The organism is Halomonas sp. GXIMD04776 (assembly GCF_049808615.1).
GTDB lineage: Bacteria > Pseudomonadota > Gammaproteobacteria > Pseudomonadales > Halomonadaceae > Modicisalibacter.
Window position 1 is genome coordinate 1 of record NZ_JBNCAN010000007.1, and the last position, 114,440, is coordinate 114,440.

Here is a 114,440-nt window from a genome sequence, read left to right on the forward strand (position 1 = left end):
GCATTGGCAGCAACGGTAGCTACACTTTCACGCCGGTCGAGAATTGGAATGACCAGGTGCCGGCGGTGAGTTACACCGTCACCGATGGTGAACTGACAGATACCGCAGAGCTCAATCTGTCCGTATCCGCGGTGAATGACGCGCCAATCGCCGAAGGCGATGCCGGGACGGGTGATGAAGATACTGTGCTCACCGGCAACGTTCTCGATAATGACAGCGACGTTGAGAACGATTCACTAAGTGTCAGCGACTTCACCGTCAATGGCGCGACGTATCAGTCAGGCGAAACCGCCGAACTCGAGGGCATCGGCTCGCTGACCATCGGCGATGACGGAAGCTACACCTTCACGCCCGATGCAAACTGGAACGGTCAGGTCCCGGCGGTGAGCTACACCGTCACCGATGGGGAACTGACCAACACTGCCGAGCTGAACCTGACTGTCACGGCGGTGAATGACGCGCCGGTGGCTCAAGACGATAGCGCCACCGGCAATGAAGACACCACTATCACTGGCAACGTGTTAGTCAATGACAGTGACGTTGATGCCAATACTAACTTGTCCGTCAGCGACTTCACCGTCGACGGCAATACCTACCAAGCCGGCGACACTGCTGAACTCGAGGGTATCGGTTCGCTCAGCATTGGCAGCAACGGTAGCTACACTTTCACACCCAACGATAACTGGAACGGCCAGGTGCCGGCGGTCAGCTATACCGTGACCGACGGCGAACTGACGGATACCGCCGAACTCAATCTGGCCGTATCGGCAGTGAACGACGCACCGGTGGCCAAAGGCGATAGCGCCACCGGCGATGAAGACAATGCGATCACCGGTAATGTGCTGACCAACGATCGCGATGTTGACGCTGGCAGCAATCTGTCCATCAGCAATTTCACGGTGGGCGGTACTTCCTACCAAGCCGGCGAAACCGCCGAATTGGAAGGCATCGGTTCGTTGAGCATCGCCAGCGACGGCAGCTACACCTTCACGCCCAATGACAACTGGAACGGGCAGGTGCCTGCGGTGAGTTATACCATCACCGACGGTGAGCTAACGGATACCGCCGAACTCAATCTGGCCGTCACGCCGGTGAATGATGCGCCGGTGGCCGAGGATGACGCTGCGACTGGATCAGAAGATGCTGCGCTGACTGGCAATGTGCTGGCCAACGACAGTGACATCGAAGGCGATACACTCGCGGTCAGCAGTTTCACTATCGATGACACAATCTACCAAGCTGGTGAGACAGCCGAACTCGACGGTATCGGCTCGCTCAGCATTGGCAGCAACGGTAGCTACACTTTCACGCCGATCGAGAATTGGAATGGCCAGGTGCCGGCAGTCAGTTACACCGTCACCGATGGTGAACTGACAGATACCGCAGAGCTCAATCTGACCGTCACGCCGGTGAATGATGCGCCAAGCGCCGAAGGCGATAGTGTTACTGGTGACGAAGACACTGTGGTCACTGGCAACGTGCTGACCAACGATAGCGACGTCGATGCCGATAGTGACTTGTCCGTCAGCGACTTCACCGTCAATGGCGCGACGTATCAGTCAGGCGAGATTGCCGAACTCGAGGGTGTCGGCTCGTTGAGCATCGCTGGCGATGGCAGCTACACCTTCACGCCGGTCGAGAACTGGAATGGCCAGGTACCGTCGGTGAGCTACACCGTCACCGACGGGGAGCTCACGGATACTGCTGAGCTGAATCTGGCCGTATCGGCGGTGAATGATGCGCCAGTCGCTGAAGATGATATTGAAACTGGTGCTGAAGATAACGAAATCATCGGCAACGTGCTGGCTAACGACAGCGACGTTGATACGGACAGCGATGACCTTTCCGTTAGCGGCTTCAGCGTTGAGGGTGTTTCCTACCAAGCCGGCGAGACTGCCGAACTTGAGGGCATCGGTTCGTTGAGCATCGCCAGCGACGGGAACTACACCTTTACGCCGCGCGAGAACTGGAACGGGCAGGTGCCGGCGGTGAGCTATACCGTGACCGATGGAGAGTTGACGGATACCGCTGAACTGAATCTGTCCGTATCGGCAGTGAATGATGCCCCCGTGGCTGAAGCCGATAGTGCCACCGGCGATGAAGACACCACTATCACTGGCAACGTGTTAGCCAATGACAGTGACGTCGAAGGCAATACACTCGCGGTCAGCAACTTCACCGTCGACGGCACCGTCTACCAAGCCGGCGAGACCGCCGAATTGGAAGGCATTGGCTCGCTTAGTATTGCTAGCGACGGTAGCTACACCTTCACACCCAACGATAACTGGAACGGCCAGGTGCCGGCGGTCAGCTACACCGTCACCGACGGTGAGCTGACGGATACCGCCGAGTTGAATCTGACCGTATCCGCAGTGAACGACGCACCGGTTGCCGAAAGCGATAGCGCTGTTGGCAACGAAGATACGCCGATCAGTGGAAACGTCCTCGCCAACGACAGAGATGTTGACGCTGATAGCGATCTGTCCGTCAGCGGCTTCACCGTCAATGGCGCGACGTATCAGTCAGGCGAAATCGCCCAGCTCGACGGTGTCGGCTCGCTCAGCATCGCCAGCGACGGTAGCTATACCTTCACGCCGGTCGAGAATTGGAATGGCCAGGTCCCGCCGGTCAGCTATACCGTGACCGACGGCGAACTGACGGATACTGCCGAGTTGAATCTGACCGTATCCGCAGTGAACGACGCACCGGTGGCTCAAGGCGACAGCGCCACCGGCGACGAGGACAATGCGATCACCGGCAACGTACTGGCCAACGACAATGACGTCGACGCTGATAGCAATCTGTCCATCAGCAATTTCACGGTGGGCGGTACTTCCTACCAAGCCGGCGAAACCGCCGAATTGGAAGGCATCGGTTCGTTGAGCATCGCCAGCGACGGCAGCTACACCTTCACGCCCAATGGCAACTGGAACGGCCAGGTGCCACCGGTCAGCTACACCGTCACCGACGGTGAACTGACCGACACTGCCGAGTTGAATCTGACCGTATCCGCAGTGAACGACGCACCGGTGGCTCAAGGCGACAGCGCCACCGGCGACGAGGACAACGCGATCACCGGCAATGTCTTGGCCAATGACCGTGACATCGATAGTAATTCGCTCAGTGTCAGTGATTTCAGCATCGGTGGTACGACGTATCAGGCCGGCGAAATTGCTCAGATCGACGGCATCGGTTTGCTGACCGTTGGCGGTAATGGCAACTATACCTTTGTTCCTGAGGAGAACTGGAGCGGCCAAGTGCCGGCGGTAAGCTACACCGTCAGCGATGGGGAGCTGAGCGATACCGCGACGCTCAAGTTGATGGTCACGCCGGTCAATGACGCGCCTGTTGCGGAGAGTGATGCTGCCAAGCTCTTTGAGGACACATCGCGCAGCGGCAACGTGCTGACCAATGATAGTGATATCGATAGCGCTGTGCTCAACGTCAGCGATTTCACGGTGGGTGGCACGACTTACCAGGCTGGTGATACCGCCGAGCTGGAGGGCGTCGGTTCGCTCGTGATCAATGGCAATGGTCACTATCACTTTACGCCCAATGCCAACTGGAATGGCAAGGTGCCACCGGTCAGCTACACCGTCACCGATGGGGAGCTCACGGATACCGCCGAGCTGAATTTGACCGTTACCCCGGTGAACGACGCGCCCGTTGCTCAAGACGATAGCGCCACCGGCGACGAGGACAACGCGATCACCGGCAATGTCTTGGCCAATGACCGTGACATCGATAGTAATTCGCTCAGTGTCAGTGACTTCAGCGTCGGTGGTACGACGTATCAGGCCGGCAAAACCGCTCAGATCGACGGCATCGGCTCACTTACCATCGGTGGCGACGGCAGCTACACCTTTACGCCCGATGCAAACTGGAACGGTCAGGTCCCGACGGTGAGCTACACCGTCAGCGATGGCTCACTCGTCGATACCGCCATACTCGATCTGGCCGTCACACCGGTCAACGATGCCCCGATGGCCGTCGACGACACGAATGGCGTTTCCTTCGGCGATAGCGTCTCAAGGAGCGATAGTGATGGCGTCTTGAGCAACGACAACGATCTGGAGGGTAACGCCATAGGTGTCATCCGGATCGAAGGTACCAACGTTGCGCAAAGCGGAAGCGCGAGTGTCGTCGGCCGGTACGGTACGTTGGAAATCGATTCGCTAGGAGGTTATACATACGCCTCGAACTTGGGCACGCCGGTACTCTACGGGTTTGAAACCGGCGATGATCGCCTGGGCCGGAGCGAACTCAATCTGCTCGAGAGCTTCGCACTCAGTGATGATGCGCAGCAGCGCGTGGCGTCGACGAGCAACGGCGCAGGCGTCGCTGGCAGTAATGGCCGCTTGGTGCCGGATCAGATCAACGACAATGGCGAGGTCCTGATTGCGGATCTCGGGACGTCAGTCAGCAACGCTTCCTTCGGTGTCTCCAAGCTGTTCAACGAGGAACAAGGGAGCGAGGCGGGCAAATGGTATGCCTACGATAACCAGGGCAAGCTGGTAGGCTCTGGAGTGATCGATGCCACGACGGTCGACTATGGTCCGGAGAGTAACAATAGTGGTCGCGTCACAATCGACAATATCGAAGGCGGCTTCCGCTACCTGGCCTTCGAAAGCTTCCCCTATAAGGACACGGCATCGACTCAGGATGGTGGCGATTTCTTCGTCACCGATGTCCGTGTTCAGGACGCGTTCGACTATACCATCGCTGATGAGGCGGGCGCCGAGGCGAGTGCTACTTTGACGATCGATGCCGAGGCGTCGTTCATCGACTATCGGCCTCCTGCGGAGAGCATCGATCCCCCCGAGGCTAGTATTACCATTGAGACGCCTCTGTTCGGTGACGACAACCTGCTAAGCAACAGCGAAGCGCGCCAGGCCATCACGTTACGGGGTAGCGTCGGTGGTGATGCCGAGGCGAACGATCAGGTGGTGGTGAAGATCGGCGGCATCGATTACACCACGAGCGTGACCGATGCCTTGACCTGGAGCGTCACTGTTCCTGCCAGCGCAGCGGTGCTGCTCGAAACCGGCCAGGTTAGCGCCAGCGTCAGCGGTGAGGACGTCTGGGGTCAACCGTTCAGTGCGGTCGACAGCGTCGACTACCAAGTGGCCGATCCCGGCACTCTATCCGTGGGCAACAATGCCGATAACGAGATTGCGCTGGGCAGCGGCGACGACGTTCACGTCGGTGACAAGGGCGGCAAGGTCACGTTGATCGACCCGGCCAAGAACTACAACATCTCCTTGATGGTCGACGTGTCGGCCAGCATGAACGCCGCTTCCGGTACCGCGGGTCTGACGCGCCTGGAATTGACCAAGCAAGCCTTGCAGAACCTGGCCGAGCAGCTCGAAGCGCACGAAGGAACGGTCAATGTGCAGTTGGTGACGTTCTCCGATAAGGGCAGCACCAAGGTCAACATTCAGGATATCGATAGCGACAGCGCTAGACGTCTGGAGAAGGCCATCGATAAGCTTGCGGCAGGGGGAGGCACCAATTATCAGGCGGCCTTTATCAAGGCACAGGAGTGGTTCAACGATCAGAGTGCTCAGGGTGCCTCACAGGAAGCCGGCTTCCAGAATCTGTCCTACTTCCTGACCGATGGCGATCCTACTTATTACTTCGATTCAAAAGGAAAGGTGACTGGACCGGGCAACAGCACGAACTACGATGTTTTGAAAGCATCTGTAGATGCCTTCGAATCGCTAAGCACTGTCAGTCAGGTCAATGCCGTGGGGATCGGCAGCAATATCTCCGAGCAGTATCTGCGCTTCTTCGACAACTCAAGCGTTGCTGGCGAGGGCACTGAGCGAGTCGTCGCAGGGTATTTTCTTGGCATTCCTTATTCCCGGCCTGTATCCGGCCCTGTCGGTCAGGTGGAGATCGCCAATAACGCCGACGATCTACGGGCGGCGCTGGAGGGCAGTTCGCAGTTCGAGGAACTGGCAGAGCTGGGCGATGACGTGGTGGCCGGTGGCGCAGGCAACGACATCCTCTTCGGCGATACGCTCAACACGGATCAACTGGCCTGGACCAATGCCAATACTGGGGACGTGTTTACCGCCGGCAGCCATGATGGCCTGGGCTATCAGGGACTAAGTGAGTATCTGCGCTGGTCTTTAAACGGAGGAGAGGCGCCCAGTGATGCGCAAATGTCATCCTATGTTCGCGACAATGTCGAGAGTCTGATTGGGGACGGACGCGGCAATAGTGGCGATGATTGGCTCGATGGTGGCAGAGGCGATGACATTCTCGTGGGCGGCAATGGTAACGATACGCTAATTGGCGGTGCTGGTGATGATCTTCTTTACGGTGGGGTTGGCGCGGACGTCTTTGCCTGGTCATTCGGCGATCAGTCCAGTGAACAGTCGCCAGCGCGGGATGTGGTAAAGGATTTTACTCTCGACCCGGTCAATGGCTATCGCGCCGAGGGAGAAGGCGACCGTTTGGAATTGGCGGAACTATTGCAGGATGAGAGTGGCGACACTATTGACAATTACATCTCTGCCAAGGAGGAGGCTGGGAGCACGGTGCTGTTCATCAGCTCGAATGGTCAGCTAGGCAACGATGGGGCTGGCGCCGATCAGACAATCGTTCTCGAAGGGGTCAGCATGGCGGATCAAAGCTCATCGGACTTCATCAAGTCGCTGATCGATAACCAGCAGCTGCATATCGATCAGTAAGCGAGTGTAGAACGCCAAGGAACACCTTGCCCGGCGACGCCGGGCAGAGGTGCTTGTCTAGTCTTTGACCAGATCCAGGTAATGTCGAACCCCTGGACCGGTCACTCCGTCGAAACCTAGCGCGAATAGGCAATCCCGCTCCGCGTCGCAGATGATGCCTTGACCAATGATCTCTATGCCAATGGAATGGCAAAGAGTGACGATACCGCTCAGGAAAGGATGGGTGTGTTGCTGAAGATGAATGTCTCGCACCAGCCATGTATCGATCTTGATATAGGACAACCCAAGACCCTGCAGGTCGGTGAGTTTGGCGAATTCGGGGCCGGCACGCTCCAGTCCTATCCTGCACCCAAAGGCGCGCAGCTCCAGTGCTAGCGGGCGGAAGATATCCATGTGTTGGACGGCTATCGATTCGGGTACTTCAATCCGTAGTTGCTTGGCCTCTTCGGGGCGACTGTTCAGGTATTGGCGCAATATCGCCGTAAAACGACTGTCGAAGATCGCATCCCGGGACAGGCCGATGCTTAAGGGCTTGCCTTTCTGGGCAATCGTTTCGAGGGCCGTGTCGACGATGGCCAGATCGAAATCGCAGCTCAACCCGACCCGCGACAGCCAAGGCAGGAAGACACCCCCCGCTTGCCATTCACCTTCCAGTTTGAGCTGCGCCGGTGACTCGTAATGCATCAGTCTGCTGAATTGATCGAGCACTGGATGGCGCGCCAGTTGAATCCCGTCGAGTCGTTTGGCTTGAATCAAGGCATGACGCCATTCCTTATGGGTGTTATAGAGCGGCTGTTGCGTATCGAGATTGACAACCTCGATGCAGTTACCGCCTCTCGTTTCCGCCGTGGCTAGAGCGCCGTCGAGTGCGCTGAACAATTCGCGCCGATCGTCTCCGCGAGCATAGCCTATGAGTGATATCGGCAGTGTGATATCAATCCGGGCTTCCTCGAGATGCGCGTGCAATTCCTTTTCCAGGCGCTGCCGCAGTTGCTGGGTGTCATCGCAACCTGGCAGCAGAATGGCGAAATCACTGCCATTTAGGCGTCCTACCTGGCCTTGATCGTAATGCGATGCCGTGTCGACGAGCATGTTCGCGAAGTGAGCCAGCAGTTGATTCGTGGCTCTGTACCCTAGACGCTTATTGAGTTCTGCAAGATTGAGCAACCGTACCAGAACGATGTGCCCCCTGGCGGCATCGCTATCATCATTCAACAGAGTATCGACCCGCTTGACGAATATATCGCGCTTGATGACACCGGTGATGTCGTCCTGCTGCAACTTCTGGCGTAGGTGATCGAGGGTCTGGCTTTCCTGATTGAACAGCGTGCTCATGGTCATGGAAAGATGATTCATGGCTGTCACCACCTCGCGAAGCTCACGGGTTCGGGGTTGCTCTTCGCAAACGCTGAAGTGATGTTGACCAATGTTTCGTGCCTGGGTGATCACGGACTGCAAAGGGCGTCTTATCGTACGTACGATCCACCAGGCAAGACCGGTACTGATCAGTGCTGCAATGGCAAACCAGCTCAACAGATCGATGACGGTTTGCCACAGCAGCCGGTAGGCATAGCCAGGGTGGCTCTCGACGATGATCGTTGCGTATTGCTGCCAGCCGTTCTGGATGACTGCCTTGCCCGCCGGAATGGAGAAGTCCACCCAGTCCGCGAACCACGCTGGTACGTCGGCAATGGCCGCGTCACTCACGCGACGTAGCAGGGTCTCTCCTTCAGGAGTGACCAGCTCGACACGACGGTAATGGCCGGTGTCGAATTGGGCGGCAATCAGTAGCTCGACGACGACCGGGTCCTTGTCGAGCTGGCTCAAGGAAAGTGCCAGAGCGTTGGCATTGTCGGCATTCTTGATACGCAGTTCCTGTTCGAAATATTGTGTGCTGGTCATCATGCTGATGAACAGGCTGCCGCCTAACGAAATGACCAATACTGCGAGAATGGTCAGCCACAACTGTTTTATCAGTGACATCAATGGGCTCTCTCGTTGTGCCAGGTTCGAATGTCAGGTCGTGTTTTGTCGTTCATAGAGTTCCTTCCTTTGACATGCGCTGAAGCACCTCGCGCCAGCGCGACAGCCGCTGAGTGGGATCGGCTAACGAAGGCGAGCCTCCACCGGTCCAGAGGCCGTCGCTATTGAAGCTGAAGACAGGGCTGAGATCGCTGCGCTGGCTGGCGGGGAGGATGGTCGGCAGCAGGTTGTCGAGCACCTGTGGTTCATCGCTGGGCGTCGCGTAATACCCAAGCACCATGTGGGCTTGAGACAGATCACTACGACCGACACGAGCGCGTACATAGATCATGCGCAGATGGCGTCCGGGGATACCTAACCGCTTGAGTGTCTGGTATTTGGCGATGGCATAATCCTCACAATCGCCAGCGCCCTTGGCCAGGGTCTCCAGAGGTGTCGCCCAGAAGTCTTCCTTGCCCCAGATCTGGATATCGTCGATCCAGCGCACGCGCTGATTGAAGAAGTCATTGACCCCTTTGAGTCGGTCGGCCGTGCTACGATCTTTCAGGTCGCGCAGTAATCCAAGCCAGGCATCGAGCGCCACGTCGCCGTCACGACCGTAGCGTTCGATCATCAAGGTGCGCATCCGCTCGATATCCATGGACCCATTCGCCAGCCCATCCACGCCGCTTGCCAGTGCCAGCAGAGTGGCACCGGCGCTGCGCAAAAATCGGCGACGGGTGAAGGTGTTGCCGTGCGAAGGCGGAGGCATGAACAGGCGGTACCCTCACAGAGGAAACGAAAAATGATGTCGATCATACGTCCGGAGAGTGAGTCTCGAAGGGCTTAGAAGAGGGGGTAATGATGCCTATTTCGTATGCTGGAAAACGTTGTGAGGTGTTAACGGTGGAGGGCAGGCACTCAAGAGCAGGTATTCAAGGAAAGCACCGGTCCCTATGCCTTGCCAGGCCCTTGCCAGATTTGCAGACGACCTAACCAATCGAGATTGGTGCCGGCCTGACGCAGTTTCAGGGCCTGAGCATCCAGGTCATGCTGATGAGCGGCGTTGGGGACATAGAGCGAAATATCGACACGATTGTCCAGGTAATGGAGATCCAGAGCGATGCGCTGCTGCCACAGCGGCATATCACCCCAGGCTGCTTCCAGGGCGTTCTCGATATCGGCACGTAAGGGGGCGCCTGGCAATTGGTCGGGGCTGGCGAGTGCGGAGTCGTCCTGCGGATCGATATGAAATATCACGTCATATAGACGAGGGTGGGCGTGGCGCAGCTCGCGACTGACCTGATTGCCGATCTCGTGGGCCTCGGATACGGTCAGGCGGGGCGCGACCACCAGGTGGAAATCGAGCAGTACCTGGCCGGCCACGGTACGGGTACGCAATTGATGAACGCTGCGCACCCCCGGCACCTGTTGGGCCTGGAAGCGCATCTGGCGCTGCTCTTCCTCCGGCAGGGCAGTGTCGATCAGTTCCCGGGTCGAGTCCCACAGGAGTGAAGCGCCGATCTGACCGACCAAGAGCCCGACGGCGATGGCCGCCACCGCATCCAGCCATTGGATACCGAACTGAGCCCCCACCAGGCCGATCAGGACCACCACCGTTGACAAGGCGTCACTGCGCGAGTGCCAGGCGTTGGCCTTGAGCAGTTGTGAGTCGATGCGCTTGGCGACCCGGAGGGTATAGCGAAAGATCCATTCCTTGGTCACCAATGCGACCACCGCCAGTGCGATGGCCCAGGGACCGGGCGGTGCAATCGCTACATTTTCGAGCAGGCGGCTCAGGCTGGCCCAGGCGATACCACCAGCAACGAAGATCAGCACGCTGCCCAGCAGCAAAGTGCCCAGCGTCTCGATGCGTCCGTGGCCGTAAGGGTGATCGCTGTCCGGTGCTTGACGGCCATAGTGGGTGGCGACCACGACGAAGGCATCCGTGGCAACATCGGAAAAGGAGTGGATGCCGTCGGCTACGAGCGCGGCGGAGCCGACGGCGTACCCCACGATCATCTTGGCAAGACCGAGTGCGGTATCCAGAATCGCGCCGATCAGGGTGACCTTGTGGGCGGCGCGGGTATCGCTGTCGCGATTACGTTGAGCAGGCATGGCCTATGTCTCGGGCAAGCGCCCGGCACGGTTGAGCGCCGGATTGGCATACTGCGCCAGCCACCAGTCGCGCAGGTGCCCGGGAACGCTTTCGAGCCGCGTGGTAAATCGCTCTCTATCGGCGCTGGTGACTTCGCTCATATCGATCAGATCCGGCGCCAGTCCACTGGCTTCCAGGGCCAGTTCGTGGCTGGGAAACAGATGATAACCGTCCAGTACCTGGCGAGTGATTTCCTCGGCAACCTGATCGGGCGTTTCGAAGTCGGCGTCCAGTACCTCGCCGAAATTGAGGTGAATACGCCCCTTGGCACCGGTGATGCCGGCGACGATGGAACGAATGTCCTCGAATTCGACTTTTTCGTAACGTCCTTCGGTATGCAGCGCATGCAGCTCTCGCGCTTTCTGCAGATCACAGGGGTCATACTCGTAGCTGATCGACACGGGCACCATACGCAGTTCGCGAATAGCGTCGGCGAAGCTGGCTTCCTTGTCGTGCTGGCGACGGGCCATGGTCAGCATCTTGATGATGGCTGGATCGGCGCGGTCGATGCCGTTCTTGGCGCGCCCCTCGCGCTGGGCCAGCCACACCGAATGATTGTCGACGCTGATCGAATGTCGGATATAGCCGGACAGCGCTTGATAGGCGGTCAGCATGGCACGCTTGCCCTTGGCGCTGCGCGGCACGATAAAGCTTTTGTTAAGCCGCATCAGATCGGTGACATACGGCTTTTGCAGCAGGTTATCGCCGATGGCGATACGTACCGTATTGCGCCCGGCCTGATACAGCGCATAATTGACGAAGGCCGGGTCGAGCGTGATGTCGCGGTGATTGCCGATGAACAGATAGGCGGTATCTGAATCCAGTTTATCCAGTCCCGTCACCTCGAACCCATCGGTAGTGGTCGCCAGCATGCGCCGCATGTAGTAGGCGATGTGATCCTGAAGTTTGCCGACACTGTCCACGCCCCGCATCTGCCGCTTCACTGCGATGCCCGCCAGCGCGCGGGCAAGCCAGGGCGCGTATTGCGCTAACCGCGGAAGTCGATAGCGAGTGATGGCGTCCAGAAATTCAGGGTTGTGCGCCAGGCGCGCCAACACGTCGGCCACCTCGTCATCGTGATAGGGCCGAATGTTCTCGTAAAGATCTTGAGTCGCTTGTTGTGTCATGGTGTCGGTGCAGTGGAGACGGCTTCGCCTCCCAGCCAGTCGATGAGTTGTTCTATGGCATCCGCCAGGACCTTGGTCATCAGTGCGAAATCGGTCTCCAGACGCAGTACTGCATCGCCGCCATCGTCGGTCTGACTGGCCTCATCGAGTAGCGTATCAGCGAAACGCAATGACTTTAATGCCAAGTCGTCGCTGAGTATCATGGACATAGATTCATTGATGGTAAAGGCTAGGCGCGTGGCTTGTCGTCCAGCGTCCAACGCGGTTTGTATCTCGTCGCAATCGAGATCCATTTGACGTCCGCGCAGTACGCTCTCATCGCCGCTGAGGGCCTTGAGTTCGACCTGATCGCCCAGTGTCAGGGCTTCAGGGCGTTTGGAGCGGTCGCCAAGCCATTCGGTCATCGCACGGATAGGCGTAGTGCGGGTCGCCAGTGGCGTTACCTTGAGACTGCCCAGTGTCTGGCGCAATAGGTCGAGAATATCCTCGGCACGCTTGCGACTCGAGGCATTGATACCTATCAGGTTGCGCTGGGTGTCCCACCATAGATCGAAGCGCTGCGTGCGCACGAAGGCTCGCGGTAGGAATTCTTCGTAGATCTGTTCCTTCAGCGCCTGTTTTTCCTGACGACGAAGAGGTCGGCCTTCCGCGGTTTCGATATCCGCGGCACGGCTCTCGACTTCTTCCTTGACGACCGAGCTGGGTAGGAGGCGCTCTTGACGCAGGGCAGACAGCAGTCGGTGGCCCTGAATTTCATGTAAGCGCTGCTCACTGCTGCGCCCAGCAGGGGGGCTCCAGCCTAGGCGCCGGGCTTCGGCACCCCCTAGGGGACGAAACGCCTGCTCGTCCAGGGCCACGATCAGGTCGTCGTTGTTCAGCGTCGGAGCATCATGAACGCGGTAAAGATGTAAGTGCTTGAACCACATGGTATCGCCTTGGGTAAAAGGGGACATATTATGGCCAATACCCCAAGCGGGTACCAGTATCGAATAGAAGGAACAAAAGGCAGGTGTTAACCGTTTTGCATATTTCAGAGGATAGCGAAGCGCCTTACTGAACAATAAAGGTGCTTGGCTTGCATAATACATTAGAAAATACAGTTATAACTAATTGAAACTTTTCAACAGGAAGTAGCAGCATGGATCATCGTATCGCCCGTTCCACCGTGCGTGTGCGCGGTTTTCATCTTGATGGTTATGCTCACGTCAATAATGCGCGCTATCTCGAGTTTTTCGAGGAGGGGCGCTGGGCTTATTTCGAGCAGCAATTCGATCTGGCGGCACTTTTCAATGAAGGCCTGGCTGTGGTCACCGTCAATCTGAACATCAATTATCGTCGTGCGGCGGTCATTCACGACGAATTGGAAATATTGAGTTCGCTATCGCGCATCAACCAGCGCAATGCTGTCATGCATCAGGTGATCAATCGTGTCAGCGACGGCAAGCGAATCGCCGACGCGGATTTTACTTTCGTCGTGCTCGATACCCGTACCGGACGTTCGATACGCATCGAGGAAAAACTGAGAAACGTACTCGAGCCCCTGGTGCTGGAATGTTAAGGGAGAAGATACTGGCGGCAGGATTCCTACGCTGCCTAAACGAGTCCTGCAATGGTACAATTCGTCATCGTGTCGCCCCGTTGGGCGACCCTTGAGCCGTGCCCTGTTTTGCTACAAGAGCTTTTCGCTACACGAGCTCGGTAGCGTGAACAGGGCGCGGTTCATCGATTGCTGTCTCACGCCAGCGCTTATCAGTTGTAGTGCAAAGGATTCGACGACCCATGGGTGACACCGCCAGAGAAATTCTACCCGTCAACATCGAGGACGAGCTAAGACAGTCGTATCTTGATTATGCCATGAGCGTAATCATCGGTCGCGCGCTGCCAGACGTGCGCGACGGCTTGAAGCCGGTGCATCGCCGGGTGTTGTTTGCCATGCATGAATTGGGCAACGACTGGAACAAGGCCTACAAGAAATCCGCGCGTATCGTCGGCGACGTTATCGGTAAGTATCACCCGCATGGGGATAGCGCGGTCTACGATACCATCGTGCGCATGGCTCAGGACTTCTCGATGCGCTATGTGCTGGTCGACGGCCAGGGCAACTTCGGTTCCATCGACGGCGATAACGCTGCGGCGATGCGTTACACCGAAATACGCATGGCGCGGTTGGCCCATGAACTGTTGGCGGATCTGGAAAAGGATACCGTCGACTGGGTCGACAACTACGACGGTACCGAGCGCATTCCCGACGTATTGCCGACCAAGCTGCCCAACCTGCTGATCAATGGCTCTTCCGGGATCGCCGTGGGCATGGCGACCAATATCCCGCCGCATAACATGGTCGAAGTCATCAACGGCTGCCTGGCCTTGATCGATGACTATACCCTGACCATCGACGATTTGATGGAGTATATCCCGGGCCCCGACTTTCCTACCGCCGGTATCATCAATGGCAAGGCCGGTATCCTCGAGGCGTATCGTACCGGCAGGGGACGTATCTACGTCCGCGCGCAGCACACCATCGAGCATCACGAGAAGTCCGGGCGCGACCACATCATCATCTCCGAGTTGCCGTATCAGGTGAACAAGGCGCGTCTGATCGAAAAGATCGCCGAACTGGTCAAGGAAAAGCGTGTCGAGGGCATCGCCGAATTGCGCGACGAGTCGGACAAGGAAGGCCTTCGAGTGGTGATCGAGGTCAAGCGCGGTGAGTCCGGTGAGGTGGTGGTCAACAATCTGTTCGCCCATACACAACTGCAGACCGTGTTCGGTATCAATATGGTAGCGCTGGACAACGGTCAGCCCAAGACGATGAATCTCAAGGAGGTCCTCGAGGCCTTCGTGCGTCATCGTCGCGAGGTGGTCACCCGGCGCACGCTTTACGAGCTCAGGAAGGCGCGGGAGCGAGGCCATATCCTGGAAGGTCTGGCGGTCGCGATTTCCAACATCGACGAGGTGATCGAGCTGATCAAGGCCTCGCCGAGTGCCGCGGAAGCCAAGGAGCGACTGTTGGATCGTACCTGGCAGCCGGGGCAGGTGACCGACATGCTCGACCGCGCCGGCGCCACGTCCTGCAAGCCGGAGGATCTCGAGGAAGGCTTTGGTCTTTCTGAAAATCGTGGCGAATATCGGCTGTCGCCGGCGCAGGCCCAGGCGATCCTCGAGCTGCGCCTGCACCGCTTGACCGGTCTCGAGACCGAGAAGCTGCTCAACGAATATCTGGGCATTCTCGAGAAGATCGCCGAGCTGAGTGAGATTCTGGCTTCGGCGGATCGCCTGCTCGAGGTCATTCGAGAAGAGTTGATCGCCATTCGCGATCAGTATGGCGATGCGCGCAAGACCGAGATCCAGATCAGCCGCCTTGATCTGACCATCGAGGACCTGATCAATGAAGAGGATATGGTGGTCACCATTTCGCGTAGCGGCTACGCCAAGACTCAGCCGATCACCGATTATCAGGCTCAGCGGCGCGGCGGACGTGGCAAATCGGCGACCAGCATGAAGGATGAGGATGTCATCGAGCATCTGCTGGTGGCCTCGACCCACGACACCGTGCTGCTGTTTTCCAACAAGGGCAAGGTCTACTGGCTCAAGGTCTACGAGATTCCTGCGGCCAGTCGCGGTTCCCGCGGTAAGCCCCTGGTCAATCTGTTGCCGTTGGACGATGACGAGGCGATCAATGCCATGCTGCCGGTGCGCGAATATCGCGAAGACAGCTTCATCTTCTTTGCCACCGCCAAGGGCACCGTCAAACGTACCACCCTGGATCAGTTCTCGCGGCCGCGTAGCGTGGGCCTGATTGCCATCGATCTGGATGAAGACGATCGTCTGGTGGGTGCCGCCATTACCTCGGGTAGCGATCACGCCATGCTGCTGTCTTCCAATGGCAAAGCGATCCGTTTCGAGGAAACCAACGTGCGCGCCATGGGGCGTACTGCTCGAGGGGTGCGTGGCATGCGCCTCGCCGAAGGTGCCGAAGTCATTAGTCTGATCATCCCGCAGTCGACTCAGATCGACAGCGAGGCGGATGTCGAGCTTGACGATGAGCAGACTCCAGGAAGCACAGGCGCCAATGGCAATGACGATCAGATCTATATTCTGACCGCCTCCGAGAAGGGGTATGGCAAGCGTACGCGTCTCGAGGAATTCCCGCTGCGTGGCCGTGGTGGCCAAGGGGTCATCGCCATGCAGACCAGTAGTCGCAACGGGGCGCTGGTGGCGGCCATGCAGGTGGCGACCAGTGACGAAATGATGCTGATCACCGATCGCGGTACCCTGGTGCGCACCCGCGTCGAGGAAGTCTCGACCACCTCGCGCAATACGCAGGGTGTCATGCTCATTCGTCTTGGCGATGGTGAGTCCCTGGTCAAGACGGTGCGGGTCGATGAGCCGGAGGAGGAGCCCTCAGCGGCAGCGAATGGAGAGCCCTCAGTGGGGGAAGAGCCCGTGCTGGATGAGGGCGCCGAGCAATCCGACGACAGCGCATCAGCGAAGGATGGGCCGCATATTCCAGATACGCCGGATTCTCAGGAATGAGCCATCGCGACCGCCCTGGATCGGCGGTCGCTTTTTTTCGTCCCCTGTCCGAGATGTACTGCCAATGACACGCAAGTATAATTTTTGTGCCGGTCCTGCCGCTTTGCCCACGCCGGTGCTGGAGCGCGCCCGGGAAGAGTTGCTCGATTATGAGGGTCGCGGGCTCTCGGTGATGGAAATGAGCCATCGCAGCCCCGAGTTCGTAACCATTGCCGAGAATGCCGAGGCCAACTTCCGTGCGTTGCTCCAGGTGCCGGATAATTACAGGGTGCTGTTCCTGCAGGGTGGGGCCTCTACGCAATTTGCCATGCTGCCTTATAACCTGCTGGGCAACGGCGGCACGCCCAACTATTTGTATACCGGCATCTGGGGCAAGAAGGCCATCGCCGAGGCCAGGCATCTAGGGGGCGCGCATGTGGCGGCGTCCAGTGAAGCCAATGGTCTGACTGCCGTTCCCCGGCCCGAGGATATTCAGCTCTCGGATGATGCGGCCTATCTCCACTACACCGACAACGAGACCATCGGCGGCCTGGCCTTCGATTACATCCCCAGGAGTGATGTGCCGCTGTGCTGCGACATGTCCTCGTCGATCCTTTCGAGACCGCTGGACGTCTCCCGTTTCGGGGTGATCTATGCCGGGGCGCAGAAGAATATAGGGCCGGCGGGGTTGACGCTGGTCATCGTTCGCGACGATCTACTCGACCGAGCCAAGCCCGAGACGCCGACCATGTTCAATTACCGGGTCATGGCCGAGAATGGCTCCATGTACAACACCCCGCCCACCTACGCCTGGTATCTGGCGGGGCTGGTGTTCGACTGGTTGAAAAACGATGTCGGTGGGGTTGAGGCGATCGAGGTCATCAATGCGCGCAAGGCGGCACGATTGTACGATGCTATTGATGCAAGCGGCTTCTATAGCAGTCCCATTGCGCCGATCAATCGTTCGCGCATGAACGTGCCTTTCGTGCTGGCGGATGAGTCTCTCAACACGGTTTTTCTCGAAGAAGCTGAAGCGGCGGGTCTGCTCAACCTCAAGGGGCATCGCAGTGTCGGTGGGATGCGGGCCAGTCTTTACAATGCCGTGAGCGAAGCGGCGGTGGAAGCGCTGGTGGGTTTTATGAGCGATTTTGAAAAACGCCATGGCTAATCCATGGCCAAGAAAGGAGTAGGGGGTATGAGCGAGTCCCCAATCGACCTCGATGAATTGCGCGAGCGTATCGATCAGATCGATGGCGAGATTCTGCGTCTGATCAGTGAGCGGGCGAGCTGTGCCCAGCAGGTCGCCCAGGTCAAGAGTGCCTCCGATCCTGGCGCGAGCTTCTATCGACCGGAGCGAGAAGCTCAGGTGCTGCGCCGTATCATGGCGCTCAACAGCGGACCGCTGGACTCCGAAGAGATGGCCCGGTTGTTCCGGGAAATCATGTCCGCCTGTCTAGCGCTGGAACAGCCGGTCAAGGTCGCCTACCTCGGGCCGGAAGGCACCTTTACCCAGCAGGCGACCCTCAAGCATTTTGGTGACAGCGCCAAGAGCCTGCCCATGGCGGCGATCGATGAAGTATTCCGGGAGGTCGAGGCCGGCGCTGCCCATTACGGCGTAGTACCGGTGGAAAACTCCACCGAAGGGGTGATCAACCATACGCTGGATTCCTTCATGGACTCTTCGATGCGTATCTGTGGTGAGGTGGTGCTGCGCATTCACCACCATTTACTGGTCGCCGGTACCACGCGCCGGGACAAGATCTCGCGCATCTACTCACACCCCCAGTCCTTTGCCCAGTGTCGCAAGTGGCTGGATGCACATTATCCTCAGGCTGAACGAGTGCCGGTCTCGTCCAATGCCGAAGCCGCACGACTGGTCAAGACCGAGTGGCATAGCGCCGCCATCGCCGGTGACATGGCGGGTAAGCTCTACGGGCTTGAAAGAATTGCCGAGAAGATCGAGGATCGCCCGGATAATTCCACGCGTTTTCTGATCATCGGCAACCAGGATGTTCCTTTGTCCGGCGATGACAAGACGTCACTGGTGGTAGCGATGCGCAACCAGCCCGGCGCACTGCACGATCTGCTCGAACCCTTCCATCGCCACCAGATCGACCTGACCCGTCTGGAAACCCGGCCGTCACGTTCCGGTGTGTGGAACTACGTGTTCTTCATCGATTTGAAAGGGCATCGCGACCAGCCGGAAGTAGCAGCGGTACTGGAGGAAATACGCTTGCGTGCTGCCGAAGTGAAGGTGCTGGGATCTTATCCCCAGGGTGTGCTCTAGCATGGCAGCGGCACAATACGATCTGCAGGACGCAAGTGGTATCGCTGAATCCCGACTCCTGATCGTAGGGCTCGGGCTGATCGGTGGCTCCTTGGCGCGAGCGCTCAAAGCGGCGGGATTCAAGGGTGAGATCGTCGCCTATGATCGTGATGCCAATGAAATCGCCCGGGGCCTCGAGATGGGGGTGATCGATGCCGGTGGCTCCGAACTCGGCCCTCTGGTTCCCGGCAGCTCGATGATCCTGCTGGCAGTGCCGGTGCTGGCCATGGAATCCGTATTGCGTACCTTGGCACCGTTGATCGAGGATCAGGTGGTGACCGATGTCGGCAGTACCAAGCTGGCGATTTGCGCGGCAGCGGAGAGGGTGTTCGGGAGATTGCCGACCAACATGGTGCTGGGCCATCCGATCGCCGGCTCGGAGAAGAGCGGGGTGGCTGCCTCCGATGCTTCCTTGTACCGGCAACACAAAGTCATTTTAACGCCCCAAACCGACACCGATCCCAGCGCCTTGCTGCGCGTACGTGCGCTATGGGCGGCTTGCGGCGCCGAGGTGCTTGAAATGACGGTGGAGCGCCACGATGAGGTGCTGGCGCGCACGAGTCACTTACCGCATCTGTTGGCCTTCTCGCTGGTCGACACCCTGGCACGCCAGGACGATAGGCTGGAAATATTCCGTTATGCCGCAGGCGGTTTTCGCGATTTCACACGCATCGCCGGCAGCGATCCGGTGATGTGGCGCGATATCTTCAGCGCCAACCGGGATGCCCTGTTGACGGCATTGGATGATTTCGAAAGTGGCATCGCCCGCTTGAGAATGGCCATCACAAGTGGCGATGACGATGCCCTGTTGGCCACCCTTGATCGGGCCAGTCATGCCCGACACTATTTCGATACGTTATTGAACAAGACGAGATACCAAACGATGGAATTACGTAATGTCCGCTATCGGGCCCGCCCGGGCGGCGCTGTCAGTGGCTCGATTCGAGTGCCCGGCGACAAGTCGATCTCCCACCGGGCGATCATGTTGGGTGCCCTGGCCGAGGGTGTTACCCAAGTGCAGGGATTCCTCGAAGGCGAAGATAGTCTTGCGACGCTGCAGGCCTTTCGCGAGATGGGCGTCGCCATTGAAGGGCCGCACCAGGGGCGTGTGACCATCCATGGTGTCGGCATGCACGGCCTGAAGAAGCCCGCCGGGCCGCTCTATGTGGGCAATGCCGGCACGGCCATGCGCTTGTTCGCCGGGCTACTGGCCGGTCAATCCTTTGATACCGAGCTGACCGGCGATGCCTCGCTGACCAAGCGTCCGATGGGGCGGATCATCGATCCCTTGCGCTTGATGGGGGCGGTCATCGAGTCCACCGAGGGACAGCGTCCTCCTTTGAGAATCAAGGGAGGGCAGCCACTCGAAGGCATTGCCTACGATATGCCCATGGCCAGTGCTCAGGTCAAGTCATGTCTGTTGCTGGCGGGTCTTTACGCCACAGGTGAGACTCGGGTGAACGAGCCAGCACCCACCCGGGATCACACCGAACGTATGCTTAATGGCTTCGGGTATCCGGTGCATCGCGAAGGCGATACTGCCTGGCTCGAAGGCGGTGGTCGCCTGACCGCCGGCCCCATCGATGTGCCCTCGGATATCTCCTCGGCGACCTTCTTCCTAGTCGCCGCGGCGATCACACCGGGAGCGGATCTGATTCTCGAGCATGTCGGCACCAACCCAACGCGTATTGGCGTGATCAATATTCTCAAGGCCATGGGCGCGGATCTCGAACTGATCGATGAGCAGGAAGTGAGTGGCGAGTCGGTAGCCAACATTCGCATCCGCTATCGGCCCCTCAAGGGGATCGATATTCCTGAGGAGCAGGTGCCACTGGCCATCGATGAGTTTCCGGCGCTTTTCATCGCCGCCGCCAATGCGGTGGGCAAGACTCGTCTGCGCGGCGCCGAGGAACTAAGAGTCAAGGAATCCGATCGGCTTCAGGCCATGGCGGATGGGTTGAGCGCCTTGGGCGTCGATACCACACTCTATGCGGATGGCATCGATATTCAAGGCCGCGATCAAGGCCAAGGAGCCGAGAGGCCCAGCTATGGCGGTGGACGTATCGATAGCCTGGGGGATCATCGCATTGCCATGGCATTTGCCATTGCTAGCCTGCGCGCGAGCGATGATATCGTCATCGATGACTGCGCCAATGTGGCCACTTCATTTCCTGGCTTTGTCGAATTGGCACGCCGCGTGGGGCTTAACCTGGAGGAACAAGCGTGACGACTGCACAGGAGCCGGTGCTGGCCATCGATGGTCCGGGTGGCGCCGGGAAGGGCACGGTCAGCCGTTTGATTGCAGAGCGGCTGGGTTGGCACTTGCTCGATTCCGGAGCACTCTATCGTCTGACTGCCCAGGCCGCTGCCAAACATGGCGTGCCCCTGGATGACGAGTCCGGACTGGCAAGGCTCGCCGAGACGCTGGACGTGGCCTTTCTCGCCGAAAATGGCAATGCGCGAGTTCTCCTCGAGGGTGAAGATGTCAGCCGAGCAATTCGCACCGAAGAGGTCGGCGAGCGCGCCTCTCAAGTGGCCGTTCTGCAAAGGGTACGCAATGCCTTGCTGGCTCGGCAGCGCGATTTTCAGAAACCCCCTGGTCTGGTCGCCGATGGGCGCGATATGGGAACGGTGGTTTTCCCCCAGGCGACACTGAAGGTTTTCCTCACCGCCTCGGCCCAGGAGCGGGCTCGGCGCCGGTACTTGCAGTTGCAGGAAAGTGGTGCGAATGCTAGTCTATCGAGTCTTTTAAAAGAGATACAAGCTCGGGATGCACGTGATATGCAGCGTGCGGTGGCCCCACTCAAACCGGCGGATGATGCCATCGAGTTGGACACCACCGAGTTGTCGATACCGGACGTGGTGGATCGTATTCAAGGGTTGCTGGCCAGATCAGGGCTTGAACCGTCCGTTTGAATGCCTTGTCAGGCAAACGACACTTCCGGACCCCGTAACGATGTCATGATGCAAACCGGCATTTCTTGTGGCAAGTCGATTTGGATCAAACCAGCGTCAACATCTTCGGGGAAATATGTAGATTAGGCCCGCGTTCGCTGGTGGCGCGGAGAAGGCGACAACCGCCATTAACGTTGATCATGTAGGATGCTCATGAGCGAAAGCTTTGCTGAACTGTTTGAACAATCTCTCCAGGATATCAATATGGAGCCGGGTGCCATCGTCATGGCGACCGTGGTGGATATTGAGAACGACTGGATTACTGTCAATGCCGGCCTGAAATCCGAAGGGCAGATTCCCGCTGCTCAGTTCAAGGATGACAATGGCCAACTGACCATTGGCATCGGTGACGAAGTCAAGGTAGCGCTGGAAGCCGTCGAAGATGGTTTCGGTGAGACGCGTCTGTCCCGCGAAAAGGCCAAGCGTGCCGAGGCCTGGAAAGAGCTCGAAGCGGCTTTCGAAAAGGATGAGATCGTCAAGGGCGTGATCAATGGCAAGGTGAAGGGCGGCTTCACCGTCGATGTCGCCTCCATCCGCGCTTTCCTGCCAGGTTCTCTGGTGGATGTGCGCCCGGTGCGTGACACCGCGCACCTGGAAAACAAGGAACTGGATTTCAAGGTCATCAAGCTCGATCCCAAGCGCAACAACGTGGTTGTCTCGCGCCGTGCCGTGCTTGAAGCCGAAAACAGCGCCGAACGTGAAGCGCTGCTGGCAACGCTTCAGGAAGGCCAGCAGATCAATGGTATCGTCAAGAACCTGACCGATTACGGTGCCTTCGTGGACCTGGGCGGCGTCGATGGTCTGCTGCACATCACCGATATGGCCTGGAAGCGCATCAAGCATCCGAGCGAGATCGTCGGGGTGGGCGATGAGATCAACGTCAAGGTGCTCAAGTTCGATCGTGAGCGCAATCGCGTCTCCCTGGGCTTGAAGCAGCTGGGCGAAGATCCCTGGGTCAACATCAAGGACCGTTATCCGGAAGGCATGAAGGTCAATGCCCGCGTCACGAACCTCACTGATTACGGCTGTTTCGCCGAGTTGGAAGAGGGTGTCGAGGGTCTGGTCCACGTCTCCGAAATGGATTGGACCAACAAGAACATCCACCCCTCCAAGGTCGTTCAGGTGGGTGACGAAGTCGAAGTCATGGTACTGGATATCGACGAGGAACGTCGTCGTATCTCCTTGGGTATCAAGCAGTGCACCACCAATCCGTGGGAAGACTTCAGTGCCCGTTACAACAAGGGTGATCGTGTCTCTGGAACCATCAAGTCGATTACCGATTTCGGTATCTTCATCGGCTTGGAAGGTGGTATCGACGGTCTGGTTCATCTGTCCGACATCTCCTGGTCGGAAACCGGCGAAGAGGCGGTGCGTCAGTTCAAGAAGGGCGATGAGGCAGAAGCCGTCATCCTGTCCATCGATCCTGAGCGCGAGCGTATTTCCCTGGGCATCAAGCAGCTCGAGAGCGATCCGGTCTCCGAGTTCCTGGCGGTCAATGACAAGGGTGCCATCGTCACCGGTCGTGTCGTCGAGATCGATGCCAAGGAAGCCCATGTCGAGCTGGCTACCGACGTGGTGGCGGTGCTCAAGGCATCCGAGATCAGTGCCGATCGCGTCGAAGATGCGCGCAACGTACTAAGCGAAGGTGATAGTGTCGAAGCCCGTATCGTGGGTGTGGATCGCAAGAATCGCGGCATCACGCTCTCGATCAAAGCCAAAGATCAGGCTGATACCCGTCGCAACATGGGTAAACTGCGGGAACAGGAAACCGAAAGCGGTGGCCCGACCACCATCGGCGACCTGATCAAGCAGCAGATGGGTCAAGACTGATTGTTCGGTCCTGATGTTTCTACGTCATACATTGGCGTAGAAATATAGAAAGTTAGATAAGCATCGACGCGGCCTCTTGATATGAGGCCGCGTTTTTTATGGGTTGGTGTCTTGAGCCTTTTTTTCGACGGCGCTCAGGAACCCACGCAGGATGGAAAGCTCCTTGCGGCTTGGCTGTGCGCGAGCGAACAAGGCGTGCAGGTGTTCTTCGGTACGAGCATGAGGTTGGGTGAGAAAGCCGACATCCTTCATGACGCGATGCAGATGTTCGTAAAAATGCGCTAGTTGCTCCTGACTGGGCAATGGGGTCTGGCGAGGTAGTGCTTGATGAGTATGTGTTTGCTGTGTGCGCTGTTGAGCACGAAACAACTCATAGCAAAGTACCTGCACCGCCTGAGCGAGATTCAGTATGCCGTAGTCGGGATTGGCTGGAATGCTGACCTGATGGGTGCAATGGCGAAGCTCGTCATTGGTCAAACCGAAACGCTCGCGCCCGAATACCAGGGCCACTGGTTCGCTTCGTGCAACAGTAATGGTGTCCTCTGCCATCCGGTCGGGTTCATCGAAATGGGGTAGTGGTAGGTTGCGCAGTCGCGCACTGGCTCCGATCACCTGTACGCAGTCGGCAACCGCGTCGGCCATGGCGTTGGTGACGCTGGCATTGATAACGACGTCTTCGGCACCGGCGGCCAGTCGCGTAGCTTCCTCGTCAGGGAAGCAGCGCGGATTGACCAGTGTCAGTTGTGATAAGCCCATGGTTTTCATGGCTCGAGCGCTGGCACCAATATTGCCGGGATGGAAGGTTTGAACAAGGACGATTCGAATATTGGAAAGCATCGGCTTTAAGTATCGGCATGATGGAAAAGAAAAACCCCGCTGATCAACTCAGCGGGGTTCGTTAGTCAGACTAAAGCCAGCAGTCTGATGGGTATGGTCCGGGCTTACATCATACCGCCCATGCCACCCATGCCGCCCATGTCTGGAGCGCCACCGGCTTCTTTCTCGTCCGGATCGTCGGCGATCATCGCTTCGGTGGTGATCATCAGACCTGCCACGGAACCGGCGGACTGCAGTGCAGAGCGGGTTACCTTGGCCGGGTCGAGGACGCCCATCTCGAACAGGTCGCCATACTCGCCGGTTTGAGCGTTATAGCCGTAATTGCCTTCGCTGTCCTTGATGCGATTGACGATAACGGAAGCCTCTTCACCCGCGTTGGTGACGATCTGACGCAGCGGAGACTCCATGGCACGCAGTGCGATGCCGATGCCGTGGGTCTGGTCTTCGTTGTCGCCCTTGAGATCTTTCATGCGGGTCAGGATACGAATCAGGGCGGTACCACCACCAGGCACGACACCTTCTTCGACGGCTGCACGAGTGGAGTGCAGGGCGTCTTCGACACGAGCCTTCTTCTCCTTCATTTCCACTTCGGTAGCCGCACCGACGCGGATGACGGCGACGCCGCCGGCCAGCTTGGCGACACGCTCCTGAAGTTTCTCGCGATCGTAGTCGGAGGAGGTCTCTTCGATCTGGGCACGAATCTGGCTGACCCGGGCTTCGATGTCGTTCTCGGCGCCGGCGCCATCGATGATGGTCGTGTTTTCCTTGGACATGGTGATGCGCTTTGCATTACCCAGATGGTCCAGGTTGGCCTGCTCGAGGGTGAGACCGACTTCTTCTGAAATCACGGTACCACCGGTGAGCACGGCGATGTCCTGCAGCATGGCCTTGCGGCGATCACCAAAGCCAGGTGCCTTGGCTGCCGCGACCTTGACGATGCCACGCATGTTGTTGACGACCAGTGTCGCCAGCGCTTCGCCTTCGATGTCTTCGGAGATGATCACCAACGGCTTGCCCGCCTTGGCGACACTCTCGAGTACCGGCAGCAATTCGCGGATATTGGATATCTTCTTGTCGACCAACAGGAGCAGCGGGTCTTCCAGTTCGACCGCCATGGTTTCCTGGTTGGTCACGAAGTAGGGCGAGAGATAACCACGGTCGAACTGCATGCCTTCGACCACTTCGAGCTCGTCCTCGAAGCCACGGCCTTCATCGACGGTGATGACACCTTCCTTACCGACTTTCTCCATCGCGTCGGCGATGATCTGGCCGATACGCGCATCGCCGTTGGCGGAAATGGTACCCACTTGGGCGATGGCCTTGGAATCGGTGCAGGGCACGGCCAGCTGCTCGATTTCCTTGACCGCAGCAATGATCGCCTGGTCGATACCGCGCTTGAGATCCATTGGATTCATGCCGGCGGTAACGCCCTTGAGGCCTTCGTTGACGATGGACTGAGCCAGCACGGTCGCGGTAGTGGTACCGTCGCCGGCCACATCGGAGGTCTTGGAAGCGACTTCCTTGACCATCTGTGCGCCCATGTTCTCGAATCTATCCTTGAGTTCGATTTCCTTGGCGACTGAAACGCCATCCTTGGTGACGGTCGGTGCGCCAAAGGATTTTTCGAGAACCACGTTGCGTCCCCTGGGTCCTAGGGTTGCCTTGACGGCATCCGCCAGGACATTGACACCACGTGCCATGCGCTTGCGCGCGTCATCTGAAAACTTGATCTGTTTCGCTGCCATTGTCGTTGCTTCCTGAATCAGTGCTTAAAAAGAAGTTCGGAGTAAAATAAGTGGTGCGGCGCCTACCGCTGATCAACCTTCGACCACGGCGAGGATGTCGGTTTCACTCATGATCAACACTTCTTCGCCGTCGATTTTCTGTTTCTCGACGCCAAAACCTTCCTTGAAGATGACGGTATCGCCGACTTTCACATCTAGAGGGCGCACTTCGCCGTTATCTAGGATCCGGCCATTACCGACGGCGAGAATCTCACCCCGAGTCGGTTTTTCCTGGGCGTTGCCCGGAAGCACGATGCCGCCAGCGGTTTTTTGCTCTTCTTCGACGCGACGAACTACGACGCGATCGTGCAAGGGACGGATATTCATTGCTCACGTTCTCCTAATGGTTACATGACTCAAAATGCACCTGAGGGCTAGGCGCTCAGGGTGGAAAGCAGCGCTTTCCTTTGTTGTTGACCCGTCAGTAATCGTTGCCTACGGACGGGTCTGATTTCGTTACTGTCCCTTGATGGGGACGACGGTGCGCCTTTCAAGGGGCGCAAATGAAAAAAATTCAGTGGCGCGGCTCATCCTTGGAGATGAAGTCTCCTTCCAATGGTGAGGCATCCTTATGGCCTTTATCGGAGCTTTGATTTTCACGGGAATCGCTATTGTGAGTAGTGTGCTGCTCCCAGCCTTCCGAGCCGCGTCTATAGTGGCTGCTCATGCCGACTCCCTTGATCTGAAAAGGGAGACGCGAAAGCAGCTTGCCTAGCGCACGCCTGGAAGTGGGTAGAAGGCATAGAAAGCCCAGCGCATCCGAGAGAAAGCCGGGGGCCATGAGCAGGGCGCCACCGAAGATCAACGCCGCACCGGTCATCAGCTCATCCGAGGGAATCTCACCTTGAGCCAGGCGTTGTTGCGCGCGTTGCAAGGTGGCAACGCCTTCCCGTCGAACCAGATACAGGCCTATGAAGCCGGTGGCAAGGATCAGGGCAAGGGTAGCCAATAACCCGATCTGTGCGCCCACGGAGAACAGGATCACGAAGTCGAGCAGCGCGAATAGTGTAAAAGCGAGAAGAATCGGCATGGCGGCTCCAGGTCACGGTACTCCCTAAAGGATGGAGGCGGCTGGTGATAATGCAAGTCTTGCAGAGTGAAGTGAAAGGCAATTGGCTTCAACCGAGCACCTCTTTCGATGCTGGAAAAAAGAGGCTGATTGCAGTATGCTGCAGCGCACAAACTAATTAAGGACTGGAGGTAAAAATGCACATTAACGATGAGGTGATTGCGATTACCGGCGGTGCTCAAGGATTGGGGCTGGCCATGGCCAAGATGCTGGGCGAGCGTGGGGCACGCATTGCCTTGATTGACCTGGATGCCGAGCAACTCGAGCAAGCGGTCAATGTTCTGGCCGACTCCCACATTCAGGCACAGGCCTTTGTTGCCAACGTGGCCGAAGAGTCGTCCGTCATCGAGGTGTTCACCGAGATTCGAGCAAAGCTCGGGCCGGTGGCGGGGCTAGTCAACAACGCCGGCATCACGCGGGACGGTTTGCTGGTCAAGGCCAAGGACGGGGAGGTTGTCTCGACAATGTCGCTGAAGCAGTGGCAGCAGGTGATCGATGTCAATCTGACAGGTGTGTTCCTGTGTGGTCGCGAGGCCGCCAGCCAGATGATCGAGGCCGGTACTCAAGGCGTCATCGTCAATATCTCGAGTATTTCTCGAGCCGGTAACATGGGGCAAAGTAATTATGCCGCCGCCAAGGCAGGTGTCGCGGCGTTGACCGTGACCTGGGCCAAAGAACTTGCCCGCTACGGAATTCGGGTCGGTGCAGTCGCACCGGGCTTTATCGAAACAGAGATGACCGCATCGATGCGTCCTGAAATCCTCGAGAAAATCACCAAGGGTGTGCCGCTCGGACGTTTGGGGCTGCCCGAAAACATTGCTGACAGCGTGCGTTATATCTTCGAGAACAACTACTTCAGCGGTCGTGTGCTGGAGTGCGATGGCGGTTTACGGGTATAAACGACTAATCATGTAACCGTGAATCGCTTCAATTCGAGCGCAACGAGAAAAACCAAGGTATGCCTCGTTGCGCGGTGAACGAGCTGTTCAATAGGCGATCTGGTCGCGAAGTGATTCCACGGTGGCATCACCAATGCCGTTGACGCGGCTCAGATCCTCAGCACTAGTGAAGGGGCCGTTGGTCTCGCGATCTTCGATGATCGCTTGTGCCTTGGCATCACCAATACCGGGAAGCTGGGTCAACGTTTCAGCGTCGGCATTGTTGATATTGACCGATTGGGCCTGCTGTGCCATGACGAGGGGCGCTGAGCCGAGTAACAGGCTAAACAGAATCGCCTTGAAGACTGTCTTCATCTCTATTCCTTTTATGACTGAACTTTTATGACGGAACTAGGGTTACCGCTTGGTAACCTTATAGAAAGACACTCTGTTACAAATATAGCCAATAACGTAATTTATTGTAAGATATCGGCTCGTCTGACCGACGACTTCGACCCGTCTGCGAGGATATTCACTTAGCGACGGCCGCTGCTCGAGCGAGGTGTGAGACTGATATACTGGGGTAAATTCGTTCCTGGAGCCGCTATGTCTCTCTCTGCTTCGCCGTTGATCATCGCGCTGGATTACCCTTCCCTGGATGCAGCCTTATGCATGGCGGACCAACTCGACCCCCGGCGCTGTCGTGTCAAAGTGGGCAAGGAGTTGTTCACTCGCAGCGGTCCCAACGTGGTAGAAGCCCTGCATGGGCGTGGCTTCGAGGTGTTTCTGGATCTCAAATTCCACGATATCCCCACGACCGTGGCCGGGGCGGTCCAGGCCGCAGCAGAACAGGGCGTATGGATGGTCAACGTGCATGCCAGCGGTGGTCGACGAATGATGGAGGCAGCCAGGGAGCGACTGGAGATCAACAATCTGACGACTCACCTGATCGCGGTGACGGTGCTCACGAGCATTGAGCGCAGTGACCTGACGGAGATCGGGCTGAATGTCGAGCCCCTCGAGCAAGTCGAGAGGCTAGCCGCCTTGACCCAGTCCTGTGGACTGGCAGGTGTCGTATGTTCGCCCCAGGAATCATCGCGCCTGCGCCAAACCTGTGGTGAAGCATTTCTCAAGGTGACACCGGGAATACGCTTTGCGTCCGACCAGAGCGATGATCAGCGTCGCACGTTCACGCCGAATGAGGCGCTGGACGCCGGCAGTACACATCTTGTCATCGGTCGTCCTGTCACTCAGGCCGAGGATCCCATGGCGGCATTGGCGGATATCGAGAAGACGCTTGTCATTCCCCCTCCAGGCCATTGATAGGTTTGACGGTCCCCCAGCTGCGACAGCGGGGGCAGTGCCAATGCAGTTGCATACCCGAAAAGCCGCAACGATGACATCGAAAGCGTGGCTGGGCTTCTAACCGTTTAGCGATATGTTGTTGCAAGAGTGCTATGTGCTCGTATTGGGGAACCTCTCGATCGAGCAGATAGAGCTCCATCAGATAATCGATACCGCGCAGGCTGGGATTGGCGTTGATTTGTTCAACGGCAAAGGCGGTTGCCCCGGCGCGATCTCCGCGACGCGCCAGGGATTGTGCAATCATGATCACGGCACTGGTATAGGGAGCAGGTTCATTTAATAGACGCAAGCTCTGTTCCAGACCCTCTTCGTCTTCGAGTTTGAGATAGGCGTCGCGCAAGGGCTCAAGAACGATGGGAGTGAAGTGCCGATCCTGCTCGGGAATGCGCCTCAGAAAACGAATTTCAGCCTTATAATTGCCAGCCTCGCGTTCGATGGTGGCAAGAAGCCAGTTGGCACGGACGCAGGCAGGATCCGTGGTCAGTGCCTGGCGTAGATGTTTGCGTGCCAGAGAGGGGCTGGCTGCTTCGAGATGTTGCTGTGCCAATTCACACAGCCAGTGAGCCGCCGCACGGCGTATGTCATCTTCTTGGCGCAGCAGCTTCGATGAGGCAACCTCCAGCGCTTGCTGCCATTCCCGCTCGCGCTCGAAGAGATCCACCAGCAGGCGTTTGGCGGAACGGCGGAGGTCTTCATCGTGAGTATCGCGTATCAGTTGTTGAAGAAGACGCTCGGCGCGATCGAGCACCCCGAGTTGCAGGAAATCACGTGATAGTTCAAGTTGGACTTGATCGCTTTGTGCCGTATTCAGGGTGGGACGGGCGAGCAGATTCTGATGAATTCGAACAGCGCGATCGGCCTCGCCACGGCTGCGGAAAAGGTTGCCTAGTGCAATGTGCGTATCGACGGTATCGCTATTGATCTCCAATGCTTGAATGAAGGTTTCAATAGCGCGATCGGGCTGCTCGTTAAGTAGGTAATTGAGCCCAGTGAAGTAGTCCCGGGAGAGCATGCTCTGCTGCTGGACAGGACGAACCAGTGGCTCACGCTGACGGCGGCCCAGCCACCAACCGATGGCAATCGCCGCCACCAGCAATGCCAGCAGCAAGAGATCAGGCATTTACGGGCTTTCCTTGAACTCCTGGGTGCGTAGGCGGTCGAGCTCTTTGCGTTGTTGTTGATTATGGCGCTGAGCACGGGTCAATAGAGTGCGTAATCGCAGATAAACGCCGCTCATCGCCAGCATGCCCAAAAGAACGCCGATGGCCAGCGCCACGAGCAACCACAGCGATAGCGAGGCCGGGGGCAATTCCATCCAGATCAGGTTGAGCGGTAATGCCTGCTGATTGTTGACAGCGAAGAGAATGCCCAGCAGCAGCACCACCAGAAGAATGATGGCCAGCAACAGCCCTTTGAGCCAACGCATAAGTGTATCCTTTTCGATTTCGGTAACAATGGAGGCGTCAGTAGCCTAAGGCTCGACTGGCGTTGACCTGTTCGCGAAGCTCCTTGCCTGGTTTGAAGTGTGGCACGAACTTGCCTTCCAGATCGACTGCTTCTCCGGTTTTGGGGTTGCGGCCCAGACGCGGTTCACGAAAGTGCAGGGAAAAACTGCCAAAGCCACGTATCTCTACACGTCCACCGCTGGCTAATGTGTCGGTAATATCGTCTAGAATGACGCGCACCGCGGCTTCGACTTCCTTGAGTGACAGCTCAGGCTGTCGCATGGCGATCTGTTCGATCAATTCGGACTTGGTCATCGGATATCTCCGTGCGGCTTACTGCGCCGCCGACAGGCTGACAGGTATTGTTGTTCCGTTGAGCATACTGCTCAAACCGTGAAAAAACAACGCACTAGCATAACGATAAAAGGCTTTCCTTTACTGTGACGGCAGGTTCCTGTTTTCGCTGCCGGCCTCGGTTATACTGCCATCACCCAAACCGCAACACTCGAGGTTAGACATAGTGAGCGAAGATGTTGCCCTGAAACGGCTTTATTGGCATTCGCGTCGCGGCATGTGGGAGCTTGATCTGCTGCTGATCCCCTTCTTGAAGCATCGCTACAGCGAGCTTGACGATGCCGATAAAGCGGCTTATCAAGCCTTGATCGAGCAGGAAGATCAGGATCTTTTCGTATGGTTGATGCGCCGCGAGTGGCCCCGGGAAGACTCCCTGCGCAGGATCGTCCAGATGATCGTCGAATATGCTGAAACAACCGGTAACGATCAATATCGTACCCTCTAGACTGCGCTTGGGCTGCATGGCGCTGTTGGCAATAGCGGTATGTTTACTCGCTGCTGTTTACGGGTCGCTCTGGCTTCTCGTGTCCACGGCCACTGTTCTCGGCTCGATCCTATGGCGCGAAGGCTGCCGACACGAGCGCTGGGAGTTACGCTGGGTGCCGGGTCCCACAGGGGGCTGGCAGGCTCGTTCGAGGAAATGTGTGAAGAAGCGTGAGGGGCTCAATAACGACTGGCGAGACACGTCGCTGAGTTGTGATTATCTCGGCCCCTGGTTAATCGGATTGCGCGTGGATGGTGAGCGCAATTGGCTGTGGCCGGACAGTATGAACCGGCAAGCGCATCGTTCCTTGCGACGGATATTGTTGTGGTCATCCTCAGAACGATAATGTTATCTGCGAGGCCACTGCGCCCGCCGCATCATGAGATGGGCAGTCGAGGTTGTAATGAAGTCCCCGGGACTCGCGGCGTGCGCTGGCGACGTCCAGTAGCATGCCGGCCAAGCGGAATGCATGATGCAAGCGACTAAGCGCCAGATGGCCGGCGTGCTCCTCTCGTAGCACTTCGTGTCTCTTGTACAAGTTTTCAAGCGATTCGCGACCCGCAGCGAGTCCAGTGTCACTGCGCACGATTCCCGCAGACTGGCTCATTATTTCACGCAATGCAGCGAATGCCTGATCGATGCCTGCATCGGATGCCGCCCTCTGACCTGCAACGGAGGGAATGATGGGCTCTCCGCCTGTTTTAGTCTGGCCCGTCCGCAGTGCCTTGGCTGCGGAGCGAGCGAATACTAGACACTCCAATAGCGAATTGCTGGCCATACGATTGGCGCCATGCAGACCGGTGCAAGCGACTTCGCCGATGGCATACAGGTGTCCTACATCACTGGCGCCTTGTAGATCGGTGGCAATACCGCCGCAGCTATAGTGGGCTGCCGGCACTACGGGAATAGGGGTTTGTGTAATATCAAGCCCACGAGTCAAGCAATGGGCGTGAATGGTAGGAAAGTGCCCTTGGATGCTTGCGGGCGCGAGATGAGTAACGTCGAGCAGCACATGGGAGGCGTCGTTGCGCAGCATCTCGGCGTGAATGGCGCGGGCGACGATATCCCGTGGTGCCAGTTCGGCGCGCTCATCGTAATCCGGCATGAAGCGCCGACCATGAATATCGCGCAATAACCCTCCTTCACCCCGTACCGCCTCGCTGATCAGAAAGGGGCGGCCACCCGGGTCGAACAGGCAAGTCGGATGAAACTGCTGAAATTCGAGATTCATCAGCGTGGCGCCCAAGGCTGCCGCCATCGCCATGCCTTCGCCGCAGGCCGGAGCAGGGCTGGTGGTATGCTGATAAAGACCGCTGGCGCCACCGGTGGCAAGCACAGTGTCCTGAGCCACGGCGAGGTGGTGCTGATCTTGGCCATCAATACACAATGCGCCGCTGCAGTTGTCTTGCGCATCCTTGAGTAGCTCGATGGCTTGCCACGATTCGACCAGGCGAATGGTTGGATGTCGCCGCACTCGATCGAGTAAGGTCTCGATCAATGCACGACCGGTAGCGTCGGCGGCATGAATGATGCGCCGGGCGCCGTGCCCCCCTTCGCGAGTAAGGTGGTAAGGATAGGGCGCATCCGGCGACGTGTCTGGCGTAAAAGGCACCCCGAGCGCCACGAGCCAATCGATCGCGTCCGGTCCATGCTCGACGGTAAAGCGCACGGCGTTCTCGTCACATAAACCATCGCCGGCAATCAATGTATCCTGGACATGGGCCTCTATATTGTCCTGGGGCGCCAGCACCGCGGCGATGCCCCCTTGAGCCCAGCGGCTCGCACCGAAGTCGTCCTGCGCTGGGCGCAGTAGTGTCACTGCGCGGTGATCGGCCAGTTCGAGAGCCAGGCTCAGACCAGCGACGCCACCACCGATGATTAGAACGTCATGATCGCTGCGAATCATTGTGCCGGGTTTCCGTATCGTTGGAGGATGTGCCAGACCCAAGAGTCAGCCGGTGCGCATCACTAATCAAAGTGTGGTGGCTCGCTCGTCGTCTAAGGCGCTTGCTTGGCAAGCGCCTTAGACGGCCTAGGCGCAGGCTCAGTTCGCGCGTGAGCCGGGCCAGTTCGCGATTGAGCCATAAATAGCCGCTCGGACTGAATAGCATGTGTCCGTCCTCGCCGCGAGCCGAGATAGCCTGGTTGGCATACTGATCCAGATCGAAGCGTTTCACTTGTACTTCGATAGGCTGTCCGGTGCGCACCTGAAACGCCAAGGTTCCCAATACCCTAGCGAGTCGGTGCTGAGCCTCGCGTAAGCCTTCCATGGCGTCGATGCGCTCATGGCCGGCCCGGGTCGTCCAATGGGTTTCCAGCAGCAACTCGATGGTGGACAGCATGCGCCTCTGCAACGACAGTAAGCTGTCGAGTTCGTTGCGCCGTAGACGTCGTTCGCTATGGATGGCGTCGACGAGTTTTCTCTGTTCGACCAGTTGAGCGGTGGTGGCCTTGAGCAGCTCGCGTGTATCGATATCACTTTCTGCAGAGGCGCTGGTGTGAGCATGATAAAGCCGTGCCAGTTTATCCAGGTTGTCCGCCAACAAGAAGCGCAACACATCGGTGGCTTTTTGCGGTACTACCAATACGGTGACCAGTATACCGACCAATGTGCCCAGCAGGACATTGAAGGCGCGCCACAGCGCGATGGTGAGGTCGCTATCGCCGCTACCCACCACGAGCAGAACGGAGATGCCGAAGATCAGCGCGCTGTAGCCATAACGTGTGGCGAAGGTGGCATAAGTGGCCAAGGCGATACTGATCAGCGTCCATAAGGGAACCACGCCCGTGGGCGGATTGGGAATCAGCATCAGCACGATCCCCCAGATGGCACCGAGAATCGTGCCCAGCAATCGTTGCCCACCTTTATCCAACACGCTACCGATATGGTGTAGATTACCGACCACGACCAGTGTGCTGACTAGTGCCCAGCTTCCGTGCGGAATCTGTGTGGAGGTAACGATGATGAAGGTGATCGTCAATGCCAGGCTGGTACGCAGCACATGCAGATAGTGGCGATAGCGGTAGTTGAAATAAGGATCGCGCAGACGCAATGGTGACATCGGCGATGGCCCTTCAGCCGGCAGGTCGCGGTCCAGGAGATGAGGACGCAGCCATGAATATTAAAAAGAGCATTTTGCTCTCAACGAGGAGGGTAGATGATACAACCTCTAGACATCTGGTGCCCGGAGCCGGGCTCGAACCGGCACGGAGTATAACCTCCGAGGGATTTTAAGTCCCTTGCGTCTACCAATTTCGCCATCCGGGCGGGGGTCGAAGAGGCTGTGGGGCCGAAGAGGGGGTGGAGGCTGGAGTCGGAATCGAACCGGCGTACACGGAGTTGCAGTCCGCTGCATAACCACTCTGCCATCCAGCCTCAGGAGTCGTGTTTCAAGACGATGGAGCGGGAAGCGAGATTCGATCGGACTGGCGCTCCAGCTCGCGACCTTCACTGCTTCTTTGCTACCAAACTTTGGAGCGGGAAACGAGATTCGAACTCGCGACCCTCGCCTTGGCAAGGCGATGCTCTACCACTGAGCTATTCCCGCTCGACTCGATGACGCATTCTACAGATAAGGGCGCCTCTGTCAAACGCTTATCGCCTCCCACCCGCTACATGGAGCGGGACAATTCAGGCCAGGCCGCGCGCAAATATTGTAGCATCGACCACAGCGTCAATACCGCCGCCGTATAGAGTGTGATGATCCCAAGGGTGGCGATCTCGGTACCTGGCGCCCAGCCGAGTAACAGCAGCAGGGCGATCATCTGCAAGGTGGTCTTGACCTTGCCGATCCAGGACACGGCAACGTGGCCACGCTTGCCCATTTCCGCCATCCATTCGCGCAGTGCCGAGATCACGATTTCCCGACCAATGATCACCAGCGCCGGCAGCGTCAACCAGAGCGAATCGAAGCGCTCTATCAAAAGCGCCAGCGCCACCGCCACCATGACCTTGTCGGCCACCGGGTCGAGGAAGGCGCCGAAGGGAGTGCTCTGGTTCCAGCGGCGCGCCAGGTAACCGTCCAGCCAATCCGTGAGCGCAGCGAGGCCGAACAGTAACGCCGTGAGCTTCAGGCTCCAGGCATAGGGGGTATAGAACAGTACCACCAGCAGCGGAATGAACACGATGCGAGCAAGCGTCAGGATGTTGGGTATGTTCATCGAGATAACACGCGTCCAAGCCGATGATTGAAAGCCATCATTCTATGCGTCTTTGCGTTAATCATCCATGCAGCGCCTGATGGATGGAGGTGGCCATGCTAACGCTGATGCCCGGCACCCGGGCCAGTTCTTCTCGACTGGCATGACGCACGCCCTGTAGACCACCGAAGAAGCGTAGCAACTCGCGACGGCGTTTGGGGCCAACGCCCGGGATATCCTGCAGTGTGGAGGTGCGACGCGCCTTGTCTCGGCGTTGCCGATGACCGGTGATGGCGAAGCGATGGGCCTCGTCGCGGATATGTTGTACCAGGTGCAGGGCAGCCGAGCTGCCCTCGAGGCTCAGGCTGTTGTCGACGGTTTCCAGAAACAGCGTCTCTAAGCCGGGTTTGCGGGTCGTGCCCTTGGCAACGCCCACCAGACGAATATGACTGATTTTCAGCTCATCGAAGACCTCTCTTGCCATATTGAGCTGACCCTTGCCGCCATCCACCAGCAGAATATCCGGGCATTTGCCTTCGCCTTGTTGGAGACGCTTGAAACGCCGCGTCAGCGCCTGTCGCATGGCGGCGTAATCATCGCCGGCGGCCACGCCCTCGATATTGAAGCGCCGATAATCGGACTTCACCGGTCCGTCCTGGTCGAAGACCACACAGGAAGCGACCGTGGCTTCGCCGTGGCTGTGACTGATATCGAAACATTCCAGCCGCGCGGGTGTGGTTTCCATGCCCAGTGCATCGCGCAGGGCCTCGAAGCGCTTCGATAATTGAGTACGGTTGGCAAGCTGGGTGGCCAGGGATTGTTCGGCATTGGTGCGCGCCAGCTGTAGCCACTGCGCCCGGTGTCCGCGCACCTGATGCGCGAGACGCACCTGCCTGCCCGCTTGCTCGCTGAAGGCGGCCTGCAGTATTTCGCTATCGGGTAGGGAATGGCTGGTGATGACTTCCTGGGGCAATTCGCGTCGCTGACCGAGATAGAATTGACTGACGAACTCACCCAACAGCTCATTGGCGGGAAGATCGAGGCCGTTATCAGGGTTATGATGACGCGCTCCGAGCATACGCCCTTGTCGTACGGTGAGTACGCTGATACCCAGACCGCCCGGGCGTTCCACCAGGGCGAAGATGTCCGCATCGCCGGAGCCGGTATCCACGATCTGGCGTTCCTGAAGCCGGCGCAACTGCTGCACCTGATCCCTGAGGCGTGCCGCTTCCTCGAAATCCAGGGCGTGACTGGCCTCTTCCATGGCCGCCGTCAACTGCCCGGTTACCTGTTCGCTCTTGCCTTCCAGGCACATCACCGCGTGCTCGAGATCGCGGCGGTAGTCCTGCTCGTCGATGTAGTCCACGCAAGGTGCGCTACAGCGATTGATCTGATACTGCAGACAGGGCCGCGTGCGATGTGCAAAGACCGTGTCCTCGCAATTGCGGATACGAAAGATCTTCTGCATCAGAGCAAGACTTTCACGCACTGCATTTGAACTGGGGTAGGGGCCAAGATAGCGGCCGTCGTTGCGTTTATGACGCACGCGCTTGAACTCGAGCGCCGGATAAGGATGACGGTCGCTGACGAAGACGTAAGGATAGGACTTATCGTCACGCAACAGGATGTTATAGGGTGGCCTCAACTCCTTGATCAGGGTTTGCTCGAGCAGCAGGGCTTCAGTCTCACTGCGGGTGATGGTGACCTGTACATCGCGGATGCGCGCAACCAGCGCTTGAGTCTTGGCGTTCAGGGCGCCACGGAAATAACTTGCCAAGCGCGCCTTGAGACGCTTGGCCTTGCCCACATAAAGGACATTGCCATCACCGTCGAACATCCGGTAGACACCCGGCGATTCGCTGACGGTCTTGAGAAAATGTTTGGCGTCGAAGCTCATGCCACCATCAATGTTGCTGAGTTGATAGCGCCACAATACCAGATCGCCGCCGGTTTATGGGACGTCGGCGTGGCTGATGCTGTTGCTTGCAACCTCAGGGCTCAGCGGTCTTCGCTGAAACCGTCGACGAGTCCGTGACGCAGACCGAGATGGGTGAGTTCAACATCGGTTTGGACACCGAGTTTCTCGAAAATGCGATAGCGGTAGGTATTGACCGTCTTTGGACTCAAGAAAAGCCGGTCCGAAATATCGTTTACCTTGTGACAATTGATGATCATCATGGCGACCTGAAGTTCCCTGCTCGACAATTGATCGAAGGGGTTGTCCTGGGTATCCATCTTGGCCAGCACAAGGCGTTGGGCGATCTCGGGGCTGATGTAGCGTTGCCCAAGCTGAATGGCACGAATCGCACGCACCACCTCGTCCATTTCGGTACCCTTGCTGATAAAGCCATTGGCCCCCGCTTCGAGGAGGCGTTGAGCAAAGGTTTCTTCCAGGTAGGCAGTAAGAATCACCACCTTGATGTCGGACATGCCTCGGGCGATCTTGCGTGTGGCTTCAAGCCCTCCGATGCCGGGCATGCGAATGTCCATCAGCACGATGTCCGGCCGCAGCGTGCGTGCCAGAGTAATGGCTTCTTCACCTGTTGCTGCCTCACCGACTACTTTGATGCCTTCCTCATCGCTAAGCATCCGCGCAATACTGGTACGAACCAGATGATGATCGTCTGCGACTATAACCTTGATCAAGTTCGCTCCTGATGAAAACAATTTCTTCTAGTATCGGCACTGGCTATGAAAGGTTGACGAGTGTAATGCGCGTAAAGCGTTGATTCCATGTCTGATACCAAGACAAAATGCCTTGACGACAGGGTTTCAAGGATATAATATCTGCGCCGTTCTTTGCTCATCTTGACTCACGTCTATTCAAGTCTGAATAGTGTGACGCGATAAATGAGACGAATGTCTGGCGATTATCGTACATCGTCGCCTTATGGGGCCTTAGCTCAGCTGGGAGAGCGCAACACTGGCAGTGTTGAGGTCAGCGGTTCGATCCCGCTAGGCTCCACCAACAAAATTTTCGATTTAGCCGCCCAAGCATTCATGCAGGCGGCTTTTTCATGCCAACGCTTCTATTCAAGCTATTCCATTCAAGCCCTAGCAACACGCATGCTGAAGCCATCCGTCATTTATTCCCGATCCTGGCGCTCGAACAGGATTAGATGATCCGCCTGGATGCGCACGGGAATATGCTCGCCGGCAGCATATTCATGATGACTGTTGAAGGAGGCTTCGACCACCTGCTGGGAAGGCAAGCGCAGGCGATATAGCGAGTTGGCCCCGGTGAAGGTGCGTTGCTCGACTTGGGCCTCGAGTGCACTGTGCGCATCGAGCACGATATCGTCCGGGCGCAGCAGCACATCGACCGGTGCATTCGTCTCGAAAGGGTAGGCGCGGTTGCCCGTGATATCGCCGATTTCGGTACTCACCGTCTCGCGATCTTTCATCACACCCGGCAAGAAGAATCCCTGGCCGATGAAGTTGGCGACAAACCGAGTCGCCGGTTCATGATAAAGGTTGTAGGGGGTATCCCACTGCTGCAGGTAGCCGCCATGCAGCACGCCGACCTGATCCGCAAGCGCGAAGGCTTCCTGTTGATCGTGGGTCACCATGATGGCACTGATGCCCAGTTTCTTGAGGATGCGCCGGACCTCATGGCTGAGCTGGCGCCGCAATTCCACATCCAGATTGGAAAAAGGCTCATCAAGCAATAAAAGGCGCGGTTGGGGTGCCAGGGCTCTGGCCAGAGCCACGCGTTGTTGCTGACCCCCGGAAAGTTCGTGAGGATAGCGTTTGGCGAGATGGGTCAAGCCAACCAGTTCCAGCAGTTCATCGACGCGCTGACGACGCTGGTCGGCAGAGAGCTTGCGTAGTCCAAAGGCCACATTGTCGATGATGGATAGATGCGGGAACAGCGCATAGTCCTGAAACACCATGCCCACCTGACGCTTCTCCGGCGCAATGAGCGTGGTCCGGTCGGAGAGTGTTGTGCCCTCGAGCGCGATGCGTCCTGCTGCCACCGGTTCAAAGCCGGCAATGGCACGCAGTAGCGTGGTCTTGCCGCAGCCCGACGGGCCCAATAAGCAGCACAGATCGCCCCGGTTCAGGGAAAAATTGACGTGGGAGGTCACCACGGTAGACCCGTAGCGGCATTCCAGCTCGTCGACGTGCAGTAACGGTTGACCCATGGCGACTAGTCGATGCGTCCTAGGAGTAGAAATTCCAGCAGTGCCTTTTGCGCGTGCAAGCGGTTGCCTGCCTCTTGCCAGACCACGGCGCGCGGGTCATCCAGCAGAGTAGGGCTGATTTCCTCGCCTCGGTGGGCCGGCAAGCAGTGCAGAAAGAGCACATCGGAAGCTGCCTTGTCGAGCATCGTCTCCGTTACCTGGAAACCCTTGAAGGCGCGCTCGCGATCGCTTTGCTCCTGCTCCTGCCCCATCGAGGCCCAGACATCCGTGGTGACGAGATCCGCGTCTTCCGCTGCCTGTTGAGGATCGCGCAGGATACTCACCCGATCGCCGGCGGCGGCGACAATTGCAGAATCTGGATCGTAGCCCTCCGGACAGCAGATGCGTAACCTGAAGTCGAACTGTCGCGCGGCATTGATCCAGGAGTGGCACATGTTGTTGCCGTCGCCAATCCATACTGCCGTCTTGCCCTGGATCGTGCCACGACATTCGATCCAGGTCATCATGTCCGCCAACAGTTGGCAGGGGTGATAATCGTCGGTCAGCGCATTGATGACCGGTACCGAGCTCGCCGCGGCAAAGGTTTCGACATCCGCATGGGAGAAGGTGCGGATCATCACCGCATCGACCATTTCCGACAGCACTCGCGCCGTATCGCCGATCGGCTCGCCACGACCCAGTTGCGTGTCGCGGGGCGAGAGAAACAGGGCGTGACCACCGAACTGCGCCATGGCGGCCTCGAAGGAGACACGCGTGCGGGTCGATGACTTGGCGAAGATCATTGCCAGGGTGCGATTGGCAAACGGCGTATAGTCAGGCCCTTTCGCCTTGAGGTCGGTCTTGATGCGAATTGCCCGGGCGACCAGGTAGTCGAGTTCTTCCGAAGTGAGATCCAGCAGGGTCAGAAAATGTCGTGTCGCCATGGCAAGCTCCTGTGGCCAGCGGTCGCGAATGGAAAAGACATCCCCAGGCAAAGCGGTAATGGCCACGCTGCCTTGAGCGGATGTTTGATCCTGCGGAAAGCCCTCCATCCTAGCCACAGCCGAGGGGCAGCGCAATGATTGCCAAGATCGATGACGACGGGGCTGTTTTCGAGCGCTTGCACCAGTAGAATAGGCATCACGACATCATTCACCCGTTACGCGGCGTCAGCCAAGCAGCTGATACCCCGTTCAGGAAATTCTCATGAGCACTACTCTCGAGAACATCAAGCAGCAAGTGAGCGAAAATCCGATCCTGATCTACATGAAGGGCACACCTCAATTACCTCAATGCGGCTTTTCCGCACAAACGGTACAGGCCCTGATGGCCTGCGGCGAACGCTTTGCCTTCGTCAACGTGCTGGACAATCCGGATATTCGTGCCGAGCTGCCCAAGTACGCCAACTGGCCGACTTTTCCCCAACTGTGGCTCAATGGCGAGCTGGTCGGCGGCTGCGATATCGTTGTCGAGATGTATCAGAACGGTGAGCTGGAGCCAATGGTCAAGGAGGCCGCGGCCAAGGCCAATACGGAGCAGACCGGAGACGCCTGAGCGTTTTCGATCAGGATACAGGATAAGAGTAGGCAGTCAGTCACTAAGCCTCGGAGTCACGACTCCGAGGCATTGTCGTTGGTAATGGGTGTCGTCAAGCCAGTGCAGAGGCTTTTTCAGGCAACGCTCAACGCTCGTCCATGCCCTGTTCGCGCTGTGTCAGGCTCCAGCCTCCCAGATCCTTGAAACGATTGACGATGGCACAGAACAGCTCAGCGGTACGCTCGGTATCGTAGCGCGCCGAATGCGCTTCGGAATTGTCGAACTCGATCCCCGCGGCGCGACAGGCCCTAGCGAGTACCGTCTGGCCGTACATCAGGCCCGAGAGAGTGGCGGTATCGAAGCTCGAGAAAGGATGAAACGGGTTGCGCTTGATACCGCAGCGGGCGATGGCTGCGTTCAGAAAGCCATGATCGAAGGCTGCATTATGGCCCACCAGAATGGCCCGAGTGCACTTGTTGGACTTGATGGCCTTGCGTACCGGGCGAAAGATCTCGCCGAGCGCTGCGGACTCGGACAGGCTCACTCGTTTGCGCAGCGGGTTGGCAAGATCGATGCCGGTAAAATCGAGCGCCGCCTGGTCGATGTTGGCCCCTTCGAAGGGCTCGACATGAAAAGCGAACGTCGCATCAGGAAGTAGGTTTCCCTGGGCATCCATGGTCAGCGTGACTGCGGCAATCTCAAGAATGGCATCGCCTTCGGCATTGAAACCACCGGTTTCCATATCCATCACCACGGGTAGAAAACTGCGAAAGCGCTGAGCCATCAATGGTTGGCCATTCGCCTCGGTCATGCATTGCTCCCTTGCCGATTCATCCAGAGTGTTTTTCTCATTCTCTAGTATGGAATGAAAAGCCATCGAGAACGACCACAATTTGTATTAGTAAAAACTAACGTTATCTTCCGCTAGGTTTCCGATGATAGCTCGGATACTTGAAGAGGAAGGGGCGCGGGACGTCCGAGGTAGTAACCCTGAACAAAATCCACGGCATAATCGGTCAGCAATTGTAGGCTCTGCTGATCCTCCACGAATTCCGCTACGGACTGTTTGCCCAGTGCATGAATGATGTCGTTCATGGCCTTGACCAGGCTCTGATCGATCAGGTTACCTGCCAGGTGGCGCACGAAATAGCCATCCAGCTTGACGATGTCCACCGGTAGATCCTTGAGATAGGCGAAGGACGACATGCCCGAGCCGAAGTCATCCAGCGCCGTGCGACAACCGATCTCCCGCAATCGTCCAAGAAAGCGCTGGGCGATCGCCATGTCCGTGATCGCGGCGGTTTCGGTGACCTCGAACGTCAATGCCCGGGGGTCGAGACCCGTGGTATTGAGGTGATGCAGGATCAAGTCACAGACCTTGTCTTCGGCAAGTGTCTGTGCCAACAGGTTGATCGAATAGCACAGGTTCGGTTGTGTCCTGCGGGCTTGAACCAAGGAGCCGATAGCATTAATGATCACCCAGCGATCGATCTCCACCGCGAGCCCGAAACGCTCTGCCGCGGGCAAGAAGCCCGATGGCATGATCAGCTTGTCACGCTCGTCGAGCATGCGTACCAGCACTTCGTAACCGTACAACCCACCGCAAGCAGTGGTCATGATCGGCTGATAGGCGAGTACCAGTCGATTCTGTTCCAATGCCTGTTTGATGCGTCGCGACCAACCCATGTCCATCGACAGTGTATCGATACCGTCCTGATCGTCGGCGCTGAATTGATGCACCCGGTTGCGTCCGGCACATTTGGCTTGATGACAGGCGAAATCGGCGCGGGCCAATACCTGTTCGCCGTCGCAGCTCTCGCGATCGATGGCGGCCACCCCGATGGAGCAACCGATATCGATCTGCTTGCCTGCATGACGAAAGACATAATCGGTGAACCGTTGGCGCAAGGCGTCGGCCACCTGTAGCCCCTGATCGATGGGCAGATCGCAAAGCAGGACGGTGAACTCATCGCCTCCGAAGCGGGCGATCAGATCGGTGCTGCGCACCCGTTTGGCCAGCAGGCAGGCGACATCGATCAGCAAGCGATCGCCGGCGGCATGACCGAGGGTATCGTTGACGTATTTGAAGTTGTCCAGGTCGATATACAGCAGACACGCATGGATATCGGCGCGCCGCACACGCTGCACCGCACGTTCCAGTTCCTGCTGGAAGTAGCTGCGATTGTAGAGCCCCGTCAAACCATCCTGTTCGGCCATCTGACGTAGCCGCTCGAGCATGGTCTTGCGCTCGCTGATATTGGACACCAGTCCGGTATAGACGCGCTGGCCTTCGAGCATTACGCTGCTGACCTTGAGCGCCATCGGAAAAGTGGTGCCGTCGCGATGGCAGCCGACGACTTCACCTTCGTGACCGATCAACCGCTGTACCTCGTTACGCAGAAATTGTTCCACATACCCTTCGCGCTGATCGAGACTGTCCGGAGGAACGATGATGTGGCCGATATCCCGATCGATCGCTTCCGGTTCGAGATACCCGAACAAGGACTCGGCGGCCTTGTTGAAGGTTTGGATCGTGCCCTGGTCGTCAAACGTCACGATGCCTTCGGCGGCGTTATCCAGAATGGTTTGCAGGCGTTGCTGAGCCGTCAGGATGCGACTGTTTTCCTGCTCCAGCAGTGTGACGCGTTTGACCTTCTGGATGGTCTTGGCGCTGAGCCGGGTCACGGTGAGCACGAAGCTTCCGCCCCCGGCAAAGATGAGCACCACCACGATCAGCAGTGTCGAGACTTCATGATTGACCAGCAGGAGGGCGAAGCTTGCATAACCGAGTACGAAAAGCCATATCAGCGCTTCGAGGATGCGCCAACTCACTTTGGATTCCGGCAATTCGCGAACGACCTGTCGCGTATAGCTCAGGCCGCCAATCAGTTGGACTGCGCCAATCAGCACCAGACCAATCAGAGCGATAATGGTATTCGACATGATATTTTGCGTGTGCTCTAGCGGTTCATGGCAAGGGCATAACTTCTGTTAACGTTATCGGCAAATGATCACGAGGCTTGAGCTGGCCTGGGGGAAGAAAACTCGTGCCCCTGCAGTCAAAATCGCTGAGTGGCAGTGCTTGGTAACCCCCGAGTTCGGCGCTATGCGGTATTCGATCAGTTCCAACGGCGCTATACTGAGCGGCCATCGAATCCCCAAGAATCAGCGAAGGAGCCTAGAATGTCCGACGTCAAGAAGGTCGTGCTCGCCTATTCCGGCGGCCTGGATACGTCCGTGATCGTCAAGTGGTTGCAGGAGACCTATGACTGCGAAGTGGTGACCTTCACGGCGGACATCGGGCAGGGCGAAGAGGTCGAGCCGGCGCGCGAAAAGGCCAAGGCCCTGGGAGTCAAGGAGATCTACATCGAGGATCTGCGCGAGGAGTTCGTGCGCGATTACGTCTATCCGATGTTCCGTGCCAACACCATCTATGAGGGCGAGTACCTGCTGGGTACCTCCATCGCGCGACCCTTGATCGCCAAGCGCTTGATCGAGATCGCCAACGAGACCGGCGCAGACGCCATCTCCCATGGCGCCACCGGCAAAGGCAACGATCAGGTGCGTTTCGAACTGGGCGCCTATGCACTCAAGCCTGGCGTCAAGGTCATCGCCCCCTGGCGTGAGTGGGACCTGACTTCCCGGGAAAAGCTCATGAACTACTGTGAGCAGCACGATATTCCGGTGGATTTCTCCAAGAGCAAGAAAAAATCACCTTACTCCATGGACGCCAATCTGCTGCACATCTCCTACGAAGGCGGCATCCTCGAGGATCCCTGGGCGGAAGCCGAGGAAGATATGTGGCGCTGGAGCGTTTCGCCGGAGGCGGCACCGGATCAGCCCACCTATATCGACCTGACGTTTGAAAAGGGCGATATCGTCGCCATCGACGGTGAAGCCCTGAAGCCTCATGCAGTACTGGCCAAGCTCAACAAGCTGGGCGGCGACAATGGCATCGGGCGCCTCGATATCGTCGAGAACCGCTACGTGGGCATGAAGTCTCGCGGCTGCTACGAGACGCCGGGGGGCACCATCATGCTGCGCGCCCACCGGGCCATCGAGTCACTGACGCTGGATCGTGAAGCGGCGCATTTGAAAGACGAGCTGATGCCCAGGTACGCCAAGGTCATCTACAACGGTTACTGGTGGAGCCCGGAGCGGCGCATGCTGCAGGCGGCCATCGACGAGACCCAGACCAGCGTCTGCGGCGTGGTGCGCATGAAGCTCTACAAGGGCAATGCCATCGTCGCTGGTCGCAAGTCCGAGCAGTCGCTGTTCGATGAATCCATCGCGACCTTTGAAGACGATGCTGGTGCTTATAATCAGAAGGATGCTGAAGGCTTCATCAAGCTCAACGCACTACGTTTACGAATCGCGGCCGGTAAAGGTCGTAGTGCAAGCTGAAAAAAAGGAGGCAGCATGCTCAAGAAACTGATCGACGGCCTGTTCCGCAGCGGCGATGTCAACGACGAGGAAATGCCGTCGACGGAGCATCGCGGCTATCTGATCACCCCCGATCCCCAGGATGCCGGTGGGCAGTACCGGGTCAGCGGCTGGATTCGCAAGCCGATTGAGCAGGGTGAGACCCTTGAGCATCGCTTCGAGCGTTCGGACATCGTCAGTAGCCGGGAGGCCTGTGTCGAGCTGACAGTGAACAAGGCGAAGCGCTATATCGATGATGTCGGCGACGAGATGTTCAAGCGCTGAGCTTGATCGCGGCACTCTTTTAGAGTGCCGCTTTTATTTGGAGCGCGGCTTTCGTGAAGTCGTTCGAGGACCTGAAGCGGTCAATGTGGCAATTCTCAGGAGGGTCCGATGCGCCTATTACACCGCGCGTCGTCCTGGCGCACGCTATTCGCCACGGACGATATTCCCGATCCGGCGACATTGCCTGAGGTGCTCGCACCATTACGCGATGCCGTACAGCGCTTGGGAACCAACCCATCCCTGGCGGAGGCCAAAGCCTGGCAGCCACTGCTGGTAAATGCCTTGCTGCGTCTGGACTTGCCGGGCTGGCGCATCAGTCAACTGCTCAGCGATCACAACGACTGGCTCTATCGTCGGTCGATTCAACTGGCCCTCGAGGAGATGCGCGGCAAAGGCTGGGGAAAGCCACCGGTCGGTTACTGCATTCTCACGCTGGGATCTGCCGCGCGCCATGAAAGCCTGCTGCGACCGGATCAGGATAACGCCATGATTGTCGCCGACTATCCGGATGCCCGGCACGACGAGATCGATGGCTATTTCCAGTCTCTCGGCGAGCGCTTCACCGAGACCCTGGGCGAGGCCGGCATTCCACTGTGTCAGGGTCATGTAATGGCGCGCTGGCCGATGTGGCGCAAGCGCCTGAGCGAATGGCAGGAACAGCTGCGCATCTGGACTGCCGAGCGCCGAGTCAAGCGTGTCCAGCAAGCCAATATTCTGTTTGACTTCCATCCGGTGCACGGCGATGCCAGTCTCGCTGAAGGCTTACGCGACAGCGTGCTGGCACTGGTGCCTCGGGCCGGCCTGTTTCTCGATGAGATGGCGGCACTGCTCGATGAAACCCCGGTGGCGCTGGATCGTTTCGGTCGGATAGCGGCCAAGAACCACGAGGCGCCCCACGAGCACGCGCTCGATCTCAAGCGTCAGGGTATGTTGCCTTTGCAGAATGCCGTGCGACTGTTGGCGTTGCTCCATGGAGCGCGCAGTGTCGATAGTCGCGGCCGATTGAACGAGTTGGTCGTGCTAGGAAAACTTGATGCTCAAGCGGCTGCGGTATTGATCGCGGCGCTGGGTCGTTTTCAGGGGCTATTACTTGGCGCTCAAATGATGGCGCTGAGCGTCGGGCGTCAGCCGGACAATTGGCTAGACCTACGGCGACTCGATGATGCCGAGCGTCTGCTGCTGCGTCATGATCTGCAGCAGGTGCGCTCACTTGTCAACCAGGCCAAGGCTGCTGCCAGCGCTAGCCACTCGTAGTGTCCGACTCGGGCGCCTGGGGTAATTCCATGATCAAGCAAGCACCCCCAAGGGTGGGGCCATCCTCGACCCACAACCGTCCGCCCAGGTGGGCGATGATGCCTCGACTGATCGGCAGGCCCAGGCCGCTGCCACGAGGCCGCCCGCGCGCCGGCGCATCGCCGCCATCCTGACGTTCCAGTTGATGGAACTTCTCGAAGACGCGCTCGCGCTCGGCTTCGCTGATGCCGGGCCCGTTATCCTCGACGCTCAGACGCCAGTGATGCTTGTGACGAGACAGGGCCAGGCGCACACGCCCATCCTCATCGGCGGCAAACTTGCTGGCATTGTCGAGCAGGTTGATGATCACCTGTTCCAGGCGATCGGGATCGCCGATCACGTCTGCCGGTGATGAAGGGATATCCACCGTCAGCGTCACGCCACGCTCTTCCTGCACGCGCAGCACAGCGTCGGCGCTGCGGCGGGTCAGGTCGGCGAGATCGAGGCGCTGAGGATGCAGTGTCAGACGACCGGATTCCAGCCGGGCCAGATCGAGAATCTCCTCGATCAGCCGCGAGAGTCGCTGGCTCTCGTGCACCACTACATCGAGGAAGTGGCGGCGCTTGTCCTCGGGTAGGCTGTCGCTGTCGCGCAGGATCTCGGCGAAGGCGCGAATCGAGGTCAATGGCGTGCGCAGTTCATGACTGACCATGGCGACGAATTCGTCCTTGAGGCGGTCGAGTTCCCGCAGGCGCTCGTTGGCCGCCCGCAACTCCTCGCTGATCGTCGTCAGCTCCTGGGACTTCTGTTTCAGTCGCCGGTTGTATTCCAACGTCTGTGAGGTGGTATCAAGGATGCTCAACACGGCGTCCAGGTCCAGGGCCTCGCCCCGCACCACCGAATTGATCAGCACCCGCGCCGAAGCGTTGCCCAGGGCGCCGGCCAGTGCCCGTTCGGCTCGGGCGATCAGCGCTGGCGAGGCCGGCTGGGGGGTGCCGACATCCGCCTGGCGCTGCTCCTCGGCGAGAATGCGCAGCGTAGCGGGTGTTCCCAGATAGCGGCTCAACAATTCACGCAACTCCTCGAGGGTGGTCTGGCCCTGCCACAGCGGCGTGCGGTGCATCAGCCCAGGATGCATTGCTTCAGTGAACAGCGCCGCCTGGGTCTGTTCCAGGCGGCTCTGGCGGGTGAACAACGAGACGCCGATAAGCGAGCCGACGTTGACGAGCAGGCTCCAGAACAGCGAGTGGGTGTAGATATCCCAGTCTTCGAGGCCGAACAGGGCGTAGGGGCGGAGCCATTCGACGCCGAAGGGGCCGTCATTGAGCAATGCCATGTCCAACCAGCCGGATTGAGCGAAGCCGGGTAGCAGCAGTGTGTAGGCCCATACAGCGATGCCTGATAACAGCGCACAGGCCGCTCCTGCACGGGTTGCGCCTCGCCAGTACATCCCGATCAGCATGGCCGGGGCGAATTGCGTGGCGGCAGCAAAGGACACCAGGCCGATGGTCACCAGGCTGTAGGCATCGCCGATCAGCGCATGGTAGAGGTAACCCAGCAGCAGGATCAGCACGATCGCCACGCGGCGAATACCGAGTAGCCAGCCGGTGAGTTCGCCCTGCCTGCCAGAGAGACGCGACCCCAGGTGTATCCAGGATGAGCGCAGCAACAGGGGCATCACTAGATGATTGCTGACCATGGTCGAGAGCGCGATGGTTTCGACGATCATCATGCCAGTGGCCGCTGACAAGCCACCGATGAATACCAGCAAAGGCAGGCCGTCGAGCCCCGCCGCCAGCGGCAGGGTCAGCACGAAGCTATCCGGGCTAAAGGCGGCATCGCCGAGCAGCACACCGGCCAGGGCCACGGGGATCACGAACAGGTTGATCACCAGCAAATACAGTGGGAAGAGCCAGCTGGCGCGTCGAATGTGATCCTCGTCGACGTTCTCTACTACCAGTACCTGGAACTGACGCGGCAGGGTCAGGAAGGCCAGGGTTGCCAGTACCAGCATGCCGACCCACCCCAGCGCACCACCGGGAACGCGTTCCAGACTCAGCGCCTGGGTCAGTTCGGGGTGGGCGGCGGCGCGGGCGAACAGATCACCGGGGCCGTTGTAGAGTACGAATACGGTAAATATGCCTACCGCAAGAAAGGCTACCAGCTTGACCAGCGACTCGAAGGCGATGGCCGTCACCATGCCTTCGTGACGTTCACTGGCATCGAGATGACGAGTGCCGAACAGGATGATGAAGACGGCAAGTACCAGCGCCACCCAGAACGACTTGTCGTTCCAGAAGCCCGCATCGGCCAACACATTTGCCGGGGAGGCGGGGTATTGGGTCAGGATCGCGTGACTCAAGGTGATGGCCTTGAGCTGCAGGGCGATATAAGGGGTAATGCCAAGTAACGCGATCATTGCCACCAGCGCGCCCAGCCCATCGCTCTTGCCATAGCGGGCGCTGATGAAATCGGCGATAGAGGTGATGCGTTGTGCCCGGGCGATGCGCACCATCTTACGGATCAGCAATGGGCTGACCAGCATGGCCAGGGTTGGCCCCAGATAGATCAGCAGGAAGCTCGGGCCATACACGGCGGCGCGGCCGACGCTGCCGTAGAAGGTCCAGGCGGTGCAGTAGACGGCGATCGACAGGGCGTAGATCGTCGGCGAGCCGATCAATGATCGCCCTTGTTCGGCGCGGCGATCCGCCCAGGCCGCGATCACGAACAACAGCGCCAGATAGCCGAAGGCCACGACCAGCACGACCGTATCACTTCTCATGCCGCCGTCGCTCCTCCCATGACTCTTCGTATGGCCTTTCGCGTGGTTCTTCGCGTGGCTTTGCGTCAGGACGTTGGAGCAGCCAGGCCGCCATACCGATCACCGCTCCCCAGACCACGAATAGATATAGCGGCAGCCAGGATAGGCCGTTCGCCGCCGGTCGGTTGAAGAGGACGACCAGCGGCGGGCTGAACAGCAATAGCGCCAGTCCGGTCAGGGCCAGCAGGCGTGAGTTTCGCCGGTAATTCATGACGGCACGCCCACCTTGCCCTGCAGTGCCAGTGCCTGGGCCAGAGTGGTGATGCCCTGGGCCTCGAGGCGGGGCAGCAGGGCCAGCCATAGGGCACCCGTTATGCGGGCATCTCCCAAGGCGCTATGCCGAGCACCGGGCGGTACCGCGAGATCGAAACGCTCGGCCAAGCTGTCCAGATCATGGTCCTCGAAACTGGCGTCCAGCGCTCGAGACAGCAGCAGGGTATCCAGCACGGTATTGTTGAAGCGCAGGCCGCTACCCAAAGGATGGATAGCGCGCAGATCGAAGGCGGCATTATGCGCCATCAGCACCGCATCATCGGCATAGTCGTGAAAGCGAGGCAACACTTGACGCAGCGGCGGCGCGCCGACCACGTCTGCATCGGTGAGCCCATGAAAGACCGTACTTTGCGGTGGGATCGAGCGCTGAGGATCGACTAGCTGATCGAAGGTATCATCCGCCAGCAAGCGGCCGTTGACGATGCGACAGGCACCGATGCTGATCACGGTGTCGCCATCGGCCAATTCGAGACCGGTGGTTTCGGTGTCGAATACCACGATGTCCAACTGGCGCAGGGTACGGTTTGCCAGCTCACCATCCGGAGCCGGCAGTTCGGCGATATCGAAGTCGTGAAACTCGGGCCGGGGCGGAGGTGGCGTTGCCGGCGTGCCGACCCGGGCCGCCGCCGGCAGGGGCAGCCGCAGCCGGGCGTGCTGGCCATCGTCGTCGGTCAGGCTCCACAGATCGCTATCATGCTGGCGCAGAATATCGGCGATCCTGGGCGCCATGGGTAATTCGTCTAGTGGCTGCTCGCTCCAGGCATTGAGCCGTTGCTGGCCCAAGGGAATGCCCGGCCAGATAAGATCAAGGTAGACCCGGCGGTTGCCCAGGCAGATTTCGCCCTCGAAATGCCGACAGCCACTCACCTCGGCCAGATGTTCGAGCAAGGTGTGCAGCAGGGGCTGCAAGGCCGGAACATCGGCCTTGAACCAGGCGGGTATGCCGATGGGCGTAAGGCTCAGCTGGCTGGTCTCGAGTCGCATAGCCAGGGCATGCCACAGATCGTTGGACCAGGTCGGGGACAGCCGTTCGCCCTGCACGGTCAAGGAATCCACCAAGCGACCTAGACCCTCGATGGTCGTGCCCAGCGCCTGGCTCTCCTCCTGAATGGCCGTCTCCAGCTTCTGGCGCAGTGTCGGTTCCTGGTAGGCCTGTTCCAGTGCCTCGGCAGCCGTGGTCAGGCTGGCGGCATGACGGCGCAGCGCTGGCAATAGCTCCGCCAACTGGGCGCGTTCGGTCAGTTCCCGGCGCCAACTGGCGGTAGCGTCTTCCAGGGACAGCAGTGTCTCGCCATGTCCTGACATGACTCGACGCAATGAGCCCCGCAGCCAGCGTTCGCCGAAGGGAATCAGCACCTCACGAGGGCTGCCGTCCGCGGGGAGGGTGTTGAGTGTTTCCCATAGGCTGGTCGATGGCAGCAACATGGTCAGGTTACGGCCCAGGCCGAGAGTCGAATGTCCGGCGAAGAGGGTTTCGGCGGCATGGTTGAACAGCAGCAGGCGGCGGTGGCGATCGCACAGCAGCAGCGGCACCTGCAATGACTGCAGCAGGGTTTCCAACTCCTGACGAATGCGCGCGGCGGTGCGCGCGCCCTCGGCATGGGCGGTCTTCAGCGCCTGGCGATCACTGCGCCAGCCATCCCGGAGTCGTTGAAGGTCCTCTCCGAGATTGCTCAGCCAGCCTTCCGGCGGGTAATCGTCCCGGGCACCAGGGTTGGCCACTAGCCGGGTGAGCTGTACACGAAAATGACGCAGCGGGGCGAAGAGGCGGCGCTCCAGCCAGGCACCGATAAGCAGCGTCAGCAGGCCAGGGGCGAGACAGATGAACCACAGCCACACATGAGCGGGGCCGCTCGGACCGAGTTCCGCCTCCAGCCATAATGCCAGGAATGCACCGCCGAACAGGAAGATCCCGTTGGCCAGTAACCACAGGCCGAGTAGACGTTGGCGACCCGGCATGCTCAGCGCCCCTCGTCGAGTAGACCCTTGACCTTGTCGACCAGGGCCTGAGTGGAGAAGGGTTTGGTGATGTAGTCGTCGGCACCCAGGGCGAGGCCTTTCTCGCGCTCAACCTCTCGGCCATGGGCGGTAAGCATGATGATCAGCAGTCGCTTATGGGCAGTGTCGGCGCGCAGGCGTTCGAGCACGTCGAAGCCGCTGATGCCTGGCAGGCTGATGTCCAGCAGTACCAGATCCGGTGCCTGATCGGCGACGAGAGCGAGCGCCTGTTCGCCGTTCTCGGCGGTGATTACCTCGAAGCCGGCGCGCTGCATCAGGAATTCAAGAGACAGCACGATATTGGGTTCGTCGTCGACAACAAGTACCTTAGACATTTGGCAGCCCTCTTTACTTGTAATTTCTCGCAGTTTAGCGGGAGGCGATCGACCCAGAAAGGCGGCTTTGGTCGTCATCAGTGGAAGGCGGTGAAAGGGATGACACTATACCGATAGGGGAGCACAGCATGATCAAGGTTCATCATCTGGAAAATTCTCGTTCCCAGCGTGTGCTGTGGCTGCTCGAGGAGTTAGGAATTGAGTACGAGGTCGTCGAGTACGCTCGTGATCCCGAGACGATGCTAGCGCCACCGGAGCTCAAACAGGTGCATCCCCTGGGCAAATCGCCGGTGATCACTGATGACGAGATCACCGTCGCCGAGTCCGGTGCGATCATCGACTATCTGATCGAGCGCTACGATACTCAGCATCTACTGGTGCCCACGCCTGGCAGTGACGATCATCGCCATTATCGTTTTTGGCTACACTACGCAGAAGGCTCGGCGATGCCGCTACTGGTGATGAAGCTGGTATTCTCGCGCCTGGGAAAACCGCCGGTACCGGCTCTCATGCGTCCCATCGGCAATCTGTTTGCCAGTGGCGTGAAGCGCAAATTCCTCGATCCACAGATTCGTCAACACATGGAATTCTGGGAAGGGGTGCTGGCCAAATCGCGTTGGTTTGCCGGGGAGCAATTCACCGCCGCCGATATTCAAATGAGCTTTCCGTTGTTAGCCTTGGATTCACGCAATGGACTCGAGGGTTCACCCAACCTCAAGGGGTGTCTGACTCGTATGCGTGAGCGCTCTGCCTATCAGCGCGCCACTAAAAAAGGAGGCGAATTCAATCTCTCGGAGTGAATGGCCATGATGTACTGCAAAGTAGGCAGAAGAGGTGTGAAGATGACGAATAGCTATCATGGACGCTTGGCCATGGCATTGTTCGCGCTGATACTGACGTTGCCGGTGTGGGCTCAAACGTCGTCCAGCGAATTGTCAGAACGTATACGTTCGACGCTCAAGCCGGCCACACCGGGCATTTCAAGACCGGATGATGCCTCTAGCAAGCCGCTGAATATCGAGCCGATGGAGCAGAAAGAGCCCTCGACAGCCAGCGATCAGGGCCAGCAGGGCCAGGGCCAGCAGGGCCAGGGCCAGGAGCGCATGGAGGCCGAGGAAATGCCCCAAACCTGCAAGATTCTGCAGGCGGAAATCGACAATAAGATAAAGGCCAACAAGGTGGTCAACTATACGGTCAAGGTATTGCCTACAGCGAAAGCGAAGGAGATCGTTGCCAGGAATCGAGGGGAGCCTGGCAAGGTCGAGATCGTCGGGCACTGCAGCCAAGGTGACTATCGGGTCGTTTACCGCCGTAAATGAAACATCTGCTGATAGGCCAGGCGTCCTAACCACTCGTGCAACGCCTGGGTGCTCTGACGTAGATGGTAGGCGCGAGGAATCCAGGCGATCAGCCCATCCGGTGGCCGACTGGCAAATTCCGTGGGAGCGGGGATTACCTCCAATCCGGCACGTTCAAATTCAGGGACCGCGCGCGGCAAATGCCAGGCCTGGGAAACCAGCAGTATCGTCGCAATGCCTGCTCGGTCGAGGATGGCGGTGCTGAACTCGGCGTTCTCCGCTGTGGTACGGCTGCGGTCCTCGACCCATGACGCCTCGAGACCAAAGGCTTGTTGTAATGCCCGAGCCATCAGCGTGGCTTCGGCGAGGTGTTCTTCGTGACCCAATCCACCGCTGACCAGGATTGGTAGCCTCGTCTCACGAGCGAGCCAGGCACCATAGCCCAGACGCCGCCAGGTGGCGTTGTCGGGCGCATCGCCCCAACCGAACTCTGGCGTTCCATAATCTCGTCCGCCCCCGAGTATCACGATCGCCTCGGCCTTTTCCTGCATGATGGAAGAAGGTGGCGCGTAAGGTTCCAGGCCTTTGCGCAGCCAATAACTGACCCAAGGCAGCGATAAGGTCAGCAACGACACCAGGCCAAGGATGACAAGGCAAGTCCCGAGTACACGATGGCTTTTCCATAGCAATAGACCGGCCAACATCAGCAACGCATTGATCAGGGGCGGCAAGAGCAAATACTTGAGTGCATGAAACAGCATGAGGCTGGTATCCATCTTTGAGGGCCCATCACCAAAGGATGCTGTCGTGAAAGGGGTTCTTTGTCTACGCTAAGTCTATTAGAATCAAAACAAATATGAGAATAACAACATACACAAGGAGTTTGAGGCATGAGTGCTATCGTTGTTCTATTCATTGGCTTGGGCGCAATGGCTTTGGCCTATTTCGTCTATTCGAAATTCATTGCTGAAAAGATTTATCAACTGGACCCGGAGTTCAAGACGCCGGCCCATGAGTTCGAAGATGGCATCGATTTCGTACCCACCAATCGCTATGTGCTATGGGGTCACCACTTTACCTCCGTGGCAGGAGCGGCGCCCATCGTCGGTCCCGCCATCGCGGTGATCTGGGGGTGGCTGCCGGCCTTTCTATGGGTGGTGCTCGGCACCATCTTCTTCGCCGGGGTTCACGACAGCGGGGCGATATGGGCCAGCGTGCGCAATCGCGCCAAATCCGTGGGGGCCTTGACCGGTGATGTGGTCGGCAAGCGCGCCCGCAGCCTGTTCATGATCGTCATCTTTTTAGTGCTACTAATGGTCAACGCCGTTTTCGGCGTGGTCATCGCCGGACTGCTGATGAAATTTCCCAGTGCCGTGGTACCGGTCTGGGGCGCTATCGCAGTGGCATTGGTCATCGGTCAGCTCATCTATCGTCGCATCATCGGCCTGGCGATGGTCTCGTTTATCGGCGTCGTGGCGCTATATGGCCTGATCATCATCGGGCCATCGGTGCCTCTCCAGATGCCCGATCAGGTCGGAGGGCTCTCCGGTAATGCCGTATGGATTCTGTTGTTGTTCGCCTATGCGGCCGTGGCCTCTCTATTGCCGGTCTGGATGCTGCTTCAGCCTCGGGATTACATCAACGGCCTGCAACTCTTCGTCGGTCTGATCATCCTTTATGGCGCTCTAGTGCTGCTCAATCCCACGCTGGTGGCGCCCATGTACAACAGCAATGTGCCCGAAGGAACGCCGTCGATCATCCCCTTGCTCTTCGTGACCATCGCCTGCGGGGCCATTTCGGGGTTTCATGGTCTGGTCTCTTCCGGCACCACCTCGAAGCAGCTCAACAAGGAGACCGACGCGCGCTTCGTCGGCTACTTCGGCTCTGTAGGTGAGGGCATGCTGGCCTTGGGCGCCATACTGGCCGCCACCGCCGGGTTTGCCAGTCTGGCGGACTGGAACGCCATGTACGATGCCTTCGGCAAGGGCGGCGTGAATGCCTTCGTTGAAGGCGGCGCCTATATCATCAGCAACGGCCTGGGGCTGCCCGAGGCCACGGCGGCAACCCTGCTCACGGTGATGGCGGCGCTGTTTGCCGGCACCACCATGGACACAGGCCTGCGCTTGCAGCGCTACATCTTCCAGGAGTGGGGCGAGATCTATAACCAGCAGTGGATGAAGAAGCCCGCGGTGGCGACGCTCCTGGCGGTAGGATCCTGTCTGATTCTGGCCTTCGGGGCAGGTGCCGATGGTTCCGGTGGTTTGATCATCTGGCCGCTGTTTGGCACCACCAATCAGTTGCTGGCGGGTCTGACCCTCTTGGTCATTACCGTGATGCTGGTGCGCCTGAGGCGCCCCATGTGGTTTACCCTGGCTCCGCTGCTCTTCCTGCTGGTCATGACGGTGCTGGCCTTGCTGCTACAACTGCGCAGCTTTTACGAGGCAGGCAACTACTTCCTGCTGGTACTGGATATCATCGTGCTGATCGCTTCGATCCTGGTGGCCATGGAATGCGCCGCATCACTCAAGCGAGTGCGCCGTGAGCTGGCGACCAAGACAGAGGGCTGATACGGAGTTGTGCCATGCGCAAGGGTTCCGACACAGACCATTCCGCTCAACGAAGCGACAAGATCAAGGCCTGGCTCAGCCAGGCCCGCTTCTACGCCGAGGAGTTCTACTCGGCACGCTATCGCGGCGCTATCGCGAGGGCTCAGCGGGACGAGGACGACTTGTTCATGCTGATGGTGTTTTCCGAACTGATGGGGGTGCCCAATCCGGTGTCCTATTACACCCTGGAGTTGCAGCCGCTGATGCTGGAACGGTTTCATGATTGGCATAAACGCATGGGGATGGAGCATTCGCCCCTCGACGATTTCCGTTGCTGTTAAAAACTTGACCTGCCGCGATAAGAGGCCCGCGACAGGTCTCCGTGAAGGCGCTGTAAACCCTTCCTTGGGCGCTACTTTTGCCATCCATGGCAAAAGACCTTCACTACGACCTGACCCCGGGCCTCTTTGCTAGGAAAATGGGCCCCAAACAGAGTTCACGGCGTTAATAGGCCGATCCATGAAAGAACTTCTTGAAAAACGTCTGCTCTGGGTGGGCGGCAAGGGTGGAGTCGGCAAGACCACCGTGGCGGCGTCACTGGCGGTGCTGGCGGCGCGACGTGGGCGCAAGACGCTTGTGGTGTCCACAGACCCTGCCCATAGCCTGGGGGATGCCTTCGACCGCAAGCTGGACGATGCCCCGCGCCGTTTGCTGCCCAACCTGGATGCCCTGGAGATCGATCCGGACGTCGAGGTCGAGGCTCATCTACGCAACGTCATCAGCCAGCTGCGACGCTTCACAGTGCCCCGCATGATGGATGAGATGGAGCGTCAGATGCGGCTTTCGCGTCAGTCGCCGGGCACCCAGGAAGCGGCGCTGCTCGAACGCCTGTCGCGCTTGATGCTGGATGATGAGTCCTACGATCTGATCGTCTTCGATACCGCGCCCACCGGCCATACGCTGCGCCTGCTCAGTCTGCCCGAGGCGATGGCGGCCTGGACCGATGGCCTCTTGGCCCACAGCCGTAAGTCCGAGGAACTGGGCAAAGTACTCCAACACCTCACTCCCAAGAGCGGCCAGGACATCAGTTCGCCGTTTGCCGAACCGGAAGAAGAAGGGATGAACGACCTGGATGATCGGGCCCGTTCCATTGCCGAAACCCTCAAGCAGCGACGCCGGCTGTTTCATCAGGCACGGCGACGCATCAAGAACCCCGAGGAAAGCCAGTTTCTGTTCGTGATGACCCCGGAGCGCTTACCGATTCTCGAAACCGTGCGTTCCGTGGCCTCACTCAAAGAGGCAGGTGTGCCAGTGGCCGGCGCCCTGGTCAATCGGGTCATCCCGGAAGACGCGGACGGTGAATTCCTGCGCAAGCGTCGCGAACAGGAAAGCCTCTACCTTGCCCGCATCGATGAGGAACTTGCCGCGCTGCCGCGGCCACGGTTGCCACTTCTGGCTTCCGATGTGCAAGGCTTCGAAGCGTTGGAAGAGATGGCGAGTCGCCTGGAAACAGCAGGCTTTTAAGTAACCTCCGTTTTATCCGGAAACTCACATAGATCCTCGATCACGCAACTACCGCAACGCGGCTTGCGCGCCACGCAGGTGTAGCGACCGTGCAGGATCAGCCAGTGGTGCGCATCCTGACGAAATTCCCTGGGCACATGGCGCATTAATTTCTGTTCCACCTCGACCACGTTTTTTCCCGGGGCGATGCGAGTACGGTTGCTGACCCGAAAGATGTGGGTATCCACGGCGATGGTAGGCTGGCCGAAGGCGGTGTTGAGAATCACGTTGGCGGTCTTGCGACCCACGCCGGGTAGCGCTTCAAGTTCGGCGCGCGTCTGGGGCACTTCGCCGCCGTGACGCTCCACCAGCAGGCGGCAGGTCTTCATCAGGTTCTCGGCCTTGGTGTTGTAGAGGCCAATCGTCTTGATGTATTCCTTCAGCCGCTCAAGGCCGAGTTCGAGGACCGCCTCAGGGGTATTGGCCACCGGGAATAGCCGGGCGCAGGCCTTGTTGACTCCCACATCTGTTGCCTGGGCCGAGAGCAATACCGCAGTCAGCAGCTCGAAGGGGCTGGTCCACTTAAGCTCGGTCGTCGGTTCCGGCATGTGTTCGCGCAGGCGGGCGAAAATGGCTTGGCGTTTGTGTGCGTTCATTGGTGTTCTTGAGCCTTAGGAATTGCTGAATAAATTGCCGAGCGAAATGAAGAGCAAGGCGCAAGGAGCACAGAAGACGAGACATAACGTGGGGTTAGGCGAGTCTCGACCGGGCTGGCGCACCAGCACCGCGTAACGCAGCAATTCGTTCGCGTAGGCATTTATGCAGTGATTCCTTATCGTATCGTGCCGGTGACTCGTACCCGCCGACTCTCCCTAGGCTGATCTGCCTGCCGGGCCAAACGGCGTCGCTCCGCGCGATCGTCGATGACGTTCTTGGCCGCGATCAGCAGCCCGGTGGCGAAGAAGGCGCCGGGGGGTAGCACCAGAAACAGGAAACTGTAATCGGAAAACAGCGTGAGCTGCCAGTCGGCAGCCATTGGCCCTAGCAACAGCTCCATGCCGGCGAACAGCGTGCCCTGGCCGAACAATTCCCGCACCGCACCGAGTACCACCAATACGGCTGCAAAGCCGAGCCCCATCATCAAGCCGTCCGTGGCGGCGGGCAGCACGGGATTCCTGGCGGCGAAGCCGTCGGCGCGGCCAAGGATCGCGCAGTTGGTGACGATCAGCGGAATGAAGATGCCCAGAATCTGATAGAGCTGGAAGGCATAGGCCTGCATCAACAGTTCGGCGCAGGTAACGAAGGCGGCGATGATCATCACGAAGGCTGGCAGGCGCACATTGCTCGATACGTGATTGCGGATCAGCGACACCGAGACGTTGCTGCCGATCATGACCAGCAGCGTTGCCAGGCCCAATCCAAGGGCATTGACCACGGTGCTGGTGACCGCAAGCAAAGGGCACAGTCCCAGCAGTTGCACCAGCGCCGGGTTGTTGGACCACAGGCCGTTGCGCGTCAGCTCATTGAATTGATTCATTGCCGATCTCTTTGAGTAACTTCAGTCGGGCGCTTCCAGCAGCCGTTGGCGATGGGTAGCGAAGTATTCCAGGCTATCCTGCACCGCATTGACCACGGCCCGGGGGGTTATCGTGGCGCCGGTGAAGGCGTCGAAGCTACCGCCATTCTTTTTCACCGTCCACTGATCCGCGGGCGGATTACCCAGGGAGAGCCCTTCGAACTGCTTGATCCAGTCGCTCTTGCGGGCTTCGATCCTGTCCCCCAGCCCCGGGGTTTCCTGATGCGACAGCACCCGTACTCCGGTCAGTTCGCCGTTGGCTTTGATACCCACCAGCAGCGCGATATCGCCGCTGTACCCTTGGTGAGTGATCACCGGCAGGATAACGGCAGTAGTGTTGCCGTCTTGTCGCGCTTGCCAGACGCTGAAGGCGTCCTCTTGGCCGAGTTCTTCAGCGGCGGACAAGGTGACGGTATCGTCCACCAGATCATTGTCGTGCAAGCTGGCGGGCACCACCTCTTCCAGCGCCTGATACTGGCTGGCCAGACGATTGTCCGCGATACGCTCAAGGGTAACTGAATGGGTCAAGCCCACCACCCCGGCGGTGACGATGGCGAACAGGCCAAGCCCCACCACGCCGCGAACGATGCTGTGTACCAGCGGGCTCATGACGCACTCTCGTCGTCATCGATTTGATGCACCTTGATGCCGCGATTGGGGTGGGCGTGGCCGTAGGTGCGCGGCTGGGTGTAGTAGTCGATGAAGGGCACGGCGAAGTTCATCAACAGCACGGCGAAGGCGATCGCATCCGGGTAGGCGCCCCATTGACGAATCAGCATGACCAGCACCCCGATGCCGGCGCCGTAGTAGAGCTTGCCCTTACGACTGGTGGCGGCACTGACCGGATCGGTGGCGATAAAGAAGGCGCCAAAGATTGCCGCACCTCCCAGCAGATGAAACAGCGGCGTGCCGTGATGGCTCGGGTCGCCGGCATACATGAGGGTGGCAAGCACCAGCACGGCGCCCAGCAGGCTGACCGGGATGTGCCAGCTGATGATGCGCTTGAATAATAATAATGCGCCACCGGCCAGCCAGGCCAGAGCGGTGGCATGCCAGGCGTTCAGGGTGCCCGTTGGCAGGGGATCCGTCGTCCAGAACTCGCTGGCGAGCACGGTTTCGCCCTTGTGCTTGAAGGCATCCAGCGGCGTGGCCCCGGTCATGGCATCCGTTGGTTCCACTATTCCCAGAAAGTGCCCTAGCGCATCGCCTAGCCCGATGGCATTAGCGCCGAATAATCCTTGCGGCGCGGCCCACTGGGTCATCTCGATGGGAAAGGAAATCAGCAGCAGGGCATAGCCGACCATGGCCGGGTTGAAAGGATTCTGACCCAGGCCGCCGAAAAGCTGTTTGGCGACCACCATGGCGGCGACCATGCCGACTAACATCAGCCACCAGGGGGCGAAAGGCGGCAGTGACGCGCCCAGTAGCACGCCGCTCACCAAGGCGCTGTTGTCCCGCAGCGTCACGCCCAGCGGGCGGGCGCGCAGGCGCAAGATCAAGGCCTCTAAACCTATTCCCAGCCCGGCGGCGAAGAGTACATTGAACAGCACGCCCCAGCCGAAGAACCAGGTCAGGGTCGCGATGCCCGGCAGGGTGGCGAGCAGCACCCAGGCCATGACGCTGCCGGTGGAGGTCGCGGCGCGGGTGTGCGGTGGGCTGGTATGCATCAGGCTCATGAGGGGTTCGTTTCCTGATCCTGGCTCTGGCCCTGCTTCTGATCCTGCTTCTGGCTCTGAGCCTGCAGCATCGTCAGGCGCGCCTCGGTGGCCTGCAGGTTTTCCCGGGCGGTGGCCAGTTGGGTTTCCATATCCTCTAGCTCTGTTTTATCGGACTGGCGGGCTTCGCTGGTGCGGGCCAGGTTCTTCTCGGCCTTTTTCACCGCAGCCTTGGCGGCGGCCTGGGCGATCTTCAGTTTTCTGAGCTGGGCCGTATGGTCGGCGGCCGGCGATGCGGATTCGGGGCGAGCTGTCGTCGTGTCGTTGCGTGTCGTTTGCGTGGGTGGTGCTGGCGTGCGCTTCATGCGCGCCTCGCGCCTGGCCTGTTTCTCGGCCTCTTCCCGGGCCATTCGGGCCTGACGAAACTCGAAGCGGTGCCGGGCATGTTCGGCCTTGCGTGTCTCCTGCTCACGAGCGCGAATCTCGCTCTTGCTGGCGCGATAGTACTGCACCAGCGGAATATGGCTGGGGCAGACGTAGGCGCAGGCGCCGCATTCGATGCAATCGAACAGATTAAAAAGCTCCGCCTTGTCGTGCTCGCGTCCCTTGGCAAACCAATATAGTTGCTGCGGCAACAGCGAAGCGGGGCAGGCGGTTTCGCAGGCGCCGCAGCGAATGCAGGGCTGTTCCGGCGGGGCCGGCGGTAGTTCCTCAGCGGTGGCGGCGATCAGGCAATTACTCGTCTTGATCAGTGGCAGGGCATCGCTTTCCAGGGTAAGCCCCATCATCGGGCCTCCCATGACCAGCCGCGACAGGCGCTCCGGTTGCAGGCCGGCAAAGGCCAGCAGTTCCTGCAGGGGTGTGCCGATTCGCGCCTCGACGTTGCCGGGCCTATCCAGCGCCTCGCCGGTCAGGGTGACGATGCGCGAGATCAGTGGCTCGCCGTCACGCACCGCCCGCAGCGCCGCCAGCAGGGTGCCAGGGTTGTGGCAGAGCACCCCGACATCCGCCGGCAGCCCCCGCGATGGCACCTCGCGGCCGGTGAGCAATTGCACGAGCTGTTTCTCGCCCCCGCTGGGATAGCGAGTCGGCACGACCTTGAGCTCAACAGCTATGTCAGCAGCGATAGGTTCACGCAGCGCCTGACTTAGCGCTTCATTTAGCGCGTCAATCGCCTCGGGTTTATTGTCCTCGATGCCGATCAGCACGCATTCGGCACCGCAAAGCCGGGCAAACAATAGCGCCCCCTCGAGAATGTCCGCCGTGTAGCTGCGCAGGGTCAGATCATCGGCGGTGATATAGGGTTCGCACTCGGCGGCGTTCACGATCAGCGTATCGATCGCATGCCGCTGGCGCACTTGCGCCTTTACCGCGGTGGGGAAGCCGGCGCCGCCCAGGCCGACGATGCCGGATTCGCGCAGGCGCTCGATCAGCGTTTCGTCGTCGCTGGCGCGCCAGTCGAGGGGCGGCAACCGCAGCCAATCGTTCTGACCATCGGGATCGGCATCGATGACGATACAGAGCGCGCGAACTTCACCCAGTGCCGCGGAAGGGGTCGGCACCGGGCGTTCCTCGATGGCGCTGACGGTGCCGGTGATGCTGGCGTGCAGGTTTGCCGAGATCATGCCCTGGGCACGGGCGATCACTTCGCCGGTGCGAACGCGCTGTCCAACGGTGACGACTGGTTCCGCCGGCATGCCGAGGTGCTGGGTCAAAGGCAAGATCACCCGCTTGGGTAGCGGCGCTTGAACGAGTGGCACACGATTGGAAAGCGTCTTGCGCTCGGGTGGATGGATGCCGCCGGGAAAGTCGAAGTCAGCCATGCAGACTCCCCTCGTTCATCTCCCGGGCCGGTGTACGGTCGTTGGCAATCAGGGCTGCGCTTATTTGATTTGCCTGATAGCCCGGGCGATGCCCAAACCCTTGTGGACGCGGCAGCATGTCGATGCAATCCACGGGGCAGGGCTCGACGCACAGATCGCAGCCGGTGCATTCATCGATGATGACGGTGTGCATGTGCTTGGCGGCGCCGAGAATGGCATCCACCGGGCAGGCCTGGATGCATTTGGTGCAGCCGATGCACTCGGCCTCGCGGATGTAGGCCGCCTTGGGCACATCCTGAGCCTCGCCATCCAGCGGCTTGGCCTCTCGGCCCAGCAGATCCGCCAAGGCGGCGATGGTCGCCTCGCCGCCGGGTGGGCACTTGTTGATCTCGTCGCCCTGGCTGATCGCCTCGGCGTAGGGCTTGCAGCCCGGGTAGCCACACTGACCGCATTGGGTCTGAGGCAGCAGGGCATCGATGCGTTCGACCACCGGATCGCCCTCGACCTTGAAGTACTGACCGGCAAAACCGAGCAGCGCACCGAACACCGCCGCCATGCCCAGCAGGGCGACGATGGCGAGCAGGATGTCGTTGTCGGTGAGCAGTTCGAGCACGTTTATAACCCTATTGCTTTCAAACTTGTACGAGTCCGCTGAACCCCATAAAGGCCAGCGACATGAGACTCGCCGTGATCATGGCGATCGCCGCGCCACGAAAGGGGCGCGGCACATCCGCCACCGCCAGGCGCTCCCGCATCGCCGCGAACAGTATCAGCACCAGGGAAAACCCCACCGCCGCCCCGAAGCCATAGAGGGTGGCCTCCATGAAGCTCGACTGGCGATTGAGCGACAGCAACGCCACCCCCAATACTGCGCAATTGGTGGTGATCAGCGGCAGGAAGATGCCCAGCACCTGATACAACAGCGGGCTGGTCTTTCTGACCATCATCTCGGTGAACTGCACCACCGCGGCGATGACCATGATGAAGGCGATGATGCGCAGGTATTCAAGACCCAGGGGCACCAGCAGATAGTGAAACGTCAGGTAGCTCACGATCGACGACAGGGTCAGCACGAAGGTGGTGGCCATCGCCATGCCCATGGCGGATTCCAGCTTGTTGGACACGCCCATGAACGGGCACAGCCCCAAAAACTGCACCAGCACGAAGTTGTTGACCAGAACGGTGCTCACCAGGATCAGGAAGTATTCGGTCATTGCCAGTCAATCGAAGCCAAATGGCGCCTGATGCCTCTCTCGTGATCGAGACGCAAGCGGGAAAAAGTGACCGGTATTATACTCCCCTGGCTACGGACGGCATACCATTAGCCGGTTTTGCCCTGGCTTAGCTCAGTGCATGAACGCCTGCCACACGGATACGGTTGCGCCCCGACTGCTTGGCGGCATACAGCGCCTCATCGGCGGCCTCGATCAGCGCTTCCATACTTTGCGATCGCTCGCGAGTACAGGATGCGATGCCGATACTGATCGTGACCACCGTGTCGACCGACGATGCCGCGTGGGGCAGGGCAAAGGCTTCGATGGTCTGGCGCAGGATCTCCGCCTGTCGGATACCCTCTTCGAGGGTGGTATCGGGAAGAATGACCATGAATTCCTCGCCGCCGGTGCGGGCGGCCAGTTGCGGGGGCCGATTGAAAAGCCGGCTCATGGTGTCGGCGATAATTTTCAAACATCCGTCACCGGCTGGGTGACCGTAGTGGTCGTTGTAGGCCTTGAAGTTGTCGACATCGATCATGAGTAGCGTCATCGGCTGGTGAGCAAGGTTCGCGGCCTCAAGGGCTTTCGTCAGCCGCTCGTCGAACAAGCGCCGATTGGCAAGGCCGGTCAGTGGATCGCGTTGAGAAAGCTCGATCAAGGAGGAGGTCTGACAGCGCTGGTGCTCGAGAAGCTGCTGGAACTTGCGCGCCAATATGCCGATCTCGTCGCGTCGCTGGAGCAAGGGTCGGGGTGGGTCGATATCATCCTTTTGCTGAACCCGTTGCGTGAACGCCGCGAGCTGACGCAAGGGCGACAGGATCATTCGCTCCAACAGCAGTAGCACCACAACGACGACCAGCACCCCCACGATCCAGTAGAGTACCAGGCGAAAGTCATCGATACCCGTTCTGTAGCTGTGACGCGGCAGTTCGGCATGAAGCGCTAAGAGTGTTCCCTCCGGCTCGGCGGCCAGCCGGCGGATGGCCGTCATGCTTTGTGGGTCCTTGCGCTCGATCCATTGTCGGGGCTGTGCGGCTGCGCTGCTGTCGATGGTTTCGACAGAAAGCGCCAGACCGGCCCTATCCTTGAGTTCCGCGAACCAGTCATTGTCCATGGGGCGCATCATCAACAGCCAGCCTGCGATTGGGCCATCGCCATTACTTTTGACGATCGGCCAGGCACTGGCCATCGCCTGTTGTGGTTGGGCCTGAAGCCAGGTGCGCGTCTTGTCATCCAGACCGGCCGCGATGCGTTGTTGAAGTGACTCCAGGACCGGTCTGGCCCAGGCACAGTCAGTCGTGAGCCCGGCGCAGGAGGTGTAATGCTTACTTTGAGGATGGATACCGGCGATCCAATACGGTGTGGCATCGGCCTTGAGAAAGATTATGAGATTCAGATTGGCATCTTCGAAGACCAGACCGTCTGCGATATTGGATTTTAGATAATCTCCCGTGTCGCCTTGTAGGAACTCGTAGCTATCATCCCAGACCGCCCAATCCTTGTTGAGCAGACTCAAGTGGTTCAATTCACCGTTGATTGCTCGCATTGCCCGGTCGAGCTCCGCTGTGGCGTACTTTTCCTCCTCGACAAGCAGGGCCGGGATCACCAGCTGTCGGGCGATGAGCGCCAGTAGGATCAGCGCTACCAAGAGGACGATCCCCATGACGAAAAAGAAGCGGTAGCGCAGGGAATCGAAAACAGGTGTCATGATCAGGTGACCGTCATATCGTGTGATCTCGCTGCGTATTTTCCTCATATGAAAAAAACAGATGAATCCAGACTCCTCATGGTATGCAGTCGACCAGACGTGAATGTCTTCTTGCAGTAGTTGCTACGTCTATCGGTTTGGGCAAATGACAAAGAATCTAATTCGAAAATAGCAGAGGTAAGAGAAGAAAGAGAGGGAAGGAAGAAGGAGTTGCTTACGAATATAGGACTAGACGACAACAGCGAGCAGCGTTCTACACACTGTTGTCGATCCATGAATTACCGCATCAATAATGCCTGTGCAAACTCGACGATTCGTTCGGCAATTCCGTAAACGTATCGGTGCAAGCCTCAGGTCACCCGCTGACCCGGCTCCGCGCCGCTATGCGGCTCCAGCAGGTAGATGCCCTCGTCATTACCCGCGGCCAACACCATGCCTTCCGACACACCAAAGCGCATCTTGCGCGGCGCCAGGTTGGCAACCATCACCGTCAGCATGCCTTCCAGCGCTTCCGGAGCATAGGCCGAACGGATGCCGGAAAACACCGTGCGCGTCTCGCCGCCCAGATCCAGGGTCAGCTTGAGCAGCTTGTCGGCGCCTTCGACATATTCCGCCTTGGCGATGCGCACGATGCGCAGGTCGACCTTGGCAAAATCATCGAAATTTATCTCTTCGGCGATGGGGTCGTCCGTCAGTGGCCCTTTGGGTGTCTCTTTCAATTTCTTCTCCTCCGCCAGGTCTTCCTTGGAAGTCTCGATCATGGCATCGATCCTGTCGCGCTCGATGCGGGTCATCAGCGGCTTGAACTTGTTGATGGTGTGGTCTTCCAGCACGGCTTCGCGGCTATGCCAATCGAGGGATTCTAGATTGAGAAACGCGCGCGCCTCCTCGGCCATCTTGGGTACCACCGGGGCAAGATAGACCATCAGCTGGCGGAACAGGTTGATACCCACGGAGCAGATATCCAGCACCTCCTGCTCGCGGCCTTCCTGCTTGGCCAGCACCCAGGGTTCCTTCTCGGCGATGTAAGTATTCGCTTCGTCTGCCAGCTCCATGATCCGGCGCATGCCGCGCCCGAACTCCCGGCTATCGTAATCCTCGGCGATGGCCTCGCCGGCGTCGATAAAGCGCTGCACCAAGGCTGGCTCGGCGCAATGATCAGAGAGCTTGCCGTCGCCCAGTTTCTTGACGAAGCCGGCGCAGCGGCTGGCGATGTTGACCACCTTGCCGACCAGATCCGAGTTCACCCGGTAGGCGAAGTCCTCCAGGTTCAAGTCTAGATCATCGACCCCGGAGGTGAGCTTGGCGGCGAAGTAGTAGCGCAGGTATTCCGGGTTCAGATACTCGGCGTAGGTCTCGGCCTTGATGAAGGTGCCCCGGGACTTGGACATCTTCGCGCCGTTGACGGTGACGAAGCCGTGGCAATGCACGCCGGTGGGCGTGCGTAGGCCCGCACCTTCGAGCATGGCCGGCCAGAACAGCGCGTGGAAGTAGACGATATCCTTGCCGATGAAGTGATAGACCTCGGCCTCCGAGTCCTTCTTCCAGTAGCTGTCGAAGTCGATGCCTTCCCGGTCGCACAGGTTCTGGAAGCTGGCGAGATAACCGATCGGCGCATCCAGCCACACATAGAAGTACTTACCCGGCGCATCCGGAATCTCGAAGCCAAAATACGGCGCATCACGGGAGATATCCCACTCGTTCAAACCGGACTCAAACCACTCCTGCAGCTTGTTGGCGATCTGCGGCTGCACATGGCCGCCCTGAATCCACTGTTTCAGGAACGCCTCGAAATCCGGCAGCTTGAAGAAGTAGTGTGTCGAACTGCGCACTTCCGGCGTGGCGCCGGAGATGGCCGAGACCGGATCGATCAATTCCGCCGGCGTATAGGTACCGCCGCAGGCCTCGCAGTTGTCGCCGTATTGATCCGGCGTCCTGCACTTAGGGCAGGTGCCCTTGATGAAACGATCCGCCAGGAACAAGCCCTTCACCGGGTCGTACATCTGCTCGATGTCGCGAGTCGCGATATGCCCGGCATCGCGCAGCGCGGTATAGATGCGCTCGCTGTGAAGGCGATTCTCTTCGGAATGGGTGGAGTGATAGTTATCGAATGCTACCCCGAAGCGCGCGAAATCCGCCTGATGCTCCTCGGAGACCCGCGCGATCAACTGCTCCGAGGTGATCCCCTCCTGCTCGGCACGCAGCATGATCGCGGTGCCGTGAGCATCGTCGGCACAGACGTAGTAGCACTCGTGGCCACGGCTTTTCTGAAAGCGCACCCAGATATCGGTCTGGATGTACTCTAGCAGATGGCCCAGGTGGATCGAGCCGTTGGCGTAGGGCAGGGCGCTGGTGACCAGGATCTTGCGCTTGGCGTTGGCGGTAGTCGGCATGATGGCTCTAGTGACTGAATCGGAAAGAAATGAGCGTCACAAGGACGAAAGGCCGATTGTAGCCCGCTTGGCGGTTGGGTGCATCCGTGGGGGGTTCCTGCTCACCCGATCGGCGAAGTTGTCTTCGATCAAGTTTTATTCAAAAAACTCAGAGTACTACGGCCAATGTCTAATGACTTATTACTAGGTTTATAAGAAACTGTCGCCACAGTGCGACAAAATAATAGGGGTGAATGTGACAGGGGCGCGGCAAAGCGTTGTGACCCTGGGGCGGTAGCGTGGGCGGAGCAGTCATCCACATGTGGTTCAATGAGCTGGCTGCCCGTTCAGTTTATTTCCCTTGGCGGAGGCCGGCGGGGGCACGGATCTGGTCGCGTAGCCGAAGGTGCTTCCCAGGCATGGATGGGGCTTCTGTAGAGTATGTGTTTTTATAAGATGTTGTTGCGTGAGTAAATCACAACAGTCAGATGAGAACGTGGCAGCCAGCAGAGTGGTCGGCTAAGTCGTAGTTTTATGGATTTTTAGGTGGACGTTCTTGGGAGAAGAAAACCGTAATCATAAAGCGGTCAGGTTTTCGCAATAGCGAAGCGATCTGCCCAATTGCTGTTATATTTCATGAGGCTATAGATGCGAGTATTCGGGGAAGAAGAACAGCAGATAATTCGCAAGATTAATACAGGTGATGGCTTCGCCAGAAACCTGATCAACATCTTTGAAAGTATCAAAAACCTTCCAGGTGTTCGTGTGAAGGTGAATAAAACAGCTATGTCTGCTGAGCTGTTGTTCGAATGCCAGAATCCTGAACCGAATGAAGCCGAGATTCAATATGCGATATCTGAGCACCAGAAAATAATTGAAAACCTCATATTGCATTTGGTTCTGTTGAAATATTTAGAGAAGCAGGATCTAGCTACATTCTTCGAGCCGACCCAGAATCACCAGCAGGTGATTGAGTTTGGAGCAGGCGCCGTAAATATGCCTTCATTCTCAATGGCCATCAACGACGAGATGCTAGTAAAGCTTCTTGTTCAGTATTTGAACAAAGAAATTGTTCCTTCTCCCACTCTTCGCCATTTAGAGAAAAACAACTTTCGTTCGGACGAAGAACTTCGCTTTCTCAGGCAGCAACGCGCTACATGGACAGCTATTGTCATTACGTTCTTGATAGGTGCTATGGGTATCTACAGCGGGCACCAATCCTACTCCTTCCAGAGGGCTCAAGCGGAACAGTCAAATCAAAGTACCGGAGAAATATTGTCAACTATTGATCGTGGTTTCGATTCGCTCACCAAGTCAGAAGTCTATCCGCATTCCGAGCTGGAAAGAATTGCAAACGAACTCTCAGAAATGAATTCAACTATCGAGACTTCTTCGAAATCAAGCCTGGAAGAATAAATATAACAATCGGTTGCACAGCGACCGATTTTCCGCCGCTTCGCGGCTCCAAACCGGCGCGTGAGCCGGGCGTTAGATTTCACGACGCGGCTCGGTTGAAACCTCTAAGTATCGGTTCAGACCTGTATCTTAGCCATAAAGCAGTGCTTTGGAAGGCAATAAAATAGTAGATGGTTACATGAAACTGAATATAGATGATCCAAGTAAACTGTATCGTGGGGTTAACGCTGAACTGGATGGTATTATCGGTGAGCTGACCACCGAGTCATACGATGAACAATTGAGCGGCGCTCAGCGTGAGGCTCATTCATTGCTCCAGGAGCATCGGTCGAACCTTCAGGATCAAATGGAAGTACTTGAGACCAATGCCGAGTGGGATACTTTCACTGTCGCGTTTTATGGCGAAACGGGTGCTGGCAAATCCACCATCATAGAGACTTTGAGGGTATTGCTGAGAGAAGACAGCAAACTGAAAGACCAGGAAGCCTTCCGGGATTTCCAGAACAAATACAAGCTGACAATACAGAGACTAGACGGCCTCCACCATGAGGTAGAGCGACTTGGCCAGGAACTTGAAGATCTCCGCGATAAACATGAAGAAGCGTCTGCCAACTATGAGAAGCTGAGCGCAGAGTCCAGTGACAAGATTGCCAAATATCGGGAGCTGATACTGGAGCAAAAACGGACGGCGTCCTTGTGGCAGAAGTTTCTGCACCTGTTCAGGAAAATGGAAGAGGAGCTGGCCCTTGCTCGTGAAGAACAACAGTTGCGCAAGATCGAAGCAGAAAGCGAAAGCAGGTTGTGGGCCCTGAACGAACAGAAAACAGGACTAGAAAACCAGCTGGCTGAAGCCAGGAACAATCTGCAGGAGTTCAGGGAACGTCTGCCAGAGCTTGAAGCTCTGGCAGACGGCGGAATCATAGGAGATGGCCGCTCAGATTTCACTCGAAGGACGCAGCGATTCGACTTCAGCGTAGCTGGCCAAGGGTTCGCACTGCTTGACGTACCGGGAATAGAAGGTACTGAACGCCTGATCGCGGAGGAGATTGAGACAGCGCTCCAAGCAGCCCATGCGGTGTTCTACGTCACGAACCAGCCCACACCTCCCCAAACGGGTGACCAGGAACTGAGGAAAGGGACCCTGGAAAAAATCAAAACGCACCTTGGGGCTTCGACAGAGGTGTGGTGTGTTTTCAATAAAAAAGTAATCAACCCCAAGTATGCGCTGAAAGATCGTCCCCTGATCTCCGAAGATGAATACGCCAGCTTGCAAGAGCTTGAAGGAAAAATGGTGGAACAGCTCGGGGCGCATTTCCAGGGGGTTCGTCCGTTGACCGCACTCCCGGCCTTCCTGGCAGCAACAGATCATTTTGCGCCCGACTCACAGAACGCGCGGCGCCGCAAGAAAGCTCTATCCGAATTTGCAGCAGACCAGCTGGTCGAATTATCCGGCGTAGAGGCATTTATCCGCCAGATACAGGACAGTCTGCTGGAAGGTAGTAAGCAAAAAATCCGACGGGCTAACCTCTTCAAGGTCAAGGACGCTCTGGACAAGACAGCCGTCGTCCTCGACCAGGTAGGAGAAGGGATTTCAGAGTTGGCGTCGAACCTGCGCCTTGGCGAGCAGAGTTCGAAGAAGCAAATCAGAAGTGGCTTTTCGTCATTCAGGAAGCGTCTCGAATCATCTGCCGAGACCTCGATTGCCCGCTTCAGCAGCGATGTTCTGAACGAGGTGTATTCAGAAATCGTCGACGATATCAGCAATGACGCCTTTAAAACGAAGTTGGAACAGTTGATTGAAACCCATCAGCAGCGGCTGAGCGAAAGGTTGAAGAAGGCGATGGTGAAGGAGATCGAACGCTTTGAAAAGGAAACCGAGAATATAGTGAAGCGTTTCGAGGATAAAAGTCGCGAATTGACAGATATCTACACCACCATTGCCAGTGCCGACATTGATCGTGACTTCGACCTCAAACTGGATATCGACAATGGTTTGCGGTTGACGAACCTGCTGGCAGTCATTGTTGGTGGAGCACTGCTGTGGTGGAACCCGGCAGCCTGGCCCGTGCTGTTAATGGGTGCGGCCAGTGTTGTTGTGGGCGCTTATAAGGCCGTACGTGGATTTCTGAGTTCCAATTACAAAAAAGCGCAGCAACGAAAAGCTGCTGATGAAAACCTCAGAAATATTACCGAAAAATTACGGGAATCACTGCAGGAAAGCCTAGAACAAGGTCTCCCGGAGATGGAAAAAACGATCAGTGAGATTGAGCAGGCACTTGCCAGACCAGCGAACAAGGCGAGGGCACACGCAGACCTGATTAACAAGTCGAACACAAAAATCAAGGCATTGTCGGGCATGATTGAAGCTACAGGAGCTCTGTAATGAAAGATACTCTCAATTCCTTCAAAGACCAGAAGAACGAATCTCTAGAGCTGCTGAACAGGCTTTCGAAATTTTTGACGCAAGGTGAAAAGGCCGGAGTTCCGATCGATCAGGAGTTGCGATCCAAGCTTCAGACAGCCATACAGTCCGTGTCCGGAGAACGGCTCAAGGTCGCACTCATAGGCGGTTTTTCAGAGGGTAAAACGTCTATTGCCGCCGCCTGGATGGAGCAGCTTGATAAGTCCAGCATGAAAATCAGCCACAGTGAATCTTCTAATGAGGTGAAGGTTTACGAGGTGGGGGAGGAGTTTGTACTTATTGATACCCCAGGCCTGTTTGGCTTCAAGGAAAAATACAACGCTGAGAAGCAGGCTATCGAAAAGTATAAGGACATAACCCGGAAATACGTGAGCGAAGCACACCTGGTTCTGTATGTCATGAATCCGACCAACCCGATCAAGGAGAGCCACGAGGACGACCTGGTATGGCTGTTCCGTACCCTGGGGCTTCTGCCCAGAACAGTGTTCGTACTCAGCCGCTTCGACGAAGTAGCGGATGTGGAAGATGAAGATGACTACCGTGATAACCTCAAAGTTAAATATGACAATGTCGTTGGCAGGCTTCGCGCGGCGATAGAGCTTGCCGATGGAGAAGAGAAAGAGCTATCGGTAGTTGCTGTGGCGGCTAATCCGTTTGACCTGGGCGTTGATCACTGGCTTCAGAATCCCGGCGAGTTCAAAGAACTGTCGCATATTGCCGAGCTTCAGACAGAGACGGCACAGAAGATTCATAATAACGGTGGTGCAGCTGCCCTTGCAGAGGAAATGCGCGCCAGTATTATCCGCGATGTTCTAAGTAAGCAGTTGCCGGTGGCGATAGAGAACGACCAGAAGATCTCACAGGAAGTCACCAAGCTGGACGCACTGAATAACCACCTGAAGCTGCAGCTGGCGACCACAGAGAGGGATATCGAAGATGCGAGGATAGGGCTCCGGGAGTTCGTCTCCCAATATTTTTCCGACCTGATTCTCAAGGCGAAAGGTTGTAGCCTTGAAACCTTCGGTGATTTCTTTGAACGGGAAATCGGCTCTGAAGGTATTGTGATTTCCACCCGGTTACAGAATGAGTTCAGCCGGCAGGTGCAGCCAATTACGCTGGAAGTCGAGAAAATGCAGATTGGTTTTGACAACGAGGTCAGTCACTTCAATACCACAATCAAGGCGATGGGCAAGCAGGGCGTAAACCACTTGCTTAAAGGAAAGTTCATTAATAAAGACTCGATCCTGGCCGCCCGGGATGGCGTTGTGAATGTCGCGAAGTCCATTGGGGTCGATCTTGGTAAGTATCTTAAGTTCAAGCCGTGGGGAGCGACTAAATTTGCCAAAGGGGCGAATGGAGCTCTTGCTGCAGTAGGGTTGGTGTTTGAACTATGGGATAGCTGGGAAGAACATAAGCGCCAAACCGAGTTCCAGAACGCTATTGCCAAAATGGTGAGCAATTTCGAGAAGCAGCGAGAAGAACTGCTGACACTTATCAACTCGGATCAGTTCAAGGAAATGTTCTTTGGGAGCTATATTGAGCTCCGGCAGCAAGTCGCGGAGGTAGAGCAGATGCTCCATAAAAGTCGAGAAAATCAGCACCTCTTCCATGAATGGAAATCCGAAGCGGAAGCAATAAAGGAAGATTTCAAGCGGATGAGATGAGTATAAGCTCTGGGTAATAAGCTGATCCGTCAAGGGGTCTCTGCAGTTCTCCGAGTATGTTGGTCCCATGATGCTGGAAAAAGCCGCTATCGATAGTGAGGTTCGATGAAATCTAACTACGGCGTTAGCCAACCAGTGTTGAAAAGGAGTGACCCATGGCAGAAAGTGATGAATGGTTTATTTACATTGAAGATCGAGACCGGAAGCAATTCTCCCTCGCAGGGCCTATAACTGGACGTTTTGTTGATGACTGGATTGAAAAAATTGTTGTAGAGCAAGACTCTGGCCGAGATCTGGCCTGTCAAGAATTTACGAGCAAACAAATGCCAGAATGTAGAGTGCATGCTAAAAGCCGGGGGCTTTCTGAAGTCGATAGTGCACAACTCATTACCACACCTAAAGATAAGAGCAACGATTATCTTGGAAAGCTCCCAGATTACGCGAGCAAAGCGGATCGAGCAAAAGTTGTCCAACTTCTTTGCAAGGGAAAGTGTGGCCGTGGTAGATGGGCAGAATTGAATAAGATATATCCCGGCAAAGTGGCTCTTCGCAAAGCCCTGATGGGAGAATACAAGGCAACGTGCCTGCGCTGCGGGGGCACTTCGCTAGATAACTATAATTGGTATAGGTGACCAATGGCTAACAAGCAAAGCCAGCTGACGCGTACCGCGCAGCTGCTTTGAGCGTTAACTGTCCGGCGCGTGGATGTAAGCATAGGGAGTTAAATTTATGGGCTTAAGTGCCAGGCTGTTTTTTGACAATAATGAAACTGAAACACTATTTACACGTATATCGTTGACGCATGAGCAGTTAGAAGACGCTAGAGCGAAGAAAGATAAACTGCTTGAGTTGTTTAAGCCAGAACTTGCCGCATCGCTGGTGGTTCCAGTAAAACACTGGCTCCAAGGGTCATATAAGAATCATACGCTTATAAGGCCTATGAAAAAGGGGGATGAATTTGATATTGATGTTGGAATATATGTTTTATGTAACGCAGAAGATGAAGGGTTATCTGCTTCAGAAGTAAAACAGATAAATCGAAATATACTCGAGTGGTATGTGTCGAATAGACCAGAGGCTAAGGTTGGAGAAAGTAAAACGAGCTGTGAGCGATTGATTTATCCTTCTTCTTTCCATATTGATATACCTATTTACTATTACGATTCTGAAGCCGATACATGTAAGCTCGCAATCGATTCGGACGAGTGGATTGATAGTGATCCCAAATTTCTTCAAGACTGGTTTAATAAAAAAGTATCAAGACTTTCGTCGAAATCTTTGGCTCAGCTTAGAAGGATAATTAAGTATCTAAAAGCATGGACGCTAATTAAGGGTAAAGAAGACGGCATTAAAATTCCCTCAATCGCGATTACCGCATTAGTAGCAGAGCAATATGTTGAAGCGGACGATGACGATGACGCCTTCATTCAAACCGCTGTAAATATCGCTAGTTATATAATCTCAAATGACACCTTAGACAACCCGTGTAACGGTGGAGATTTATTTGAATTCAAAGATGATGATTATGAAAAAATTAGAAGTAAAGCAATAGCATTAAAGAATTCCTGCGAGTTTATCGATAAGTCAGAGGATAGTCTTCAGCAATACGTTTTGTGGGGTGCAACATTTGAGCACATGTTTCCTTCCTTTGCTGAAAGGATCGACGAAGTGTCAAAGAAAACAAATCTTCCCGCAATAACAGTGCCGCCTAAGATTAATGTTCGTCATCTCGGAAAAAATGGAAAGTTACTTTCTAGTAAAGTGACAGATGAGATAAGAGCTTTTCGTGATGAAGATCTTTATTTTTCAATTGACAACAAGTCAGATTATAGCGAAACCGCCGAGGTTCATTGGATTGTTCGTAATCAAGATGCAGAAGCGAAAAGGATCAATGATCTTGGCCACACTTCGGTACTTTCAGTTAACGACGAGCGATACGAGGGTTGTAGTTATGGCGGTGGACATTATATGGAATGCCTGGTTCTGGAAAATAACAACATAAAGGGTATGGGGGTAGTGAAGGTTCGCATCACTGGTTTTTCTCGTCCTTTGAGAAACCCACCGAAGAAAAAGCATTACAAAGGTAGATAAATATGTGGAGAGTATTCCCGAAGCTTGGGCTGTTAAAATTATTACTTGCAACCTTTTCAATTATATTTCTATCGGCTTTGATTCTATTGTTGGGCCCTGACGATGGCGCCATTTCCTGGGATAGCTTTGGGGATGCTTTTAAGCTTGCGACACCGACAACGTTTATATTCGTAGCGATTATTTTTGTTATCGGGAGATGGGGATGGCTGGTTTTTTGGAAGTCTCCAATTCTTGGGGATTTTTTACACAAAGCGGTATGTCCAAATCTAAACGGAAAGTGGCTCGGTGAGGTGCACTCAAATTACACTGACGAAAGTGGAAACAACACCGTAAAAGAAGTGGAGCTATCCATTAAGGCAGATTTATTTGGATTCAAATTGGCCATGAGATCATTGGATGGTTATCAAGAGAGCAAGGTAATACAAAGTGAACTTTATCGAGATCCTCGTACCGGAACTTTCTATTTGACTTATATTTTTGAGGCGTCGGTCCCGGTTCCAGAAGAAACAGATGATAGACTCTTTGAGGGAGCGGCCAAGCTTGAGATAATAATTAATGAAGCAGATACAGTCTTAAAAGGAACGTATTGGACAAATAGAGCGTGGCAAAGAGGGATGAACACGGCCGGACTGATTACGATGAAGAGGGAAAACAGTTAACCAGTGTAGGCAAGGGACGCTCCCGACGTCGCGCCCCTGCTGCAGGCGTTAAATCCCGGTTATAGCGAGATCCAGAGCTCCGATAATCTGGTCTCTGAAATGTGAGAGTGAGCCAATCGGGTTCGTGAGTTGTTTTTCAGGTACTGAGGAAATTTGTGGGGTAAGCAACAAAAGTTCCTGTTCGTCGAAGGTTATTTCGGGTGTAAGCCCTTGCATTGCCTGGCCACCGAAGGCTGAGCGGTTGCCCAACGGTATGACGATGCGGGTTGCCAGGTCGGCCAGGAGAGCGCTTTGAACATCCACCAGGAATGGATAGAAAGTGTTACTGGTTTTGCTCGGGTTGGGATAAACATTGAACTAGGCCATCAAAGCCCCCGAACACGTCACCGAAGCATTCATGCTGATCGACGAACTCGCTGTAGCTTTTGATCGCCGTACGGTTTTCTTCAACCCATCGGTTTGCTTCTCGTTTCTCAAGATCCTCCAACAGGAAAGGAACATCTCTTTTGAGGATGTGGTCTTGCACATCTCGGTTGGAGGTATCCTGGATACCTTCGAGCATCCGAATCAGGAACGGTATCCAGGCCAACAGATTCACGTGATTGAAATAGAAGGGTACGTCTATTTGGTACCCTTTGTAGAGTCGGAAGATGAAGTTTTTCTGAAAACGATCATTCCGAGCCGGAAAGCGACCAAAACCTATTTGGGAGGTCCAAAATGAGCAGGCTGGACAAAGAGGAGCAGGAAATTCTGGAGAGGTTCGAGGCCGGAGAACTACAGCGGGCACCGGACATCGATGATCGGAAAGCACGGCATCAGCAGTATGCAGAGGCCATGTTCAAGAAAGATGCCCGCATTAACATCAGGCTTTCTTCCAAGGATCTTCGGGGGCTTCAGAAGAAAGCGCTGGCTGAAGGCATTCCTTACCAAACCCTTGTTGCCAGTATTCTCCACAAGTACGTGGAAGGTCGTTTGCATGAGGATCGGTAGCTGACCCAGCCATGCCCGAATGCCAGAACCTCCGCTTCGCTGCGCCTTTGTCACCGACGCCGGCCCTCGCCATATGCGTCTGCCGACTAACGGGCCGCTGTACGCCGATCCGTTGGCACCTTATCTGGCGCGGCGTTTTTCGTCCACGTCTTCCGAAAGCCAGGCTTTGATCAGTGACTGATAAGGCATGTCACGTTTGTTGGCTTCGATTTTGATCCTATCAAGCAGGGTTTCCGGCAACCGGAGTGAGATCGTCTTGGTAGAGGGTTTCAGTTTTGGAAAAGAAGCAGGTTGAGCGCGACGCCAGTCCACGTACTCAGTGGAATCATGGCTTTCCCAGAACTCTCTTTCCTCTGCTTCGGTTTTGAACTCAGGCATCTTTTTCAATTTGCTCATAATTTGCCCTCTCTTTGCGGTGCATATCACGAGCGGAAATCACTCGGATCAGAGTACCGTTACCTCTCAATGTGAAGGTGATATGCAATAAACGTGCATCGTCGGTTTCACCAAGGGCGTGATACCGGGCTTCCTTTTGGCTGTGCTTGTCGTCTTCCAGCACCAGAAGCGGTTCATTGAAGAATATTTCCTCTGCTTCGGACTGGCCAACGCCGTGCTTTTCCGCGTTCTTGCGCGAATTGCCTTCGTCCCAGTCAAAACCCGTTATTTGCGCCCAATCAATCATGTTTGTATATTATCAACATATACACACCCGTCAACCAGCGCTAACATCGTCACGTACCGGGGCATGCGTGTCCGCCTGCTTTCTCTCAGGCGGTCTCGCAAGAAAGAGGTAGAGCTGTATGAAAGCTAAGGACTTCGATAAAAAATTTGATGAAGGTAAAGAAGATATCGTTGATGACCTTGATCTTTCGACCGCACGCAGGGTGAACCAGGAGAGCAAGTGCATCAACGTCGATTTTCCATCTTGGGTGGTTGAGCGCCTTCGGGCTGAGGCTTCTAGCAGACCGCCCAACAATGACGCTGCAAGTGGTACTCATTAGCGAAGCATTACAAAATGCCACCATGAAGCAACAAGGCTTCATCCTCACCCGCCATTGGCGGGATACGCCTGAAGGCACCGAGGTGTCGTTCTGGCTGGCAACCGACGCCGGCCCTCGCCATGTACGTCTACCAACGCAGGTATCGGTGGCGTTCATTCCCGTCGAACAGCGCAGCCAGGCGGAGCGGGTGCTAAACGGCGAGCGGGATGTCGAGCTAAAGCCACTCGAGCTTTGTGATTTCCACCATCGCGCGGTGCTGGGGCTCTACTGCCGTCATCACCGCCAGTTGATGAACCTGGAACGGCGCCTGACGGATGCGGGCGTCGACGTTTTTGAAGCCGATATCCGCCCGCCGGAGCGTTACCTGATGGAACGCTTCATCACTGCGCCGGTGAGGTTCACGGGGCAAAAAGCGGCGGACGGTTCCTTTGTAGCCGCACACCTGAAACCCGCGCCGGACTATCGCCCACGCCTCAGACTGGCCTCGCTGGATATCGAGACCAGCGAGCGTGGCGAGTTGTATTCCATCGCCCTGGAGGGTTGCGACGAGCGTCAGGTGTATATGCTCGGGTCGGCTAGTAATGGGGATGAATCCGCTGCTTCCCTCGATTTTCCCCTCGACTTCTCCCTGCAGTATTGCGACAGCCGCGAGTCGCTGCTTGAGTGCCTCAATGAATGGATGGCGCGGCACGATCCGGATGCGATCATCGGTTGGAATGTGGTGCAGTTCGATCTGCGTATTCTGCAACGGCACGCCGAGCGCCTTGGCGTACCGCTATTGCTGGGGCGGGGTGGCGAACCGATGGAGTGGCGTGCCCATGGCAACAAGCCCAATCACTTCTTCGCCGGTGCACCAGGGCGATTGATCATCGATGGCATCGAGGCGTTGCGCTCGGCGACCTGGAGCTTTACCTCGTTCAGCCTGGAGAATGTCGCCCAGACGCTGCTCGGCGAGGGCAAGGCGATCGACAACCCTTACCAGCGCATGGACGACATCAACCGCATGTTTGCCGAGGACAAGCCGGCGCTGGCCCACTATAACCTCAAGGACTGCGAGCTGGTCACGCGGATCTTCGAGAAGACGAAGCTGATCGACTTCCAGCTCGAGCGCGCCACCGTCACCGGCTTGCCCGCCGATCGCAGCGGCGGTTCGGTGGCGGCGTTCTCGCACCTCTACCTGCCGCATATGCATCGGCTGGGCTTCGTGGCGCCCAATCTTGTCCGGAATCAGGGCGAGCGGGCAGGAGAAGGCAGCCCTGGCGGTTTTGTGATGGACTCGCGCCCGGGCCTTTACGATTCGGTGCTGGTGCTGGACTTCAAGAGCCTGTATCCCTCGATCATCCGCACCTTCCTGATCGACCCGGTGGGGCTGATCGAGGGCTTGCGCGAGCCGGATGATGAAAGCTCGGTGCCGGGCTTCGTCGGGGCGCGCTTCTCCCGCAGGCGGCATGCCTTGCCCGAGATGGTGGCGCGGGTCTGGCAGGGGCGCGAGGCCGCCAAGCGCGAGGGCAATGCGCCGCTTTCCCAGGCGCTGAAGATCATCATGAATTCGTTCTACGGTGTGCTGGGCACCCGGGGCTGTCGGTTCTTCGATCCGCGTTTGACGTCATCGATCACCCTGCGCGGCCACGCGATCATGCACCGTACCCGCGAACTGATCGAAGCCGAAGGGTATACCGTTATCTATGGGGATACCGATTCCACCTTCGTTTGGCTGGGAAGTGCGCATGACGAGGACGCGGCGGCGCGAATCGGCCGGCACCTGGTCGAGCGCGTCAATGCCTGGTGGCACGAACATCTGCGCGACGAATACGACCTGGATAGCGCGCTGGAACTGCAGTTCGAGACCCACTTTCGGCGCTTTCTGATGCCGACCATCCGCGGCGCGGAGGCGGGCAGCAAGAAGCGCTATGCCGGACTGGTAAGGGAGGCCGATAGCAACGAACGGCTGGTGTTCAAGGGCCTGGAAACGGTGCGCGCCGACTGGTCGCCGCTGGCCAAGGTCTTCCAGCAGGAGCTCTATAGACGCATCTTCGTCGGCGAGCCTTACCGTGACTATCTGCGCGATTACGTTGCTCGCACCCTGGCAGGCGAGTTCGACGAGCGGCTGATCTATCGCAAACGCCTGCGCCGCAAGCTCGACGATTACCAGCGCAACGTGCCGCCTCATGTGCGGGCGGCACGTCTCGCCGACGAGTACAACGACCAAGTGGGCCGACCGCGCCAGTACCAGAATGGCGGCTGGATCAGCTACGTGATCACCGTCACCGGGCCGGAACCGCTGGAGACGCGTCGCTCGGCCATCGATTACCAGCATTACCTCACTCGCCAGTTGCAACCGGTGGCCGATGCCATCCTGCCGTTCGTCGGTGATGATTTCAGCGCGTTGATCGACCGCCAGCTGGGGCTATTTTGAACCGATCCTGTCAAGGGGCTTGATCCTCCAGGCGGTAAGGCAGCGAGAGATCGCCGGAGGCCACGTCGTAGACCTCATAGATGCCGAGCATCGGACGGCTGTCGTCGGACGTGTTGACCTCCAGATAGGCGGTGACGGCATCGAAGGAGAAGTCCCGGGCATTCTGAATTCGCCAGGACGGCACCAGGATTCGCAGGGTGTCGCCCCGTAGAACCACATTCAATCCCGGGGAGTCCAGATAGAGCGGCATGCCCGCATTCGTCGGCGGCAGCGTTGCCGAGTCATCGTCGGCGATTTCGCGTACAGCAAGCCCGCCGGGGGCCTGGTCGTCCTCGACGAGCACCACCCAATGGCTATGAAAGACGATCCCGTCGTTGTCGTAGTGCCCATCGCCTTGTTCATCCCACAGCGGTGTGTCATCGAAATCGGGATGCGATGTCGCGACCAGGGTCAGGATACCCTCGACGTCACCGAAGCCGACCACGGTCGGAGAGAGGGTCGTAGGGAAGGCATAGGTGAGCACCGGTGCGCCGTCCATCCGGCCTCTGGCCTCGGGCAGGGTGGCGCCGGCTTGTCCCGCCACCTTGACTTCGAAGACCAGCATGTCGTAATCGGCGACGTAATGTCCGCTGGTCGCGGCAATCGATAGATCATCGGTCGCGGTTAACGGGGTTACCGTCTCGTCCGCCATGAGTGTGCCGACGGCCAGCATCCCGCCGAGCAGGCTTGTAGGTAATAGAGTAACAGCACGCATGTCATCTTCCTCTTGAGGAGGGCCGTCGAGGAAGCATCACCCCAGCGGTCTCGTGGCATAATGTATCGAGTCGATACATCAATAGGTTTAAGAGACTATTCGTGGCTTGTCAAGCAATGCATCGAGTCAATACACTGAGCCCATGAACCTCGCCGCGACACTCCTCGAACGTCTCGCTGCCCTGATTCACCAATCGGTCCGCGATGACGCCGCCCGCCATGGGCTATTGCCGATCCAGCTACAGGTGCTGGCCTATCTGGCGCATGCCAATCATTACAGCGACATTCCCATCGCGGTGGCCGAGTATTTCGGCATCACTCGCGGGACGGTGTCGCAGACTCTTGGCGTGTTGGAGCGAAGGGGGCTGGTCGTGAAGCAACCGGACAGCAGGCATGGCAAGCGTGTGCACCTACACCTCACCCCGTCAGGGCGTGAACTACTCGATGACAGCTGGGCAAGCCGTTTGACATCGGTGCTGGAGGAGTCGCCAGAGGTGGACGCCAGCTCCCTGGAAGAAGGCCTGCGTGGTTTGCTGGTGGCGCTGCAGCGTCAGAACCATCATCAGGCATTCAACGTCTGTTGGCGCTGCGAGCATTTTCTGGACGAAGGGGAGGGGTATCGCTGCGGCTTGACCAGCGAACCTCTAGAGCCGGAGCAGACTCTGAAGATCTGCCGGGAGTGGACCGCGCCCACGCCAAAGTCCTATTAACGCACAATGTGAATCGGTCGCTGATTCATCACGGTGCTCCTGTGTTCTGGTGCGACGCTTGGGACTAGGAGTGGGTGCGGCGTCTGGCGTTTAATCAACGTTTTCTTGATTTTTGTCATAGGTGGGCGTTGCCGTTTACCGATCAAATTTCTACACTTTTTTGCCTCACAATTTGGGTTTAGGAGCGTGTTATGAGAAAAGCGTTATGTGTAAGCGTGGCGCTATTGGCATCAGGCGCGGCGAATGCCGAAAGCGAGGCGCAATGGGGATATTCGGGTGCCAAGGGGCCAGAAAACTGGGCCGAGCTGAGCCCAGACAACTTCGCCTGCGCCGGCAAGAATCAAGCGCCGATCAACCTGACTGGGTTTATCGAGGCGGAACTACAGCCTATAACCTTCGACTATCAGAAAGGAGCCGAGCAGATCCTCAATAACGGCCATACGGTGCAGGTGAACTACGAGCAAGGCAGCAGCATCGACGTCGACGGTATCACCTTCGACCTGAAGCAGTTTCACTTCCATGCGCCGAGCGAGAACCATATTGATGGTGAATCCTATCCGCTGGAAGCGCATCTGGTGCACGCCAGCGACGAAGGCGATCTGGCAGTGGTGGCAGTGATGTTCGAAGAGGACACCGCGAATGAAGGGTTGAAGAAAGCCTGGACCAAGATGCCCGAACAGGCTGGTGAGGAACGCGCCTTGCCGTCGAGCGTCAGGGCGGAAGACATTCTGCCGGAGAACCGGGACCACTATCGCTTCAATGGCTCGTTGACCACCCCGCCTTGCACCGAAGGCGTGCGCTGGCTGGTCATGAAGCAACCCCTCACGGCGTCGAGCGAGCAGATCGAGCGCTTCGCCGATGTCCTGCATGAGCCCAACAACCGTCCGCTACAGCCGGTCAATGCTAGGCCCGTCTTGCAGTGATTGATGCTGAACGCCAGGTGGTGGACAAATGCTGTGCGTGCTCCGCCCTGCGTTTAACGGCGCTTAGCTACATTAGAAGCTTTATCATTAGTTGGAAATAATCATGGATGATATTTTCTTCACGGATTGGCAGGCCCTGCTGCGGGTTGCTGTATCTGCGGTGCTGGCCTATATCACCCTGGTGGTCTTGCTGCGCATTTCCGGGCGTCGAACCTTGGCGAAGATGAATGCCTTCGATTTGGTCGTGACGGTGGCACTGGGATCGGTTCTGGCCAGTATCATCCTCAGCAAGAGCGTCACGCTTTTGCAGGGCGCCTTGGCACTGGCGCTGCTCATTGGCATGCAGTACGCCGTGACCTGGTCGAGTGTGCGAGTAGGCTGGATACGCCGGCTGGTAACTGGAGAGCCGGCCCTGCTGTTCTATCAGGGGCGGCACCTCTTCGGTGCCTTGCGTAAGGCGAGAGTGACGGAAGATGAACTGCAGGCGGCGGTGCGCTCAGCGGGATTGATCGACATGAGTGACGTACAGGCCGTGGTGCTGGAAACCGATGGGTCATTCAGCGTCATGGGTAAAAACACGATCGCTGAGCAATCCAGCCTTGATGACGTCAAGGTGCCGGGTAGTCAGTTCGAGTCACCGCAAGGGCCTTGAAGAAACGCCATGGCTAACCGCACCACGCTAGCCGTATGTTCACTCAATGGGATAATGGCATTGGCGATATCCGTCAGCTCGATCCAGGCCGTTTCCATGGCATCATCCGCGGCCTCGGGAACGCCCGAACGATACTCGCAAAGCACCGCGGTCAAGACGAAGTGATGTTTCACCTGTCCCTCTTCTCGTCGAACGACATCGATCGTGGTCAGATAATCCCGGGCGGCGGAACGGATGCCGGTTTCTTCCGATAATTCACGCACCGCGCATTCGAAAACGGTTTCTCCCCATTCGATACGCCCACCGGGAAATCCCCAGAGCCCTGCATCCGGCTCGTTCCTGCGTCGCACGAGCAGTGCTTCTTGTCCACGAATGACGACCGCCAGGGCCGCGGGCGTGGGTGCCGTGTGCATATCAAAGGCCTATTTGTTGAAGAAAGAGAGGAAAGGCCCTGGGGTCGAGAAGGCCGGTGATCAATACACCCCCGATGGCGCCGCCCAGGTGCGCCTCGTGGGCCAGGCCGCCGACCTGATCGGGGCCTCGCTGTTTCATCGCGTAGAGTGAGATCGCCACGAAGCCGATGGCGAAGACAATTGCCGGAATAGGAATGGCAAAGAAGAGATAGAGCATTCTGAACGGCGCATACAAGCAGAAGGCGAACAACACCCCGGTGATGGCGCCAGAGGCGCCCACTGCCGAGTAACGAACGTTGCCGCGTTGAACGATCAGGGATAAGCCATGGGCCGCCAGTTCCGAGCCGAAATAGAGCATCAGATAGCGGATCGGGCCAAGCGCCATCTCCAGCCAGGGGCCGAAGAAGTAGAGGGTGAGCATGTTGACCAGCAAGTGGGCGCCATTCACATGCACGAAACCGGCGGTCACCAGCCGATACACTTCGCCATGGCGCAAGATGCGTTCCGGACGAAAGGCCAGGCTAGCGATGAGCTGGGGGCGGCTTCTCAGGACATAAATACTGATGACGACATTGACGATAAGCAGCGCCAGGGTGATCGGCGTCTGGGTCAGGTCCAGCATGAGTAGGTCTCCGCGGAGTAGGACTTCGGTGCCATCATGGTGTCAGATTGTGAGGGTGCGGTCTTGTGAGTATGTTGAAGATACCTTCTTTGAGTATTTGTTCGCACTGGAGTCGCTTATGCATTGGGGCCGCAAAGGATGGGTTTTCGGTATGCTGCTGATCACACTGGTGGCCTGCGCCGACGACAGGCCCGCCGAGGTACCTCTGTCGATACTGGCATTGCAACAAGCGGCTTACGAAGATAAGCACGTTGCTACCCAAGGAGTGGTGCGCACCTTCGAGACACCGCGCCATTACTGGATCGAAGACGATGGTCTGAATCGGGTGGAGGTGCTTCCTCAGGAGCGAATCGCGCCGTATCTAGGTAAGCGGGTGCGCATCATCGGTCGGTTCCATTATGGGCAGAATGAAGGACGCAAGCTGGAAATAGAGCGGATCGAAGCGCTCGACGACGCACAATAATCTAGCCTGACGACAGGCTTATGTGAGGAGATGATCATGAGTGAAGCATTGGTGGCCCAGAAAGGGCCCTATGCCGTGGATGTGACGGCAGGGAAACGCTACGCCTGGTGTGCCTGCGGGCGCAGTCAAACCCAGCCGTTGTGTGACGGCTCCCATAAAGTTACTGATCTCAAGCCGATCGTCTACAAGGCCGAGAAGGATGCCACCGTATATTTCTGTGGTTGCAAGCAGAGCGGCAAGGCGCCGTTGTGTGATGGCACGCATGCGGCCTTGTAGAAACGCGAAATGCCCTTCTCAGGGGAAACACTTGCCAGTGCATCGCCGTGCCGTCAGGATTCGTGATCCGTAGCCCTTTTGATAACGAGCATAAGGAGATTGATGATGACCCAAGCAAGCGCGCGCCACATCCTGGTCGATAGCGAAACGAAGTGTGAAGAACTCAAGACGGAAATCGAGAACGGTCGCGATTTTGCCGAGGTGGCGAAAGAGCATTCGACCTGCCCATCAGGCCGTAGCGGTGGCGACCTGGGTACCTTCGGCCCGGGCCAGATGGTGCCCGAGTTCGATAAGGTAGTGTTCAATGGCGATCTGAACACCGTGCATGGCCCGGTGAAGACCCAGTTCGGCTACCACCTGCTGGAAGTGACCAGTCGCTCCTGACATTAGTATCGTTCTTCACGCAAAACGCCTGACCCTAGGGTCAGGCGTTTTGCGTTCATGGCGTGACGCCAGGATCAGAAATCATTCCACTCGTCGATCTCTTCCTGCGGAGTATGTTTACTCGGGGCTGCTTTTTTGGCAGAAGAGAGAGGGGGGGAGACTACTTTCTGATTGGTTGTAGTTCGCTGCTCGGATGGCGCATCGTCACCCAGCACGAAAGAGTCGATCAAATCGTTAAGACGCTGGGCATGACGGCGCATGTCGGCGGCAGCACTCGAGGACTGCTGGACCATGGCGGCGTTCTGCTGGGTCATGCTGTCCATCTCCATCACCGCCGTGTTGACCTGACCGATACCGCTGCTCTGCTCCTTGGTGGCAGCGCTGATCTCGCCGATCACATCGGTGACTCGGGCGACGCTGGCGACGATCTCCTGCATGGTCTGGCCGGCGTTGCGCACCAGTTCGGCGCCCGACTTCGTGTGCCCCGACGAGGCATCGATCAAGGTACGAATCTCACCGGAGGCATCGCTGGAGCGACTGGCCAGGGTACGCACTTCCTGGGCGACCACGGCGAAGCCACGGCCATGCTCACCGGCCCGGGCGGCCTCCACCGAGGCGTTGAGTGCGAGGATGTTGGTCTGAAAGGCGATCGCATCGATCATGGTGATGATCTCGCCGATCTTGCTGGACGACGTATTGATGTCCTCCATGGTGCGCTCGACCTGATTCATGACGCTTTCGCCCTGGCGCGCCACGTCGGCGGTGGACTGCACCAGTTTGTTAGCTTGCTGAGCGGAATCCGCGCTGTGGTTGACCGTGGAGGTGATCTCCTCCATGGAGGCGGAAGTCTCCTGCAGGTTGGCGGCGGCCTGCTCGGTACGCGACGCGAGTTCCTCGCTACCTTGGGCGATATCGCCGGCGGCCCGGTTGACACTGCGGGTGCTGGCGCGTACTTCCTTCAATGTGTCTTGCATGCGTTCGACGAAGGCATTGAATTGACGAGCCAGTTCACTCAGTTCATCACGTCCTTTGTCGTCCAGTCGACGAGTCAAATCCCCTTCCCCTGCGGCGATATTGCTCATTGCCGTGGTGGTACGCTGAATCGGGCGAACTATAGTGCGTGATAACCAGAGCGCTAGTGCCAAGCCAACACCCATTGCCAGAGCGGCAATCAGTAGCGCCGAGTTGCGCGCCAGCGTGGAAGCGGCCACATAGGTTGAACGGTCCATGGCGATCTCGACCACACCGATGGGCTCCCCGGCATAGTCTTTAATGAGTGAGCCCATCACCGCCACTGGCTTATCGGCAAAGACGGTGTAATAAATTGGACGCTTACCGTTCAAGGCAGCCTGCTGGATGGCTGCGGGTAGTAACGATTGCTCACCCAGCGTTGAAGCGAAAGGAACCAAACCTTCTTTCCTCAGGATTTGAAGACCTGCTTCCACACCATATTGTTCACCAAAATTTTCGAAGAAGGACTGTCCGAAACTCATGCCGAACTCAAGAGAGCCAACATGCCCTCCTTGATGAAACACGGGTACCAGGCCGCGGATACCCAGGCCGGCCACTCCTAGGTCCAGACCGGAAACAGGTTGCTTGGAGCGGTTGGTCTCGATAATGGTCGGGCGAAGATCGCTGAGATCGTCACCGAACTTTTCGGGTTTGTGCACACGTAGAAAGGAGGTGGCCGGTGGCAGATGAAACTGGAATTGTTTGACGCCATAGCCTTCACTCAGCGCCTTGAAGCCGGGCTGAAAAAGTGCGGCCAATCGATCACGTTGTCCATTGGCCAACGCCTCTTGCACCTCGGGGACTCCCGTCACCAAGGTGCTCATCGTGGTAGCCAATCGGGCTTCGGCGTCCAGCGCTGCTGTAAGACTGCCATGCAGGGCAGAAAGCTCTCGATGCTCGGCTTCCTGAATGACCTTGTCTATGCGATTCAGCAGAAAGGGCACGATGATGGCAATGGCCAGTAAAAGAACGATTGCAAAGCCGGCGGTAACGCGCAGCCCGATGGAGTAATTGTTGAATCGCATGTCATTGGTCTCTTATAAGGCGCTAACGACACCTAGCCAATAGTCACGCCAGGCGTCACCTTCAGTATTCCTTGCTCCTCTATCGGCGCATCGAGCTGCGCCTTTAACGTGGCTATCCCGCCTTGCATGCCGCTTCAAATCAGAAGGCAAGACGTGACCCCGAGCCCCCGACCGTTATACTTAGTCCCAATCACTAGGCGGTAGCGACAGGAGAGAGTGTGAAGGGGAACAAGAATTCGACTGGCCATCAGGCCGGCATGGGCAGGGGACGAGTATTATTACTTCTCGTGTTTATGGCCTACCTCGGTATGGCGCTCTACCAAACGTTCAAGCCGTTACCAGAGGGAATCGATGTGGCATCGCCCTTGAGACCGGCACAGGAGGTCGCCTTCCTTGGCGATACCACCTATCTGGATAAGTGGGGTAAACGCCAGTTGGATCATGTCATCTTCGATGAGATCCTGCGCCTGATCGGCCAGGCCAATCGTCTTGTCGTGCTGGACATGTTCCTGTTCAACGACTTTAGCGGGGCGGCTACCGGTGATTTTCGACCGTTATCCGCCGAGCTCACCCGCGCCCTGACACAGCGCAAGGATCAAATGCCGGGGCTTGAGGTAGTGCTGATCACCGATCCGCTGAATACTGTGTATGGCGGTCTGGAACCGGATCATCTCAAGGCGCTGCGTGCGGCGGGCATCAAGATCGTGATGACGGATCTGACCGAGCTACGCGCTTCCAATCCCGCCTGGTCGGGATTCTGGTATTGGTGTTGCAGCTGGCTTGGCAACAATAATAGGGATGGCTGGTTGCCCAATCCCTTGGGCGAAGGCGAGGTTACTCTGCGCAGTTATCTGCAACTGCTCAATTTCAATGCCAATCACCGCAAGACGCTGGTAGTGGATTCCGGGGAAAGTTGGGTGGGTCTGGTGACCTCGGCCAATCCGCACGATGCCAGCAGTGCGCACGACAATGTTGCGCTACGCTTTCAAGGGCCGGCGGCAATCGATTTGCTTGCCACCGAACGAGCGGTGGCAGCGATGTCCGGTAGCCGCATCGACTTCGGTACGCCGGTCATAGAGGAGCCGGTCGAGGGTGACGGATCGCGATTGCAGATTTTGACCGAGTCTAGAATCGGCAATGCGCTACGCATCGCTATCGACAGCGCGGAGCCTGGCGACAGGATCGATATCGCCGTGTTCTATTTTTCGCATAGAGAGCTGTTGGCATCGGTAGTGGCCGCTCATGAGCGAGGAGTGCGCATTCGGGTGCTTCTTGATCCCAACAAGGATGCCTTCGGTATCAAGAAGAACGGCATTCCCAATCGTCAGGCCGCAGCGGATCTTCACCGGGCCGGGGTGCCGGTACGCTGGTGTGCGACCATGGGGGAGCAGTGCCATGCCAAGCTGTTTCTCAAGCGTTCACTCAGCGGGGATGCAGCTCTAATCCTGGGGTCGGCCAATTTCACTCGGCGCAATCTCGACAATCTCAACCTGGAGACCAGTGTGCGCTTGAAAGGCAATGCTCAAACACCGGCTATCATTGATGCAGCGAGCTACTTTGCCCGCTATTGGCGTAACAGTCAGGGAAGGCTGCACAGCTTGCCTTATTCGATTTATGCCGACCCATCCTCGCCTCGCTATTGGCTGTACCGTCTCATGGAGAGCACGGGGTTATCGACGTTCTGAGGGGGGGGCGTTTAAAAGATGTATTAGGCATGATTCTGCGATAACTGGTATAGGTTAGAAAGCAGGATTTTTTTCAGCGAAGGTTTTCAGCATAAGGAGCGCGCTATGAGAAGCATTATCTACATCGTGGGGTTGATCGTCATTGTACTGTTCATTCTCAGCTTTTTAGGATTGCGCTGAATCGTTCTCTGTCGATACACTTCCTTCAAATGCCGTTGCCGGTTGGTTCCTCCCGGCGCGGCATTCTTGTTTTAAAGCGTTTCTTTTTTCAAGAGATGCTTCCGACGAATTCAAAGAGCCGTTCACGGCGAACCTTCTTCGTCGGCAGGGTCTAATACTCGAACGCACTCACCGAGCCAAGGCTTCGTTATGCTCACTACTCTTCAGCAATTCTTCAATCGTGCCCTGGCCATGCCCGAACAGGAGGAGGGTCGTCATCTGACCCTGGAGCTGGCCACGGCGGCACTATTTTGCGAAATCGTGCGAGCTGACTACCAGCATGATCCTCGGGAAATGGGACTCCTGAGAACAGTGCTGCAGAAACGCTTCAACCTCGATGATGCTGCGGTAGATGAACTGATGCAGCTCGCCGACGAAGAAGCCGAACAGGCGGTGGATCACTTTCAGTTCGTGCGCCTGGTCAACGATCATTATGACTACGACGACAAGGTTGCGCTGGTCGAGTTGATGTGGCGGCTCGCCTACGCCGATGACGACCTGGCCGCCTACGAAGAGCACCGCATTCGTAAGCTCGCGGACCTGTTGTTCGTGCGCCACAGTGACTTCATCCGGACCAAGTTGCGGGTGCAGGAACGACGCGGCGATGCAGATTCATAAGCGAAGAGCCCCGCGGTTTTGCCTTATCACTTTGCTGGATGCTTGTCGCGATCATTGTGACGGTCCTCCGGCGCCATATGCCAAGGCAGCTTTGCTCGGGCACTGCGCTCGAGCTCGGCGATGACCTGTGCTCCGAGCAATAGAATGACGGCGCCTATCTCCAGGCTCAATAACACGACGATGAGGGTTGCAAGGGATCCATAGATGACGTTGACGAAAGAAATGTTGGCGAAATAGTAAACCAGAATGAAGCGGGTGATTTCCCACAGTAGCGCAGCGACGAAGCCGCCTATCAGTGCGCGCATGGGAGAGATACGCACCACCGGCATGATCTTGTAGATGGCGCTGAACAAGCCGAACATGCCGACGAAACTTAGCAGATTGAGCAATGCCTTGGATATTAACGGAGAATGCAGTTCGAACCCGAAAAGCATGAGAAGCAGTTCATTGAAGGCATTGGCGATAGCCACCAGCAGGGTCAGGGCCAGAAGTCCCGAGCCCAGCATTATCATGAATAAATAGGGTAGCAGCACTGATACCCAGACACGTCGATGGGTGGGAATGTTGGGTTGGTGAAAGATCAGGGAAATCGAATCTTCGATCATGCGAAAGGCGAAGGAGCTGAAAAACAGCAGAATCAACGTTCCGACGATACCCACCACGTCTCGAGATTCCAGTAGTGCCCTCACCGCCCCGAGGAGTATGTCGGCGTGGGCCGGGGCCAAATGGCCCGCTTGTATCGAAATGATCCCCAATAGGCGCTGCTCATCGACGACATGCGTCAACAGCACCGATAGCACGGCAAACAAGGGAATGGCCGAGAGCAGTATGTTGTAACCCACGCCTCCGGCGAGCAGGATGCCTCGGTTCTTGAAGAAAGCGGCCAACACTCGGATAGAGAAGCGATACAGCTGGGGCGCGATCACGATCAAACGTTCTTTGCCACGTTCCCGTTTACTCATGTGTCTTCCTAATGTCCATTCGTCGTCCTATCACAGCGAACATGCCCTCATGAGCATAGCCATTGTCTGGCGTATCCACATGCGCTCGACCGTGCGCGATCTTACTTAACAATCCTTCCCGCGGCATCAAAATGACGGCTATGTTATCGCGTCGATTAAAGTTGTCGTCCGGTCTGCCGTTATAGCCTAGGAGCGCCTTTTGAAAAGGTGTCTCCCATGCGCTGTTCAAAGGAATTGCGGCTCGCCACCAACGGAAGAGATCGATGACCGACGACTATACTGGCTATGCCCCAACGCTGGTCGCCTTGTCCTTACTCGTCGCCGTCATCGCGTCGTTGGTAGGGTTTCATCTGGCGGCGCGCGTGCGTGGCAGTCGCGGCCTGGCGCGAAGACTGTGGTGGAGTGGCGGGTCTCTTGTCATGGGGCTTGGCATTTGGTCGACGCATTTCATCGGCACACGTGCCATCTCAGCCACCGCCGACTTGTCGCAGGATCTCTGGCTGACACTGACATCCTTGGCATTTGGTGTCCTGACCTCGGCGCTCGCTTTGGCCATCGTTCAAACGCGCTGGCTGTCCTTGTGCAAGTTGCTGATCGGTGGAAGTGTCATGGGGGTGGGTATCGCCTTCCTGCACTATGTCGGCATCGGTGCCTTGCGTGTCGAAGGTACGGTTTCCTACGATCCGATGCTGTTCATGCTGTCCATCGTGATTGCGGTAAGCGGCTCGATGGGAGCGTTGTGGCTCAGCTTTCGTCTGACACCGGAAAAAAGACGCAAAGTACCGCTGTGGCAAATTAGCTTAAGTGCCTTGATCATGGGTGTGGCGATTGCCGGGATGTTTTATACCGCGGTAGCCGCCGCGCAATTCCCGCAGCAAGACGTTGCTACCGAAATCGGCGCTTCCGCCTCGGACCGGCTAGCCTTCACCATCGCTTTCATGACGATCGGGATCATGCTCATCGTGCTGATTCTGTCGATCCATGATGCCCACCTCTCGTCAGGCAATGCTCGTCTGGCAGCGTCTTTACGCAAGGCCAATTATGAATTGAAAGCGTTGGTGTCGCGGGATCCGCTCACCAGGCTTCCCAATCGTTTGTTGCTCGAGGATCGACTCGATGCATTGTTGACTCGAGGCAAACCTGGGGCAGGGAATGAGTTTGCCGTATTCTTCGTCAATCTGGATCGCTTCAAGACCGTCAACGATTCCCTGGGCCACCATGTCGGTGATGAGTTGATCCAGCAGGTTGCCTCACGGCTGCAGGTCGCAGTGCGCGACTCCGACATGCTTGCGCGGGTTGGCGGGGACGAATTCATCATCGTCAGCGCTGAAAATACCGGCCGTGCACAAAGCGCCAAGATTGCAGAACGTATCATGAGCTCGTTGGGCAAGGCGTTTCAGATCGACAATAATCTCGTGCGTATCACGACCAGCATCGGTATCAGTCTCTATCCGTCCGATGGGCGCGACAAACATGCGCTTATGATTCACGCCGATGCCGCAATGTATTTTGCCAAGGATGCGGGACGCAATAATTTCAAGTTCTTCGAGCCTGGCATGATTTCCGCTACCGAGAGGCGTGCGCGCCTCGAAAATCGATTGCGTGACGCCATCGAAAATGACGCCTTGACCTTGGCCTATCAGCCCAAGGTCAATGTGATCACCGGGGAGATAGCGGGAGTGGAAGCTTTACTGAGATGGCACGATGCAGGGCTTGGCAATGTGCCACCGGACGAGATCATACCCATCGCCGAAGAGAGTGGGCTGATTCTACCGATCGGGGAGTGGGTACTGAAGACCGCCTGCCAACAATCGATGGATTGGCATGCCCAAGGGTATCCACTGCTCAAGATGGCGGTCAATCTGTCCGCCATCCAACTCAACAACAAGAACTTCGTGAGTGTGGTCAAGCGTGTGCTGAGCGAGACGCAGTTGCCGCCGCATTGTCTTGAACTCGAACTCACCGAAAGCGCGATCATGCAGAACCCCGACCGGGCATCGATGATCCTGCTGCGTTTGCGTGAGCTGGGTGTCATGCTTTCCATCGACGACTTTGGCACCGGCTATTCCAATATGGCGCAACTCAAGCGTTTTCCGATTAGCTGCTTGAAGATCGACCGCTCCTTTACCTCAGGGGTGAATTCCGATCTTCAGGATGCCGCCATCGTCAAGGCGGTAGTGGCGTTGGCCCACAGTCTGAACCTGGAGGTCGTCGCCGAAGGCATCGAGACTCCAGAGCAGTTGGCATTCATCCGCGATATCAAGGGCCAGCAGTACCAAGGCTACTTGTGTAGCAAGGCTCTCTCTTCCGACGACTTTCAGGCGTTCCTGCAGAGTCGCTACCCGGTGAATGCTTAATCGTTTCCCGGCCTCGGTCATATCGTCGTAACGCCTTCCCATCCGGCGCCTATTGTCCGTCTCCTTCTATCCTCGATCGTCTATCGGGCACAATGACTGTCTGTTCAGTCTATCAAGAGAGGAGATCGGCCATCATGATCGTCAATTGCGTGGCTTACCAGGAAGGTCGCAAGCTTGGCGACATCAAGACATCCGAAATAGCCGATTACGTGAACCAACCCGATTGTTTTGTCTGGGTGGCATTATGCGATCCCGAACCGCAGGAGTTAGCGACCTTTCAGGAGGTATTCGAGCTGCATGAATTGGCCGTGGAAGATGCGCTGCACGGTCAGCAGCGACCCAAGGTCGAGGAGTATGATGCCGCGCTATTCGTTTTCATGCGCATTCTCGAGGCCAGGGACGATGGGATAGGCGAGGGCGAAGTGTCAGTCTTTGCCGGAGCCAATTATGTGCTCTCGGTTCGCAGTCACACGCATCAGGGCTTTGTCGGGGTGCGTACCCGCTGTGAGCGCGAGCCGCATCTGCTCAAGCAGGGGCCGTCCTTCGTGCTCTATGCCTTGATGGACGCCGTCGTTGATCGTTATTTCCCCATAGTCGACGCCCTGGAGGCGGAGCTTGAAACCATCGAAGAGCAGATCTTCGTCAAGGAGACCGCCCGCACCAATATCGAGCGGCTTTATCAGCTCAAGCGCAAGGCCATGACGCTCAAGCATGCGGTAACGCCTCTTGCCGAAGCAACGGTGCATCTATTCGGTGGTCGCGTCCCGGCATTGTGCGTCAATTCTCAGGAATACTATCGTGATGTCTATGACCACCTGCATCGCATCGAGATGGCGGTGGACACCATTCGCGAGACCATCGTCACTGCCATTCAGGTCAATCTGTCGATGGTGGCCATCGATGAAGGCGAGGTGCACAAGGCACTGGCTGCCTGGGCCGCGATCTTCGCCGTGGCGACGGTGCTGGCGGGCATCTGGGGAATGAACTTCGAGCACATGCCGGAACTTGACTGGAAGCTCGGCTATCCGTTGGCGTTGGGTCTCATGGGGATTGCCTGCGGCGGGCTTTACTATCGTTTTCGCAAGGCAGGCTGGTTATAGCACAAATGTTCGATGAGTGAAATCACACCGCCCAGTAAAGCGAAAATCTGGTGTAGGCTGTATGCTCGATAGGGAAATGTTGTTAATGACCAGTACGCAATACAACAAGGGAGAAACGACTCATGGCAGAATCGTCTAACAAGTCTGGTAACAATAAAGATCAGCCGGGTAAGGCTACTAACGAGTCCGACAAGACCACTGCCGGGCAGAGTAGCAAGGCAAATGAACCCGAGAAGAAGAGTACCCACGATCCTGGTAAAAGCACTGGTAACCAAGAATCCGGTAAAGCCGCGACGACAGGTAAGCAGGGCGATGTGAAGGCCAATGCACAGAAGGACGCTGCCGCGGCAGCAGCTACCGACAAGAGTAGTGGCGGATCAGGCAAAATCTCCGATACACACACTGATTCGCAGAAAGACACAGCAGCGTCCAGCAGTAATTACGCGGCCTCTGATAAAGATGCCACTGGCTCCACCAGCGGAGCGGGCAAGGACGCCACTGACAGTGCCGGTAGCAAAAGCACTACTGCATCACAGAAAAGCACCAGCAGTGCGAGTCATGCTTCTGGCGGGTCCAGCACGGGTACCAGCAGACCCGGCGGTGGGGGTTCCGGCGGGGGCGGTATGGGTGGCGGCACTGGATCCGGCAGCGGAGGGGGCAGTAAAGGAAGCCCTTTCAAGGACAACCGTGTCCGTGCCGTGGTCATCGTCGCCGTGCTCGCGGTCATCGTCGCCATCTTCATTGCCTCCAACGCCAGCAGCCAGCGGGAGCAATGGAATAGTGAGCGGGATGCGTTCGAGGATCGAATCGCAACGCTTGAAAGCAATAACGATGCGCTGCGTGAACGCAACGCTGAGTTCGAGCAAGCCTATGCCAGCGTCGAGGAAGCCGAGGCTGAACGACTGGAGCTGGAAGATCAGATCAACAAGACCCAGGAGCAGCTATCCCAACTGCAATCGGAAGTCGAGCAATTCGAGCAACAGTCCAAGCAGAAAGAGCAGCAGGCTCAGCAGGTCGCCAGTAAACTCGAATCCGTACAGAGTGAGATGGATCAGGCCCAGGCCAAGCTCGATGATATCAACCAGCAGCGTCAGTCGGCCCAGGAAGAGCTTTCCTCTACTAAATCCGAGCTGAAAAAGGCCCAGGATCAAATCGCCAAGGCGGAAGGCCGTAATGCCGAGCTCGAAGAGAAGATCAACAACCGTAACGAGCGTCTAGAGAGTCTGGGTCAACAAGTCGATGATCGTGAGACGGAACTTGCCGACATTCAAGGGCAGACTGCGACCGCTAAAGAGAATCTTCAGCAGGTTCAGAAGTCACTCAGCGAAGCACAGAAGCGTCAGAAAACCCTGGCATCAAAAGTGGAATCCGCGCAGTCGCGTTCTGACGAGCTACAGTCGCAGATCCAGACCCGTAACCAGCGTTTGAATGAACTGCAGATGCTTATCGCTGATGTACAACAGCAATTGTCGCGCATTCAGGATATGAAGTCGTCGTTGTCCGAGCTGTCGCAGAGTGTCGAATCGGTCCAGCAGAAGGGCGGAGACAGCCAGCAAAAGGGCGGTCAGCAAAAAGGCGTCCAGCAAGGTAACGAACAGAAGAACGGCCAATCCTCGCAGGACCAAAAGGACCAGCAACAAAAGGATCAACAGAAGCAGCAGAAAGAACAGGAACAGAAAGAGAAGCAAAAGCAAGAAGAGCAGCAGAATAAGCAACAGCAATCCTCTGGCGAGCAGCAGCAAAGCGTCAGCTAGACTGTGAGCTTGAGTTGGCGATAGCCGGCCAACGCTGCAATCAAGAAACCGACCGGTCCTCAAGCCGGTCGGTTTTTTTATGGTGATAATTCATGGCACGGCGATTTATCTCTTTAACGGCTAAAGTGAGGTCACGCCAGTAACCATTATTTGGGAGTCACGAACCATGGACTTCAACGACTATCGACTCACGCTTCGTCAGCATATGGCCGGCAAGGAATGCCCCTTTCCCGAGGCCGAGTTCCAGCGTCGCCGCCGTGCCGTGCTCGAGGCCATGGAAACGGCGAATCTGGATGCGCTGCTCCTTACGGCGCCGGCGGACATCTTCTATCTCACCGGTTACAGCACTTTCGAGGTCTCGGTGCATACCGCTCTGGTATTCACAGGGGATCATCTGGTGCTCCAGGTGCCCTCCATCGAAACCGGGCCGGCGGTGGCCTGCACCCATGTCGAGGATATTCGTGGTTATCGCTGGGAAAACGTCGATGACATTCTCGAGCCATTGACGGAGGCCCTGCACGAGGCAGGCACTCATGTCGGGGTAGACCCCTGGCACGGCTCGCTGCGTCATGGTGTCATGAGCGGTATCCAATGGCGGTTGCCTGATCATCGCTTCAGCGATGCCGCCGGCCTTTTGCAGGGGATTCGGATCGTCAAATCCGCGGCGGAACTCGAGTGTCTGACCGAAAGTGCCCGAATCACCGGCTTGGGTATCGAGGCGGCAGCGAAGGCGGTGCGTGTCGGAGCTACCGATAGCGAGATCGCCGGTGTCGGTGCCCAGGCATTGCATGCCGCCGGCAGCGAATTCATGAGCATGCAGCCGATCGTGGTCACCGGGCCACGCAGCGCGGTGATTCATCTCAATCACCAGCGCCGGCCAATCGCCCAGGGCGAGCCGGTGTTCCTCGAGTTCGGTTCGGCATGGCAACGCTACACCGCACCGATGATGCGTACCGTGATTGCCGGGGAGCCAACGCCACGCATGCACAAGGTGTTCGATACCTGTCGCCGCATCTTTGATGCCATGCTCGAGGAGATGAGGCCGGGGAAGAGTTTCGACGCCGCAGCGCGAGCCGCCGAACAGGCCCTGTCACCATTGGCGTCGGACGTATTTCACTCTGGCGTATTCGGCTACGCAGTGGGCGCTCAGTTCCCCCCCTCCTGGGTCGAGGGCTCGGGCTTCATCGCCCGGGGGCAGCACCGCCTGTTTGAAGAGAATATGGTCTTTCACCTGCCGCTGTGTCTGCGCATCCCCGGTGAGTGGGGCATCGGTTGCAGCGACACCGTACGGGTGACCGAGAGCGGGGGCGTGCCGCTGACCGACAACCCCTGGTCACTGGCTGACGACCCCTGAAGAAGTTGACTGGAACGCTTGGTTATTGCCCGTTTTCACGGGTTATACTGCAGGCATGCAAAGTGTCGTCAGCGCGGCACGATTGACGATTTAGATAAAGGAGTGAGATGTGATCGAAGGAGTCAAACATATCGTTGCCGTCGCCTCGGGCAAAGGCGGCGTGGGCAAGTCCACCGTGACCGCCAACCTGGCCCTGGCCATGGCGGCGGAAGGCTATCGCGTAGGGCTCCTGGATGCGGATATCTACGGTCCCAGCCAGGCACAGATGCTGGGAATCGGTCAGGGCGTACGCCCCCAGGCGGCGGGTGAAAACAGCTTCAAGCCCTTGGAAGCGCATGGCATCAAGGCGATGTCCATGGCGTTCATGGTCGATATCACCGAACCCATGGTCTGGCGGGGCCCGATGGTGGCCGGTGCCTTCCAGCAACTGCTCAACCAGACCGACTGGGGCGAGCTGGACTATCTGTTCATCGACATGCCGCCGGGCACCGGCGACATCCAGTTGACCCTGGCCCAGAAGGTGCCGGTGTCCGGAGCGGTGATCGTGACCACGCCCCAGGACATCGCGCTGCTCGATGCACGTAAGGGCATCGAGATGTTCCGCAAGGTCAACGTGCCGGTATTGGGGATAGTGGAGAACATGAGCCTGCATATATGCTCCAGTTGCGGCCATCAGGAACCCATTTTCGGTGAAGGCGGCGGCGAGCGTATTGCCGACCAATACGGCACCTCGCTGCTGGGCAAACTGCCATTGGAACTCGCCATCCGCGAACAGGCCGATGGCGGCAAGCCGACGGTGGTGGCCGAGCCGGAAGGTGAGGTAACGGCTATTTTCCGCAGCATTGTGAGATCCGTGGTTGAAGGCGTCGAAAGCCAGAGTGAAGAAGGGCCGAGTATTTCTTTTGGCGACTAGTTTCAGCCGAAAACTCGCTGCGCTCGACCATGCCGCGTTAAAAATCGACTCAAGATACTCATTTACTCCGTGTAAACTCCGTCCTTTCGTCGATTTTTGCCTTGCCTGGTCATCGCTCTCAGACTTTTCGTACTGAAACCTCCAGCGTCTCCAGTGAGTCCAGGTTTCTATACACGCTAAGGGCCGTTATGATACGGCCCTTATTTTATGATTGCGTGAATCTCAAGGACGCCCAAATGAGTATCAAATCCGACAAGTGGATTCGCCGTATGGCCGAAAGCGACGGCATGATCGAACCCTTCGAGGCTGATCAGGTCCGCCACGTCAATGGCCAGAGGGTGATCTCCTACGGGACGTCCAGTTACGGCTACGATGTGCGCTGCGCGGATGAGTTCAAGGTGTTCACCAACATTCACTCGGCGGTGGTGGACCCCAAGGGCTTCGATGAAAAGAGCTTCGTCGATATCAAGGGCGATGTCTGTGTGATCCCCCCCAACTCCTTCGCCCTGGCGCGTACCGTGGAGTATTTCCGTATTCCCCGCAGCGTGCTGACCATCTGCCTGGGTAAATCGACCTACGCGCGTTGCGGGATCATCGTCAACGTGACCCCGCTGGAGCCGGAATGGGAAGGGCACGTGACCCTGGAGTTCTCCAATACCACCAATCTGCCGGCGCGTATCTACGCCAACGAGGGCGTGGCGCAGATGCTGTTCCTGGAGTCCGACGAGATCTGCGATATCTCCTACAAGGATCGCGGCGGCAAGTACATGGGGCAGCGGGGAGTGACTTTGCCCCGCACCTGAGAGCCTGGTTTCGCCATCCTTCGTAACGATCGTGAACAGGTTCTACCGCGCATGGCAATCTCGTCTATGCTGAGATGAAACAGCGTTTCTTCACCATGAGCATTGCCAATGACCAAATTGCTATCTTGCCGCCTCGGCCGCGGTTATCTTTTGGCCTTGGGCCTGGGCCTGACGTCGCTGCCCGCCGGGGCCTATTCCGAGCTGATCGTGTTCGGTGACAGCCTCAGCGACTCGGGGCAGTTTCCCGACATCGAGCGACTCCTGCTGGGTGAGCCCGGCAGCCTGCGCTTCACCAATCGGGAAAGTCCGTATCGGCCGCCGGCGGCCTATGGTGAGGTCAGTACTCAACGTCTGGCCGAGGCATTGGATCTTGCCCCTTTGCTGCCTTCCACTTCGATCCTGCGCGCGCAACTCGGGCTGCCGGACGGCAACAATTACGCCACCGGTGGCTATACCACCCGGGATATTCTCGCCTCCATCACCCAGCCGGGTGGCTCGGTGGTTGAGGTGCCGAATCTGACGCCGACACTCGTGGCATTATTGGCTGCGCTGGGAATCGACACCTCGCGAAGCCGGAATGGTTATCTGGTCAATGCCGGGACAGCAGACCCGGAAGCGCTCTATTACATCAACGGCGGTGGCAATGACTTCTTCGATGGTTTGGTCACCGACCCTACTACCGCATCGGCAGCGGGAAATAGGCTGGCAGATGGTGTCGAGGCATTGGTCGCCGCCGGTGCCCGGACGATCGTGGTCTCCAATGTGCCGGATGTCGGCGCTACGCCTGTGGGGTTGCAAAGTGGGCAGCGTCAGGGGTTTGCCGCGTTGAGTGGAGTCTATAACCAGGCACTGGGAGAGCGGCTGGCGCGCTTCGATGGGCAGGTGGATATCATTCGTCTCAACATCAGTGCCCTGTTCGACGAGGTGGTGGCCGAGCCGGCGGATTTTGGTCTGGCAACCGATGTGGCGCTCACCGGTGTCTGCTTCAGCGATCCGAGCTGCGAGTCCGAGGCCTTTGGCCTGAACTCCGCCAATCCCGACTCCGGCAAGTTGCTGTTCAACGATACGGTACATCCGACCACGGCGGGCCAGCAGATCGTGGCGGACTACACCTACGCTCTGATCGAGGCGCCGCAGATTCTGTCCTTGGCCGGGGAATTGACCACCGGCGCTCTGAATGCGCAGCAGCGGGCTATCGGTAATGAACTGCGTCCCGGCATGCAAAGCGATGACGTGCGGGTCTTCGCCCAGGGCGATTATCGATACGATCAGCCCGAGGCTTTCGATGCGGATGGTCGGCCGGAGTCGTCTCAGAGCGGTGCAGGCGTGGGTGCCGTGGTACCTGTCGGGTTGGGGTGGCTCGGGGCGGCCGTCACTCAGCGTCAGGCAGACATGGATGATCCCGGGAATTTCGATCTCGATGGTCAGGCATTCAGCATCTTTGCTCGTCAGCACTTGGGTCGGGTCGGCGTACAGGCCATCGTCAGCGGCGGCGACTTCGATCTCGATCTGCGCCGTCAGATCACCCTGGGGTCAGCCGAGCGTACCCTGAGGGGTGATGCGGATGCCGGCGGTTGGTCGGCAGAGCTGCGTCTCGATTATCGTCTCACCGCCGCGGATTCTCCCTGGTATACCGCGCCGTTCGTCGCCTATCGGCATAGCGAAGCCGAAGTCGATGGTTATACGGAGCAGGGTTCAAAAGCCAACGCGCTGATCGTCTCGGATCAGGATATCGAGGATCGCCAATGGGAGGCGGGCTTGATGCTGGATCGTGGCCTCGAAGGCGGTATCGGTTTCTACGGTGAGTTTGCCTGGGGCCGATATCTGGAGGAAGAGCGTGACGGTGCCGAGGTGCGATTGGCATCGCTGCCCACCAATCGCTGGTCCGGCGAGACCCGCAAGCGGGAGGATGACAATTACCTGCGTGCCGACGCCGGCCTGCGTGTTCAGGTGGGCGATGCACGGTTCAGCGTTGGGGGCGGCGCCCAGGGCTGGGATGAGTGGTCACCGTATATGCATGTCGGCGCCGGCTTCGTTTTCTAAGAGCCTGCACATGATCTACTACGCCTTGTCTCGCCGCCGCTCGTGACGATCATGAACGGGCTCTATGCTTTGACTGATCGAGTAAGTTCGTTTTTTACTTGTCGTTTTTCGATTTGGCACTGCGGTCATCGTTGCGATGTTCGATGGTATCGGCGTAGCCGTCGAGAAACGGCTGTTCGGCCGGGTCGAGACGATCCATGCCGCAGACAATACGATGCCAGTAAGGATAAAGCGGGGCGGGACGTGTGGCTTGCTCCAGTCGCTGGGATTCTTCCTCGCTGAGTTCCAACGCCGTTGCGGCGAGATTATCGCGCAGGTGTTCCTCGCTACGAGCACCGACGATCAGCGAGGTGACCCCGGGCCGATCCATCAGCCAGGCCAGACAGACCCGGGCCGGCGAGCAGTCATGGGCTTCGCCGATGGCAAACAACTCCTCGATGATGTCGAAGGCCCGTTCCATGTCATGGATGTAAGGTTCCGGCCAGCCATCCCCCTGGCGCGTATTCGATGGCGTGTCTTGCCCGCGGCGCACCTTGCCGGTCAAGAAGCCTTCGCCCATGGGGCCCCAGATCAAGGAGCCAATATTCTGATCCAGTGCCAGGGGCATTAGCTCGTATTCCGCCTCCCGGGATTCGGGGGTGTAATAAATCTGCTGGCTGACCGGTTTGATGAAATGATGTGTTTCGGCCTTGCCGAGCATCTTCATCATTTGCCAGCCGCTGTAATTCGAGGTGCCGTAATAGCGTATCTTGCCGCTGGTGACGAGATGATGCATCGCCTCCAGGGTTTCTTCGATTGGCGTGACCCCGTCCCAGTTGTGCAACTGATAAAGATCGAGGTGATCCGTGCCGAGACGCTTGAGGCTGGCCTCGACGGCGCGGATCAGATGATAGCGTGATGCACCGGTGGCATTGGGGTCTTCCCCGAGCGGGCTGCGCCCCTTGCTGGCGAGAATGACATCATGACGCTTGTCGCCCAACGCCTTGCCGGTAACCTCTTCGGACACGCCCAGGGAATAAAGATCCGCGGTATCAACGATGTTGACTCCCGCCTCGAAGGCAATATCGAGGAGTTTTCTGGCCTGATCGACATCGACCTTTCCGACTCTTTCAAATCCATTGGCACCACCAAACGGTGCGGTACCCAGTGCCATCGTCGAGACCATCAGGCCTGAATTGCCAAGAGGGCGATATTCCATATCGTGATTCTCCTTTTGTTGGCCTTGCCAGCTTTATCAGAGGCATGAGTGTAGGGGCGCTCCAGGGGAATCGAGGAGATCACCAATAAGAAGTGCGCTCTACGACTCTAGTCTGCTTGAAGGTCTTCATCCAACTCTTCTGCAGCATCTTCGTGAGAAAGCCGCATACCCTGAGGCGGTAGCGCCATGCCGTCCAGAGTCGGACCGTCGGGACCGAGTTGCAGGCGGCCTTCAAGGAACCAGCGTACGGCGATGGGGTAAATCAAATGCTCCCGGGCGTGAATCTTCTCGACTATCTCTTCCTCGCTATCGCCGGGACGAATCTTCAGCGCGGCCTGTATCACCACCGGCCCGCCGTCGAGCTCCTCGGTGACGAAGTGCACGCTGGCGCCGTGTTCTTCACCGCCATCCGCCAGAACCCGCTTGTGGGTGTTGAGGCCCTGGTAGGCGGGCAGCAGCGACGGGTGGATATTGAGCAGGCGACCGTAGAAGCGGTTGACGACGATCGGCGAGAGAATGCGCATGAAACCCGCCAGCACGACGAGATCCGGCTCGTGGCGCTCGATGACCTTGATCAGCGCGCCATCGAAGGCTTCGCGGCTATCGTATTCGTGATGAGGCAATGCCACGGCATCAATCCCCGCGTCCCGGGCGCGTTTCAGGCCGTGTGCATCGACCTTGTTGGAAATCACCGCGACGATCTCGCCGCCCAGCTCGTCGAAGGACTGGGCATCGATCAGCGCCTGCAGATTGCTGCCGTTGCCGGAGATCAGCACCACCACGCGCCGCGCATCGGCTTTTTCGGCCTCGAAATCGTTGAGAGTGTCGCTGGTCGAATGCATATCGCTCATCCTTCGAGGTTCTCCAGGCGTACCTGCTCTTCCGCATTCTTGCCCGATCCTTCCCGGGAGACGATCTCACCCAGACGAACCACCTGCTCGCCGGCGGCTTCCAGGTGGCGCTGGGCGGCCTCGGCCTGGGCAGCGGGAACCACCACGATCATGCCGATGCCGCAGTTGAGCACCCGGTACATCTCGCGTTCGGCGATATTGCCCTGGCGTTGCAGCCAGTCGAATACCTTTGGGCGCTGCCAGGCACTCACATCGATACGCGCGGTCAGATGGTCCGGCAGTACCCGGGGCACGTTTTCGAGCAGACCGCCACCGGTGATGTGCGAGAGTGCATGCACCTCGATATCGCTGTCCCGGATCAAGGAAAGCAGCGGCTGGACATAGATGCGGGTCGGGGCGAGCAGAGCGTCGCCCAAGGATTGGCCGTCCAGATCGGTCTCGAGGTCGGCGCCGCTGACTTCCAGCACCTTGCGAATCAGGGAATAGCCGTTTGAGTGAGGGCCGGAGGAGGTCAGACCCAGAATCACGTCGCCTTCGGCTACCTTGCTACCGTCCAGAATTTCCGATTTTTCGACCACGCCGACACAGAAGCCTGCCAAGTCATAGTCGCTACCCGCGTACATGCCCGGCATCTCGGCGGTTTCGCCACCGACCAGGGCGCAACCGGCCTGCACACAGCCCTCACCGATGCCGGCCACCACGTCCGCGGCGATATCCACATCGAGCTTGCCCGTGGCATAGTAGTCGAGGAATTGCAGCGGCTCGGCGCCGGCGACCACCAGATCGTTGACGCACATGGCGACTAGATCGATGCCGATGGTGTCGTGACGATTCAAGTCCATGGCCAGGCGCAGCTTGGTGCCCACGCCGTCGGTACCGGTGACCAGTACCGGCTCGCGGTAACCGCTGGGCAGGGCGCAGAGCGCTCCGAATCCGCCGAGTCCGCCCATCACTTCCGGGCGGCTGGTACGCTTGGCGACCCCTTTGATGCGTTCGACCAGGGCGTTACCGGCGTCGATGTCCACGCCGGCATCCTTGTAGCTCAACGAGGAGGATTGGGGGGTGTCGGAGGCGCTAGAGGTCATGGCAGGTCCTGAGATCGATCGCCATCATGAATGGGCCGTCATGAATGGCTTAGGGGCTGGTGAAGATAAGCGCGGGCATTGTAGCATCGCGCCTGCCAGGCTGCATGGGGGCAGGGGGGCATACCCGTTATTTAGGCACGTTCTTTAGGAAGCCGTAATGTCGCGAGTACACATCTGGCTCTTGCTGGGGCTGGCCGCCATGATCTGGCTGCTGGTGTTGCTGGAACCGATTCTGATGCCGTTCTTCATCAGCATGATTCTTGCCTATCTGGGCGATCCACTGACGGATCGATTGGAGGCCAAGGGGCTCTCGCGGCGTTGGTCGGTGAGCGTGGTGTTCCTGGTGCTGACGTTGACGTTGACGCTTGCCGTTCTGGTGCTGGTGCCTTTGCTCGGTCGACAGCTCGGACAGCTGATAGAAGCGTTGCCCCGGGTCTTCACCTGGGTACAGATGACCCTTTTACCCTGGGTACAGTCCTTGACCGGTGTGGATTTGTCGACAGATTTCGATCAGTTACGTCAGACATTGATGGCCAATTGGCGTGAGACCAGCACCTTTGCTGCCGCTCTATTGGCTCAAGTCTCTCGTTCCGGATTGGCGTTCATGCTCTGGATTGCGAATCTGGCACTGATTCCCGTCGTCACGTTCTATCTGCTGTTGGATTGGGATCATCTCAAGCGACGCATCCGGGATCTGCTGCCGCGACGTTACGAACCGACCATCACGCATCTGGCCGTTCAGTGCGACGAGGTGCTGTCGGCCTTTCTGCGCGGACAACTGCTGGTCATGCTCAGCTTGGGTATCGTCTACGCAGTGGGGCTGACCGTGATCGGCATCCAGTTCGGGGTATTGATCGGTCTGATGGCGGGGTTGGCCAGCATCGTGCCTTATCTTGGTGTGATCGTGGGGTTAGTGGTCGCGGCGGTGGTCGCATTCTTTCAGTATGGCGATGTACTGCACCTGGTCGGTGTCGGGGTGGTGTTCGCCATCGGTCAGATGCTCGAGGGCATGGTGCTACAACCTCTGTTGCTCGGCGACAAGATCGGCTTGCATCCGGTCGCGGTCATCTTCGCGGTACTCGCTGGCGGTCAACTCTTCGGCTTTACCGGTATACTGCTCGCCTTGCCGGTCGCTGCGGTGATCATGGTGCTGTTGAGATACTTGCATGATCGCTATAAAAGCAGCAGCTTGTATGAGAGTCCAGTATCCCACAACGGCGACGAGGATATCTGATGGTGAGCGGTCCCACACAGCTTCCCTTGGGTATTGGTTTACGCGACGACGCCACCTTTGCCAATTTTCTACCTCGGGATAATGAAACTGCCGTAGTCACCTTGCAGCAGCAATCCGAGCCTGGGGGTGAATCCTTCGTCTATTTATGGGGGGGCTCTGGGTCAGGTCGCAGCCACCTGCTGCAGGCGGCCTGTCATGCAGCCAGCGCCCAAGATCAACGCGCACTCTATCTTCCCTTGAACGATCTGGGGCACTTTCCTCCACACATGCTAGAGGACATCGAGCGGCTCGATCTCGTGGCGATCGATGACATCGATCGAGTAATCGGGCGCGAGCGCTGGGAAGAGGCGCTGTTTCACGGCTTCAACCGTCTGCGGGATGCCAACAAGCGCCTGGTGATCGGAGCATCCGTCGCCCCGCGTCAACTGAACGTGGCGCTTGCGGACCTCGCCTCGCGGTTGAGTTGGGGCATGACTTTTCACTTACAGCGTCTCGATGACCAGGGGCGTTTCGAGGCATTGCAATTGCGCGCTCTTGGTCGGGGAATGCAGCTTTCCGACGAAGTCACGCGCTACATCCTGCATCGTGGCCCGCGCCGTCTGGATGAACTTTTCGAACTGCTCGAGCGGCTCGATCGGATTTCGCTTTCCGCACAGCGTAAAGTGACGATTCCCTTCGTCAAGCAGACGCTGGGATGGTAGCCCTCACTCGCCGTTCAGTGTGGCGAGAATCTGCCGATTTCCGCCCTGATCGCGATGTTCTCCCAGCCAGATGCCTTGCCAGGTACCCAAGGCCAGGCGGCCATTGCTGACGGCGATGGTCAATTGTGTTCCGAACAGGCTGGCGGCGATATGGGCCGGCATGTCATCGGGCCCTTCCGACGTATGGCGAAAATAGGGCAGATCACCCGGTACCCGATCCCGCAGGAAGGCATCCATGTCGTGGCGAACGTCGGGATCGGCGTTTTCGTTCAAGCTTAGTGATGCCGAGGTATGCAGCAGTTGCAGATGCAGCAGGCCGATATCCAGCTCCGCCAATTGTGGCAGAGCGTTATCGATCTCTTGAGTGATCAAGTGAAAGCCTCGTTCCCGAGGCTTTATAGAAATCTGCTGTTGAGTCCACATGGTGCGCGCTCCCCCAGTGTGTCCGTTCTATTTGGAAAGCTCTATCTGGAAAGCTCAATTGTCGCGTTTTCACCCTTGCCGAGACGGACCTGATTGATGATGACCCGGCGTGTGTCATCCGATTGACCGACCCGTCCGGCGACATAAAAGACCCCGGCGGGTAGACCGGTAATCTTGAAATAGCCCTTGTCATCGGTCTTGGCATAGTGGGTATAGGCCTGCGCGCGCGGGTCCGCGGGTTCGATATAGCCGCCGGCCAGGGCGACTTCCGCCGCCTCGGCGGAATAGCTGGTCGCCGGGGCGGCTGATACCGTCTCACCGGCACCATAAACGATGCCGCTCGAAGTGCGAACGAACAGCTGCCCCGAAATCGAGGCCGTGCCGTTTTTATCCAGCTTGGCATACTCCTGCTCGGGAAAGGCGACCTTGCGCTCGACCCGCTCGGGAGGCGGCTCCGTACGATCCTCGATTTCCGGCGGTCCGGTATCCGGCCCTCGACCGACGAACTGACACCCCACCAGCAACAGCCCCATCAACCCGATGGCGATCCATCTGCCCATATCGTTCTCCCTCGTATCAATTTGCGATCGGATGTCGAGTCCAGTCCAGCGCGGCCCAATCACACCACCAACGTCGTCCTGCAATCAAGGATAGTCAATGTCATCCTTGAAAATATGGCAATCCGGCGCAAGGCTCTAGTAATGGATGCATCGCTTTTCACTCGACAGGAGGACGTCACATGAGCGATACCCGCATTGAACGCGACAGCATGGGTGAACTCGAGGTGCCTGCTCGGGCGCTCTACGGAGCTCAGACCCAGCGCGCGGTGAACAACTTCCCGATCAGCGGCCAACCCATGCCGGCGGCTTTCATCCAGGCGATCGCGCGTATCAAGCTGGCGGCGGCGCAGGTCAATCAGGATCTCGAGCTACTCGACGAACTGCGAGCCAAGGCAATCGTCAAGGCGGCCCAGGCGCTCATCGACGGGGAATACGCGGATCAGTTTCCCATCGATGTGTTCCAGACCGGTTCCGGCACCTCGAGCAACATGAACGTCAATGAGGTGATCGCTCATCTGGCCTCCAGGGATGATCTCGAGATTGGCCCTAACGATCACGTCAACATGGGGCAGTCGAGTAACGATGTGGTGCCCACGGCGATTCATCTGGCCGCAGCCCTGGAAGTCAAGGATCAGCTGTTACCGGCCCTCGAGCAGTTGAAGAGCACCATTGAGCGCAAGGCCGGTGAGCTGGACGAGGTGGTCAAGACCGGGCGCACCCACTTGATGGATGCCATGCCGATTCGAATGAGCCAGGAATTGGGTGGCTGGGCCAGTCAGGTAGGCCAGGCCATCGAGCGCTTGCAGGATGGTCAACGGCGGCTATCGCGTCTGGCCCAGGGGGGCACCGCGGTAGGCACCGGCATCAATGCCCATCCCGAGTTCGCCGAACGCATGGCCAAGGCGTTGAGCGAGCAGACCGGTTTGTCGTTGCGCCCCAATGACAGCTTCTTTGCCAGTCTCGGCTCCCAGGATGCCGCGGTGGAGCTCTCCGGGCATCTACGCACCTACGCTTGTGCAGTCATGAAAATCAGCAACGACCTGCGCTGGATGAACTCCGGTCCCCTGGCGGGGTTGGGTGAAATTGAACTCAAGGCATTGCAGCCGGGCAGTTCGATCATGCCGGGCAAGGTCAATCCGGTGATTCCCGAGGCCGCCGCGCAAGCCGCCGCTCAGGTCATCGGGCTCGACAGCGCCATTGCCGTGGCCGGGCAGAGCGGTAATTTCCAACTCAACGTCATGCTGCCGCTGATCGCCCACAATCTGCTGACGTCGATCACCTTGATGACCAATGTCAGCAAGCTACTGGCGGATCCTGCCATCGCCACGTTCCAGGTACGCCGCGACAACATCGAGTCGCCGCTGTCCCGCAATCCGATTCTGGTGACGGCCCTCAATTCGGTGATCGGCTACGATGCCGCCGCCGCCGTGGCCAAGAAGGCCTACCAGGCAGGGCGGCCGATTCTCGATGTGGCGGAAGAGGAGACGGATCTAAAGCGTGATGAGCTAGAACGCCTGCTCGACCCGGATCAACTGACCCGGGGCGGCATTCCGGAGTGATCGACCGGGCTAGGTGGTGGTGCAGCCTGGCTCAGGCTTCGCCATCGCCCTTGTTGCTTGCCTCCTCGATGGTCTCCTGGGCGTCGCGCCGGTCGTCTTCGTCGGCCACCGGTGGTTCGTTCTCGTCCGCCTGAGCGGGTTGGTAGCTTAACGTGGCTAGAATCGGGAAATGATCGGAGCCAAAGCCATCCAGGCGCTTCATGTCGACCAGCAGAAAATGATCGCTGATGAAGATGTGATCCAGCGGCCAGCGCAGAAAGGGATACTTGGCGTGAAAGGTGCTGAACATGCCTCGGCCGCGACGCGGGTCGAGCATGTGGCTGACACGACAGAAGCGGCGTGTGGTCCCGGACCAGGCGACGTCGTTGAGATCTCCGGCGACCAGGGTCGGCTGATGTGCGGATTGCTTGATACCCTTGCCAACCAGGAGCAGTTCGCCATCGCGCCAAAGTGATACGTCGCTCTCGCTAGGCGCCGGGGGGCGTGGATGCACCGCGTGCAGGCGTATGCGCGTCCCGCAGGGCATGGGTAACCAGGTATGGATCGAGGGAATGTCGCTTTGAATCAGCCATTTGACCTCGGTGTCCTCGAGTGGAATGCGCGAGAACATATGCATGCCGTACAGATTGTCCAGAGGGATCTTGACGCTGTAGGGCCATTCTTGATGCAGGGAGTGTTCGAGTTGTACGCCCCACCAGGCATCGGATTCCAGGGTCAGCACCACGTCGGGCTGATGTTCGTGGATCTGGCGAAGAAGCCCTTGGGCATTGCGATTGGGAGTGAGCACGTTGGAAACCAGCAAGGTGACGTTTCGTCGCTCACTGTCCTGTCCGATACGCTTGACCTGTGTCGGCCACAGCGGTGTCCAAGGCAGGATATAACCTCCCTGAATGAGTGCGACCAATCCACAGGCCGTCACCGACAGCCAGCGCCATTCGGCGTCGCCCCAGAGGCCTTGGACGATACCGACGGCAATGGCCAGACACGCCAATTGCAGACGTGGAAAATCCAGGCTGCGCACGGTCCAATGGTGCAAGGGTAGGAAAGGGAGCAGAGTCGCGATCAGCAGGGTAGCTGCCGCGATTCCCAGTATGATGTCGAGCATTGAGTTCTCCTGACAAGGCGAGTTTCCCCTCGCACGCAAATTGTTATTGCTTGCTTGCTCGACATGGTGCCATTCAAGGGGGTGCGAATCATCACAAACCTTTGGCCTTGCCAGAACCGCTCTCTTACGCTATCTGCGGGTATACCCTGTTTGCCATGTAGTCCTTCAGGCGTTGGCGCTGAGCGTCATCCAGCCGTAATCCGAGCTTGGTGCGTCGCCATAGAATGTCGTCCGCCTCGTGGGCCCATTCGTTTTCGATAAGATAATCCACTTCGCGCCGCGTCAAACCGCCACCGAACGCTTCACCGAGATCTTCATTCCTGCGACAACCTTCGACAAACTCGAGACACAAGCTACCGTAACTCGAGGCAAAGCGTCGTGCGCGCTTCTCGCCCAGGTAGGGATAATCGCGTAACAAGCGCCGAGTAAAGTCTGCTTGAGTATCGATATCTCCTCCCGGTAGCAGTGCGCGCGCCGTCCAGGGGTTACCCATGGCCGGTAGCATGGGGCTGAGTTCTTCCAGAACCGCCTCGGCCAGCTTGCGATACGTTGTGATCTTGCCACCGAACACTGACAACAGCGGTGCGCCCTGACGGTCCAGGTCCAGGGTGTAATCCCGGGTCATCGCCGAAGGTTCGGCGGATTCGTCATCGCACAGGGGGCGTACGCCGGAGAAGCGGGTCACCACGTCGCTGCTGTGGAGCTGAATCTTGAAATGCGCATTGACCACGTCGAGGATATAGGCGATCTCATCATCGCTTGCCTTGACTGCCGAGGGATCGCCCGTGTAGCGCACGTCGGTGGTGCCGAGCAGGCTGAAATCGTTTTCATAGGGCAATACGAAAACGATGCGACCATCCTTGTTCTGGAGGATGTAGGCGCGTTCATCGGTATTGATGCGTGGCACGACGACATGACTGCCTTGAATCATGCGAATGCCGTAACGGGATGGGCGCTGAACCTGATCGCGAATGAAGCTTTCCACCCAGGGACCAGCGGCGTTGACCAGCGTTCGTGCCCGGCGCTCGAAGCGTTCGCCGCTGACCGTATCCTCAAGCGTCAAACGCCATTGGCCCTGCTCGTCTTTCGCCCCGATACAGCGGGTTCGCACCAGAATCTCGGCGCCCTTTTCCCGGGCTTGCATGGCATTCAAGACCACCAGTCGCGCATCGTCGACCCAGCAGTCCGAATATTCGAAGCCGCGTTTGATTTCCGGTACCAGCGGACTGGTGTCGTCGAAGCGTAGACCGCTGGAGCCGGCCAGGCTGTCGCGCTTGCCCAGGTGATCGTAAAGGAACAGCCCCGCGCGAATCATCCAGGCGGGGCGCAGGTGAGGCTGATGGGGAAGGATGAAGCGCAGCGGCCAGACGATATGTGGTGCTTTTTTCAGCAGCACCTCCCGTTCACGTAGTGCTTCACGCACCAGGCGGAACTCGTAATGCTCCAGGTAGCGCAACCCACCGTGGATCAGTTTGCTACTGGCGGAGGAGGTGGCTTGGGCCAGATCGGCTTGTTCACACAGGCCGACATTCAAGCCGCGCCCGGCAGCATCATTGGCGATACCGGTCCCGTTGATGCCACCACCGACGACGAAAAGGTCGAGTAGCGCGTCCTGCTGTTCATGTTGTACTCCGGCCATGATCCGCTCCGCGTGAATGTCGCCCATGCTCGCAGGGCGAGTCGACGACAATTCGAGTTATGTTCGTTATCGAAAGTAATTAAATATTAAACGAACATCAAGCGCAAAGATGTGCTTTCGCATGAACTGCCTGATTAGACAATGCGTTACGGATGATTTGAACTATGACGTAAGTGCGAAGGGCTCTAAAGTGAAGGTGCGTTCTCGGCGATATACAAAGCGACATCGTTCGCCTCGATCAGATGCAGGATGCTGTCCGGAGGTTGACGATCCGTGAACAGCGCATCGATCTGTGCGATGTTGCCCTGGCGGACCACCGCATTGCGGCGGAACTTGGAATTGTCCGCCAGCAGAAAGACCTGGCGGGAATTGGCGATGATGGCTTGAGCGACACGTACCTCCTGATAGTCGAACTCGAGCAGCGAGCCATCTTCATCGATGCCGCTGATACCGATGATGCCGTAATCCACCTTGAACTGATGGATGAAGTCGATAGTCGCCTCGCCAATGATGCCCCCGTCCCTGGAACGCACCTGCCCCCCGGCAACGATGACATTGAAATCTTCCTTGTGCTGAAGAATGGCCGCCACATTCAAGTTGTTGGTGATGACCTCAAGACCTTGATGGTTGCGCAGCGCCTCGGCAACCACTTCATTGGTGGTGCCGATGTTGATGAATAGTGACGAGTGGTCGGGAATACGAGAGGCTACGAGCTGAGCGATGCGCTGCTTGGCCTCGAGATTGAGTGTCTTACGAGTTTGATAGGCGGTGTTGACGGTGCTCGATTCCAGCCCGGCACCGCCATGAACGCGCCGCAGATAGCCCTCGGCGGCGAGCAGGTTGAGATCCCGGCGAATGGTCTGAGGGGTGACATCAAAATCCTGAACCAACTGTTCGATCGAGGCATAGCCCTGGCGTTTGAGTAGCGTGAGGATGGCATCGTGACGTCTATGTTGATTCATCGTATATCCGCGGTGCTGCAAGCGTTTCTGCCAATCTCAGTGAAAGTTGGCGCCAAGGCGTCATTTTAGCAGGACGCGCCGACAGGGTGGTGCGCTTCCCAATTTTTTACTTTCTGCTTCCCGAGTCTGGATACGAAAACGAGATTCGCTGTCCGGTTTGTAGAGAATTCGATCTTGCATTCAACAGCGCCATGCGTAGAATACGCATCCGTTGCCGCGCAGCTTCACACACAATTCGATAGGACCGTAGCTCAGTTGGTTAGAGCGCCACGTTGACATCGTGGAGGTCAGCGGTTCGAATCCGCTCGGTCCTACCAGTTCCGCGAATGTGCAGAGCTTGTACTTGCAGGACCATAGCTCAGTTGGTTAGAGCGCCACGTTGACATCGTGGAGGTCAGCGGTTCAAATCCGCTTGGTCCTACCAGATTCAGAAACGCCCTGACGATAATCTCGCCGGGGCGTTTTGCTTTTCAGGCCAGTGTGTTGGAAGTGCTCAAGCCCTTCGCAAGTCACTGGCGTCGATGAATACCCGCGCCAGACGCTCGAAACCCGACTGGTCTTCCTCGCTGAAGCGCCCCGCGATAGGACTGTCCAGATCCAGCACACCCCAGACACGATCCTCAGCGATGATAGGAATGACCAGCTCCGCCCGAGAATCAGCATCACAGGCAATATGATCGGCCATGGCGTACACATCGTCGACCCGCTGGATTTCACGTCTACGTGCCGCCGCACCACACACGCCCTTGCTGAACGGGATCGGATGACAGGCGGG

The 114,440-nt window shown here is 57.6% G+C and carries 100 protein-coding genes, 6 tRNA genes and 1 pseudogene (1 of these 107 running past the window's edge); 50 read left to right on the forward strand and 57 right to left on the reverse strand.

The window, feature by feature from the left end; genetic code table 11:
• The first annotated feature begins 2 nt into the window (after positions 1 to 2).
• Positions 3 to 6,698, forward strand: a complete 6,696-nt coding sequence (locus ACPF7Z_RS06050) for a tandem-95 repeat protein (RefSeq protein WP_425192297.1) — start codon at positions 3 to 5, stop codon at positions 6,696 to 6,698.
• Positions 6,699 to 6,755: 57 nt separating this feature from the next.
• Here ACPF7Z_RS06050 and ACPF7Z_RS06055 read toward each other — a convergent pair whose 3' ends face one another.
• The 5 genes from ACPF7Z_RS06055 to ACPF7Z_RS06075 all read right to left on the reverse strand — a co-directional run bounded on the left by ACPF7Z_RS06055 (position 6,756) and on the right by ACPF7Z_RS06075 (position 12,871).
• On the reverse strand, positions 6,756 to 8,681 hold the full coding sequence (locus ACPF7Z_RS06055; RefSeq protein ID WP_425192298.1) for a bifunctional diguanylate cyclase/phosphodiesterase: 1,926 nt from the start codon (positions 8,679 to 8,681) through the stop codon (positions 6,756 to 6,758).
• A 52-nt stretch (positions 8,682 to 8,733) separates the two neighbouring features.
• Positions 8,734 to 9,432: a transglutaminase-like cysteine peptidase gene (locus ACPF7Z_RS06060; protein WP_425192299.1), complete on the reverse strand. Its 699-nt coding sequence runs from the start codon at positions 9,430 to 9,432 to the stop codon at positions 8,734 to 8,736.
• A 182-nt stretch (positions 9,433 to 9,614) separates the two neighbouring features.
• Complete coding sequence (locus tag ACPF7Z_RS06065; protein ID WP_425192300.1) at positions 9,615 to 10,778, reverse strand: cation diffusion facilitator family transporter; 1,164 nt, start codon at positions 10,776 to 10,778, stop codon at positions 9,615 to 9,617.
• 3 nt (positions 10,779 to 10,781) lie between these two features.
• On the reverse strand, positions 10,782 to 11,945 hold the full coding sequence (locus tag ACPF7Z_RS06070) for a 1-acyl-sn-glycerol-3-phosphate acyltransferase (RefSeq protein WP_425192301.1): 1,164 nt from the start codon (positions 11,943 to 11,945) through the stop codon (positions 10,782 to 10,784).
• Positions 11,942 to 12,871 (reverse strand): recombination-associated protein RdgC, encoded by a 930-nt coding sequence (locus ACPF7Z_RS06075; RefSeq protein ID WP_425192302.1) that lies wholly within the window; start codon positions 12,869 to 12,871, stop codon positions 11,942 to 11,944. Before ACPF7Z_RS06075 ends, ACPF7Z_RS06070 begins: the two co-directional genes overlap by 4 nt.
• A gap of 212 nt (positions 12,872 to 13,083) precedes the next feature.
• Here ACPF7Z_RS06075 and ACPF7Z_RS06080 point away from each other — a divergent pair, with 212 nt between their 5' ends.
• The 7 genes from ACPF7Z_RS06080 (at position 13,084) to rpsA (ending at position 23,571) form a co-directional block, all read left to right on the forward strand.
• Positions 13,084 to 13,503 carry an acyl-CoA thioesterase gene (locus ACPF7Z_RS06080; protein WP_425192303.1) on the forward strand — a complete coding sequence of 140 codons (420 nt, stop codon included), beginning with the start codon at positions 13,084 to 13,086 and terminating at the stop codon, positions 13,501 to 13,503.
• Positions 13,504 to 13,724: 221 nt separating this feature from the next.
• On the forward strand, positions 13,725 to 16,481 hold the full coding sequence (gene gyrA, locus ACPF7Z_RS06085; protein WP_425192304.1) for a DNA gyrase subunit A: 2,757 nt from the start codon (positions 13,725 to 13,727) through the stop codon (positions 16,479 to 16,481).
• A gap of 64 nt (positions 16,482 to 16,545) precedes the next feature.
• Positions 16,546 to 17,628: a 3-phosphoserine/phosphohydroxythreonine transaminase gene (gene serC, locus ACPF7Z_RS06090; protein ID WP_425192305.1), complete on the forward strand. Its 1,083-nt coding sequence runs from the start codon at positions 16,546 to 16,548 to the stop codon at positions 17,626 to 17,628.
• A 27-nt stretch (positions 17,629 to 17,655) separates the two neighbouring features.
• A complete protein-coding gene (pheA, locus tag ACPF7Z_RS06095; RefSeq protein ID WP_425192307.1) occupies positions 17,656 to 18,747 on the forward strand; it encodes a prephenate dehydratase in 1,092 nt (363 codons plus the stop codon).
• A 1-nt stretch (position 18,748) separates the two neighbouring features.
• Entirely contained in the window at positions 18,749 to 21,013 is a 2,265-nt protein-coding gene (locus ACPF7Z_RS06100; protein ID WP_425192308.1) for a bifunctional prephenate dehydrogenase/3-phosphoshikimate 1-carboxyvinyltransferase, read from the forward strand.
• Positions 21,010 to 21,702, forward strand: a complete 693-nt coding sequence (cmk, locus tag ACPF7Z_RS06105) for a (d)CMP kinase (RefSeq protein WP_425192309.1) — start codon at positions 21,010 to 21,012, stop codon at positions 21,700 to 21,702. The genes ACPF7Z_RS06100 and cmk overlap by 4 nt, the downstream gene beginning before the upstream one ends.
• A gap of 192 nt (positions 21,703 to 21,894) precedes the next feature.
• Positions 21,895 to 23,571 (forward strand): 30S ribosomal protein S1, encoded by a 1,677-nt coding sequence (rpsA, locus tag ACPF7Z_RS06110; protein WP_425192310.1) that lies wholly within the window; start codon positions 21,895 to 21,897, stop codon positions 23,569 to 23,571.
• 96 nt (positions 23,572 to 23,667) lie between these two features.
• On the opposite strand, the gene ACPF7Z_RS06115 is transcribed toward rpsA, so the two are convergent.
• From ACPF7Z_RS06115 to ACPF7Z_RS06130, 4 genes are all read right to left on the reverse strand, one after another.
• Positions 23,668 to 24,408, reverse strand: coding sequence for an RNA methyltransferase (locus ACPF7Z_RS06115; RefSeq protein ID WP_425192311.1), 741 nt, complete (start codon positions 24,406 to 24,408; stop codon positions 23,668 to 23,670).
• A 104-nt stretch (positions 24,409 to 24,512) separates the two neighbouring features.
• Positions 24,513 to 26,153, reverse strand: a complete 1,641-nt coding sequence (gene groL / locus ACPF7Z_RS06120; RefSeq protein WP_425192312.1) for a chaperonin GroEL — start codon at positions 26,151 to 26,153, stop codon at positions 24,513 to 24,515.
• A 72-nt stretch (positions 26,154 to 26,225) separates the two neighbouring features.
• Positions 26,226 to 26,519, reverse strand: a complete 294-nt coding sequence (locus tag ACPF7Z_RS06125; protein WP_048308681.1) for a co-chaperone GroES — start codon at positions 26,517 to 26,519, stop codon at positions 26,226 to 26,228.
• Between the two features lie 187 nt (positions 26,520 to 26,706).
• The gene (locus ACPF7Z_RS06130; RefSeq protein WP_425192313.1) at positions 26,707 to 27,222 is read right to left on the reverse strand and encodes an FxsA family protein; all 516 of its coding nucleotides are present in this window, start codon (positions 27,220 to 27,222) and stop codon (positions 26,707 to 26,709) included.
• Between the two features lie 176 nt (positions 27,223 to 27,398).
• On the opposite strand from ACPF7Z_RS06130, the gene ACPF7Z_RS06135 reads away from it, so the two are divergent.
• Positions 27,399 to 28,160: an SDR family oxidoreductase gene (locus ACPF7Z_RS06135; RefSeq protein WP_425192314.1), complete on the forward strand. Its 762-nt coding sequence runs from the start codon at positions 27,399 to 27,401 to the stop codon at positions 28,158 to 28,160.
• An 87-nt stretch (positions 28,161 to 28,247) separates the two neighbouring features.
• Here the strand turns inward: ACPF7Z_RS06135 and ACPF7Z_RS06140 are convergent, their stop codons facing one another.
• Positions 28,248 to 28,514, reverse strand: a complete 267-nt coding sequence (locus tag ACPF7Z_RS06140; RefSeq protein ID WP_425192315.1) for a ComEA family DNA-binding protein — start codon at positions 28,512 to 28,514, stop codon at positions 28,248 to 28,250.
• Between the two features lie 231 nt (positions 28,515 to 28,745).
• On the opposite strand from ACPF7Z_RS06140, the gene pyrF reads away from it, so the two are divergent.
• The gene (pyrF, locus tag ACPF7Z_RS06145) at positions 28,746 to 29,462 is read left to right on the forward strand and encodes an orotidine-5'-phosphate decarboxylase (RefSeq protein ID WP_425192316.1); all 717 of its coding nucleotides are present in this window, start codon (positions 28,746 to 28,748) and stop codon (positions 29,460 to 29,462) included.
• Here pyrF and lapB read toward each other — a convergent pair.
• Genes lapB through ACPF7Z_RS06160 form a run of 3 tightly spaced genes read right to left on the reverse strand, consistent with a single transcriptional unit; the run spans position 29,440 to position 31,264 of the window.
• Positions 29,440 to 30,624 (reverse strand): lipopolysaccharide assembly protein LapB, encoded by a 1,185-nt coding sequence (lapB, locus tag ACPF7Z_RS06150; protein WP_425192317.1) that lies wholly within the window; start codon positions 30,622 to 30,624, stop codon positions 29,440 to 29,442. The two genes, pyrF and lapB, sit on opposite strands and share 23 nt — an antisense overlap.
• Positions 30,625 to 30,930 carry a LapA family protein gene (locus tag ACPF7Z_RS06155; protein ID WP_425192318.1) on the reverse strand — a complete coding sequence of 102 codons (306 nt, stop codon included), beginning with the start codon at positions 30,928 to 30,930 and terminating at the stop codon, positions 30,625 to 30,627. It abuts the gene before it with no gap.
• 37 nt (positions 30,931 to 30,967) lie between these two features.
• On the reverse strand, positions 30,968 to 31,264 hold the full coding sequence (locus ACPF7Z_RS06160; RefSeq protein WP_425192319.1) for an integration host factor subunit beta: 297 nt from the start codon (positions 31,262 to 31,264) through the stop codon (positions 30,968 to 30,970).
• A 205-nt stretch (positions 31,265 to 31,469) separates the two neighbouring features.
• Here ACPF7Z_RS06160 and ACPF7Z_RS06165 point away from each other — a divergent pair, with 205 nt between their 5' ends.
• Entirely contained in the window at positions 31,470 to 31,748 is a 279-nt protein-coding gene (locus ACPF7Z_RS06165) for a succinate dehydrogenase assembly factor 2 (protein WP_425192320.1), read from the forward strand.
• A gap of 373 nt (positions 31,749 to 32,121) precedes the next feature.
• Here the strand turns inward: ACPF7Z_RS06165 and nadB are convergent, their stop codons facing one another.
• The 8 genes from nadB to uvrY form a co-directional block, all read right to left on the reverse strand.
• Positions 32,122 to 33,693 (reverse strand): L-aspartate oxidase, encoded by a 1,572-nt coding sequence (gene nadB, locus ACPF7Z_RS06170; protein ID WP_425192321.1) that lies wholly within the window; start codon positions 33,691 to 33,693, stop codon positions 32,122 to 32,124.
• Positions 33,674 to 34,849 carry an FUSC family protein gene (locus tag ACPF7Z_RS06175; RefSeq protein ID WP_425192322.1) on the reverse strand — a complete coding sequence of 392 codons (1,176 nt, stop codon included), beginning with the start codon at positions 34,847 to 34,849 and terminating at the stop codon, positions 33,674 to 33,676. Before ACPF7Z_RS06175 ends, nadB begins: the two co-directional genes overlap by 20 nt.
• Positions 34,850 to 34,966: 117 nt before the next feature.
• Positions 34,967 to 35,055: transfer RNA gene (locus tag ACPF7Z_RS06180), tRNA-Leu, on the reverse strand.
• A 34-nt stretch (positions 35,056 to 35,089) separates the two neighbouring features.
• Positions 35,090 to 35,163, reverse strand: a tRNA-Cys gene (locus ACPF7Z_RS06185).
• Positions 35,164 to 35,260: 97 nt separating this feature from the next.
• Positions 35,261 to 35,335, reverse strand: a tRNA-Gly gene (locus tag ACPF7Z_RS06190).
• A gap of 64 nt (positions 35,336 to 35,399) precedes the next feature.
• Entirely contained in the window at positions 35,400 to 35,948 is a 549-nt protein-coding gene (gene pgsA / locus ACPF7Z_RS06195) for a CDP-diacylglycerol--glycerol-3-phosphate 3-phosphatidyltransferase (RefSeq protein ID WP_425192324.1), read from the reverse strand.
• A gap of 61 nt (positions 35,949 to 36,009) precedes the next feature.
• Positions 36,010 to 37,824, reverse strand: a complete 1,815-nt coding sequence (gene uvrC / locus ACPF7Z_RS06200; RefSeq protein WP_425192325.1) for an excinuclease ABC subunit UvrC — start codon at positions 37,822 to 37,824, stop codon at positions 36,010 to 36,012.
• 101 nt (positions 37,825 to 37,925) lie between these two features.
• Positions 37,926 to 38,573 carry a UvrY/SirA/GacA family response regulator transcription factor gene (gene uvrY, locus ACPF7Z_RS06205; RefSeq protein ID WP_425192327.1) on the reverse strand — a complete coding sequence of 216 codons (648 nt, stop codon included), beginning with the start codon at positions 38,571 to 38,573 and terminating at the stop codon, positions 37,926 to 37,928.
• A 246-nt stretch (positions 38,574 to 38,819) separates the two neighbouring features.
• Between uvrY and ACPF7Z_RS06210 the strand changes: the two genes are divergently transcribed.
• Positions 38,820 to 38,895: transfer RNA gene (locus tag ACPF7Z_RS06210), tRNA-Ala, on the forward strand.
• 118 nt (positions 38,896 to 39,013) lie between these two features.
• Here ACPF7Z_RS06210 and ACPF7Z_RS06215 read toward each other — a convergent pair.
• Both ACPF7Z_RS06215 and argF read right to left on the reverse strand, forming a co-directional pair.
• A complete protein-coding gene (locus ACPF7Z_RS06215) occupies positions 39,014 to 40,072 on the reverse strand; it encodes an ABC transporter ATP-binding protein (protein WP_425192329.1) in 1,059 nt (352 codons plus the stop codon).
• Positions 40,073 to 40,077: 5 nt separating this feature from the next.
• On the reverse strand, positions 40,078 to 40,995 hold the full coding sequence (argF, locus tag ACPF7Z_RS06220) for an ornithine carbamoyltransferase (protein ID WP_425192331.1): 918 nt from the start codon (positions 40,993 to 40,995) through the stop codon (positions 40,078 to 40,080).
• A gap of 262 nt (positions 40,996 to 41,257) precedes the next feature.
• On the opposite strand from argF, the gene ACPF7Z_RS06225 reads away from it, so the two are divergent.
• Entirely contained in the window at positions 41,258 to 41,605 is a 348-nt protein-coding gene (locus ACPF7Z_RS06225; protein ID WP_425192333.1) for a Grx4 family monothiol glutaredoxin, read from the forward strand.
• Positions 41,606 to 41,732: 127 nt separating this feature from the next.
• Here ACPF7Z_RS06225 and rnt read toward each other — a convergent pair whose 3' ends face one another.
• Together rnt and ACPF7Z_RS06235 are read right to left on the reverse strand one after the other, a co-directional pair.
• Complete coding sequence (gene rnt, locus ACPF7Z_RS06230) at positions 41,733 to 42,398, reverse strand: ribonuclease T (RefSeq protein WP_425192335.1); 666 nt, start codon at positions 42,396 to 42,398, stop codon at positions 41,733 to 41,735.
• A gap of 113 nt (positions 42,399 to 42,511) precedes the next feature.
• Positions 42,512 to 44,530, reverse strand: coding sequence for a putative bifunctional diguanylate cyclase/phosphodiesterase (locus ACPF7Z_RS06235; RefSeq protein ID WP_425192337.1), 2,019 nt, complete (start codon positions 44,528 to 44,530; stop codon positions 42,512 to 42,514).
• 240 nt (positions 44,531 to 44,770) lie between these two features.
• Here ACPF7Z_RS06235 and ACPF7Z_RS06240 point away from each other — a divergent pair, with 240 nt between their 5' ends.
• The 3 genes from ACPF7Z_RS06240 to ACPF7Z_RS06250 all read left to right on the forward strand — a co-directional run bounded on the left by ACPF7Z_RS06240 (position 44,771) and on the right by ACPF7Z_RS06250 (position 47,548).
• Entirely contained in the window at positions 44,771 to 45,991 is a 1,221-nt protein-coding gene (locus ACPF7Z_RS06240; protein ID WP_425192339.1) for an argininosuccinate synthase, read from the forward strand.
• A gap of 15 nt (positions 45,992 to 46,006) precedes the next feature.
• On the forward strand, positions 46,007 to 46,294 hold the full coding sequence (locus tag ACPF7Z_RS06245) for an HlyU family transcriptional regulator (protein ID WP_425192341.1): 288 nt from the start codon (positions 46,007 to 46,009) through the stop codon (positions 46,292 to 46,294).
• A 108-nt stretch (positions 46,295 to 46,402) separates the two neighbouring features.
• Positions 46,403 to 47,548: a DUF294 nucleotidyltransferase-like domain-containing protein gene (locus ACPF7Z_RS06250; protein WP_425192343.1), complete on the forward strand. Its 1,146-nt coding sequence runs from the start codon at positions 46,403 to 46,405 to the stop codon at positions 47,546 to 47,548.
• On the opposite strand, the gene ACPF7Z_RS06255 is transcribed toward ACPF7Z_RS06250, so the two are convergent.
• The 4 genes from ACPF7Z_RS06255 to ACPF7Z_RS06270 are packed head-to-tail and all read right to left on the reverse strand — an operon-like array spanning position 47,535 to position 52,954.
• Positions 47,535 to 50,309 (reverse strand): ATP-binding protein, encoded by a 2,775-nt coding sequence (locus tag ACPF7Z_RS06255; RefSeq protein WP_425192345.1) that lies wholly within the window; start codon positions 50,307 to 50,309, stop codon positions 47,535 to 47,537. The genes ACPF7Z_RS06250 and ACPF7Z_RS06255 overlap by 14 nt on opposite strands.
• On the reverse strand, positions 50,299 to 50,559 hold the full coding sequence (locus ACPF7Z_RS06260; RefSeq protein WP_425192347.1) for a hypothetical protein: 261 nt from the start codon (positions 50,557 to 50,559) through the stop codon (positions 50,299 to 50,301). Before ACPF7Z_RS06260 ends, ACPF7Z_RS06255 begins: the two co-directional genes overlap by 11 nt.
• Entirely contained in the window at positions 50,556 to 52,580 is a 2,025-nt protein-coding gene (locus ACPF7Z_RS06265; RefSeq protein WP_425192349.1) for an exonuclease domain-containing protein, read from the reverse strand. The genes ACPF7Z_RS06260 and ACPF7Z_RS06265 overlap by 4 nt, the downstream gene beginning before the upstream one ends.
• Before the next feature lie 2 nt (positions 52,581 to 52,582).
• Positions 52,583 to 52,954 carry a response regulator transcription factor gene (locus tag ACPF7Z_RS06270; protein ID WP_425192351.1) on the reverse strand — a complete coding sequence of 124 codons (372 nt, stop codon included), beginning with the start codon at positions 52,952 to 52,954 and terminating at the stop codon, positions 52,583 to 52,585.
• Between the two features lie 128 nt (positions 52,955 to 53,082).
• Between ACPF7Z_RS06270 and ACPF7Z_RS06275 the strand changes: the two genes are divergently transcribed.
• Entirely contained in the window at positions 53,083 to 53,754 is a 672-nt protein-coding gene (locus tag ACPF7Z_RS06275; RefSeq protein ID WP_425192353.1) for a glutathione S-transferase family protein, read from the forward strand.
• A 42-nt stretch (positions 53,755 to 53,796) separates the two neighbouring features.
• Positions 53,797 to 54,273: a DUF1161 domain-containing protein gene (locus ACPF7Z_RS06280; RefSeq protein WP_425192355.1), complete on the forward strand. Its 477-nt coding sequence runs from the start codon at positions 53,797 to 53,799 to the stop codon at positions 54,271 to 54,273.
• Here ACPF7Z_RS06280 and ACPF7Z_RS06285 read toward each other — a convergent pair.
• The gene (locus tag ACPF7Z_RS06285) at positions 54,258 to 55,013 is read right to left on the reverse strand and encodes a YdcF family protein (protein ID WP_425192357.1); all 756 of its coding nucleotides are present in this window, start codon (positions 55,011 to 55,013) and stop codon (positions 54,258 to 54,260) included. The genes ACPF7Z_RS06280 and ACPF7Z_RS06285 overlap by 16 nt on opposite strands.
• 129 nt (positions 55,014 to 55,142) lie before the next feature.
• Between ACPF7Z_RS06285 and ACPF7Z_RS06290 the strand changes: the two genes are divergently transcribed.
• From ACPF7Z_RS06290 to ACPF7Z_RS06300, 3 genes are all read left to right on the forward strand, one after another.
• Entirely contained in the window at positions 55,143 to 56,819 is a 1,677-nt protein-coding gene (locus ACPF7Z_RS06290; RefSeq protein WP_425192359.1) for a carbon starvation CstA family protein, read from the forward strand.
• Positions 56,820 to 56,833: 14 nt separating this feature from the next.
• Entirely contained in the window at positions 56,834 to 57,139 is a 306-nt protein-coding gene (locus tag ACPF7Z_RS06295; protein ID WP_425192361.1) for a cory-CC-star protein, read from the forward strand.
• 178 nt (positions 57,140 to 57,317) lie between these two features.
• Positions 57,318 to 58,322 carry an ArsA family ATPase gene (locus ACPF7Z_RS06300; protein WP_425192363.1) on the forward strand — a complete coding sequence of 335 codons (1,005 nt, stop codon included), beginning with the start codon at positions 57,318 to 57,320 and terminating at the stop codon, positions 58,320 to 58,322.
• On the opposite strand, the gene nth is transcribed toward ACPF7Z_RS06300, so the two are convergent.
• The 9 genes from nth to metG form a co-directional block, all read right to left on the reverse strand.
• Positions 58,319 to 58,957: an endonuclease III gene (nth, locus tag ACPF7Z_RS06305; protein ID WP_425192365.1), complete on the reverse strand. Its 639-nt coding sequence runs from the start codon at positions 58,955 to 58,957 to the stop codon at positions 58,319 to 58,321. The two genes, ACPF7Z_RS06300 and nth, sit on opposite strands and share 4 nt — an antisense overlap.
• A gap of 176 nt (positions 58,958 to 59,133) precedes the next feature.
• Positions 59,134 to 59,838, reverse strand: a complete 705-nt coding sequence (locus ACPF7Z_RS06310) for an electron transport complex subunit E (RefSeq protein ID WP_425192367.1) — start codon at positions 59,836 to 59,838, stop codon at positions 59,134 to 59,136.
• 21 nt (positions 59,839 to 59,859) lie between these two features.
• Positions 59,860 to 60,486, reverse strand: a complete 627-nt coding sequence (rsxG, locus tag ACPF7Z_RS06315; RefSeq protein WP_425192369.1) for an electron transport complex subunit RsxG — start codon at positions 60,484 to 60,486, stop codon at positions 59,860 to 59,862.
• Positions 60,483 to 61,553: an RnfABCDGE type electron transport complex subunit D gene (locus ACPF7Z_RS06320; RefSeq protein WP_425192370.1), complete on the reverse strand. Its 1,071-nt coding sequence runs from the start codon at positions 61,551 to 61,553 to the stop codon at positions 60,483 to 60,485. The genes rsxG and ACPF7Z_RS06320 overlap by 4 nt, the downstream gene beginning before the upstream one ends.
• Entirely contained in the window at positions 61,550 to 63,355 is a 1,806-nt protein-coding gene (gene rsxC / locus ACPF7Z_RS06325; RefSeq protein WP_425192371.1) for an electron transport complex subunit RsxC, read from the reverse strand. The genes ACPF7Z_RS06320 and rsxC overlap by 4 nt, the downstream gene beginning before the upstream one ends.
• Entirely contained in the window at positions 63,348 to 63,911 is a 564-nt protein-coding gene (gene rsxB, locus ACPF7Z_RS06330; protein ID WP_425192485.1) for an electron transport complex subunit RsxB, read from the reverse strand. Before rsxB ends, rsxC begins: the two co-directional genes overlap by 8 nt.
• 76 nt (positions 63,912 to 63,987) lie before the next feature.
• Complete coding sequence (gene rsxA, locus ACPF7Z_RS06335) at positions 63,988 to 64,569, reverse strand: electron transport complex subunit RsxA (protein WP_425192372.1); 582 nt, start codon at positions 64,567 to 64,569, stop codon at positions 63,988 to 63,990.
• Between the two features lie 127 nt (positions 64,570 to 64,696).
• Positions 64,697 to 66,277, reverse strand: coding sequence for a diguanylate cyclase domain-containing protein (locus tag ACPF7Z_RS06340; protein ID WP_425192373.1), 1,581 nt, complete (start codon positions 66,275 to 66,277; stop codon positions 64,697 to 64,699).
• A 350-nt stretch (positions 66,278 to 66,627) separates the two neighbouring features.
• On the reverse strand, positions 66,628 to 68,670 hold the full coding sequence (gene metG / locus ACPF7Z_RS06345; RefSeq protein WP_425192374.1) for a methionine--tRNA ligase: 2,043 nt from the start codon (positions 68,668 to 68,670) through the stop codon (positions 66,628 to 66,630).
• A 627-nt stretch (positions 68,671 to 69,297) separates the two neighbouring features.
• On the opposite strand from metG, the gene ACPF7Z_RS06350 reads away from it, so the two are divergent.
• From ACPF7Z_RS06350 to ACPF7Z_RS06375, 6 genes are all read left to right on the forward strand, one after another.
• Positions 69,298 to 70,065, forward strand: a complete 768-nt coding sequence (locus ACPF7Z_RS06350) for a hypothetical protein (protein ID WP_425192375.1) — start codon at positions 69,298 to 69,300, stop codon at positions 70,063 to 70,065.
• A gap of 178 nt (positions 70,066 to 70,243) precedes the next feature.
• On the forward strand, positions 70,244 to 72,448 hold the full coding sequence (locus ACPF7Z_RS06355) for an AAA family ATPase (RefSeq protein WP_425192376.1): 2,205 nt from the start codon (positions 70,244 to 70,246) through the stop codon (positions 72,446 to 72,448).
• Positions 72,448 to 74,151: a LeoA/HP0731 family dynamin-like GTPase gene (locus ACPF7Z_RS06360; RefSeq protein ID WP_425192377.1), complete on the forward strand. Its 1,704-nt coding sequence runs from the start codon at positions 72,448 to 72,450 to the stop codon at positions 74,149 to 74,151. Before ACPF7Z_RS06355 ends, ACPF7Z_RS06360 begins: the two co-directional genes overlap by 1 nt.
• Positions 74,152 to 74,306: 155 nt before the next feature.
• Positions 74,307 to 74,783, forward strand: coding sequence for a hypothetical protein (locus tag ACPF7Z_RS06365; protein ID WP_425192378.1), 477 nt, complete (start codon positions 74,307 to 74,309; stop codon positions 74,781 to 74,783).
• Between the two features lie 97 nt (positions 74,784 to 74,880).
• Positions 74,881 to 76,242: a CBASS cGAMP synthase gene (locus ACPF7Z_RS06370; protein WP_425192379.1), complete on the forward strand. Its 1,362-nt coding sequence runs from the start codon at positions 74,881 to 74,883 to the stop codon at positions 76,240 to 76,242.
• Between the two features lie 2 nt (positions 76,243 to 76,244).
• Positions 76,245 to 76,901, forward strand: a complete 657-nt coding sequence (locus tag ACPF7Z_RS06375) for a hypothetical protein (RefSeq protein ID WP_425192380.1) — start codon at positions 76,245 to 76,247, stop codon at positions 76,899 to 76,901.
• 48 nt (positions 76,902 to 76,949) lie between these two features.
• Here ACPF7Z_RS06375 and ACPF7Z_RS06380 read toward each other — a convergent pair.
• Together ACPF7Z_RS06380 and ACPF7Z_RS06385 are read right to left on the reverse strand one after the other, a co-directional pair.
• A pseudogene (locus ACPF7Z_RS06380) lies at positions 76,950 to 77,246 on the reverse strand (CcdB family protein); the annotation flags it as partial.
• Positions 77,224 to 77,463 carry a type II toxin-antitoxin system CcdA family antitoxin gene (locus ACPF7Z_RS06385; RefSeq protein WP_425192486.1) on the reverse strand — a complete coding sequence of 80 codons (240 nt, stop codon included), beginning with the start codon at positions 77,461 to 77,463 and terminating at the stop codon, positions 77,224 to 77,226. The pseudogene ACPF7Z_RS06380 and the gene ACPF7Z_RS06385, both read right to left, overlap by 23 nt.
• A 155-nt stretch (positions 77,464 to 77,618) precedes the next feature.
• On the opposite strand from ACPF7Z_RS06385, the gene ACPF7Z_RS06390 reads away from it, so the two are divergent.
• The gene (locus ACPF7Z_RS06390) at positions 77,619 to 77,891 is read left to right on the forward strand and encodes an antitoxin (RefSeq protein WP_425192381.1); all 273 of its coding nucleotides are present in this window, start codon (positions 77,619 to 77,621) and stop codon (positions 77,889 to 77,891) included.
• Positions 77,892 to 78,011: 120 nt separating this feature from the next.
• On the opposite strand, the gene ACPF7Z_RS06395 is transcribed toward ACPF7Z_RS06390, so the two are convergent.
• Together ACPF7Z_RS06395 and ACPF7Z_RS06400 are read right to left on the reverse strand one after the other, a co-directional pair.
• Positions 78,012 to 78,287, reverse strand: a complete 276-nt coding sequence (locus ACPF7Z_RS06395; protein ID WP_425192382.1) for a BrnA antitoxin family protein — start codon at positions 78,285 to 78,287, stop codon at positions 78,012 to 78,014.
• Entirely contained in the window at positions 78,262 to 78,573 is a 312-nt protein-coding gene (locus tag ACPF7Z_RS06400; protein WP_425192383.1) for a BrnT family toxin, read from the reverse strand. Before ACPF7Z_RS06400 ends, ACPF7Z_RS06395 begins: the two co-directional genes overlap by 26 nt.
• A gap of 118 nt (positions 78,574 to 78,691) precedes the next feature.
• Here ACPF7Z_RS06400 and brnA point away from each other — a divergent pair, with 118 nt between their 5' ends.
• Positions 78,692 to 78,892 (forward strand): type II toxin-antitoxin system BrnA family antitoxin, encoded by a 201-nt coding sequence (gene brnA, locus ACPF7Z_RS06405; RefSeq protein WP_425192384.1) that lies wholly within the window; start codon positions 78,692 to 78,694, stop codon positions 78,890 to 78,892.
• Entirely contained in the window at positions 78,867 to 81,308 is a 2,442-nt protein-coding gene (locus ACPF7Z_RS06410; RefSeq protein ID WP_425192385.1) for a DNA polymerase II, read from the forward strand. Before brnA ends, ACPF7Z_RS06410 begins: the two co-directional genes overlap by 26 nt.
• A gap of 10 nt (positions 81,309 to 81,318) precedes the next feature.
• On the opposite strand, the gene ACPF7Z_RS06415 is transcribed toward ACPF7Z_RS06410, so the two are convergent.
• A complete protein-coding gene (locus tag ACPF7Z_RS06415; RefSeq protein WP_425192386.1) occupies positions 81,319 to 82,062 on the reverse strand; it encodes a hypothetical protein in 744 nt (247 codons plus the stop codon).
• Positions 82,063 to 82,168: 106 nt separating this feature from the next.
• Here ACPF7Z_RS06415 and ACPF7Z_RS06420 point away from each other — a divergent pair, with 106 nt between their 5' ends.
• The 3 genes from ACPF7Z_RS06420 (at position 82,169) to ACPF7Z_RS06430 (ending at position 84,346) form a co-directional block, all read left to right on the forward strand.
• Complete coding sequence (locus tag ACPF7Z_RS06420) at positions 82,169 to 82,771, forward strand: MarR family winged helix-turn-helix transcriptional regulator (protein ID WP_425192387.1); 603 nt, start codon at positions 82,169 to 82,171, stop codon at positions 82,769 to 82,771.
• Between the two features lie 191 nt (positions 82,772 to 82,962).
• The gene (locus tag ACPF7Z_RS06425) at positions 82,963 to 83,694 is read left to right on the forward strand and encodes a carbonic anhydrase (RefSeq protein WP_425192388.1); all 732 of its coding nucleotides are present in this window, start codon (positions 82,963 to 82,965) and stop codon (positions 83,692 to 83,694) included.
• 103 nt (positions 83,695 to 83,797) lie between these two features.
• A complete protein-coding gene (locus tag ACPF7Z_RS06430; RefSeq protein ID WP_425192389.1) occupies positions 83,798 to 84,346 on the forward strand; it encodes a DUF421 domain-containing protein in 549 nt (182 codons plus the stop codon).
• On the opposite strand, the gene ACPF7Z_RS06435 is transcribed toward ACPF7Z_RS06430, so the two are convergent.
• Both ACPF7Z_RS06435 and ACPF7Z_RS06440 read right to left on the reverse strand, forming a co-directional pair.
• On the reverse strand, positions 84,319 to 84,759 hold the full coding sequence (locus ACPF7Z_RS06435) for an NUDIX hydrolase (RefSeq protein ID WP_425192390.1): 441 nt from the start codon (positions 84,757 to 84,759) through the stop codon (positions 84,319 to 84,321). The two genes, ACPF7Z_RS06430 and ACPF7Z_RS06435, sit on opposite strands and share 28 nt — an antisense overlap.
• Position 84,760: 1 nt before the next feature.
• Entirely contained in the window at positions 84,761 to 85,381 is a 621-nt protein-coding gene (locus ACPF7Z_RS06440) for a rhomboid family intramembrane serine protease (RefSeq protein ID WP_425192391.1), read from the reverse strand.
• Between the two features lie 151 nt (positions 85,382 to 85,532).
• Between ACPF7Z_RS06440 and ACPF7Z_RS06445 the strand changes: the two genes are divergently transcribed.
• From ACPF7Z_RS06445 to ACPF7Z_RS06455, 3 genes are all read left to right on the forward strand, one after another.
• Positions 85,533 to 85,844 (forward strand): hypothetical protein, encoded by a 312-nt coding sequence (locus ACPF7Z_RS06445; RefSeq protein ID WP_425192392.1) that lies wholly within the window; start codon positions 85,533 to 85,535, stop codon positions 85,842 to 85,844.
• A 36-nt stretch (positions 85,845 to 85,880) separates the two neighbouring features.
• Entirely contained in the window at positions 85,881 to 86,120 is a 240-nt protein-coding gene (locus ACPF7Z_RS06450; protein ID WP_425192393.1) for a CDGSH iron-sulfur domain-containing protein, read from the forward strand.
• A gap of 105 nt (positions 86,121 to 86,225) precedes the next feature.
• The gene (locus tag ACPF7Z_RS06455; RefSeq protein WP_425192394.1) at positions 86,226 to 86,504 is read left to right on the forward strand and encodes a peptidylprolyl isomerase; all 279 of its coding nucleotides are present in this window, start codon (positions 86,226 to 86,228) and stop codon (positions 86,502 to 86,504) included.
• Between the two features lie 74 nt (positions 86,505 to 86,578).
• On the opposite strand, the gene ACPF7Z_RS06460 is transcribed toward ACPF7Z_RS06455, so the two are convergent.
• Entirely contained in the window at positions 86,579 to 88,540 is a 1,962-nt protein-coding gene (locus ACPF7Z_RS06460; RefSeq protein ID WP_425192395.1) for a methyl-accepting chemotaxis protein, read from the reverse strand.
• A gap of 218 nt (positions 88,541 to 88,758) precedes the next feature.
• Here ACPF7Z_RS06460 and ACPF7Z_RS06465 point away from each other — a divergent pair, with 218 nt between their 5' ends.
• Together ACPF7Z_RS06465 and ACPF7Z_RS06470 are read left to right on the forward strand one after the other, a co-directional pair.
• Positions 88,759 to 90,225, forward strand: a complete 1,467-nt coding sequence (locus ACPF7Z_RS06465) for a phospholipase D family protein (RefSeq protein ID WP_425192396.1) — start codon at positions 88,759 to 88,761, stop codon at positions 90,223 to 90,225.
• A gap of 369 nt (positions 90,226 to 90,594) precedes the next feature.
• Entirely contained in the window at positions 90,595 to 91,062 is a 468-nt protein-coding gene (locus tag ACPF7Z_RS06470) for a TerB family tellurite resistance protein (RefSeq protein WP_425192397.1), read from the forward strand.
• 26 nt (positions 91,063 to 91,088) lie between these two features.
• Here the strand turns inward: ACPF7Z_RS06470 and ACPF7Z_RS06475 are convergent, their stop codons facing one another.
• Complete coding sequence (locus ACPF7Z_RS06475; protein ID WP_425192398.1) at positions 91,089 to 92,024, reverse strand: YihY/virulence factor BrkB family protein; 936 nt, start codon at positions 92,022 to 92,024, stop codon at positions 91,089 to 91,091.
• A 263-nt stretch (positions 92,025 to 92,287) separates the two neighbouring features.
• Between ACPF7Z_RS06475 and ACPF7Z_RS06480 the strand changes: the two genes are divergently transcribed.
• The 7 genes from ACPF7Z_RS06480 to ACPF7Z_RS06510 all read left to right on the forward strand — a co-directional run bounded on the left by ACPF7Z_RS06480 (position 92,288) and on the right by ACPF7Z_RS06510 (position 102,348).
• Positions 92,288 to 94,381 carry a putative bifunctional diguanylate cyclase/phosphodiesterase gene (locus tag ACPF7Z_RS06480; RefSeq protein ID WP_425192399.1) on the forward strand — a complete coding sequence of 698 codons (2,094 nt, stop codon included), beginning with the start codon at positions 92,288 to 92,290 and terminating at the stop codon, positions 94,379 to 94,381.
• 134 nt (positions 94,382 to 94,515) lie between these two features.
• On the forward strand, positions 94,516 to 95,481 hold the full coding sequence (gene corA / locus ACPF7Z_RS06485) for a magnesium/cobalt transporter CorA (RefSeq protein ID WP_425192400.1): 966 nt from the start codon (positions 94,516 to 94,518) through the stop codon (positions 95,479 to 95,481).
• 122 nt (positions 95,482 to 95,603) lie between these two features.
• The gene (locus ACPF7Z_RS06490; RefSeq protein ID WP_425192401.1) at positions 95,604 to 97,235 is read left to right on the forward strand and encodes a hypothetical protein; all 1,632 of its coding nucleotides are present in this window, start codon (positions 95,604 to 95,606) and stop codon (positions 97,233 to 97,235) included.
• 166 nt (positions 97,236 to 97,401) lie between these two features.
• Complete coding sequence (locus tag ACPF7Z_RS06495; protein ID WP_425192402.1) at positions 97,402 to 98,589, forward strand: M24 family metallopeptidase; 1,188 nt, start codon at positions 97,402 to 97,404, stop codon at positions 98,587 to 98,589.
• Positions 98,590 to 98,698: 109 nt separating this feature from the next.
• A complete protein-coding gene (gene apbC / locus ACPF7Z_RS06500; protein ID WP_425192403.1) occupies positions 98,699 to 99,502 on the forward strand; it encodes an iron-sulfur cluster carrier protein ApbC in 804 nt (267 codons plus the stop codon).
• Positions 99,503 to 99,738: 236 nt separating this feature from the next.
• Entirely contained in the window at positions 99,739 to 100,305 is a 567-nt protein-coding gene (gene dcd, locus ACPF7Z_RS06505) for a dCTP deaminase (RefSeq protein ID WP_425192404.1), read from the forward strand.
• Between the two features lie 108 nt (positions 100,306 to 100,413).
• Positions 100,414 to 102,348 carry an autotransporter domain-containing protein gene (locus ACPF7Z_RS06510; RefSeq protein WP_425192405.1) on the forward strand — a complete coding sequence of 645 codons (1,935 nt, stop codon included), beginning with the start codon at positions 100,414 to 100,416 and terminating at the stop codon, positions 102,346 to 102,348.
• A 94-nt stretch (positions 102,349 to 102,442) separates the two neighbouring features.
• On the opposite strand, the gene ACPF7Z_RS06515 is transcribed toward ACPF7Z_RS06510, so the two are convergent.
• The 3 genes from ACPF7Z_RS06515 to purM form a co-directional block, all read right to left on the reverse strand.
• Positions 102,443 to 103,546, reverse strand: coding sequence for an aldo/keto reductase (locus ACPF7Z_RS06515; protein WP_425192406.1), 1,104 nt, complete (start codon positions 103,544 to 103,546; stop codon positions 102,443 to 102,445).
• Positions 103,547 to 103,653: 107 nt separating this feature from the next.
• The gene (gene purN / locus ACPF7Z_RS06520) at positions 103,654 to 104,397 is read right to left on the reverse strand and encodes a phosphoribosylglycinamide formyltransferase (RefSeq protein ID WP_425192407.1); all 744 of its coding nucleotides are present in this window, start codon (positions 104,395 to 104,397) and stop codon (positions 103,654 to 103,656) included.
• Positions 104,394 to 105,482: a phosphoribosylformylglycinamidine cyclo-ligase gene (purM, locus tag ACPF7Z_RS06525; RefSeq protein ID WP_425192408.1), complete on the reverse strand. Its 1,089-nt coding sequence runs from the start codon at positions 105,480 to 105,482 to the stop codon at positions 104,394 to 104,396. The genes purN and purM overlap by 4 nt, the downstream gene beginning before the upstream one ends.
• A 157-nt stretch (positions 105,483 to 105,639) precedes the next feature.
• On the opposite strand from purM, the gene ACPF7Z_RS06530 reads away from it, so the two are divergent.
• Positions 105,640 to 106,716, forward strand: a complete 1,077-nt coding sequence (locus ACPF7Z_RS06530; protein ID WP_425192410.1) for an AI-2E family transporter — start codon at positions 105,640 to 105,642, stop codon at positions 106,714 to 106,716.
• Positions 106,716 to 107,417 carry a DnaA regulatory inactivator Hda gene (gene hda, locus ACPF7Z_RS06535; RefSeq protein WP_425192411.1) on the forward strand — a complete coding sequence of 234 codons (702 nt, stop codon included), beginning with the start codon at positions 106,716 to 106,718 and terminating at the stop codon, positions 107,415 to 107,417. Before ACPF7Z_RS06530 ends, hda begins: the two co-directional genes overlap by 1 nt.
• Positions 107,418 to 107,420: 3 nt before the next feature.
• Here hda and ACPF7Z_RS06540 read toward each other — a convergent pair whose 3' ends face one another.
• Together ACPF7Z_RS06540 and ACPF7Z_RS06545 are read right to left on the reverse strand one after the other, a co-directional pair.
• Positions 107,421 to 107,840, reverse strand: a complete 420-nt coding sequence (locus tag ACPF7Z_RS06540; protein ID WP_425192412.1) for a secondary thiamine-phosphate synthase enzyme YjbQ — start codon at positions 107,838 to 107,840, stop codon at positions 107,421 to 107,423.
• 41 nt (positions 107,841 to 107,881) lie between these two features.
• Complete coding sequence (locus tag ACPF7Z_RS06545; protein WP_425192413.1) at positions 107,882 to 108,400, reverse strand: carboxypeptidase regulatory-like domain-containing protein; 519 nt, start codon at positions 108,398 to 108,400, stop codon at positions 107,882 to 107,884.
• Between the two features lie 179 nt (positions 108,401 to 108,579).
• On the opposite strand from ACPF7Z_RS06545, the gene ACPF7Z_RS06550 reads away from it, so the two are divergent.
• A complete protein-coding gene (locus tag ACPF7Z_RS06550; protein ID WP_425192414.1) occupies positions 108,580 to 109,959 on the forward strand; it encodes a class II fumarate hydratase in 1,380 nt (459 codons plus the stop codon).
• A 31-nt stretch (positions 109,960 to 109,990) separates the two neighbouring features.
• Here the strand turns inward: ACPF7Z_RS06550 and ACPF7Z_RS06555 are convergent, their stop codons facing one another.
• From ACPF7Z_RS06555 to ACPF7Z_RS06565, 3 genes are all read right to left on the reverse strand, one after another.
• A complete protein-coding gene (locus ACPF7Z_RS06555; RefSeq protein WP_425192415.1) occupies positions 109,991 to 111,064 on the reverse strand; it encodes an endonuclease/exonuclease/phosphatase family protein in 1,074 nt (357 codons plus the stop codon).
• A 124-nt stretch (positions 111,065 to 111,188) separates the two neighbouring features.
• Positions 111,189 to 112,703, reverse strand: a complete 1,515-nt coding sequence (gene glpD, locus ACPF7Z_RS06560; RefSeq protein WP_425192416.1) for a glycerol-3-phosphate dehydrogenase — start codon at positions 112,701 to 112,703, stop codon at positions 111,189 to 111,191.
• A gap of 185 nt (positions 112,704 to 112,888) precedes the next feature.
• Complete coding sequence (locus ACPF7Z_RS06565) at positions 112,889 to 113,665, reverse strand: DeoR/GlpR family transcriptional regulator (protein ID WP_425192417.1); 777 nt, start codon at positions 113,663 to 113,665, stop codon at positions 112,889 to 112,891.
• Positions 113,666 to 113,905: 240 nt separating this feature from the next.
• On the opposite strand from ACPF7Z_RS06565, the gene ACPF7Z_RS06570 reads away from it, so the two are divergent.
• Positions 113,906 to 113,982 (forward strand) — tRNA-Val (locus tag ACPF7Z_RS06570).
• Positions 113,983 to 114,012: 30 nt separating this feature from the next.
• Positions 114,013 to 114,089: transfer RNA gene (locus tag ACPF7Z_RS06575), tRNA-Val, on the forward strand.
• Positions 114,090 to 114,158: 69 nt separating this feature from the next.
• Here ACPF7Z_RS06575 and ACPF7Z_RS06580 read toward each other — a convergent pair.
• On the reverse strand, positions 114,159 to 114,440 hold the 3' portion of the coding sequence (locus tag ACPF7Z_RS06580; RefSeq protein ID WP_425192418.1) for a GAF domain-containing protein. 180 nt of this gene lie beyond the right edge of the window; 282 of the gene's 462 nt are visible here — the last part of the coding sequence; the start codon falls outside the window, past its right edge; its stop codon occupies positions 114,159 to 114,161.

Coding starts and splice junctions, on each gene's coding strand:
- pheA (WP_425192307.1), top strand. CDS start 17,656: ATGAGCGAGTCCCCAATCGACCTCGATGAATTGCGCGAGCGTATCGAT.
- ACPF7Z_RS06245 (WP_425192341.1), top strand. CDS start 46,007: ATGCTCAAGAAACTGATCGACGGCCTGTTCCGCAGCGGCGATGTCAAC.
- ACPF7Z_RS06215 (WP_425192329.1), bottom strand. CDS start 40,072: ATGGGTCAACCGTTACTGCACGTCGACGAGCTGGAATGCCGCTACGGG.
- gyrA (WP_425192304.1), top strand. CDS start 13,725: ATGGGTGACACCGCCAGAGAAATTCTACCCGTCAACATCGAGGACGAG.
- ACPF7Z_RS06550 (WP_425192414.1), top strand. CDS start 108,580: ATGAGCGATACCCGCATTGAACGCGACAGCATGGGTGAACTCGAGGTG.
- rnt (WP_425192335.1), bottom strand. CDS start 42,398: ATGACCGAGGCGAATGGCCAACCATTGATGGCTCAGCGCTTTCGCAGT.
- ACPF7Z_RS06130 (WP_425192313.1), bottom strand. CDS start 27,222: ATGCCGATTCTTCTCGCTTTTACACTATTCGCGCTGCTCGACTTCGTG.
- purN (WP_425192407.1), bottom strand. CDS start 104,397: ATGAGCGATATGCATTCGACCAGCGACACTCTCAACGATTTCGAGGCC.
- rsxG (WP_425192369.1), bottom strand. CDS start 60,486: ATGAGCCCGCTGGTACACAGCATCGTTCGCGGCGTGGTGGGGCTTGGC.
- ACPF7Z_RS06495 (WP_425192402.1), top strand. CDS start 97,402: ATGGACTTCAACGACTATCGACTCACGCTTCGTCAGCATATGGCCGGC.
- ACPF7Z_RS06410 (WP_425192385.1), top strand. CDS start 78,867: ATGACGCTGCAAGTGGTACTCATTAGCGAAGCATTACAAAATGCCACC.
- ACPF7Z_RS06565 (WP_425192417.1), bottom strand. CDS start 113,665: ATGAATCAACATAGACGTCACGATGCCATCCTCACGCTACTCAAACGC.
- ACPF7Z_RS06290 (WP_425192359.1), top strand. CDS start 55,143: ATGAGTGCTATCGTTGTTCTATTCATTGGCTTGGGCGCAATGGCTTTG.
- ACPF7Z_RS06070 (WP_425192301.1), bottom strand. CDS start 11,945: ATGACACAACAAGCGACTCAAGATCTTTACGAGAACATTCGGCCCTAT.
- ACPF7Z_RS06235 (WP_425192337.1), bottom strand. CDS start 44,530: ATGTCGAATACCATTATCGCTCTGATTGGTCTGGTGCTGATTGGCGCA.
- ACPF7Z_RS06125 (WP_048308681.1), bottom strand. CDS start 26,519: ATGAATATCCGTCCCTTGCACGATCGCGTCGTAGTTCGTCGCGTCGAA.
- ACPF7Z_RS06430 (WP_425192389.1), top strand. CDS start 83,798: ATGGATGATATTTTCTTCACGGATTGGCAGGCCCTGCTGCGGGTTGCT.
- ACPF7Z_RS06355 (WP_425192376.1), top strand. CDS start 70,244: ATGAAACTGAATATAGATGATCCAAGTAAACTGTATCGTGGGGTTAAC.
- dcd (WP_425192404.1), top strand. CDS start 99,739: ATGAGTATCAAATCCGACAAGTGGATTCGCCGTATGGCCGAAAGCGAC.
- ACPF7Z_RS06100 (WP_425192308.1), top strand. CDS start 18,749: ATGGCAGCGGCACAATACGATCTGCAGGACGCAAGTGGTATCGCTGAA.
- ACPF7Z_RS06350 (WP_425192375.1), top strand. CDS start 69,298: ATGCGAGTATTCGGGGAAGAAGAACAGCAGATAATTCGCAAGATTAAT.
- corA (WP_425192400.1), top strand. CDS start 94,516: ATGATCGTCAATTGCGTGGCTTACCAGGAAGGTCGCAAGCTTGGCGAC.
- ACPF7Z_RS06295 (WP_425192361.1), top strand. CDS start 56,834: ATGCGCAAGGGTTCCGACACAGACCATTCCGCTCAACGAAGCGACAAG.
- ACPF7Z_RS06470 (WP_425192397.1), top strand. CDS start 90,595: ATGCTCACTACTCTTCAGCAATTCTTCAATCGTGCCCTGGCCATGCCC.
- purM (WP_425192408.1), bottom strand. CDS start 105,482: ATGACCTCTAGCGCCTCCGACACCCCCCAATCCTCCTCGTTGAGCTAC.
- ACPF7Z_RS06425 (WP_425192388.1), top strand. CDS start 82,963: ATGAGAAAAGCGTTATGTGTAAGCGTGGCGCTATTGGCATCAGGCGCG.
- ACPF7Z_RS06490 (WP_425192401.1), top strand. CDS start 95,604: ATGGCAGAATCGTCTAACAAGTCTGGTAACAATAAAGATCAGCCGGGT.
- rsxB (WP_425192485.1), bottom strand. CDS start 63,911: ATGGCGGCGGTGTTCGGTGCGCTGCTCGGTTTTGCCGGTCAGTACTTC.
- ACPF7Z_RS06540 (WP_425192412.1), bottom strand. CDS start 107,840: ATGTGGACTCAACAGCAGATTTCTATAAAGCCTCGGGAACGAGGCTTT.
- ACPF7Z_RS06360 (WP_425192377.1), top strand. CDS start 72,448: ATGAAAGATACTCTCAATTCCTTCAAAGACCAGAAGAACGAATCTCTA.
- ACPF7Z_RS06530 (WP_425192410.1), top strand. CDS start 105,640: ATGTCGCGAGTACACATCTGGCTCTTGCTGGGGCTGGCCGCCATGATC.
- ACPF7Z_RS06455 (WP_425192394.1), top strand. CDS start 86,226: ATGACCCAAGCAAGCGCGCGCCACATCCTGGTCGATAGCGAAACGAAG.
- ACPF7Z_RS06415 (WP_425192386.1), bottom strand. CDS start 82,062: ATGCGTGCTGTTACTCTATTACCTACAAGCCTGCTCGGCGGGATGCTG.
- ACPF7Z_RS06475 (WP_425192398.1), bottom strand. CDS start 92,024: ATGAGTAAACGGGAACGTGGCAAAGAACGTTTGATCGTGATCGCGCCC.
- ACPF7Z_RS06260 (WP_425192347.1), bottom strand. CDS start 50,559: ATGAATTACCGGCGAAACTCACGCCTGCTGGCCCTGACCGGACTGGCG.
- nadB (WP_425192321.1), bottom strand. CDS start 33,693: ATGATTCGCAGCGATCATGACGTTCTAATCATCGGTGGTGGCGTCGCT.
- ACPF7Z_RS06060 (WP_425192299.1), bottom strand. CDS start 9,432: ATGCCTCCGCCTTCGCACGGCAACACCTTCACCCGTCGCCGATTTTTG.
- ACPF7Z_RS06285 (WP_425192357.1), bottom strand. CDS start 55,013: ATGCTGTTTCATGCACTCAAGTATTTGCTCTTGCCGCCCCTGATCAAT.
- ACPF7Z_RS06280 (WP_425192355.1), top strand. CDS start 53,797: ATGACGAATAGCTATCATGGACGCTTGGCCATGGCATTGTTCGCGCTG.
- ACPF7Z_RS06555 (WP_425192415.1), bottom strand. CDS start 111,064: ATGCTCGACATCATACTGGGAATCGCGGCAGCTACCCTGCTGATCGCG.
- nth (WP_425192365.1), bottom strand. CDS start 58,957: ATGAACGCACACAAACGCCAAGCCATTTTCGCCCGCCTGCGCGAACAC.
- argF (WP_425192331.1), bottom strand. CDS start 40,995: ATGGCGACACGACATTTTCTGACCCTGCTGGATCTCACTTCGGAAGAA.
- ACPF7Z_RS06375 (WP_425192380.1), top strand. CDS start 76,245: ATGTGGAGAGTATTCCCGAAGCTTGGGCTGTTAAAATTATTACTTGCA.
- rsxC (WP_425192371.1), bottom strand. CDS start 63,355: ATGGCTGACTTCGACTTTCCCGGCGGCATCCATCCACCCGAGCGCAAG.
- ACPF7Z_RS06155 (WP_425192318.1), bottom strand. CDS start 30,930: ATGCGTTGGCTCAAAGGGCTGTTGCTGGCCATCATTCTTCTGGTGGTG.
- brnA (WP_425192384.1), top strand. CDS start 78,692: ATGAAAGCTAAGGACTTCGATAAAAAATTTGATGAAGGTAAAGAAGAT.
- ACPF7Z_RS06545 (WP_425192413.1), bottom strand. CDS start 108,400: ATGGGCAGATGGATCGCCATCGGGTTGATGGGGCTGTTGCTGGTGGGG.
- ACPF7Z_RS06255 (WP_425192345.1), bottom strand. CDS start 50,309: ATGAGAAGTGATACGGTCGTGCTGGTCGTGGCCTTCGGCTATCTGGCG.
- ACPF7Z_RS06240 (WP_425192339.1), top strand. CDS start 44,771: ATGTCCGACGTCAAGAAGGTCGTGCTCGCCTATTCCGGCGGCCTGGAT.
- ACPF7Z_RS06065 (WP_425192300.1), bottom strand. CDS start 10,778: ATGCCTGCTCAACGTAATCGCGACAGCGATACCCGCGCCGCCCACAAG.
- pgsA (WP_425192324.1), bottom strand. CDS start 35,948: ATGAACATACCCAACATCCTGACGCTTGCTCGCATCGTGTTCATTCCG.
- ACPF7Z_RS06320 (WP_425192370.1), bottom strand. CDS start 61,553: ATGAGCCTGATGCATACCAGCCCACCGCACACCCGCGCCGCGACCTCC.
- ACPF7Z_RS06370 (WP_425192379.1), top strand. CDS start 74,881: ATGGGCTTAAGTGCCAGGCTGTTTTTTGACAATAATGAAACTGAAACA.
- ACPF7Z_RS06080 (WP_425192303.1), top strand. CDS start 13,084: ATGGATCATCGTATCGCCCGTTCCACCGTGCGTGTGCGCGGTTTTCAT.
- rpsA (WP_425192310.1), top strand. CDS start 21,895: ATGAGCGAAAGCTTTGCTGAACTGTTTGAACAATCTCTCCAGGATATC.
- ACPF7Z_RS06460 (WP_425192395.1), bottom strand. CDS start 88,540: ATGCGATTCAACAATTACTCCATCGGGCTGCGCGTTACCGCCGGCTTT.
- hda (WP_425192411.1), top strand. CDS start 106,716: ATGGTGAGCGGTCCCACACAGCTTCCCTTGGGTATTGGTTTACGCGAC.
- ACPF7Z_RS06300 (WP_425192363.1), top strand. CDS start 57,318: ATGAAAGAACTTCTTGAAAAACGTCTGCTCTGGGTGGGCGGCAAGGGT.
- ACPF7Z_RS06450 (WP_425192393.1), top strand. CDS start 85,881: ATGAGTGAAGCATTGGTGGCCCAGAAAGGGCCCTATGCCGTGGATGTG.
- uvrC (WP_425192325.1), bottom strand. CDS start 37,824: ATGAGCTTCGACGCCAAACATTTTCTCAAGACCGTCAGCGAATCGCCG.
- pyrF (WP_425192316.1), top strand. CDS start 28,746: ATGTCTCTCTCTGCTTCGCCGTTGATCATCGCGCTGGATTACCCTTCC.
- ACPF7Z_RS06510 (WP_425192405.1), top strand. CDS start 100,414: ATGACCAAATTGCTATCTTGCCGCCTCGGCCGCGGTTATCTTTTGGCC.
- ACPF7Z_RS06445 (WP_425192392.1), top strand. CDS start 85,533: ATGCTGCTGATCACACTGGTGGCCTGCGCCGACGACAGGCCCGCCGAG.
- ACPF7Z_RS06055 (WP_425192298.1), bottom strand. CDS start 8,681: ATGTCACTGATAAAACAGTTGTGGCTGACCATTCTCGCAGTATTGGTC.
- ACPF7Z_RS06480 (WP_425192399.1), top strand. CDS start 92,288: ATGACCGACGACTATACTGGCTATGCCCCAACGCTGGTCGCCTTGTCC.
- ACPF7Z_RS06250 (WP_425192343.1), top strand. CDS start 46,403: ATGCGCCTATTACACCGCGCGTCGTCCTGGCGCACGCTATTCGCCACG.
- ACPF7Z_RS06270 (WP_425192351.1), bottom strand. CDS start 52,954: ATGTCTAAGGTACTTGTTGTCGACGACGAACCCAATATCGTGCTGTCT.
- ACPF7Z_RS06385 (WP_425192486.1), bottom strand. CDS start 77,463: ATGCTCGAAGGTATCCAGGATACCTCCAACCGAGATGTGCAAGACCAC.
- lapB (WP_425192317.1), bottom strand. CDS start 30,624: ATGCCTGATCTCTTGCTGCTGGCATTGCTGGTGGCGGCGATTGCCATC.
- ACPF7Z_RS06435 (WP_425192390.1), bottom strand. CDS start 84,759: ATGCACACGGCACCCACGCCCGCGGCCCTGGCGGTCGTCATTCGTGGA.
- ACPF7Z_RS06310 (WP_425192367.1), bottom strand. CDS start 59,838: ATGAATCAATTCAATGAGCTGACGCGCAACGGCCTGTGGTCCAACAAC.
- ACPF7Z_RS06175 (WP_425192322.1), bottom strand. CDS start 34,849: ATGTCACCATTGCGTCTGCGCGATCCTTATTTCAACTACCGCTATCGC.
- rsxA (WP_425192372.1), bottom strand. CDS start 64,569: ATGACCGAATACTTCCTGATCCTGGTGAGCACCGTTCTGGTCAACAAC.
- serC (WP_425192305.1), top strand. CDS start 16,546: ATGACACGCAAGTATAATTTTTGTGCCGGTCCTGCCGCTTTGCCCACG.
- ACPF7Z_RS06275 (WP_425192353.1), top strand. CDS start 53,083: ATGATCAAGGTTCATCATCTGGAAAATTCTCGTTCCCAGCGTGTGCTG.
- glpD (WP_425192416.1), bottom strand. CDS start 112,703: ATGGCCGGAGTACAACATGAACAGCAGGACGCGCTACTCGACCTTTTC.
- ACPF7Z_RS06115 (WP_425192311.1), bottom strand. CDS start 24,408: ATGCTTTCCAATATTCGAATCGTCCTTGTTCAAACCTTCCATCCCGGC.
- ACPF7Z_RS06515 (WP_425192406.1), bottom strand. CDS start 103,546: ATGGAATATCGCCCTCTTGGCAATTCAGGCCTGATGGTCTCGACGATG.
- ACPF7Z_RS06135 (WP_425192314.1), top strand. CDS start 27,399: ATGCACATTAACGATGAGGTGATTGCGATTACCGGCGGTGCTCAAGGA.
- ACPF7Z_RS06365 (WP_425192378.1), top strand. CDS start 74,307: ATGGCAGAAAGTGATGAATGGTTTATTTACATTGAAGATCGAGACCGG.
- ACPF7Z_RS06225 (WP_425192333.1), top strand. CDS start 41,258: ATGAGCACTACTCTCGAGAACATCAAGCAGCAAGTGAGCGAAAATCCG.
- ACPF7Z_RS06440 (WP_425192391.1), bottom strand. CDS start 85,381: ATGCTGGACCTGACCCAGACGCCGATCACCCTGGCGCTGCTTATCGTC.
- ACPF7Z_RS06340 (WP_425192373.1), bottom strand. CDS start 66,277: ATGACACCTGTTTTCGATTCCCTGCGCTACCGCTTCTTTTTCGTCATG.
- ACPF7Z_RS06265 (WP_425192349.1), bottom strand. CDS start 52,580: ATGCCGGGTCGCCAACGTCTACTCGGCCTGTGGTTACTGGCCAACGGG.
- ACPF7Z_RS06075 (WP_425192302.1), bottom strand. CDS start 12,871: ATGTGGTTCAAGCACTTACATCTTTACCGCGTTCATGATGCTCCGACG.
- ACPF7Z_RS06390 (WP_425192381.1), top strand. CDS start 77,619: ATGAGCAGGCTGGACAAAGAGGAGCAGGAAATTCTGGAGAGGTTCGAG.
- ACPF7Z_RS06400 (WP_425192383.1), bottom strand. CDS start 78,573: ATGATTGATTGGGCGCAAATAACGGGTTTTGACTGGGACGAAGGCAAT.
- ACPF7Z_RS06395 (WP_425192382.1), bottom strand. CDS start 78,287: ATGAGCAAATTGAAAAAGATGCCTGAGTTCAAAACCGAAGCAGAGGAA.
- ACPF7Z_RS06160 (WP_425192319.1), bottom strand. CDS start 31,264: ATGACCAAGTCCGAATTGATCGAACAGATCGCCATGCGACAGCCTGAG.
- groL (WP_425192312.1), bottom strand. CDS start 26,153: ATGGCAGCGAAACAGATCAAGTTTTCAGATGACGCGCGCAAGCGCATG.
- ACPF7Z_RS06140 (WP_425192315.1), bottom strand. CDS start 28,514: ATGAAGACAGTCTTCAAGGCGATTCTGTTTAGCCTGTTACTCGGCTCA.
- metG (WP_425192374.1), bottom strand. CDS start 68,670: ATGCCGACTACCGCCAACGCCAAGCGCAAGATCCTGGTCACCAGCGCC.